Source organism: Corynebacterium sp. USCH3 (assembly GCF_037619475.1).
GTDB lineage: Bacteria > Actinomycetota > Actinomycetes > Mycobacteriales > Mycobacteriaceae > Corynebacterium.
Genome location: NZ_JAQPZT010000006.1, coordinates 1 through 115,343, shown reverse-complemented (window position 1 = coordinate 115,343; position 115,343 = coordinate 1). Strand labels below are relative to the sequence as shown.

Below are 115,343 nucleotides of genomic sequence, written 5' to 3'. Positions count from 1 at the left end.
GCCTCCACCGTGTACACCCTGGTGCTGTCCTACGCCGGCGCTGCACTGCCACTGCTGGTACTGCTCAGCGTGTCCGGCCGGGACATCGGACACATCCTGACCTCGGACATCATGGCCACCGAGATCCTCCGCTCGGCGACGGGTTCCCTGGCATTGGTCGCCGCCGTGCCGTTGACCACGGCCATCGCCGCGGTCACGACCTCGTCGGTGTGGCGACAGAAGACACAGTAGCGGGCCCGTACATTCCCCTGCGTGCCGTTCCGGCAACGCGTGTTGCCGCAGGCACGGCAGGACAGCATGATCGGTGGCATGAGAGCACACGACATCATCATCATCGGCGGCGGTGCGGCGGGACTCAGCGCCGCCGAACTCCTGGGACGCTCCCGTCGCGACGTCCTCGTCATCGACTCCGCCGCACCCCGCAACCGCTTCGCCCCGCACATGCACGGCGTCCTCGGCCACGACGGCCTGCCTCCGCTGGACCTCCTGGACAAGGGCCGCACCGAACTCGACACCTACGGCGTCACCGTCACCACCGGCAGCATCGAGTCCGTCACCGAGGTCGTCCGCGGCCTCAAGGTCACCCTCGCCGACGGCACCGTCGAGCACGCCCGCGCCGTCCTCGTCGCCAGCGGCATCGACGACATCCTCCCCGACATCCCGGGGCTCGCCGAGCACTGGGGCGACACTGTGTTCCAGTGCCCCTACTGCCACGGCTGGGAGCACCGCGACCAGCGCATCGGTGTGCTGGCGTCGTCCCCGATGCTCTTCCAGTACGCCCAGCTCGTCCGGAACTGGACCGAGGACCTCACCGTCTTCGTCACCGGCACCGACGTCGCCGAGCAGCTGGACGACGCCACGCGCCAGCGCTTCGACGCCCGCGGCATCACCGTCGTGACCTCCCCGGTCGCCGAGATCGTCGCCACGGACGGGACGCTCACCGGCGTGCGCACCGAGGACGGCGCCGTCCACGCGATCGACGCGATCGGGCTGCACCCGCAGGCCCGTCCGCGCGACGGTTTCCTCGCCCCGCTGGGCCTCGACCGCGCCGATGTCCCGGGCATCGGCTCCTTCCTGGCGGTCGACGCCTTCGGGCAGACCAGCCATCCGCGCGTGTGGGCGACCGGCAACGTCATCGATCCGCGCCTGAATGTTCCCGCGTCCATGGGACAGGCGTCGATGACCGCGGGCATGCTCAACACCACCCTGGTCACCGAGGACACCGACAACGCGGTACACGCGCTCACCGCGCCGACGTCGCATGACGCGTGGCCCGAGGTCGCCGACGACGGCTTCTGGGAGACGACCTACGCCCAGGCCCCGCCGCGCTGGTCGGGACGCCCGAACCCGTCGCTGGTGCGCGTGCTCACCGAGGAGCTCGGCGACTCCCACGGCCGGGCTGCGGACATCGGCTGCGGTGAGGGTGCCGACGCCATCTGGCTCGCGCGGCAGGGCTGGGACACCCTCGGCGTCGAGGTGTCCGCCACCGCCGCACGACGCTCACGGGAGGCCGCGGCCGCCGCCGGTGTCGACGGCGTGCGCTTCACCGACACCGGTGTGCGGGGGATCGCGGACGGGGAGAGCTTCGACCTGGTCACCGCCAGCTACCTGCACGCCCCGTCGCAGGACCGTCGTTCCTCGCTGCTGCTCACCGCCGGCGAACTCGTCGCCCCCGGCGGCCACCTGTTCATCCTGTCCCACGTCATGCCGGACGCCGGCCCCGAGGAGTCCGGCGCCGTCGACGCCCTCGGTTTCGACGTGGATGCCTGGGAAATCGTCCTGGACGAGACCGTGGACCGCACCGTCATCGGTGTCGACGGCCAGCTCGGGGGGCACCCGGACCGCGTCGTCCTGCTACGGCGGCGGTAGGGAGAGCCCTGACAGCACGGGATCGCCTGCTACGGTGACTCCCAGACACTGACCCGCCTACCCCTTGGACACCACGTGAAAACCATACAGTTCACGACGTTGCAGTTCGGCACCGTTGAAATCTACTCAGACTGGGGCGGTTCTTTCCTGCGGGTCCATCAACCGGACGGGTCTCGACTGCAGTGGACAGCACCGGACGCACACACGGATATACCCCTGCAGCAGGGGCGTCTCACCTGGACAAGGGACGAAAAGCTCTCGCTGAGCAAACGTATCCTCCAGCGGGCCGAGGCGGAACTGAACGCGTCGTATCCGGGTGGCTACGCCGCGGCCGTCGCCGACCTCCGCGACTGGCTGCTAGCCGAAGGGCCCGTCTGACTCACTGTTAAATGTGGCCAGAGAACTGACCTCTTAGGGGAACTACCTGCTGTTATGGTTATTTCAGAGGAGGGTCTGACGGCGATAGATTGAGGAACCTTTACAAAATCCCATCAGAGCATGCTACTGTCCAAACCATGATGTTTAAGAGAAGAAAGTTTGCAGTAGCTGTAGCGCTTACAGTTTCCGCGTCGGCAATCCCAGCCGCCGTAGGACAGCCCGATTCACACCTTGAAGTCCCCCAGTCGCCATCAAGCAACGAGATCCAGGTTGTAGAGCCTGGCGAGTCATTCGAAATCCCCTTGGATGCCCCCTCCAGCGAGGGAATCTCGCCACAACTTGGGGTCGGGTCATGTGCGGGAACGATAGATGGCCCGAAGCTAAAAAAAAATGAGAGAATCTACTACGGAATCAATGTATCCTGCAGCGGGTCCGGCTTCCTCCCACTAAGAGCGAAAGCTACCCTGCAAGAGCAGCATCTCGGTGCAATTTACCAGAATGTCGCAGACACCGGAGTCGTTCCCCTCACCGGGGGCGGGTACGGGTACGCAGGAAGCGACGTAGGTTGCGGGACATCGACTGGTCACAACTATAGGGTGTCCGCGGAAATCTGGGCTGGCGATCACTATGGTTCCGCTCGCTCGCAGAATATCTTCCTGAAGTGCAATGTTTGATCAGCCGACAAGAGCAACAAATGCCGCCGGAATGAACTGCAAAAGATACACGACGTTAGTATTCGGTGATGTGGAGATCTACTCCGACAGCACCGGATCATTCCTGCGTATTTCCAGAGACGGAAACCGCACCAGTCCGGAGTACCTCGGTGTCCAGACAGATTCCTGCATGGAAAATGGGCGTCTCGTATGGAACAGGGAAACGAAACTGGAGATAAGTGAGCACTTCCTCCAGCGGGCTGAGGACGCTCTGGAATCCTCTTACCCCGGAGGTTACCGTTCCGCAGTCAATGATCTCCGCAGTTGGCTACTGGAGGAAGGACCTTCCTAACCGGTCACACCGGTCAGCTCGTTCGGGGTCTCGGGCAATTCGGCGGAGGTCAGGATCTCGCCGGTGGACAGGTCGACCACATGCAGCTCGTTGGTGGACGGTTCAGAGACATAGGCCCGGCCCCCCTGCACGAACAGGGTGGGGCGTGCCTCCTGCCACTCCACCGGCTCCTCCCACTCACCCACGACGTCCCAGGCGTCGGTCTCTTGCCCGGTTTCCGGGTCGATGACGTGCAGTTTGCCGTCCGTGCCCAGTACCAGAGCCTCACCCTCCGGTCCGCGGGCCAGCGAACGGAAGCTGTAGGACGTCCCCAGCTCGACGAGCTGTGCGGTGTTGTCCTCGGTGTTCGTCAACTTGATCCTGGTCGGACGCTCCAGTTCCGCGTCCTCCTCCACCTTGTAGTCACCCAGGACGACGGGTGACTCGTCGGAGCCGGCCTGGTTACCGGTACGCCCGTAACTGTCCTCGGCATCGATCTTGGTGAACTCGCCATCCTTGTAGATCAGGACGCCGTCCTCGCAGCCGAAGGAGACGGCCTCTCCTGCGGCCGTCGCCTCCCCGTGGACGCCTTCACAGTCGTTACTGGACGCGATCTCTTCACCATCGGGCCTGAGGGCGACAACGGTGTCACGGTGTTCCTCCGTCCCCTCGGTGTGCAGCAGGGTCCCGTCCGACAGCTCGACGGCGACGCCGTGGTGGGGGTCGTCCGTCTCCGTCACGGTCGGCTCAGGGACGTCGTCGCCGTCACCGCCGGAGATGTCGAGGAAATCCTCTGCCGTGAACAGCTGGATCTTCCCGTCGCCGTCACCGAACAGGGCGACGTTGCCGTCATGACTGACGACGTGGCCGGGGGTGTCGGTGCCGAAGACGGTGTCGGTGAGCACGGGGTCCCCGGCGTAGCTGTGGGTGTGGTCGCCGTGCGGTTCGGTCCAGACACCGGCATCGATGAGCTGGAAGCCGTCACCGGTGGACAACAGGACGTGACGACCGTCGCCGAGGGGGTTCAGCCGGTTGAAGCCGTCGATCTTCTCGTCCGAGATCACCTCCAGGGTGTTGGCGTCCAGGGTGAGGTATCCGCCGTCGTAGGTGGTCAGGATACGGGGCTCGGCGGCGTCGACCTCCTGTGCTTCGGCGGCAGGTTCATCGCCGTGGTCGTGGCCTTCGTGCGACGTCTCCTCGGACGCGCAGGCGGACAGGGCCAGGACGGCGGAGAGGCTCGCCGCCACCGCAGCGGTCGCACTGCGGCGGACACGTCGGATGCGGCGTGGGTTATGGGGCAGTGACGTTGAGGACGTTGAGGACATGATGGGTTCTCCTTTTCGAGAGTCAGAGGAAAGTCAGGTGTCAGCCGAGCGCGTCAGCGATGCGCCTGGCGTTGGTGCGTTGCATGTCGATGTAGGTGCCTGCCTCACCGTCCGGCTCAGTGAGCGATTCAGTGAACAGGGGGACGACAGCGACGGTGATTCCGGCCTCGTCGGCGAGGACGTCGGCGAGGCGTTGGGGTTGCGAGGAATCGGCGAAGATCGCCGTGACGCGGTTGTCACGGATGGTCGTGCTCAGGTCCCGCAGGTCCGCGGCCGACGGTGCTGCCAGGGTGGTGCCACCGGGGATGACGGTGCCGATCACGTCGTAGCCGAAGCGGTCGGCGAGATAGCCGAACACGTGGTGGTTGGTCACCAGTGTCCGACGGTCCTCCGGCACCGAGCCCAGGAGCTCTGTCACCTCGGCGTCGAGGTCGTCCAGCTCCGCGCGGTAGGTCGCGGCGGACGAACGGATCTCCTCGCCGACGTCACCGTCGACCACGCCTGTCAGGTGGTCGGCGATGATGCCCGCGGCGGTGACCATACGGCCGGGATCCGTCCAGAAGTGCGGGTCGAGATCACCCTCGTCCCCGCCCGCGGCGTACGGCAGCGGGTCGATCTCCTCGCCGACCTCGAGGACGTCGACCCCTTCTTCGCGGGCGTTGTCGAGGTTCGATCCAAGTCCTTCTTCGAGTCCCAGTCCGTTGGCGACGATGAGGTCGGCCTGCTGCATGTCCCCGGCCTCTCTGGCGGAGATGCCGAAGGAGTGCGGGTCAGCGTTGGGTTTCATCAGTACCTGGACGTCCGCGGAGTCGCCGACGAGCCGGGAGACGACGTCACCGAGGATGTTCGTGGTGACGACGATGCTCGGACGGTCAGTGTCACTGCTGCAGGCGACGAGGACGGAGGCGAGAACTCCGGAGACCAGCGTCGCGGTGAGGACGCGGAGACGGTTCATCACTTGTCTCCCGTCACGGCGATCGCCGCAGGGTGCCCGCCGACGTCGATGCTGCGGGCTTCGCGCAGGTTGTCCCGCACGTCAAGCTCTGCGACGGTGCCGTCTGCCGGGTCGGAGACATATCCGCGTTCCCGGGTGAGGGCTACCGACGGAGCCGTGTCGCCACCGCCGTCCACCAGTTGTCGCTGCGCGGTGACCTCGCCAGAGGCGGCGTCGACCACATAACCCACGCCGTCCTCGTCAACGGCGAAGACGGTCGAGTCATCCGGTGCGACTGCGGCGGAGACCACCGAGGCGTCCGTATCGGCGATCTGCCATTCTCCGGACTCCAGGTCGAGGACTCCGAGCCCACCGTCTTCGAACGGTGCGGCCACAAGGTCCCGGCCCGCCACCAGGGACCACGCACGCCCGTCGCCGTCCTGCGGGTACGGGGTGACGGTACCGGTGAGGCCGTCGTCCACCGTGAGGACACCGTCCCCGCAGGCGAACGCCACATGGTCGCGGAGCCCTGCCGCACCGTGGATCTCGGGGCAGGTGGTTTCGCCGGTGAGCTCGTCCGACGCCTCCTCACCGGAGTCGTCGTAGAGTGAGATCTTCCCGGGGAGTTCCTCGTCATCGGCCCCGGGAACCGTGGTCAGGACGTGGTCCGCGAACGGGACCGCAACCCCGTGGTGTGCACCGACGTCGAAGGAGATGTCTTCGGTCAGTTCTCCGTCGCCGAGCCCCTGCCGTGGGAAGACCTTCACCGCGCCGTCGCCGTCGAAGAACATCGCGACCTGCGAACTGTTGGAGACCACGTGACCGGGAGTGTCACCGTCCACCGTGCCGACCCGGGAAGGATCGGACCGGTAGTAGTGGTTGTGGTCGCCGTGGTCCACGGTCCATACCCCGGTGTCCGTGACAGTGACGCCTGCATCGTCCGCGGTGAACAGGAAGCGTCCGTCAGACTCCTTGAGCACGGCTGGTTCCTCCCCGTCGGGCTCCGCCGGTGCATCCACGGGGTCACCGGTCAACAGGTCGACCAGCGTGAGTCCGCCGGCATCTGCATCGTCGGCGTCGACAGCCGCCAGCCTCAGCTGCGGTTCGGTGGCTTCCTCCGCGCCTTCGACATAGCCGTGGGGCGTCTCGTTGGCGCCGGAGGTGGCGGTCGACTCAGCGTCCGTGCCCCCTGCCCCGCAGGCAGACAACCCCATGATCAGGGGCGGGACGGCAAGAGCTGCAACGACGGCGGCAAGCCGACTGAACGGAACAGGCGGTCGGGCGCACGGTCTGCGCTGTAGCGTCATCATTCTCCTCTACTGATAATGATTATCATTTGCAGTACGGAGGCCGACTCTACACAGAACTGCCTTTGCCGCCAAGACGACCAGGAAGCTCGTCCCGCCGAGCAGGGTCACCGTCGCCCCCGCAGCGGTCTCCGCATACCAGCTGACCAGCAGACCGACGTAGACCTGCAGCACACCGATCACCGCCGCGGCCGCCATGACCCGCCCGATCCCCCGGACCAGCAGCAATGCCGTCGCCGGCGGTCCGATCAACAGCCCGAAGACCAGGAGCGTGCCGACCACCTGGAACGACGCCACCGTCGCCAGCGCGACGAGGACCAGCATCCCCACGTGCGTCACCCCCGGGCGCAGTCCCAGAGTGTGGGCCTTACGCTCGTCGAACGTCAGGGCCGTGAAGGGCCGGTGCAGCACGAAGCAGGCCAGGCCTCCCACAACAGCGGCGATGGCGATGACCAGGACATCTCCGCGGGTGACGCCGAGGATGTCGCCGAACAGGAAGGCCGTGAGGTCGACGGCGAACGACCCGGAATGCGAGACGATCACCACCCCCAGCGACAGCATCGTGATGAACTGCAGCCCGATACTCACGTCCTGCGACAGGCGCGACGCGCGGCTGACCGTCACGACCCCCAGGGACATCACCAGTGCGCTGACCGCCGCCCCGAGCATGAGGTTCCCGCCGAGCAGGGCCGCCACCGCCACGCCGGGCAACATGCCGTGACTCATCGCGTCGCCGAAGAACGCAAGGCCACGCAGGACGACCCACGTGCCGATACAGGCGCAGAGCACAGCGGCGAACCCGCCGGCCAGCAGTGCCCGGAAGACGAACGAGACCTCGAAAGGGGATGTCAGGAGTTCCATTTGATAATGATTATCATTATCATGAAGGAATGCGCGAACCAGTCCGCCTCACCGACATCTCCCACCGCTACGCACGGATCCCCTCCCTCCGGCGGATCAGTCTCACCCTCGAGCCCGGGACCGTCACCGCACTCGTCGGCGGCAACGGCTCCGGAAAATCAACCCTGCTCGGCATCCTCGCCGGCACGCTGCACCCCACGTCAGGAACAGCGACCGGCGTCCCGTCCAACACCGCCCTGGTCCCCCAGCACAGCACCGCACCCGACCTGTTCCCCGTGACCGCCCGCCGGGCGGTGTCCATGGGACGGTGGCGGGACCGCGGTCTGCTCCGCCCACTCACCCGGCGCGACCGGGAGCTCATCGACACCTCCATGGACCGCATGGGCATCACCGACCTCGCCGACCGCACCCTCAGCGACCTGTCCGGCGGACAGCGCCAGCGCACCTTCATCGCCCAGGGACTGGCCCAGCAGGCTCCCCTGCTTCTGCTGGACGAACCACTGTCGGCAGTGGACACCGCCACCGTCACCATGATCGACGAGGCGGTGCGCGAGGAGAGTCGGGACGGTGTCACGGTCGTCATCGCCACCCACCACCGTCATCAGGCGGACAGTGCCGACCGGGTCATCGTCCTCGACCACGGACGGGTGGTGGAGCCGGTATGACCGCCGCGCACCGTCGCACCCCGGTGACCGTCCTGTCCGGATTCCTCGGCTCCGGCAAGACCACGCTGCTCAACGCCGTCCTGGCGAACCGTGACGGTCGTCGCATCGCCGTCATCGTCAACGACTTCTCCGAGGTCAACATCGACGCCGCCCTCATCGCCGGCGAAGGCCACCTGACCCGCGGCGACGACCGCTTCGTGGAACTGACCAACGGCTGCATCTGCTGCACACTGCGCGACGACCTCGTGGAATCCGTCGGGTCCCTCGCCCGCCACGGCGCCTACGACCACATTCTCATCGAGTCGACCGGCATCTCGGAACCGATGCCGGTGGCCGCCACCTTCGAGTGGCAGTGGGACGACGGGACGAGACTGGCGGATCTCGCCCCGATCGACACGATGGTCACCCTCGTCGACGCCGTCCAGTTCCTCGACGGGCTCGGCGGTCGGACGCGGCTGCAGGACGCCGACCGCGGCGCCACACCGGACGATGAACGCACCGTCGCCGATCTCCTCGTCGACCAGGTCGAATTCGCCGACCGCATCTACGTCACCAAGTCGGACCTGGTCTCCGCCGACCGACTCTCCGCCACGCTCTCACTGGTCCGGCGCATGAACCCGCGGGCGCAGGTCGACGTCATGATGGACGGCCTGGTCCACGGACGTGCCGCCACCGAGGAGATCCTCGGGGCACGCCTGTACAACGAGGCCACCGCACGGACCTACCAGGGCTACACCGAGGAACTGACGAACCCCCACACCCCGGAGACCGAGGAGTACGGCATCAGCTCCGTGGTATTCCGGGGAGAGCGCCCCTTCGACCGCGGACGACTCCTTGAGGCCCTGCGCTCCACGACGGGACTGGTCCGGTCGAAGGGTTACTGCTGGATCGCCGACCGCCTCGAATATGCCCAGGTGTGGCACCAGGCCGGACCCGACCTGTCGATTCGACCTGCGGCACCATGGAAAGGTGCCGGACTGGAGCCAGGCACCGAGGTGGTGCTCATCGGGGTGAAGCTCGACGGCGCCGCGCTGCTCCGGAAGCTGGACGCCGCCATGCTCAGCGACACGGAAGCCTTCGGGCTCGTGCAGTGACCGTGCGGCGCGCGGCAGCGCGTCCGCGCGTCCTGCACCCCCACCCTGTGCCGACCCGGACCCCGTCGACCAACCCAGGTCGGGGTCTCAGAAGACGGCCGTGGCGATCCTCTGGCGGGCCCGCACCACCACCGGATCATCAGGCTCCAGCAGGTGGAGCATGTCCAGGAGACGCAGACGGATGCTGTCGCGGTCCGCCGTTCCCGCGAGGGACCCCGACAACAGGTCCACCGCCTCCGCGGGTTTGTCGAGGAGAACCAGGACGTCCGCGGCGCGTAACACGGTGTCGGTGTCGCCCTGACCACCCTGCAGACGCCGACGGGCGTCCGCCACCGCGGACAACACGGCAGAGCGGTCCATGTCCCGTGTACGGGCCAGGACCGCGACGGCCGCCCGTGCTCGGTACAGCGTGCTCGCTGCAGCGGGAGTGGTGTACTCGGCGAGCATCCGGTCGTAGAGGGCGAGCGCGGCCTCGGCATCCCCCTGGCCGACCAACTCCGCTGCCTCCTGGAGCCTCGGATCCGCGACCACGGAGTCGCCTGCTGTCGCCGCGCCGGCGCCGTCGGTGACCGCGTCGTCCGGAAGTCCCCCGAGCCGTCCTGCGACGGTCGTGACGACCTGCTCGACCCAGTCCCCGCAGTCGACCTCCGCGCCGTCCACCGTGGTCCAGGTGCCGACACCCGTGCCACCGGCCACGACGACCACCGACGGAAGCATCGTCGGCCGGAAAGCACGGACGACCTGCGGGAACCGGTCGGCGTCCAGCACGCCGAGGATCCACCGCAGTCCGGTGGCGCGGTTCTCCAGGTCACGCCGCAGTGCCGTCGTGCCGGGATCGACCGTCGAACCGATGAGGACGACCACGGGTACCTGGGACGAGCGGGCGATGACCTCAGGCTCCAGGGACAACGGCGTCACCTCGACCACCGGTCTGACGACGTGGGACGGTGACGTCTCCTCACCGGAGGTCGCCGTGTCGTGCGGTGTCTCCTCTGGTGAACGTATCCCCGTGACCACCAGATCCCGGTCGATGTCCGGGGTGCAGGAATCATGGTCGTGCCCGTGTGAATGCTCCATCATCGCCCACTGTAGGCGTCGCTGGCCACGCTGACGATGACGGTCACCGATTACGCCTCGATCGGCGACGGCCCCCTCTCATAACAACACTGACCTGCACGTCTTACTCTTCGAGAAAGACCGGAGGCGTAATATGCCGCACTCCCCGCGGCAACCACGCGACTCCGCGCCGCCTCCTACGGGATCAGCTCCAGGATCGCCTCCGTCAGGGCCTTGCGCTGGGCCGCGGTCAGGGCGTGGTCATGGACGTGGTCGTGCAGCCACAACCCGTCCGCGAGGATCTGGACCAGGTACGCCGCGCGGGCCAGGTCCGCGTCCTCCCCGTCGCCGTCGACCCCGTCCACCGACGGCAGCCACCGCTGGTCGACGTCGCGCCACACCTCGACGAAGTCCCGGTGTGTCCGGGAATCGACCTGCAGCAGCAGGTCCGCACGCGTCGCCGACCTGCTCAACGACAGCACCATCGCGCGCAACCGGGCTGACGGCGACACCTCGTCCGCCCGACCCCCTGCCGCGGAGACCAACTCGTCCTCCCACTGCCCGGCGAGGTGGCGGTGCACCCCGAGCATCAGCTCGTGGCGCGACGGGAAGTGGTAGATCAACCCCGACTTCGACATCCCGGACGCGTCCGCGAGGGACTCGTAGGTCACCGCGTCCAGACCGTCCGACTCGATGATGCCGACGGCGGCGCGCAGGATCACGTCCTTCTTACTCGTGCGCAGAGTACTTCGCCTCCTTCGGGTTCCCACGGAAGCACCAGGCCGTCACCAGGGCGGCGACCACTGCGACGATACCCGCGATCACCAGCACCAGCAGGTAACCGGTGTCGTAGGCGTCCGCCGCGACCGCGCCGAACACCGGGTGGTCCACCCCGTGGTCGACGTCCCCCGACACCTCCGACGGGGCCCGCATCGCGTAGAACATCGGCATCAGGCTGCCCAGGATCGCCACCGACAGCAGCGTGCCGAACTCGTAGGAGATCGCCTCCACCGAGGACGCCATCCCGGCCTTGCGCTCCGGGGCCGAACCGATGATCGCCGACGACGACACGGACATCACGCAGCCGGAACCGACACCGACCAGCCCCAGGCCGATGACCGCGGCCCACAACGGCTGGTCCGGCACCGCCCACACCACGGTCGCCACACCGGCCGCCACGACGGTGAAACCACCGGTGATCAGCGTGCGGAAGCCGAGACGGTGCAGGTTCATGCCACCGAGGATCGAGGCCGGGATCGCCGGCACCGCCGCCGACGCCACCAGCAGGCCGGCCTCCAGCGGACTGAACCCGCCCGAGGTCTGGAACCGCTGGGTGGTCATCAGCTCGGCGCCCGCCAGCACGAACATCGCGAACATCGCGGCCAGTGTGCCGCCGGCGAACATGCGGTCGCGGAAGATCCCGAACTCCAGCAGCGCCGGCATACCGCGGCGGCGCAGCAGACCCTGACGGTGCGCGAACAGCACGGCACCGACGACCGCCACACCCACGCAGGACAGGACGAGCGCGGTGCTGCCCTCGGAATTCGCCGTCTCCTTGATCGCCATGACCGCCCCGACCATGGTCAGCATCGCCCACACCGAGGACAGCACGTCCCAGTGCCGGGAGGGGTCGGCCTGGTTCGCGGGGGCGTACACGGCTGTCGCCACGAGGATCACGACCACGACCGGCACGTTGATGAGGAACACGGTGCCCCAGTGGAAGTGCTCCAGCAGGAAACCGCCGAGCACCGGGCCGGACGCCGCACCGACGACCGCGATCGACCCCCAGATGCCGATGGCGGTGTTGCGCTCCCGGACGTCGGTGAACGTCTGGCGGATCAGCGCCAGCGTGGCGGGCATCATCGTGGCCGCACCGAATCCGAGGACGGCGCGGGCCGCGATGAGCATCCACGCGTTCGGAGAGAACGCCGCGAGCAGGGAACCGACGCCGAAGACGCTCACCCCGGTGAGGAACATGACGCGGTGGCCGATCTTGTCGCCGAGGGTGCCGGTACCGAGCAGCAGCCCGACCAGGACCAGCGGGTAGGCGTTGATGATCCACAGGCCCTGCAGCGCGGTGGTGTGCAGCTCGTCGCGCAGCACCGGCAGTGCCGTGTAGAGGATCGAGTTGTCCGCGCCGACGAGGAACAGTCCGAGGCTGATGATGCCGAGGAAGCTCCAGCGCTGGGCGGGCGTGGTGGCGGAGGCGGGTGTGCCTCCGGAGGGACGTCCCACCGTCCGTCCCGTCGCCGTCGTCGTGTGGCTCACGGTCAATACCTCCTGTGCGCGTGCCGGTTGTGCCGGTCTCTGCCGTGTCTGGTGTGCCTGGTCGACACAGCATGGAACTGTACCGAACGTGCGTTACAGTTTCAAGCGGTGTGGCGGGCCTCACCATGCCCGTCACCTGCACCGTTGGTGCGACGTCCGTCACACGTCCGGGCGATGACGTAACATCCTGAGAAACCACCCGCCCAGCCGAGGAGCAACCGTGCCCGACCCCAGCGTCCTGTCCGACCTCACCGCCCTCGCCGACGCGGGGTTGGCGGACATCGACCCACTCGTCGCCGGACGCTGGGCGACACCGGTCACCTGGCGTCAGCCCGTGCACACCGTGTACGTCCCCGCCCACCTCATCGTCGGCGACGGCCTGCCCGGCACCGACCTGCCCCGGCGCTGGGCGTCGGACGCCCTGGACGCCCTGGACGCGCACGGCGACCCCGCCGACCTCGCCCGTGACCTCGGTGTCGCCGACAAGCACGCCGGGACCGTCGGCGAACTCACCCGGGAGAAACTCCTGCGCGAGCCGGTCGAGGACCTGCGCATCGACTTCGAGGACGGATTCACCCAGCGCGGCGTCCCGCAGGCCGACCGCGACGCCGACGAGGACGCCAAGGCCCGCCAGGCCGCCGATGTCCTGGCCACCTGGTTCAGCACGCCGGGTCCGGCCGCTCCCGCCTTCGCCGGCATCCGGTTCAAGTCCTTCGACCCGGCCGTCCGCGACCGTGGCCTACGCACCCTCGCCATCGTCCTGACCGGGCTGGCGGAGCGGGGCGTCCTGCGCACACTGCTGGAGGACGACCGCCGGGCGCTGCGCCTGACGTTGCCGAAGGTGCAGCACCACCACCAGGTCGAGGTGTTCGTCGACGTGCTGCGCCGCCTGGAGGACGCACTCGGTGTCCCCGAGATCCCGTTCGAGGTCCAGGTCGAGACCCCGCAGGCCGTGCTCGCCGCCGACGGGGCCGCCGAACCCGCCCGTCTCATCAGCGCCGGGCGAGGGCGCGTCCTGTCCCTGCACTACGGCACCTACGACTACTCCGCCTCCCTCGGCGTCGACGCCGCCGAGCAGGCCATGGACCACCCCGTCGCCGACCACGCCAAGGACGTCCTGCAGGTCGCGACGACGGCGGTCGGCGTGGAACTCTCCGACGGCTCCACCAACCGCATCCCCGTCGGCACCCGGGCGGAGACCCTGGAGGGATGGCGCATCCACCACCGCCTGGTGCACCGCCACCTGCGCCGCGGCATCCGGCAGGGCTGGGACCTGCACGCGCGCCAGCTCGTCACCCGGCACATGACCACCATCGCCTACTTCCGCGCCGACTGGCGACTCAGCGCCGAACGGCTGCGCGCCTATGTCGCGGGAGACACCAGCCGGTGGATGGACGAACCCGCCACCGCGAAGGCGCTGGCCGGCTACCTGCTGCGCGCCCACGCCTGCGGTGCCGTCACCGACCGGGAACTGGAACTCACGGGCGTGGACCACGACCAGTTGCGTAGTCTCCAGGTGAGCGGCCGACTGTACGGAGCCTGAGGAGCGAACCCATGACAGACATCACCACGATCTACCGCGCGTCCCACGCCGTGTACCTTCCCGAGGACGACCGGTCCCCGGCACAGGGGCCGGTCAGCGTCCTCGTCAGCGGTGAACAGATCACCGCCGTCCTCGACGGGCGGGACGCCGAACTCCCCGCGGAGTTCACCTACACCGACGCCACCGTCGTGGACGTTCCCGACGACCAGGTGCTCATCCCCGGCCTCGTCGACACCCACGTCCACGTCAACGAGCCCGGGCGCACCGAATGGGAGGGCTTCGCCTCAGTGACCCGCGCGGCCGCGGCCGGCGGGGTGACCACGCTGCTGGACATGCCGCTGAACTCGATCCCCTCCACCGTCACCGTGGACGCACTGGACACCAAACAGGACGTCGCCGCACCGAAGGCGAAGGTCAACGTCGGCTTCTGGGGTGGCGTGGTGCCGGAGAACCTCGGCACCGGGGACCTGCGGGCACTGTGGGACAGAGGCGTGTTCGGCTTCAAGTGCTTCCTCCTGCACTCCGGGGTGGACGAGTTCCAGCCACTGTCCGCCGACCAGCTGCACCAGGCGATGACCGAGATCGCGGAGTTCGACGGACTGCTCATCGTCCACGCCGAGGACGCCGACGAGATTGCCGCCGGTGAAGCGAAGGTCGACGCCGCCGGCGGCATCGACGAGACCTTCGACAGTTTCCTGGCGTCCCGCCCGTCCTCGGCGGAGGCGACAGCCATCGCCACGGTGATCGAGGCCGCCGAAGCCACCGGATGCCGGGCACACATCCTGCACCTGTCCGACTCCGGCTCCATCGACCAGATCGCCGCCGCCCAGGAGCGCGGCGTCCGCATCACCGCCGAGACCTGCCCGCACTACCTGGCGTTGTTCTCCGAGGAGATCCAGAACGGCGCGACCCAGTACAAGTGCTGCCCGCCGGTGCGCACCGCCGGCAACCGCGAGCGCCTGTGGAAGGGCCTGGTGGACGGGGTCATCTCCACGGTGGTCTCCGACCACTCCCCCTGCACCGCGGAACTGAAGAAGTTCGCCGAGGTCGCCGAGGCCCAGGCGTCCGCCAACGAGCGCAATGAACTCACGGCCTTCTCCGCCCTCGCAGCCACCGGCAACAACCTCGGGGCCGGCGGTGCCGACCACCGCGGGTCCGGCGGCTCCTTCGGCGAGGCCTGGGGCGGCATCGGCTCCGTCCAGCTCGGGCTGCCGGTGGTGTGGTCCCAGGCCCGGCTACGCGGGCTGTCGCTGGCCGACGTCGTCGGCTGGATGTGCCAGGCCCCGGCCGAGTGGGCCGGGCTGACCGACCGGGGCGCGATCGCCGCCGGACGCCGCGCCGACCTGGCCACCGTCAGCGCCGACGACGCGTTCGTCGTCCTGCCCGACGAACTCCACCAGCGCAACAAGGTCACCGCCTACGCCCAACGCGCCCTGGCCGGCGTGGTGACCCGCACCTGGATCGGCGGCGACCCCGTCTACGTCCGCCCGTCCACCCCGCACGTCCCCGCCGTCGATCTGGAGGACGCCGCCGTCTTCCCCGCCGCCGTCCGACCCTTCACCCTGCGACCCTGACCTGCGACCCTGACCTGCTGAGGAGCACCATGACCGAACACTACGACTTCCTGTCCTACCCCGATCTCGCCAGCCGTGCGCTGGCCGGTTCCGTGGTGTGGGCGTCCGACGAGTCCTTCGCCGAGCGCGAGAACCTCATCATGCCGCATGAACCGGCCTTCGACCCGAACGAGTTCGGCAACAAGGGCAAGGTCTACGACGGGTGGGAGACCCGGCGGCGGCGCCACGACGAGGTCGGCGAGAATGACGCCGCCATCGTGCGCCTCGGCGTCCCGGGGCACATCAAGGGCATCGTCGTCGACACCGCCTGGTTCAAGGGGAACTACCCGCCCCAGATCGCCGTGCACGGCCTGACCTGCGACGAGTACCTCACCGGCGAGGAGCTCGCCGCCCTGCCCGACGACCGGTGGTTCACCCTCGTCGCTCCCATGGACGCCAAGGGCGACCACAAGCACCACCTCGAGATCTTCCCCGCCGGAGACGCCGCGGCCCGCCGCGTGACCCACGTGAAGCTGGAGATGATCCCCGACGGCGGCATCTCCCGCCTGCGCGTCCACGGACAGCCCGCCCCGGACCCCCGGTTCATCACCGGCACCATCGACCTCGCTGCGGTGGAGAACGGCGGACGGGTCACCGAGTGCACGAACATGTTCTACTCTCACCCCAACCAGATCATCTCCATCGGACGCGCCCACAACATGGGTGGCGGCTGGGAGAACGCCCGGCGGCGCGACGACGGCAACGACTCGGTCACCGTCCAGCTCGCCGGGGAGGGACGCGTGCGTTGGATCGAGTTCGACACGTCCTACTTCGTGTTCAACGCGCCCGGCGACGTGAAGCTCACCGGCATCACCGCCGACGGTGAGGAGGCCGAACTCGTCGGGAAGACGAGGGTGCTGCCGGACACCCGGCACCGCTTCGCCGTGTCCGACACCGCCGAAGGCACCACCGGGCCGACGCCGATCGTCGCCGTCCGTGCCGACGTCTACCCCGACGGGGGTATCTCCCGACTGCGCGTGTGGGGAGAGCTGACCGACAACGGCGAACTCGACATCGAAAGCCGCTGGTAAAAGGGGCCTCCTACCCCGGCTCCCCTTCGGAACCACGGGAACATCTGCACGAAACTCCGTCGAAACAGGCGGTTCCTAAACTCTCGCTTCTGACAGCCGCCCACCCTCGGGCGCCGACGACGAGAACGGAGCCGATCGACCGATGACCCGTGTGATCCCCCGTACCACCGCCCTGCCCGACCACCCCGCACGCCACCGTCCGGAACCCCTTCCGGACGACGTCGCCCGGTCGAACCTGGCGGCCCTCGCCACCCGGGCGCGTGCCGACATGGCGTTGATCGGACACAACCACGACTGGGTCCCCGCTCCGGCGGACGGCGCCCACAACGTGCTGGTCATCGGCGGCGGCCAGGCCGGGCTCGGGACAGCGTTCGCCCTGTCCCGGCACCGCATCGGCGGGGTGAAGGTCCTGGAGGCCGGTCCGGCCCGGGAAGCCGGCTGCTGGACCCGGTACGCGCGGATGCACACGCTGCGCAGCCCGAAGAACATGAAGGGCATCGAACTCGACATCCCGTCGCTGCACACCGAACGCTGGTTCGAGGCGAAGTACGGTGCCGAGGCCTGGGCCGCCACCGACCTGACCCCCCGCGAGGACTGGAACGAGTACCTCACCTGGTACCGGGAGACCACCGGAGCCGACGTGGACTTCCACACCCGTATCACGGGAGTGACCAGGCCTGACGCGGACGGCTACTTCCACGTCGCGGCCGAGTGCGGTGGAGAGTCGGTGACCTACCGTGCCCGGCGGATCGTCTTCGCCATGGGGCTCGTCGGTGGCGGCGGGACATTCCTTCCGCCCCTGGTCGAGTCGCTGCCACCGCAGGTGCGGGCGCACACCGAGGACCCGATCGACTTCGCCGCGTTGCGGGGTCGACGGGTGATCGTACTGGGCGGCGGTGCCAGCGGGTTCGACAACGCCTCCGCCGCACTGGAGGCGGGTGCCGCGAGCGTGGAGATGCACGTCCGGCGTACGGACATCCCCCGGCAGAACTCGCTGCGCTGGATGGAGTTCCCCGGCATGCAGGAGCACTTCTTCGACCTCACCGACGAGGAGAAGTGGGAGTTCTCCCTGTTCAACGGAGGCCTCCCCCAGCCGCCGACGCAGGCCTCGGTGTGGCGCGCCTTCGCCCACGACAACTTCCGGCTGTTGACCGGCACCCGGTGGGCGTCCGCCGAGGTACGGGACGGCGTGGGTGGAGCTGACGCTTCAGGTGCTGAGGTCGTGGTGACCGACGACCGCGGCGAGGAGCATGTCGGGGACTTCGTGATCTCGGCGACCGGCTACACCGTGGACCTGGGGCTGCGTCCCGAGTTGAGCGAATTCCTGCCGGACATCGCCCTGTGGTCGGACCGGTTTGCCCGTGCCGTCGGCCATCCGCTGGGGCAGTGCCCGTACCTGGGCGACGGTTTCCAGTTCCAGGCGAAGGAGACTGACGGCAGTGATACCCCGTCCGGTGCCGCGTCCTACATCCCGCGGCTGTTCCATCTGTCCACCGGCGCGCGGGCCTCGCACGCGGTGGCGGGAAACCAGCTGTCCGGGATCTACGCCGGGGTGACGCGCCTGGCGAACCGCATCGCCACGGACATCACCCGGGAGAACTGGCCGGACTTCTTCTCCGAGTTCCGGGCCTTCGAGCATCAGGAGGTCGGCAACGTCGGCCGGCACCGCGACGGCGAGGCGTGGTTCCCGGTGGCACCGCGGTACTGAACGGCCGGATGTCGTCTGAGCCACCTCAGGGGTCAAGGATCGGCTGTTTATTGACCTGGGCGGTGGCTCAGATGACATCCTCACCAGGAGACGTCTCCGGTACTGTGATCAGAGGTCGCGTACCCCAGCGACGTGACCCCAGCACACCGCCGTCACCGAGGAGTCTCTTGTTCCGGACGATCCTGCGCTTCGGCATGGTCGGTGTCGTCGGCGCCGTCGTCGACTTCTCGACCAGGGCGCTGCTCCTGCATCTCGGTGTCCCCGACGCCTTCGCCAGAGGCGGAAGCTACATCGTCGGCAGCACTGCCGCGTACTACCTGAACAGCTGGTTCACGTTCAGCGGCGAGCGGACGCGGGCGGAGAAACTCCGGGCGGCCGTGTCCTACGTCCTGTGTTTCACCGCTGCCGTGCTTGTCGACCACCTCGTCCGGCACACCCTCCCCGCCATGCCCGCCGTGTACTTCTGGTCGTGGTTCGTGTCCCAGGGGGTGGCCACGGCACTGAACTTCCTGCTGCAGAACTTCTGGGTGTTCCGCGGCAGTTCCACCAGGCGCTAACAGACAGTGTTTTTGTCCCGTGTCATCTGAGTCACCACAGGGGTCAAGGATCGGCTGTTTATTGGCCTGGACGGTGGCTCAGATGACAGCCCATCCGGACGCGTACCATCGCGCACATGACTTCCCCGGACAACACAGACGGCACCGCCACCACCGACATCAAGTCCATTCCCGTACACGCCCTCGACGGCAGCGACATCGACCTCGCGGAGTTCAGCGGCCCGTTGCTGATCGTCAACGTGGCGTCCAAGTGCGGCCTGACCCCGCAGTACACCGCCCTCGAGAAGCTCGCCGAAGACTACCGGGACCGCGGACTCACCGTCCTCGGCGCGCCCTGCAACCAGTTCATGGGCCAGGAACCCGGCAGCACCGAGGAGATCGCGGAGTTCTGCTCCGCCACCTACGGCGTGACCTTCCCACTGACCGAGAAGCTCAACGTCAACGGCGAGGACGCCCACCCGCTCTTCGCCGAGCTCACAAAGACCCCCGACACCGACGGCAAGGCCGGCGACGTGGAGTGGAACTTCGAGAAGTTCCTCGTCAGCAAGGACGGCGAGGTCCTCGCGCGCTTCCGCCCCGCCACCGTGCCGGACGCCCCGGAGGTCATCGACGCCGTTGAGGCAGCGCTGTAGCCCGGTAGCTGCCGTTCCTCCGCTCAAGCCCCGCCCACCACGGCTCCCCGATCAGGACGTGTCCCCGGGTGATCTTCCCTGCGCGGGCGCGGTCGACCTGCTCGTCAATGTCGTCAATGTCCACGGGTGGCTCGACATCACCATCGCTGGACATGAGGCCGCCCACCGACGACCTCTCCACGAACCAGCCGTCACCGGCAATCCGGATGAAGCCACCGACGACACGCCAGACTGCGTTGTCGACCTCCTCGAGGAAACTGTCGCTCCCACTGTCACACGCGTCGCAGCCGCAGGTTGGCGCAAAGCCGAGTTCCTCGATCTCGTTGCGCTTCCCCGCTACACCGATGCCAGTCACGAGTACGCTCCCCTGTACCCCGTCGAGCTCGGGCTTCGCCAGCACCAGGGGCCGCGCCCCCTCCGCGGACGGCACGAGCATCGCCGCCTCCTGTGACGGCGCCTGATTCCACCCTGACGGCGTGACCACCGGCTCCGCATGCGCCAGGCCGAGTCCGACCAATGCCCGCTCCCAGGCGTCCACCCGCGCACCGACGATCCGGAACCGCCCGGGATCCGTGACCCGCGAGTACTCCTCGTCCCTGATGTACCTGACCTCGAGGTCCGGATGCGGGTCGTCCCATGTCACGGCACTGAGCGGGTCGGTGGCGTACTCGCGGTCGACGGCAGCGAGGATCTCGTCCTTCATACTTCCTCCAGCACCAGGTCGCGGTACATCATCGTCTGCCGGATCGCCGACCACACCATCGGCGAGTTCGCCAGGGAGTCCCACCCACCGCTCCACGTCAGCCGACCCGCCAGGCGCCACACGCTGATCTCCGGGTTCCACTCCAGTACCTGCGACACCTCGTCGGCACGCTCCATGACGTGGTCGCGGGTCTCCTGCCGCCGGGCCGCCAGCCCGGTGAAGCAGTAGCCGTGGCCGGGGAGCACCGTGTAGTCGTCGAACTCCGCCAGCCGATCCAGCGCCGCGAGGTAGTCCTTCACCGGGTTGCCTCCCAGGGACGCCACCCCCAGGCCGATACCGGGGAAGATCTCCGGCAGCACATGGTCCGCCGCGACCAGCAGCTTGCGCCGGTCGTCGGCGAAACACAGGTGCCCCGGAGTGTGCCCCGGCGTCAGCACCGCACGCCACCCCAGTTCCCCGGTCACCCCGTGATCCGGCAGCAGGTCCCCGTCCTCCAGCAACCGGTCCGGACGCTGCCGCGGGATGAACGGCGGCAGCCCCTTCGTCGCCAGCGGGAAGGGAAACTTGTCGAGCACCCCGTCCGGAGCGCCGATCGTGTGCCGTTCGACGGCGTAGTCGTCCTGCGACCGGCCGGTGCGGGCGGCGTCCACGGTGCGCTGCTCCACGGCGCCCAGGTGATACCGCGCACCGGTGGCCTGCAGCATCTCCGCCGTCGCACCGATGTGGTCCGGGTGCGCGTGCGTCACCACCACGTCGGTGACGTCCTCCAGACGCCGCCCCCGCTCGCGCAGGAACGCGTCCAGCGGGCGCAGGACGTTGCCCGTCGCGTCCTGCGCCTTGCCACCGGCCCACCCCGGGTCGACGACGGTGACGCCGCGGTCCCCGAGGTGGATGACCGACAACACGCTGTTCATCACACCCGCCCCCGGCATCGGCACGGCACGCACCCACAACTCACCGTCGACGGTGCTGACGCGTACCGGTGCAGGCACCGTGCTGCCGAGCGCCGCCTGGTACTGGGCGCGGAAGATCGGGGTGATGCGGCTGTCTGCACGTTCTGCCATGTGCAGTCAGCGTACCCGCCGCCGTTCACTCACCGGCGACAATGGTCCGCACCACGGCTCGTTCGTCGCCGAGGACCATCGTGGCGAAGAGGATCTCCTCGAGGGTCTCCGCGCACTCCACCCGGTGCCGCAGCACCGGTGAGTTCGACGCGGCGGACGGGTCGAGGACGACGAGGTCGGCGTCCTTCCCCTTCTCCAGTGACCCCACCGAATCCTCCACACCCAGCGCTTCCGCACCGCCGAGGGTGGCCAGGCGCAGCAGCCGGGCGACGTCCAACGGCGCGCCGAGCATGCGCGACGCCTGGTAGGCAGCCCCCAGGGTGACCAGCGGCGAGAGGCTCGTCCCCGCGCCCACGTCCGACCCCAGGCCCACGCGCAGACCCGCGACGGACTGCGCCCGGGTGACCCCGAAAAGGCCGGAACCCAGGAAGAAGTTCGAGGTGGGACAGTGCGCCACGGACGCCTCCGCCTGGGCGAGACGGCCGAGTTCCCGGTCGGTCAGGTGCACCCCGTGGCCGAAGACCGCCCGCCTGCGCACCAGCCCCGCCCGGTCGTAGACGTCGGTGTAGTCACGTGTACCAGGAAACAACGTGCGCACCCGCTCGATCTCCGCGGTGTTCTCCGACAGGTGCGTCTGCACCACGACGTCCGGGTAGGACGCGGCGAGTTCACCGAGGGCGGTGAGCTGGGCGTCCGACGATGTCGGTGCGAAACGTGGGGTGATCGCGTACTCCAGGCGCCCGACACCGTGCCATTTCTCCAGCAGCGCGACGCTGTCCTCCACCGCGGAGGACGGTGTGTCGAGCAGGTGGTCGGGCGCACCCCGGTCCATGCACACCTTGCCGGTGATGACCCGCAGGTTCTTCGCCCGGGCATGACGGAACAGCGCGTCCGCGCTGCCCGGATGCACCGTGGCGTACACGCACGCGGTGGTCACCCCGTTGTCGACGAGCTGGTCGGTGAAGAAGTCCGCCACCCGGTCGGCGTGGTCGTCGTCGGCGAACCGGGCCTCGGCGGGGAAGGTGAACCGCTCCAGCCAGTCGAGCAGTTCCAGCCCCGGCGAGGCGATCATGCCGATCTGCGGGTAGTGCACGTGGGCGTCGACGAAGCCCGGCAGGAGATACCGGTCACCGTGGTCCTCGACCAGCGCGCCGCGGTGCCGGGACAGGACGTCCTGCGCACCACCGACATCCAGGATCGTGCCATCAGCATGGGCGACGGCACCGGACGCGATGTCGAGGAAGCCGCCGGGGTCAGACGCGGTCGGGGTGACCACGTGGCCGAGGACGACGGTCGTCCGCGCGGTGCCCGTCATCGTGCCGCCTGGGGGGCCGGTGCATCCGTCGCATCGGCTTCATCGGCTTCATTGACTTCATTGACGGCACCTGCCTCGTCCGGCAGGGTCGGCTCCGCCAGGTGCCCGCCGCCCTGCCGGTTGAGCAGCAGGTTCAGCACGATTACGGTGACCGCGCCCACGGTGATCCCGCTGTCGAGGATCATCTCCAGACCGGCCGGGACGTTGGCGTACAGTCCGTCGAACACGGTGGGCAGCATCGCCAGGGCGACGGACACCCCGACGATCAGCGTGCGGGTCTCCGTCCAGGTCACGGTGGACAACGTCCTGATCCCGGAAGCGGCGACCATGCCGAACAACGCGACACCCGCCCCACCGAGCACGGGCGACGGGATACCGGTGGCGACCTCCCCGACCTTCGGCAGCAGGCCGAGAACAATGAGGATCAGGCCGGACGCCGTCACCACGAAGCGGCTGGCGACCCGCGACAACGACACCAGCCCCACGTTCTGTGCGAAGGCGGAGTACGGGAAGGTGTTGAAGATGCCGCCGAGGAAGGTGGCGAGGCCGTCGGCGCGCAGGCCGTCGGCGAGAGTACGTCCGGTGGCGCGGCGGCCCGTGATGTCCCCGACGGCGACGATGTCTCCGCTGGTCTCCGTCATGATCACCAGGCCGACCAGCACCATCGTGAGGATCGAGGCGATGTCGAAGGTGGGCGTGCCGAACTGGAACGGTGTGGGGACACCGACCCAGTCCGCCTCCCCCACCCCCGAGAAGTCGCTGGCCCCCACGAACACGCCGGCGACCGTACCGACGATGATGCCACCGAGCACCGCCATCGAGCGCCACGCCGCCGGGGCGAAACGGTGGATGCAGATCACGGTGATGAGTGTACCCAGCGCCAGCAGGAAGTTCTGGCCCGTTCCCTGCTCCTCCGCCGGGCCGTTCTGGTTGAACAGCCAGCCACCGGCGACCGACAGCAGCGACAGCCCCACCACGGTGATGATCGTGCCGATGACCAGCGGCGGGAAGTACTTCACCACCTTGGCGAAGAACGGTGCGACGAGCATCATCACCACGCCGGTGGCGATGACCGACCCGTAGATCGCCGTGATGCCGTGCTCCGACCCGATGGCGATCATCGGGGCGACGGCCACGAACGACACACCCTGGATCAACGGCAGACGCGCACCGAAACGCCAGACGCCGAGGGACTGGATCACCGAGGCGACACCGGCGACGAAAAGGTCGGCGACGATGAGGTGGTGCATGTCCCCGGCGTCGAACTCACCGGCGGCGACGAGTGCACCACCGACGATGAGGGGGACGGCGACCGCCCCGGCGTACATTGCCAGCACATGCTGCAAACCCAGGATGAATGTCCTGCCCAACGGTGGTTTCTGGTCGACCGGGTGGGTGCCGTCCGGCGCGACGGCGCCGATCGTGCCCGCGATGTGGCCTGCCTTCTCCGGTGCGCTCACGTGACCTCAGCTCCCCTGGTAGGTGGAGTAGCCGAACGGTGACAGCAGCAACGGGACGTGGAGATGCCCGCCGGCGCCACCACGCTCACCCGTGACGAGGAAGGTGACGTCGACGTAGGGGTAGAGCGACGGAGTCCCGGTGTCCGCGAGATACGCGCCGGTGTTGAAGCGCAGACGGTACGTCCCGGGCTCCAGTTCCGCGACGAACCGGTAGCGACCGTCGGCGTCGGTGGTCCCGGACTCGACCGGGACGTCCTGCGCGGTGAACAGCGTGACGGTCATCCCTGCGGCGGGGAGGCCGGTGGCGGTGTCGAGGACGTGGGTGGACAGGCTCATGCCTCATCCTCCCCGCACTCTGCGCCGGCCACGAAACCACGCAAGCGCAACTGGTTGATCGCGTCGAGGTTCTCCACGACCAGCGGCCACTCGTCCTCCGGACCGTGGGCGAGCCGCTCGACCAGGTTGTCGAGGATCTGCCGGCTGTCGCGTCCGGCGGCCCTGACGAGGAAGTTCCACCCGAACTTGTCCCGGTAGGTGGGCTGCAGGTTCCGGATCGCCTGCAGCTCGCCGTCCTCCGGCCCCCGACCGGTGGCTGCCGTCTGCTCCGCGGCGGACAGGCTCCCCTCGACGACGGCACCGCCGATCGGAGGGTGCGCGTTGACCGACTCCAGCACCTCGGCCTCGTCCAGTTCCTGGCACAGGACGGACGCCGTCGCGCACAACGCGTCGACGGAGACGAACGGCCGGAGGTCGACGAGCGCCGCGGCGAGGGTCCTGCTGGCGAACAGCTCCGCCACCCGGTCGACGAGCGCGGCGGCATCCGCGCCCGCCACCCGGTTGAACTCGTCGAGCGTGACGGCGGCGGGGATCGGTGTCACTGGTGTTGTCATGGCCCTCAGTGTGGTTCAGCACTGTTTCTCCCGGGTTAATCCGGAATTTCCCGGCGGAGAAGTTCGGGTCAGGCACGGTTTCCGAGTCTGGACGTGGCGAGTTGGCGAACTCGGCTCGTCCAGACTCGGAAACCGTGCCCGCTACCGGAATCGGTCAGGCGTGTGCCCCGACCCGGGCCTCCTCTTCCGCGGCAGGTTCGTCCTCGTCACCGGTGAGGAAGGCGTAGCTCACGCCCGCGATCGCCGCACCGACCAAGGGAGCCAGGATGAACAGCCACACCTGACCGAGCGCATCGCCGCCGGCGAACCACGCCACGCCCAGGGAGCGTGCCGGGTTCACCGAGGTGTTCGACACCGGGATGGAGATCAGGTGGATCAGGGTCAGGGTCAGGCCGATGGCCAACGGCGCGAAACCTGCGGGCGCCTTCTTCGAGGTCACCCCGAGGATCACCCAGAGGAACACGGCGGTCAGCACGACCTCGGCGAGAGCAACGGCAGCGAGTGAGTAGCCGTCCGGAGAGAACTCACCGTAGCCGTTGGTGGCGAAGCCGGACTCCGAGGCGCTGAAGCCGTCCTTCCCGTCGGCGATGACCCACAGGGCCCCGCCCGCGACCGTGGCGCCGATGACCTGTGTGACCCAGTACGGCACGACGGCGGACCACTCGACACGCTTCGCGACGGCGCAGCCCAGGGTGACGGCCGGGTTGAAGTGACCGCCGGAGATGTGGCCGACGGCGTAGGCGGCGGTGACCACCGTCAGGCCGAAGGCGAGGGAGACACCGACGAAACCGATACCCATGTTGATGGAGTCTTCCGTGACGACCTTCGCGGCGAGCACGGCGGAACCGCACCCGCCGAAGACCAGCCAGAACGTGCCGAGGAATTCGGCCCAGAGTCGTTTGGACATGGGAGGGGTGAGCATGGTGTCTCCTTGTTCAGTTGTTCCACGTGAGTGGTTCTACTAAGTAACACGATGCCCGCAGAATGGGAATACCCTGCATAAGTATTTCTCGGGAGGCAGTAGCTGATACCACCACGAACCGACCCGCGCATGTCCAGGTGGGAGCTACTGGGCGGTCCAGGCGAACTCGGCGGCGTCGTAGTCGTCACTGATGATGTCCTGGTCGATCATCAGGTCGGCGATGTGCTGCAACGCCGCCTCATCCATCTCGGTGAAGAAGACCGGCATCGGTATGTCCTGGGCGGTCCCCTCGTCCATCTTGGCTATGGACGGGATCCAGTCTCTCCAGGCCTGTTCGTTGGCCAGGATATCCTCGTTCGCGGCGTACAGTGCCCGGGCGAATGCCGAGGCTGTGTTGGGGTTGCTGTCGAGGAAGCGCTTGCTGGACACGATGTTCGATGTCGCGATCTCGTTGTTCGGGCCGTCAGTCAGGTCGATGATCTGACGCATCCCGGCAGCCCACGCTGCGCTGAGGAACGGTTCGGGTGAGTAGCCGACGTCAATCGCCCCGGACTGGACACCCGTGAGCATCTCGGTGAAGGGGACCTCGATGAATGTGGGTGTGACGTCCACACCCAGGGACTTGGCGAGTGCGTTGAACGTGACGTCACCGGTGTTGTTGGTGTTGTTGATGCCGATGGTCTTCCCGTCCAGGTCCTCGATCCCCCGGATGTCAGAATCCGGGTTGACGTACATTGCGATGGAGTTGTCCGCCGATCCGCTCACCAGTGCGGCCGTCTCGATCGGCATGCCGTTGTCGGTGGCACTGACGGTGTTGAACGTCGTTGAGGTGGTGAAGTCGAGTTCACCACTGGCCACCATCTGCGCACCCACGGGTCCGCCCTGCACCGGCTCGATGGAGACGTTGAGGCCCTCGTCCTCGAAGAACCCGTTCTCGTCGGCCCACCACAGCGTGGAGTAGTCGGCGAGCGGCAGTGCGCCGACGCTGATATCGGTCTGCTCGATGCCGTCGGGGCCGGCGCCTCCGGTCGAGGAGTCAGCGCCTCCTCCGCAGGCGGCGGCGGTGATCAGAAGAGTCGCCGCGCCCACCGCACCGACCGCTCTCGTTGTCTTGAACATGCTTCCTCCAGAAGTCGATGCGACGCACGGAACCCCGTATGCCGCGCGTGTGATCAGGTGTGATGGATTTCCGCCGCCGTGGCCGACGGGCGGAGCAGTGACGTGACCCGGGCACGGATGTCGATGAACTCCTTCGAGGTCTTGGTGTTCAGGTGGTCCCGTGGACGTTCCAGCCCGACGTCGATCACCTCGGCCACGACACTCGGCGGTTTCGACAGCACCACGATCTGGTCCGCGAGGTAGACGCTCTCGTCGATGTCGTGGGTGACAACCAGGACGGTGACCCCCAACCTGGCCTGGATGGTCATCAACAGGTCCTCCAGGTCGGCGCGGGTCTGGGCATCCACGGAGGCGTACGGTTCATCCATCAGCAGTAACTTCGGCTGCGAGGCGAGAGCGCGGGCGATCGCCACCCGTTGCTGCATGCCACCGGACATCTGCCACGGGTAGAGCTGCTCCTTTCCCGCCAGACCGACGGCGTCGATGCTTTCCCTGACCCGTCGCCGCCGCTCCTCCGCCGGCAGGCTGCGGATCGGGAAGGCGATGTTCTTGTCGACGCGCATCCAGGGGAACAGGGAACGCGAGTAGTCCTGGAAGACCATCGCCAACCCCTCGGGAACGCCGTTGACCTGTTCTCCCTCGAAGACGGCGGTACCCTCGCTGGGTTTCTCCAGCCCGGAGATCATCCGCAGCAGCGTGGATTTCCCGCAGCCGGACGGCCCGACGATCACCGTGATCTTGTGGGCGGGGACGGTGGCCGAGATGGACCGTACCGCCAGATTCTCGCCGTACCGTTTGGACAGTCCGTCCAGTTCAAGCTCCGGGGGAGCGACGGTGGCCGTTGTCGTTGTCGCAGTTGTGTCAGTCATTTTGAGCAGTGACTCCTCTGTGCCACGCCAGGACGCGGCGTTCGATGGTCTTGAAGATGACGTTGAAGACCACACCGATGATGACCAGCATGATCAGGACGGCGAAGAAGGTCCCGAAGTCGAAGTTGCGTTGGGACTGGATGAGCAGGAAGCCGAGCCCGTTCTCCGAACGCTGCAGCTCCGAGATGATCATCATGATCAACGAGTAGGACATGGAGGTGCGGATCCCGGCGAAGATCTTGGGCGCGGCGCCGGGGAGGACGATGAAGACGAGGACCCGGTGCGCCGGGACACGGAAGACCTGCGCTGCCTGTGAGCGTGTTTCCCCCACTGCACCGACGCCGTCGATGGTGTTGAGCAGGACAGGCCACACCACGGCGAACGCGATGAGGAAGATCTTCGGGGCGTCCCCGATCCCGAACAGGAAGAAGAAAACGCCCAACAGTGCGGGAGACGGCAGTGACCGGCCCAGGTGCACCAGTGGTTGGAACAGCCCGGTGAGGATCGTGGACATTCCCAACGCGACACCGACAACGATGCCGATGATGATCGCCAGTCCGAGACCGACGAGCGCACGGTAGAGGCTCGGAAGTGTGTGTTCCACCACGGCGTCGCCGAGAATGAACTCGTCCCAGAAGGTCCGGACCGCCTCGGACGGAGCAGGGACGAAGAGTCCGCTGGTCGTGCCCAGTGACACGATCCACCAGACGACGACGATGAGGATCGGTACGCTGAGCCGCAGCAGGACGGTCCGTCCCACGGCTGCTGTCCGGGATCGCGGGCCGCCGGACCTCGGTGACTGAGGGGCTGCGGCAGCCAGTCGTCCCCGGCTGCCGGTGTGCCCCGGAGCCGCCTCCGTCGTTCCTGTCCCGGCGGGTGGACTTTCCGCCGTCCGGGGAGGTGTGTTGGTCAGGTCGGTCATTGTTCCAGCCCTTTCTTCCAGGCGAACAGGAGAGAGTCGGCCTGCGCGAGCACCAGGTTGACGATCACGCCGATGATGCCGGCGATGACGGTCGCCGCGTAGACCGCGTCCAGGTTCACGGCATTAGCCGACTGGGTCAGGATGAAGCCGCCGATACCCGACCCGTCCCCGACGAGGAGTTCAACCGACACCGCAACGAGCAGGCCGATGGACGCCGAGATGCGGATACCCGTGAACGCGAAGGGGAGGGCGGCGGGGATCTTGATCCTCGCCAGGATCTGCATGCTGGTGAGACCGAAGGTACGGGCGGTGTTCACGGACGTCGGGTCCACTCCTCGCACCCCGTACATCGTGTTGAGCAGGATCGGCCACACACAGGCGAGCGCGACGGCGATGGACAGGGACATCATCCCCCGGCCGGCCAGAAGCACGAGGATCGGCGCCAGGGCGACCGACGGCAGCACGCGGAACGCCTCCACCGGCCATTCAAAGGCCGTGTGCCAGGCGGGGAAGGCGCCCATCAGACCGCCCAGCGCCACACCGGCGATGCAGGCCAGGAGCATCCCCAGCCCCCACTCCCCCAGCGTGAACAGGACTTCGCTCCAGAAGGCGGAGTCGGGCAGGAGGTCGATCGCGCCTCCGATGACCTGACTCGGGATCGGCAGTCCTTCGGTGGTGATGAGGCTGGACCGCAGGATCAGTTCAGCGACGAGCCCACTGCCGACGACGCCGACGACGCCGAGGCCGACTGCGCCGGGAGTGGAAAGGGGGTCACGTACGACCTTCACTGGTGGCTCCTCTCTCTCGTCGGCAGGGCGAGCGGGACGTTCCACGCGTCGTAGTCGTACAACCAGTCGGCCTCGTCACCGGACTTGAGCCAGTCGTTGGCGCGTGAGGTCACCTGGATCCGGGCGGTACGGTCATGACGCGCGTCCTCGTAGGCCCGAAGACGCGCAGGCACCGGCACGTCGCTGCCTTCCGTCAGGGCCCGGCACAGCACCACCGCATCCTCGATCGCCTGGCCGGCACCCTGCGCCATGAACGGTGTCATGGGGTGACACGCGTCCCCGAGCAGAGTGGCCCGGTTGTCACTCCACCGCTGCATCGGGTCGCGCACCCGCAACGCTGATTTCATCACCTGGTCGCAGGCCCCGAGGATCTCGGTGACCTCGGGATGGAAGTCGGCGTACTGTTCACGGAACTCCGTGACGTTGGCCGTGGTGGTCCACGACTCCGCGGTCCACTCCTCCTCCCCGGCCGTCGCGAAGACGAAGAGATCCTGTCCGCGGTTCAGGGGGAACGTGACCAGCTGACGCTCGGAGTCGGGACCCCACCACTTGGTGAACGAGTCCAGGTTCGGTACGCCAGGCAGTCGGGGGCCCGGGACGACCGTCCGGTAGGCGACGAGCCCGGTGTACTCCGCATCCTGTTCCCCGAAGAGACTGTCGCGTACCACGGAGTGGATACCGTCCGCGCCCACCAGGGCGTCCGCCTCGACGGGCGGTTGTCCGCCGCTGAAGTGCAGCCGCACACGGTCGCCGAGGTTCTCGACATGGTCGAGTCGGTGCCCCAGGTGGAGCACGCCCTCGGGGAGCAGTGCGCGGAGCGCGTCGAGCAGACTGGCGCGGTGCACCGTCAGCTGCGGTGCCCCGTACCGTTCCTCCGCCGAATCCCCCATCGGGAGGTCGGACGTGACCTCTCCGCTGTCCCACCGACGGCTCAGCCGTCGCCGGGGTCGGGCACCCGTGGTCCGGAGTGTGGCGCCGAGTTCGGAGTGCAGCCCGTCGAGAGCGCGTGTCGAGTTCGGTGTCAGGTTCACGTCTGCACCGACCTGCCCGAACTCCGGAGCCTGTTCGTACACTGCGACGTCCACGCCGCGCTGAACCAGGCCCAGTGCCAGTGCGAGTCCGCCGACCCCACCACCTGCGATTGCTGTCTTCATTCTCTTCTCCTTGAGTCTGCAGGAACCGGTGGTGTCGTCATCCGCCGGTCGTCCTGTTACGCGGTTGCAGCTTTTGTTTCGGTCGTGCTCCGGGCCCCGGTCTGCCTCGCCCGTGCACCGCTGGACGCGCCGCTGTTCGCCATCGCCTTCGCCTGGCGCTTCGCCTGTTTCCGGAACAGCCGACGGATCCGCATCACCCCGAGGTCGTGCTGGTACAGGTTCTCGGCGGCGTCGGCGTCCGGCGCCATCCCCTCGAGCATGACCCGGTCCTGTTCGAGCACCTCCCAGTGCCGCGGTTCCAGGGTGGTCTTGTACAGGAAGCGCCAGGCATCCCGGAGCCAGCCCGACACCTTCCGGTACCGCCAGAAGAACACTCCACAACTGGTCGCGTCGATCGGGATGACCATGCCGACGATGCCGAAGGCACCACCGGGGCCGGCCGACGGCGGGTACGGGATGGAAAGGTCGACCCAGTCGGCACCGGTGTCGCACAGCTCCACCCAGTCGAAGTTCACGCCGACCTGGTCGGTCTTCTCGAAGAAGAACCCCCGGTCAGACTCTCGGATCTGGAACTTCGCCTTCGTATCGCCCTCCGACATCGAGTGTGAGTCGTGGTGGAGGAACGTGCCGTGCATCGGGTCGAGCAGGTTCTCCAGGCCGAAGCGCCAGTTGCAGTCCCACTCGGCGTAGCAGAGGAACGAGGAGATCCTGTCGTCCGTGAGCGGGTCCGGGAAGACCAGTTCGGCGGGTTCCGCGTCGGCGTCGGTACCGAACCATGCGAAGACCGCACCCGCGTGTTCCCGGACGACCGGGGCAGTCACCAGACGCTGTCCTTCGATCTCGCACCCGGGCATCCCCGGTACGGCCCGCACAGTTCCGGTGCCGTCGACCTGGACACCGTGGTACTTGCATCCGACGCGGTCACCCAGATGGGTGGCCTGACTCAGCGGTGCGCCACGATGAGGGCACCGGTCCTCCAGCATGCTCACTTTTCCGGCGGTGTCGCGGTACAGGATCCAGTCCTGCCCGAGCCGGCGGAGCTTCTCGATCCGTCCGGGCTGGATGAAGGAGGACGGGCACACCGCGTACCAGCGGTCACGGAGACCGTTCAGGTACAGGAAGTCCTCGGTGATTTCGGGGCTGTAGTAGTTGGCCATTGGTCATTCACTCTCCCAGTCGTGCCATTTCGTTGCGGAAGCTCTCTGCGGTCCACGGGACGCCGCCCGGGCCGGGGACGTCGGCGTCGTTCAGTCCTTCTGCCAGGGATTCGGGCGAATCGCAGCCGGCGGCGAACAGGTGCTCGACAGCATGCGCCAGCTGCAGTTCGTAGTTGGACGGTGCGCCGTCCCTGGCCTGTGTCGGTTCGAGGTATCGGGTCATGGCCGTGAAGTCCTTTTCAGGTTGGTGGTGGCAGGTGTGGATGGTGGACGGTGTGTCAGATCTCGAGTTCGAGGACGTCGGACTTCGCCCGGGAGACGCAGATGAGCATCGTCTCCCCGGAGTCCCTCTCCTCGGACGACAGCAGGGAGTCCCTGTGGTCGGGGACGCCGGAGATGATGTCGGTTTCGCAGGTTCCGCAGGTACCCTCCCGGCAGGAGTGGGGGACGTCGATCCCCGCGGCCTCAAGTTGCTCCATGATGGTGCAACCGACCGGGACGTTCACCTCCACGTCACTGTCGACGCAGCGGACCGTGAACTCACGCTCGCCCTCGGGCGGCGGCTCGACGCTCCTGGCGACGAAACGTTCACAGTGGAAGGTGCCGGCGGGCCAGCCGTCCGCCCTCTTCTCGACGGCGTCGAGAAGACCCCCGGGTCCGCAGACGTACACGTCCCGGTCGCCGCTGTCCACGCCGTCCAGGATGGTGTCGAGGTCGAGTACGCCGTCCCGGTCGTCGGAGGTGACGGTGACCTGTCCGGACAGTTCGCCGAGCTCGTCGAGGAACGCCATCGAGGCCCGGCTGCGTCCGCCGTAGTAGAGGTGGAACTCCCGGCCGGTGGCGGCGGCTGCCCGTGCCATGGCGAGAACCGGGGTGATCCCGATCCCTCCGGCGATGAGGATCAGAGGCTTCCCGTTGTCGCTGACCTCGAAGTTGTTCCTGGGTTCGGACATCATGACCTCGTGGCCGGGGCGCAGGACGTCGTGGACATGGCGGGAGCCGCCCCGGCCCACCACCTCCCTGAGGACACCGATCCTGTAGTGGCTGGTGTCGTCCGGGTCGCTGCACAGGGAGTACTGGCGGACCAGACCGTCACCGACCCTGACGTCGACGTGCGCGCCCGGCGTCCACTCCGGCAGGTCACCGCCGTCCGCCCGGATCAGCTCCAGGGAAAGCACCCCCTCGGCCTCGACCCGCATCGAGCGAATCATCACGGGGATCGTGCACAGGTCACTCATCGTCGCCCACCTCCGCCGACTCGTTGTCGGGAACGGTGACCGGCGGGGTGAACGGTGCCGGCATGTCACCGTAGGATGCGAGGTCGACCTCGACAACCACGGCGGATCTCAGTGCCACGGCGTCGCGCAGGACCTCACGGACCTCCTCCGGTGAGCCGATCCGTGCGTAGTCGAGCCCGCAGGCCGCGGACAGCAACCTGAAGTCAGGTGTGGTCAGGTCGACCCCGGCACGGTCATTTCCCATGGAGTCCTGCATGTTCCGCAGCACCCCGTACCCCGAGTCGTTGAACACCAGCAGAATCAGCCAGGGATCCTCCTGCGCCAGGGTGAGGATTTCACCGAGGTGGACGGCCAGGCCCCCGTCCCCGCAGATGGCGACGACGGGCTGGCCGGGCACCGCGGCCGCGGCTCCGATGGCCATCCCCAGCCCCTGGCCGATGCCACCGCCACGGGGGAAGATGTTGACCTCGGGTGCGGGCACCGGCAACAGCCGGTTGCCCCAGGAGCTGGACGCGATCGTGACGTCGCGGGCGATCGGAGACTCCGCTGGAACGACCTCCCGGATCGCGTCGACGAACTCCGCGTGTGCGCCGATGGCAGTGCGTTGACGACTACGGCACTCCTGCCTCGCTGTCTCGACACGGCCCCGCCAGTCCTTGTCGGAGCGGAGCCTGCCGCGGTTCTCGACCAGGTAGCCAAGGACAGCCGCCGCGTCACCGTGCACACCGGCAGTCGCCGGATACACGCGACCGATGGCGTCCTCGTCCTGGTCAACCTGGATGTGCACGGTGGGCATCTCCACGGAGTAGTCGGAGGTCTCGTTGGACCGGAAATGGGTCCCGATGGTCAGGAGGCAGTCCGCCTCGCCGAGCAGTTCACGTCCGACGGGACTGGAGGCGTAGTTCCCGACGCACAGGTCGTGGTCCTCAGGCACCGCCCCCCGTCCGGAGTTGCTGGTGATGACACCCGCACCCCAGGACTCGCACAGTGTGGTGACGAGTCGGCGTGCCTCACGTCCTGTGGCACCGCCTCCGAGCCACAGCAGCGGCCGACGGGCGGCGGAGAGCAGTGAGAGCATGCGGTCGAGTTCGGCGTCGGCAGGTTCGCAGGCGCCGACCGGGGCGGGCAGGTCGTCCCGTGGGGTCCCCGGGTCACTCGTCGCGGCGAACTGGAGGTCGATCGGCCATTCCACACTGACGGGTCCACCGACCGCATCCGCTGCGAGACAGGCCGCGTTGCGCAGGACGGAGGCTGCTTCGTCGGCGCTGGTAATCGTGTAGGCGGCACGGGAGACGGCGTCCAGCATGCCTTTCTGGTCCCGGGTCTCGTGGATGAATCCGCGCCCCGACCCGAGATACTGGCTCTGGATCTGGCCGGTGATGTGGAGGACCGACGTCGCCGAGCTCAGCGACTCGATCAATGATCCGGCGGCGTTACCTGCCCCGGTACCGGTGCTCGTCAACGCGCACCCGATGGTGCCGCTGGCACGGGCGTACCCGTCGGCGGCATTCACTGCCGCAGCTTCATGGCGGACAGGGACGAAACGGAGTCGGCGGGACACCTCCTCCACCAGAGGGAGGTTATGGACGGAGATGACGCCGAAGACGGTGTCCACCCCGGCGTCCGCCAGGACGTCGGACAGGAGCTCTCCACCGTTGCGGTATGTGGTCGGGGATGTGGAATCAGACATATCGGTTTACTCCTCCGGCGACGTCGATGGTTGCGCCGGTGATATAGGACGCGCAGGGCGACAGTAGGAATGCGATGACAGGGGCGACCTCGTCCGCCCGCCCGAACCGTCCCAGGACAATGCCCCGGTCGTTGGCCACCTCCCGGGAGAACGCCTCGTAACTGGGGTAGTCGCTCATCTGCTCGTAGCGCCGACGCCACTGCCCGGTGTCGATGAGGCCGAGGCAGACCGAGTTCACCCGGATCCGGTCGGCTGCCAGGCTCTGTGAGAGCGATTTCGTGAGGTTCAGCAGTCCGGCACGCGCTGCGGAGGTGGCGGCGAGCGCAGGTTCGGGTTGACGGGCGAGGACGGCGTTGAGGTTGACCATCGCCGGGGACTCCGCCTCCGCCATGAGCGGAACCAGGTGCTCGACGCTGTTCAACACCGGTGTGAATTTCAGGGAGAGTTCGTCCTGCCAGTCCTCGGTCGTCATGTCGGCGAGCGGAACCATTCTGGATCCCCCGGCATTGTTGACCAGGCCGTCCAGGACCCCGAAACGGTCCCCGACCGTCGCAGCGAGGGCGCGCATGTCGCCGTCGGAACGAACGTCACAGCGCACGGCGGTGACCAGGTCCGGTCGGGCGAGTCGGGGAAGTCCACGCCGCAGTCTGTCCACGTCCCGGGCACAGGTCACGACATTCGCTCCTTCGCGCGACAACGCGTCGACCGTCGCCAGTCCGACCCCGGAACTCCCTCCGGTGACGACGAAGGTTCTTCCGCTGAGATGCAGGTCCATCGTCCGTCCCTCCTTTCAGTGTTGATGCAACCGCCGTGGGTTCAGCGGAAGACAAATCCTCCGTTGACCAGGATCTCCTGGCCGGTGATGTAGCTGCCCTCGTCGTTGAGGAGGAGCCGGACCACACCGGTGATGTCGTTCGGTTCCTGGTCCCGGGGCAGGACGCGTTGGCGGCGGTACTCGTCATGCCGCTTCTCCGGTACCTTCCGGGCCGACTCCGAGTGCGTGAGCCCCGGTGACACGGTGTTCACGGTGACCCCGTACGGCCCGAGGTCCGCGGCACTGGCACGGGTCAGCGCAGCAAGTCCACCCTTGGACGAGATGTAGTGGGCCAGGTTCGCGGAACCGTTCGTCGCGGCATCGGAGCCGATATTCACGATGGAACCGCCTCCGGCCTCGATGATCAGCGGCGCGACGGTCCGGGTCACCAGGAAGGTGCCGCGCAGGTTGACCGACAGCACACGGTCCCAGTCAGCGACCGGTATCTCGTGGACCGGGGATCCGCCGACCCCGTCCGCCAGCGCCGCGCAGTTCACGAGGCCGTGGAGCGGACCGGCTTCCCTCAGGTCTTTTCCGAGTTCGTCGACCGACTCCGGGTCCGAGATATCCACGGCCACCGGAGATGCCGATCCGCCGGCGTTGATGATCCGGCGCGCGGTGTCCTCCACCGCGTCGTACCGGATGTCGGCGACCCAGAGGTGCCAGCCGCACCGGGCGAGATCCAGGGCGATTGTCCGTCCGAGGCCCCGCCCTGCGCCGGTGACGAGTAGTGTCCGTGGAATCGTCATCGTGCTCAGTCCCTGGTGATCCCGTACATCGCGGACGTCTCGGGGTACGTGGGGATCTCCGGCTTCTGCGCGCCGATGATGACGCAGAAGAGGGCCGGCTTGTCCGTGTTGTTCTTCAGACTGCGGGGCACACCGGCGGGGACGACGATCATGTCCCGGTACCCCAGGGTGCGGGTCACGACGTCGGTGCCTCGGTGGACGCTGACGTCAACCTCACCCTCGAGGACGAAGAAGGCCTCTTCAACGTCATTGTGGGTGTGCTCGGGTCCCTCGGCACCGGCGGGGAGCAGCATGTTCGAGAAGGTGAACCCACGGGACTGGATCGTCCGGGAGTCGGTGTCGTGGTTACCGGTGGCCCCGGAGCCGACGTAGCGGATCTGGGCGCGGGCGAACTGGTCGCCCGCCTTCGTCTGGAAGTTGAGCGTGTCCCAGTCTTCGTAACGGGAATCACGCGTGAGGACGAGCGAGTCGGTGAACTCCTCCAGGTTGGAGTTGTCGTAGGTGAGTTCTGCGGTGGATGTCATGGTCTTGTGCCCTTTCTGGTGGTTCGCCGTTACGGTGCCGCAGCAGCGAGTGGGGTTGACTTGCGGTACTTCTCGGACTCCCGCATTCGCTCGGCGATGAGAGCGAACGAGGAGACCCAGCTGGTGAAGCTCTCCGGGGCTTCGAGGTTGGCGAGGTGGCCTGCGTCGCGGATCTCCACTCCGACCGCCCCGGGGATCCCTGCGATGAGCGGGACCGCCGCCTTCCGTCCGGTGACGGTGTCCTTCTCACCCCACAGGACGAGGGTGGGGCTGGTGACCCCGGAGAGGTCGCCGGTGTTGTCGGTTGTCGCCATGGATTCGGCGGCGTACCGGTAACCGGGGAGACGGATCGAGTTCGCCATGAGGGACACCGCCCGACCTCTGGTCATCTCGTCGGCGTCCGGCGAGACGAGTCGGACCGCCCGTTGCCGGGCGAACTCCTCCACGCCGGTGCTCTCGATGTCACCGGGCCGCGCACGCATGCCTTCAGCCTGTTCCGCACTGGTTCCGGACCCGACAGTGGAGGAGCCCAGGATCAGGCCCCGGACAAGATCAGGGTGCCGCAGCGCGAGCCGTGTGGCGATGACCCCACCCCAGGACATTCCGACGACGTGGGCGCCGTCGGTGAAGGACGCCCTGATGCACTCAGCCGCGGCATCGGCGAAGTCGTCCATGGTCATGGGCCCGTCCGGGTCATCCGACCGTCCGTAACCCGGCGCGTCCCAGGTGACGACACGGTGTTCCTCCGCCAGCAGCGGAAGTTGACCGTGGAACACGTCGCCGGAACTCCCGATACCGTGGAGCATGAACAGGGGGATTCCCTCACCGGTCTCCGTGAGATGGATCCCGGGTGGGCCTTCCCTCACGGAGGGACCCGAATGTGTGGTCATCGTCGTCATCCTTTCGTCAGCTGGCTTTGTCCGCCGGAAGCAGGTGGAAGGAACCCTCGTCGGGCACACCCGCCATGTGGGAACGGACGTCCTTGCTCGGCGGGCCGGCGGTGCCCCAGGTGTCGGACAGTTCCGGTGTCCGCCGCCACACCTTGCACAACCACTGGTCCTCGTCGACCTGGGCGATCTCGGAGGTGTACTCACAGACCAGCCCTGCCGGATCACCGAAGTAGGAGAAGGTGTTGTCCCCGGGGCCGTGCCGCCCCGGGCCCCACAGAGGGGTCATCCCGGTCTGTCTGAGCCTGCCGATGCCGCGCATGAAGTCGTTGACGGTCGGCATCTCGTAGGCCACGTGGTTGACGGACGCCCACTCCGCCTGGTTGAAGGCGATGCAGTGGTGGTCGGTGTTGCACCGCAGGAAGGCCATCTGGTGCTCCGACCAGTCGGACACCCTCATACCCAGGACATCGCGGTAGAAGTCCACGGACTTGTCGATGTCCGCGGTGTTCAGCACGACGTGCGCGATGTTCTTGGGGATCGCGTCGCTGGTGTACCTCTCCGGTACAGCCCAGAAGTCGGCGAGCAACTCGATGAGGCGGCCCTCGGGATCGAGGAAACTGACGCTGTAGCCTGCGCCTGCGTTGTCTGCGGGACCGGGGCCGAAGACGATCGGGATGTTTCTCGCGTCGAGACGGCGGGCGGCCTCGTCGACCTCGGCCGGGGTGCCGACGGCGAAGCAGATACGTCCCAGACCGTTCTTCGGGGCGTCGGTCAGCTGGAGGATATGGTGCTCGGACCCGGTCCCCCGGAGCCACGAACTCCCCTCCTCCTGTTCAACGACGTCGAGTCCCCATGCACCCGAGTAGAAGTCGGCGGAGTCGGAGAGCGCGCTGGTGCGCAGCTCCACGAAGCGGACCTTTCGCAACTGCGCGATGGGTGGCTGGTAGGCGGTGGTCATGATGTCTCCTTCTGTGGTGATTGGTCGCTCAGTGCTTTCCCCAGGTCATGGGGTTCGAATCGAGTCCCCAGTAGAGGCTCTTCCGTTTCGAGTACTCGGCGAGGCCGTCCATTCCCTTGTCCACCCCCAGCCCGGAGTCCTTGAACCCGGAGAACGGGGTGGAGATGCTGAACTGCTTGTAGGTGTTGATCCAGACGGTGCCGGCATCGATCGCTGCGGCGAGACGGCGGGCGCGGAGGAAGTCGGGCGTCCAGATGCCGACGGCGAGGCCGTACACGGTGTCGTTCGCCTGGGCGACGAGATCGTCGTCATCCTCGTAGGGGAGACAGACGAGGACCGGACCGAAGATCTCCTCCTGGCAGGTGGCGCTGGAGTTGTCGAGACCCTCGATGACGGTGGGTTCGTAGTACGTGCCGGCGGCACATGCCGGATCGTCCGGGGCTTTCCCGCCACAGAGGACGGTGCCGCCCTCGCTGCGGGCCCGGTCCACGTACCACGCCACTGACTCCCGGTGTCTGCGGTGCACGAGCGGGCCGACGTCCGTGTCCGGGTCGACCCCCGGCCCGATGTGCAGGGCACGGGCGCGCTGGACGAGTTCATCGACGAAGTCCCGGTAGATGGACTGGTGGACGAAGAGCCTCGATCCCGCGATACAGCTCTGCCCGCTCGACGAGAAGATGCCGAACAGGACACCTTGGAGAGCCTGTTCGATGTCCGCGTCCTCGCAGACGACTGTCGGGGATTTCCCGCCGAGTTCCAGCGTCGTCGGGATAAGGCGCTCAGCTGCCTGGTGCGCGATCAACTTTCCTGCGGAGGTGCCACCGGTGAAGGAGATCTTGGCGACCGCGGGGTGGCCGGTGATGGCGTCACCGATCACCGAGCTCTTCCCCGGGAGCACCGTGACCAGACCTTCCGGAAGACCGGATTCCACCACGAGCTCCATCAGCGCCATCGCGACGAGTGGTGTCCACTCCGCCGGTTTGAGGACGACGGCGTTTCCTGCGGCAAGGGCAGGCGCGATCTTCTGGGCGTCCGAGGCGATCGGAGAGTTCCAGGGGGTGATCGCCGCGACGACCCCGAGCGGCTCAAGGACGCTGACCGTCTGCCACGGACCGCGTCGTGGGGTGACGGACTCCTCACGGGATTCCACGGCCGACGCGTAGTAGCGGAACGTACCGGCCGCACTGGCAACGAGCTTGCGGGTCTCCGACAGGGTCTTACCGGTATTCAGCGTCTGGATGGTGGCCAACCGGTCCAGGTTGTCCACCATGAGGTCCGCGATCGTGCGGAGGTATCCGCCACGCTCATGCGGCAGCAGATCCTTCCACCCCGACTCCAGGAAGGCCGCAGAAGCCGCGTCGATGGCCTGCGTCGCCTGGTCGGCGGACATCTGGTGGACCGTCTGTACCGCCTGCCCCGTGGCCGGGTCGACGACCGTGAAGGAACCGCCGTCGCCGGTGACCCACTCGCCGCCCAGCCGGAATGCGTCAGTGACGAGCGGAGGTGTGGGGAGCTGGGTGTCTTGGGCCGCCCCCTGGCTCGCCCTCTCGGTCGTGGTGGTCACGTGGTCAGCTCCTCTTATGTCCGCTTGATTACTTACCGCTTTACTATTTTGCGCAATGTTATTGGCGTCGCCGACGGCACTCAATAGCCGCGACGGGACATTCCCCCGGCAAAACCACCTTCTTAGGGTCAGCTCCCCCTAAGAAGCACTGTTCAGCACTAAGATATTAATCGGAAAGAAATATTTCGCCGATCGTCGCCGTCCACCCCCATCAACTACCCCCGGGGCGGTGTCGTCCTCCAGCAGAACGCCGGCACGATAGTCCCTGAACTGGTGATACACCGGCGCAACAGACCCGATAGCCGTCCTCCGTTCCCCCGGACACCGGACGGGGGAATGCGGCTGTCGGCATAGGTAAACTCCACCGGCACCGGTGCCCGGCACCCACCCGGCACCCACCCGGCACCCACGACAGCGAAAGCACAGACGATGACAGACGACGCGACCGGCGCACCCCACGACACCCACTTCTATGAGCCGGGATCCGGCACCGGACTCCCCCACTCGCCGTTCAACGCGATCATCGCACCGCGTCCGATCGGCTGGATCTCCAGCCAGTCGGCCGAGGGCGTGCCCAACGTCGCGCCATTCAGCTTCTTCAACGCCTTCAATTACGAACCGCCGATCATCGGCTTCGCGAGCAACGGCCCCAAAGACACCCTCGCCAATGCGGAAACGACGGGGGAATTCTGCTGGAACCTCGTGACGGACGGACTTGCCCCGGCGATGAACAGCACCTCGGCGGCAGTTCCCCCGGACGTCGACGAATTCGCCGTGGCCGGATTGACGCCCGGCGCCTCACGAATCGTCGGGGCACCACACGTCGCCGAGTCCCCCGTCGTCTTCGAATGCCGGACTACGCAGGTCGTCCCGCTCCAGACCCTGACCGGCACGGTCACGGAGACCCGCGTGGTCTTCGGCGAGGTCGTCGGCGTCCACGTCGCCCGGAGACTGCTGGTCGACGGGATCTACCAGACCGCGCTGGCGAAACCCGTCCTCCGGGCCGGCGGGCCGGGGGACTACTTCGGTCTCGACCCCGGGCACAAGTTCACGATGCAGCGTCCGGACGGACCGGTGGCGACCACGTAGGTCACCAGGGAAATCATTCCCCCCGCTCTCCGACGTCACGGTCAAGCGAGATGAAGAGCTTGCGGAGCAGATCGGCCAGCTGCTGACGGTCTTCGCCGTCCAACCCGTCGAGCAGTTCCGCCTCCCTGGCGAAGTGCTGACGTGAGACCCGGGCGATCAGCGCCTCGCCCGCCTCCGTGAGCCGCACGCTCACGGCCCGGCGGTCCTTACGCCCGCGGATCCTTTCCACCAGCCCCGCATCCTCGAGCCGGTTGAGGCGCAGGGACACCCCACCGGACGTGACCAACGCCTGCTCCGACAACTGCGAAGGAGTGATGGACGCCCCCTTCCCCGCTCTCTTCAGCGACGCCAGAACATCAAAGCCGGCCTGGTTGATGCCGTACTCCTCGAACGTCTCACTGATGATGTGACTGTAAAGCAGGTAGGTGCGGTGCAGGCGGCCGAACACTTCGAGAGGACTGACGTCGAGGCCGGGGTCGACGACGCCCCATTGCTCGACAATGTGGTCGACATAGTCCGCCTCCCCCTCAGACTTCATTCGCCGCCGTCCGGCGTCACGGCGATAGCGTCAATCTCGACGGAGGCACCGTAAGGAAGCCTGGAGACCTCGAGGAACGTCCGGGCAGCACCGGTGGCCGCGAAATTCTCACGGAACTGCTGGTTGGCCTCCTCCCGGAGCGACAGGTCGGTGACATAGTAGGTCAGTTTCACGACGTCGTCAGGGCGCCCGCCGGCAGTCGCCAGTCGCTCTGTCATGCGCTGCAGCGCGGCGTCCAACGACTCCCTCCGGCCAGGAACCGGACGGTAGTCGGCATCGACTGACAGTGCTCCGGAGACGTAGATATGGTCGCCCGCCCGTTTCGCGGGGCTGTACGGGTGGTCGGTGGACACGTCGGACATGGCTGCCTCTCCGTCGGGTGGTGGTCGCAAAGTATCTTAGCGAATAAACGCTTAGTCAGCAATAGTTCCCCTCCGCTAACCGAAGAAGTGTGACCACGCACGAGAGACGACACCGAGCCTGGATGCCCGCGAGTCGGATCAACTCACGGACACCAGGCTCGGTGTCGTCTGCCGGAGGCGCTGCGCCGGCCTCAGTTCAGCGCCACGTACTTCGCCTCGAGGTACTCCTCGATCCCCTCCGTACCGCCTTCGCGCCCGAAACCGGACTGCTTCACGCCGCCGAACGGTGCGGCGGCGTCGGAGATGGCACCGCGGTTGATGCCGACCATGCCGGCCTCCAGGTTCGCCGCGAGGTACTGGGCGTTCTCCAGGGAGCTAGCGAACCCGTAGGCGGCCAGACCGAACTCGGTGTCATTCGCCATCGCCACGCCCTCCTCCAGGGTGGAGAAGGTGGTCACCGTGGCGACGGGGCCGAAGATCTCCTCGCGCAGGATCCGGGCGCCCGCCGGGACGTCCGTCAGAACGGTCGCCGGGTAGAAGTGACCCGGGCCGTCCGGCACCTCACCGCCGGTGGTGACCGTCGCCCCGGCGTCGACGGCCTCGGACACGAGGGCGGCGATACCGTCGCGCTGCTTCGCGGTGATCATCGGGCCGAGGGTGGTTCCCTCGTCCATCCCGTGCCCCATCGTCACCTGCGACATGGATTCGGTGAGGCGCTTCGTGAACTCCTCGGCGATCGAGGCGTCGACCAGGAAGCGGTTGGCCGCGATGCAGGCCTCGCCACCGTTGCGCATCTTCGCCGCCATCGCGCCGGTGAGGGCGAGGTCGAGGTCGGCGTCGGCGGCGATGACGAAGGGAGCGTTCCCGCCGAGCTCCATGGAGGTGCGCAGCAGCTGGTCGGCGGACTGGCGGACCAGGGTCGCGCCGACCGGGGTCGACCCGGTGAACGTCACCTTACGCAGCCGGCCGTCGGCCATGAGGGTCTCGGAGATCGCCCCGGAGTGGGTCGACGGCACGATGGTGACCAGCCCGGAGAGGTCACCGAACTCGTCGCTGATCTCCTCGAGCGCCTGCCGGATGACCTCACCGACGAGGATCATCGTCAGCGGGGTCTCTTTGGCGGGCTTCACGACCACCGGGCAGCCGGCCGCCATGGCCGGGGCGATCTTTCGGGTCGCCATCGCCAGCGGGAAATTCCACGGGGTGATCGCCAGGACGGGGCCGACCGGGTGCTTCGAGACGAGGATGTGGCCGTTGCCGGCGGGCGCCTGCGTGAAGCGTCCGGGGATGCGGACGGCCTCGCCGGCGAACCAGCGGAAGTAGCTGTTGCCGTAGGTGACCTCACCGCGGGCCTCCGCCAGCGGCTTACCCATCTCCAGGGTCATCGTGGTGGCGAAGTCCTCGGAGCGTTCGTTGATGATCTCGAAGACGCGGGCGAGTACGTCCGACCGACGCTGCGGCGGGACCTTCTCCCAGATCTTCTGGGCCTCGACGGCTCGGCCGAGGGCGTCGAGCGCATCGTCGGCACTGCGGTCGGGGACGGTGACGAGCACATCGCCGGTGGCGGGGTCCTCGACGTCGAAGGTGCTGTCGGCGTCAGCCACCTGGCTGGTGAGCAGGTCGGTCAGGTCGGACGGGAGTGTGCGGTTGGTCATGGCTGCTGTTCCTCCTGTTTCTCTCTCCACTACTTGCCTACACCGTTGTCGCGGATGGCGTCGGCGAGCACGCCGAGACCGTCCCTGAGCAGGTCCTCGGTGATCACCAGCGGCGGCAGCAGGCGGACGACGTTGCCGTCCATGCCGCAGGTCAGGATGAGCACACCGGCGCTCTTGCAGGCCTCGGCGACAGCCTTGGTGGTGGCGGCGTCCGGACGTCCGTCGGCGTCGACGAACTCGAGGGCGATCATGGCGCCGCGGCCACGGACCTCGGCCAGGCCGATCCCCGGTGCGCCGACCAACGGGTCGAGGACCTCACGCACGATCTGCTCGATCTCCTTCGCCCGCCCGTTGAGGTCGAGGGTCTCCATCTGGTCAATGGACGCGAGCGCCGCGGCGCAGGCGACGGGGTTGCCTCCGTAGGTGCCGCCGAGCCCGCCGGGGTGCGGGGCGTCCATGATGTCGGCCCGTCCGACGACTACGGACAGCGGCATGCCGCCGGCGACACCCTTGGCGATGGTGACCAGGTCGGGGACGACGCCTTCATGGTCGGAGGCGAACCAGTCGCCGGTGCGGCACAGGCCGGCCTGGATCTCGTCGGCGACGAAGACGACGTCGTTGGCGCGGCACCAGTCCACGATGGCGGGCAGGAAGCCCTCGGCCGGGTCGATGAACCCGCCCTCACCCTGGATGGGCTCGATGACGACACAGGCCAGGTTGGACGCTCCGACCTGCTGCTCGAGGGTGATGATCGCACGCTCGGCGGCCTCGGCGCCGGTCAGTCCGTCGCGCAGCGGGTAGGACACCGGGGCGCGGTAGACCTCGGGCGCGAAGGGGCCGAAGCCGGACTTGTAGGGCATGTTCTTCGCGGTCATCGCCATCGTCAGGTTGGTCCGGCCGTGGTAGGCGCGGTCGAAGACGGCGACACCGTTGCGTCCGGTGTAGCTGCGGGCGATCTTCACGGCGTTCTCCACCGCCTCGGAGCCGGAGTTGAACAGCACGGTGCGCTTGTCGTGGTCGCCGGGGGTGATCTCGGCGAGTTTCTCGGCGATGCGGATGTAGGACTCGTACGGCGAGATCATGAAGCAGGTGTGGGTGAAGTGCGAGGCCGCCTCACTCACGGCCTCGACGACCGCCTGGTTGGACGCACCGACGGTGGTGACGGCGATGCCGGACGCGAAGTCGACGAAGGAGTTCCCGTCGGCGTCGACGAGGACACCTCCGTCAGCGTCGACGATGTAGTTCGGCAGGTTCGGGGTCACCGCCCGGGGGACGACGGCGTCGCGACGGGCGGCGAGCGCGGTGCTCTTCGGCCCGGGGCCGGTGGTGGTGAGCGTGCGCTCCTGCGGCAGGCGGTAGGTGAGGTCCTTCATCGGGAGGCTCCTTCGCGTTCTTCTCGGGGTCTGGCCGGGTTACTGGACGCCATTATGCGCCGCGGGAAGACCTCGCCGACATGGACATGATGTCGAACTTTATCGGTGAGAATGTACATTTGGTCCATGTCCGACGAGCTTCCACTGTCCTGGCTGCGCGCCCAGCACTCACTCGACCTGCGCCCGGTCGGTGATACACATGTGCCAGGGGCCGGATTCTCCGTGATCCAGCCGACCGAGCTGACCGACCCCCGGGAGTTCCTGCAGCCCCACGCCGTCGTCCTCACCGTCGGCGTGGCGCTGACCAGCGAGAGGTCCGGGGAGGACGACCCGTTCCCCGCCTACGTCCGACGCCTCGCGGACGCGGAGGTCACCGCGGTCGGTTTCGGCACCGGCCTGTTCTTCCCCACCGTCCCGTCCTCCCTGGTCGACGCGGCACGGGACCACGGCATCGCCGTGTTCGAGGTCCCCCGCCACACCGCGTTCATCTCGATCCTCAACACGGTCCTGGAGGAACGGGAGCGGCGCAGTCGCCGTGACCAGGAGCATCTCGTCGTCGTGCAGGAACAGCTCAGCGCCGCCGCGGTCGACGGCGGCCTCGAGGCACTGCTCGACGCCACCGCGTCACAGCTGGACGCCGCAGTGGCGGTCACCGACAACGACGGACGCGTGCACGGCCGTCGGAACCACGGGGACTACGCCGCGACAACGCCGGCGCGCGGCCAACTCGCCAGCGGGGCCGACCACACCGACGGGGTGTGGCGGTTGACGCAACGCATGACGCTGCAGGGCGAACGGTTCCATCTGATCACGGTCGCGGCAGCGCACCCCTTCAGTCCGCATGACCGGTCAGTGGTCAAGCATGCCGCGGGTCTGGCGGACATCCTGCTGCAGCGTCCGGCGTACCTGCGCAGGAGCAGGACGGAGCTGAACACCCTGGCGTTGCAACTGCTGCTGGGCATCGACGGGGAGAACCGGTCGATGGGTGGCATCCTCGACGAAGCCTCGGACAGCGACGGGCAGGTGCGCCCGGTGGTCGTCGCCGCCGACCGTCACCAGGAGCTGGACAAGGCACTGGCCGATGCGGACCGACGGGCCGCCCGAACGGGCCGGCACATGTTCGTCACCGGGCTGGACGCCGCACCGTCCACCGCCGCGCTGCTGCTGTTCCGCGGATCCCGCTCCGTCGACAGCATCGCCGACTCTTTCGGGGATACCGCACGAGCGATCAGGATCGCGGTCGGCGAGCCCGTGGCCTGGAGCGACGTGACGATGGAGCGCGTCCGACGCCTGGAGACCGCAGCCCGGTCGCTGACACCGGGCAGCCACGTGGGACCGTACGAGGCGGGCACGGACTGGCTGGAACAGACGGCGGTGCGTTCCGCGTTGGACCAGCGGGCAGCCGAGACGGTGGACAGACTCGCCGGGGGCGGTACAGGGGACGACCTGTCGACGACCTTGCTGACCTGGCTCCGTTCCGGCGGCAAGATCGCTGCGACGGCGGAGGCCCTGGGGGTGCACCGGCACACCGTCCGCACCCGCCTCGACCGCATCGCGCAGATCTGCGAGGTCGACCTGGACGATCCGGTGGTGCGCGCCGAACTTCTGCTCGTCGCGGTGACGCGGCGGTGACGGCCGTCCACTCACGGCATGGACCTTGCGGTATCGATACGTCGTCTCGTTGTCACCACGGCAACAGACGTGGCCCCGCAGAGCCCCTGTCAGCTGAGTCACCACAGGGGTCAATAAACGGCCGATCCATGACCTGGGCGGTGGCTCAGATGACAATGAGATGGAAGAGACGACGGCAGACTCCGGGACGCTACCCCGCCAGCGCGACCGTCCGGCCGATCAGCGCCTCCAACCCCCACTCGAAGGGGTCGTCGGCATAAGGGTTCACGGTACCAACGGGCCGGTCGGTGACCCGTGCCGTGAAGGTCCGGACGACGCGCTGGAAGGTCGGGGCATCCTCCTCCTCCGGAGCCGAGGAGAAAATCTCGGTCGGGGCATTCGCGTCCATCGCCGACCCGTACAGGAAGGACTCGAAGGCGATGACCACCGACACCACCCGGTCGTCCGGCACGCCTGCGGCGAGCAGTCCACCGGCCACCGTGTCGTACATCTGCCGGGTGGCGGGTGCGCCGGACACCGGCATCGTCGCAATGAGGGGAACGAGCTCCGGGAAGGCCGCGAAGACGTCACGGTAGGAGCACGCCCAGTGCCTCAACGCGTCCGGCAGATCCGCGGTGGCCGCTGGACCCGGAGTTCGGACCAGGCTCCCCAGTGCCGAGGCGTCCACCCCGGACATCACCGCGTCCTCGACGAGGAGCAGCAGGTCCGCCTTGTTCGTGATGTGGTTGTAGAGGGCGGACACGGACACCCCCAACCGGTCGGCAAGGCGTTTCATCGTGAGACGCCGTTGACCCTCGTCGGTAACCAACGCGAGTGCGGCATCCGCGATCCGCGCACGGTCGAGCACCGGTGCCGTGGGCCGGCCGGCACGGCGCCCCTTCTTGTGGTCCGTTCGACTCTCCGTCACAACTGTCCAGGCCTCTCCAACCGCAGTACCCACTGCCCCGGGGATATCCGGGCGCGAATGTCACAAATAATTTACATGAGCCAATGACGTCACATCTCCGCAGGTCATAGGAGATCCTCGGAAATGACATGCAGCCTACCTCACCCACATCGGAGATATTTTCTCGGAGGAAACCTGGCGCTCCGGCCGCCGTGGATGTACGGTCACGATAAAACGAATGTGGTTCATTTAACAAGGAGGACATGAACATGACCACCACCACTCACGAGCGCGACGTCGTCGTCATCGGCGCAGGTCCCGCCGGCCTCACCGCCGCCTACACCCTGGCGAAGGCCGGTAAGACCGTCACCGTCCTGGAGGCCCGCGACCGCGTCGGCGGCCGCACCTGGAACGGCAACGTCCTCGACGACAACGGCACGCCCCACTTCATCGAGATCGGCGGCCAGTGGATCTCCCCGGACCAGACCCGCCTGAGCGACCTTGTCGACGAACTCGGCCTGGAGACCTACCAGCGCTACCGGGAGGGTAAGTCCGTGTACGTCTCCCCCGACGGGTCCCGCCACACCTACGAAGGTGACCGCCTGCCCTGCTCCGAGGAGACCGAGGCGGAGATGGACAAGCTGATCACACTCATGGACGACCTCGTCCTCGAGGTCGGTGCTGAGGCACCGTGGGCCGCCGAGCGGGCACAGGAGCTCGACACCGTGCCGTTCCGTGACTGGCTCGGCCAGCACAGCGACGACCGGGAGGCCATCGACAACGTGTCGATCTACGTCGCCTCCGGCATGCTCACGAAGCCGTCGTACGCCTTCTCCACCCTGCAGGCCGTCCTCATGGCCGCCTCTGCCGGCTCCTTCTCCAACCTCGTCGACGAGGATTTCATCCTCGACAAGCGCGTGGTCGGCGGCATGCAGTCGGTGTCGCTCACCCTCGCCGAGAAGATCCGCGAGCTCGGCGGGGACATCGTCCTGTCCTCCCCCGTCCGCGAGATCACCTGGCACGAGGTCGACCCGACCACCGCCGACGAACCCAACAAGATCGCCGCGGACGTCCGCAACGGCGTGCCGGACGACGGTGCCGCCGGGTCCGTCACCGCCGTCGCCGACGGCGCGACCGTGCACGCACGCAACGTGGTGCTGGCCGTCCCGCCGAACCTCTACAACCGCATCCAGTTCGTCCCGCCGATGCCCCGCGAGCAGCACATCGCCCACCAGCACATCTCCATGGGCCTGGTCATCAAGGTGCACGCCGTCTACGAGACGCCGTTCTGGCGCGAGAAGGGCCTCTCCGGCACCTCCTTCGGCGGTGGCCGCCTGGTTCAGGAGGTCTACGACAACACCAACGTGCAGGCCGGGCCGGACGGCGCGCCGGTGGAGGACGCCAACGGCACGCTCGTCGGGTTCATCTCCGACGTCTACGCCGAGAAGATGTGGGCGCTGCCCGAGGACGAACGCAGGGAGGCGATCCTCTCCGCCATGGCCGACTACCTCGGCGAGGAGACGATGAACCCGATCGCGTTCTACCTCTCCGACATGGCCGCCGAGGAGTGGACCCGTGGCGCCTACGCCACCAGCTACGACCTCGGCGGCCTGCACCGCTGGGGCCACCTGCAGAACCGGCCGACCGGCCCGATCCACTACGCCTGCTCTGACATCGCCGCCGAGGGCTACCAGCACGTCGACGGTGCCGTCCGCCAGGGCGAAGCTGTGGCAACGACCATCCTCGAGGGGCTCTGAGCCCCATGCCCGCCACCGCCACCGCGCGCATCGTCGTCGGTTACAGCGCGACGTCCACCGGTCAGGACGCCCTGCGTCTCGGCATCGCCATAGCCAGGGAGCGAGACGCCCACCTGTACCTGGTGATGGTCGCCCCCGAAGACGACGCCTTCACCGCCGCCCAACCCTTCGACCAGAGTTACGGGCGCATCCGCGACCGCCAGCTGCAGACCTGGCTCGATGAGGCCGCAGTGGCCGTCCCCGACGACGTCCGGTGCTCGACGCTGCTCGTTCCCGCCCAGTCGGCTCCCGAGGGCCTACTCGACGCCACCCGACGACTCCGAGGCGGACTCATCGTCACCGGGTCCCGTCCCGGCGGGCTCCTGCGCCGACACCGGCTGGGCACCATGGCATCCCACCTGCTGCACGCGTCCCACGTGCCGGTGGCCCTGGCCCCGGCCGGCTACGACCATCCCGGCCCGCTCGGGCACGTCACCGCGATGTTCGGTCCCCGCCGCGGGGTGACCGACCTCATCGGTGAAGCCATCGTCACCGCCCGCAACCGTGACATCCCTCTGCGACTGGTCTCCCTGGTGACCCTGGACGTCACCGACAAGGCCGTCCCTGAGAATCAGTCCGAGGTGACCACCGACGTCCTCGACGACCTCGAGACCTACGCCACGAAGCGCCTGGCGGAAGACGCGACCGAACTCGTGGAGTCCGGGCGTGCGACGACCCACATCGCCACCGGGCGCGACGTCCCGGGCGCCATGGCCGAGCTCACCTGGCACGACGACGAGATCGTGCTCGTCGCCTCGTCCCGCCTGGCGTCCCGCGGACGGATGTTCCTGGGGTCCACCGCCACGAAGATGCTGCGGGTGGCACCTGTCCCGGTCATTGTCATCCCGTCAGGCTATTCCTTCCACGCCCCTTCCCCTGAACCCGCCGATCCCGTCACGGAGGGCTGACCCTTGAGCACACACACCACCGACACCACCGGAAGCGGCACCTCAGCCGTCGCGGCCCCCAGCGACAAGGGCCTGGCCAAAGGACAGATCGGCGTTCTGGGCACCGTGGTCATCGGCGTCGGCTGCATCGCCCCCGCCTACACGCTGACCTCCGGACTGGGACCCACCATCGCCGAGGTGGGCGCACACGTGCCCGCCATCCTCATCCTCGGCTTCCTGCCGATGCTGCTCGTCGCCTTCGGCTACCGGGAACTCAACTCCCGGTTCCCCGACTCGGGGACCTCCTTCACCTGGGCGACGAAGGCCTTCTCCCCGTGGGTCGGCTGGATGGGCGGCTGGGGCCTGATCGCCGCCACCGTGATCGTGCTGTCGAACCTGGCGGCCGTCGCCGTAGACTTCCTCTACATCCTGCTCGGCCAGATACTCAACAACGACAGCATCGCCGAACTGACCCGCAACCTGTGGGTGAACATCCCCACCACGCTGGTGTTCATCGCCGTCGCCGCATGGATCTCCTACCGCGGACTGGGATCGACCAAGATGCTGCAGTACATCCTGGTGGCCATCCAGTTGGTCGTGCTCACCGCCTTCGCCGTCTCAGCGATCGTGCAGGCGAACAACGGCAGCTCCTTCGATCCCACACCGATCAGCCTGGACTGGTTCAACCCGGCGGGCATCGAGGACTTCTCCGTCATCGCCGCGGGCATCTCGCTGTCCATCTTCATGTTCTGGGGCTGGGACACCACCCTGACCATGAATGAGGAGACCAAGGACCCGAAGACCACGGCCAGCCGTGCATCCACGATCACGGTACTGATCATCATCGCGATCTACACCCTGTGTGCCGTCGGTGTTGTCGCGTGGGCCGGTACCGGCGCAGAGGGACTCGGTGCCGGGAACCCGGAGAACCAGGAGTCACTGTTCGCCGCGCTCGCCTCCCCCATCATGGGGCCCTTCGCGATCCTCATGTCGATCACTGTGCTGACCTCCTCCTTCTCCTCCCTGAACTCCACGATGATCTCCCCGTCACGGACCCTCCTGGCCATGGGCTACTACAAAGCCCTGCCCCCGGTGTTCTCGAAGATCAGTCCACGGTTCCGCACCCCGTCGGTCGCCACGGTCACCTCGGCGGTGGCTGCCGGCGCCTTCTACACCATCACCCGCCTGATCAGTGAGAACGCCCTCTGGGACACGATCACCGCACTCGGCCTGATGATCTGCTTCTACTACGGCATCACCGCCCTGGCGTGCGTCTGGTACTTCCGCAAGGAGCTGTTCGTCTCGGCACGCAGCATCATCTTCCGGTTCCTGTTCCCCCTGGTCGGCGGAGTCATCCTGCTGGTCATGTTCGTGCAGACCGCCGTGGACTCACTCGACCCCGACTACGGTTCCGGGAACTCGATCGCCGGCATCGGTATGGTCTTCATCCTCGGAGTCGGCGTGCTGCTCATCGGTGTGGTCCTGATGGTCTGGACCCGTGTCCTCCACCCCGCCTTCTTCCGTGGCGAGACCCTGCCCGTCACCGAATCCACCAGCGACAACTCCGACACACTCGACGACGCCCCGGAGACAAGCCCAGTAAAGGAGCCGCTCCCGTGACTTCAACCGCCCCCACCACCATGCCCGCCGAATGGTACCCGCACGAGCAGACCTGGATGTCGTTCCCGACCGCGAATGACACTTTCGGTCCCGACGGTTCCGAGACGCTCACCCGTGCCCGTGGCGCGTGGGCCAGGGTCGCCCGCACCGTCGCACTGTATGAGCCGGTCACCCTGATCGTAGACCCCGACGATGAGCAGGTCGCCCGAGACCTCCTTGCCGGCACCACCGGCATCACACTGGTCAGCACTCCGCTCGACGACGCCTGGATCCGAGACTCCGGCCCCACCTTCGTCCATGACGCCGACGGCTCCCTACGCGCCGTGAACTGGATCTTCAACGGGTGGGGAGCACAGTCCTGGGCTGCCTGGGAAAATGACGCCCGGTTGGCCACCACCGTCGCCGACGCCGCCGGCGCCCCCGCCGACGACTCACCATTGGTCGGAGAAGGCGGCGGCCTGCATGTCGACGGCCGGGGCACCGTACTGCTCACAGACACCGTCCAGCTGGACCCCGACCGGAACGCCGGATGGACGAAAGAACAGGTAGAAGAAGAGATCCATACCCGCCTGGGAACCCGGCACGCCATATGGCTTCCTCGCGGACTCACCCGGGACTACGACGGATTCGGGACGAGAGGGCACGTCGACATCGTCGCCTCGTTCACCGAGGCTGGCCATGTACTGCTGCACCGACAGGAGAACCCCGACCACCCGGACCATGAGGTCACCCGGGAGCTCCGCAAGGTACTGGACTCCGCCGTCGACGCCGATGGGAACCCCCTGACAGTCGTCGACCTCCCGGCCCCCGACGTCCTGCGGGACGAGGAGGGCTGGGTCGACTACTCCTACATCAACCATCTGGTCTGCAATAACGCAGTCATCCTGTGCGCTTTCGGTGATGAACAGGCCGACGAGCGCGCGCGGGGCATCCTCGCCCAGTCCTACCCGGGCCGCACCGTGGAACTCGTCGATGCCCGCGACATCTTCGCTTTCGGTGGCGGCATCCACTGCATCACCCAGCAGCAGCCTGAGGTGCGTCATGGATGACATCTATGACGTGACCGGGAAATCCATCGCTGAACTCCGCGCCAACCTCGAGGACGGGACAACGACCGCCGTCGAGCTGGTGGAGGCCTACCTGGCCCGGATCAAACAGTTCGACCATCCCGATCCCACACGCGGGGACGGTCTCGCCAGCGACGGTGGCGTCCCACTCAACACGATCATCGTCGACAACCCCGACGCCCTGGACGATGCCCGCGCCTCCGACGACCGTCGCCGCGCCGGCACGACCCTCGGCCCCTTGGACGGTATTCCCTACACGGCGAAAGAGTCGTATCTCGCCCGCGGGTTGACCGCATCGGCAGGTTCGCCTGCCTTCGCCGACCTCGTCGCACAGAAGGATGCCTTCACCATCGAGAGGCTACGCGACGGTGGTGCCATCCTGCTGGGGCTGACCACGATGCCGCCGATGGCGAACGGGGGTATGCAGCGCGGCCTTCACGGGCGTGCGGAAAGCCCGTACAACCCTGACTACCTGACCAGCGCGTTCGCCTCCGGGTCATCCAACGGTTCCGGCACAGCGACAGCCATGGAGTTCGCCGCCTTCGGACTCGGTGAAGAGACCTGGTCGTCCGGGCGAGCCCCGGCCTCCTGCAACTCGCTGTGCGCTTACACGCCGTCGCGCGGAGTGATCTCGACCCGCGGCAACTGGCCGTTGGTACCGACGATGGACGTCGTCGTCCCCCACACACGCTCCATGGCCGACATGGCTGAGGTGCTGGACGTCGTCGTCGCCGACGACCACACCACCCGTGGTGACTTCTGGCGCATGCAGTCGTGGGTGGAGGTCCCGGCATCCTCGGACGTGCGTCCGGCGTCCTACACGGAGCTGGTGGACGTCAGCGCCGCAGAATTGGACGGCGTGCGACTGGGAGTTCCCCGGATGTACGTCAACACCGACCCAGCGTCGGGCACCGGCGGCGACCGTACCACCGACGCCGGGGTCGGCGGGCCGATGGGCCGGCGCATCGATACGTCCGACTCAGTCATCGACCTGTGGGAGGCCTTGCGCCACGACCTCGAGTCCGCGGGTGCGACCGTCGTCGCCGTCGACTTCCCCGCCGTGACCAACTACGAGGGCGACCGGCCCGGTGCCCCGACGATCTCCACCCGGGGCCTGGTCTCCGCCGACTACCTCGACATGGAGGTCGGTGCCCTGTCAGCGTGGGCGTGGGAGGATTTCCTGCAGGCCAACGGAGACCCTGGCCTCCACTCACTCTCCGTGGTCGACGGGTCCACGATCTTCCCGCACCCCGACGGTGCCCTGCCAGACCGCTACGACGGCTTCGACGACGACATCGCCACCTACCCCGACCTCGTCGCCCGGATCAGCCACACCGGACCGTCCGACCTCACCGACAACCCCGCCCTGCATCTGCTGCCGGACGGCGTCCGTGGTCTGGAGGAGACTCGCCGGGTCGATCTCGAGAACTGGATGGACGACCTGGCACTCGATGCCGTCGTCTTCCCCGCCATGGCCGACGTCGGCCCCGCCGACGCGGACGTGAACTCCGACTCCGCCGACCGCGCCTGGCGCAACGGTGTCTGGGTCGCCAACGGCAACCTCGTCCCCCGGCACCTCGGCATTCCCACGGTCACGGTACCGATGGGAATCACCGCGGATAAAGGAATGCCGGTCGGACTCACCATCGCCGGGCGTGCCTGGGACGACAACCGACTACTCCGGTTCGGCGCCGAGATCGAGGCGACAGCACCTGCCCGGACCCGTCGAACACCACCAGAACGCACCACCCCCACCACCGAAAGGCCCGTGTCATGACTGCACTAGCACCAAAGCCCGAGCGGAGTACTCCCCCGGGCCCACCGTCGGACGGGATGAGCGCAGAGACAACCACAGTTGACGGCGCCGCCCGCGACACCAGCCCGGTAACCATGGACGACCCTGACGTCTCGGTACACGGTCCGGAGACACGTGGAATCGAGTACATCACCGAGGACAAGCGTGGCGGACGCCCCGGCTCCCTGTTCTGGGTGTGGGCGACTCCGAACATCAGCTTCCTCACCATCACCCTCGGGGCCGTGCTCGTCGCCGGGCTGGGACTCAGTCTGTGGCAGGCACTCGCGGTCACCGTCATCGCGAACCTGGGTTGGATACTGGTCGGCATCCTCGCGGTCAGTGGACCTGCGGCGGGTACCTCCGGCTCCGTCATCACCCGTGCCATGTACGGCATCCGAGGCAACAAGATCATTGTCGGCCTCTACGGCTGGCTGCTTTCCGCGGTGTACCTGTCCCTGACCTGGTCCGCGGCCTCCGTCAACGGTGTCGGCCTGCTGGCACGGTTCGGGGTGCCCTCCAATGCAGCAGTCAACGTCACCGTGGTGATCGTAATCTCCGGAATCACCGCTCTCGTCGGCATCTACGGTCACGGACTGATCACCAGGCTGTACCCCTACGTCGCCAACGGGCTGGCCGTCGTCTTCCTGCTCGCCACGGTGTTCATGATCCCCCACTTCGACCTGAGCTACCAACCGTCCGAGCACCTCAGTGGAGCAGAACTCGCGGCAACCATGACGGTCGGAGTGGCCATCCTCGCGTCCTCCCCGTTGTCCTTCTTCAACAGTCCTGACATGGCCCGCTACCTGCCGAGTTCAACACCGAAGTGGAAGACCGCCGCAGCCACCGGTTGCGGCGGAGCGACCGCAGGCATCATCTTCACCATGGTCGGAGCACTGATCGCCACCGGCACGGGATTCGACATGATCGGTGACCCACTCGGAGCCTTCGAAACGGCGATGCCTTCCTGGTTCTTCCCGATCTTCACCCTCGGCGTCATCGTCGCAGCGATCGGACTCAACGGAATGACTATCTACAGTGCAAGCCTTTCGCTGCAGGCCCTCGGTATTCCGCTGAAACGTATCCCGTCGACACTGATCATCACCGTCATCGGCACGCTTCTGACGATCTTCTCCGTGGCCGTCTATGACTTCACCACCTCGGTGTCGCTGCTCCTGCAGCTCATCGTCATCGCCTCCGGCCCGTTGATCAGTGTCTTCGCCGCCGACGTGATTCTTCGTCGGAACCAGTACGACGGTCGGATGCTGCTCGACGATGCCCCCGGCAGCCCCTTCTGGTACCGCGACGGCTGGAACTGGAACGGTCTTGCCAGCATCTCCATCGGCGGAGTGGCCGCCCTGCTGTGCATCAACACCGACGTATTCGTCGGCCCGGTGTCCAGCCTCACCGGGATGGACCTCTCGATCCCCGTCGGCATCTTCGTCAGCGCCGGAGTCTACTTCCTTCTCTTCCGCAGGACCTCCACCGAATACCCGACCTCCCGCTAGGAGCAGAACATGACCACGATCTACCACAACACCACAATCTTCACCGCAGACGCTGACGGAAACACCGCCGACGCCTTTGCCGTTGACGACGGGCGTTTCATCGCGGTGGGGTCTCTCGACGACGTCCGTACCGCTTCCGCCGACTCAACAACGCCGGTCGAGGAGGTCGACCTGAACGGGCGCTTTGTCGCCCCCGGTGTCATCGACTCGCACACCCACCTGGCCTCTTTCGGCACGGCCCTCGGCAAGGCACAGCTGCGTGACTGCCGGTCGCTGGAGGAGATCCAGCAACGTCTCCTGGACTGGCGCCGGGAGAATCCGGACGCCCCCCGGGTCCTGGGGGTCAGTTGGTTGTTCGACGCCATCGGTGATTCGCACCCCACCGCTGCAATGCTCGACGATGTCCTCCCCGACATCCCCGTCTACCTCGACGCCAACGACCTCCACTCCACCTGGCTGAATACGGCTGCTCTGCGAGAGGCCGGTATTGACCGGGACACCCCCGACCCCGTCGGCGGAGAGATCGCCCGCGACGACTCAGGCGAGGCAACCGGTCTTCTCTACGAGACTGCCGGGCGCAAGTATGCCTGGGACTTCCTCGACAGGGTCGCCACCACCGAGGACAAGATCCGCTCGCTGCGTCTGGCGTTCTCCGCGTACCTGGAATCCGGGGTCACGGGAATCACCGACATGGCGCTGACGGAACCTGAGGTCTCCGGGCTACGCACCATCATCGAACGGGACGGCCGTCTGCCGTTCCCCATCACCGGGCACGTCCTGATGATCGCCGAAAGTGATCCCCGGGCGAACCTGGACCAGGTCGACCGGGTCATCGCGCTGCGGGAGGAACTCGAGGCCAGCGGCGAATCCGAATGGTTCAGGATCGCCGGCGTGAAGTTCATCATGGACGGGGTGATCGACGCCAAGACCGCAACAATGTGCTGCCCGTACGCCGACGGATCGAACGCCGACCCCATCTGGGACGCTGAACGGATGAAGCCGGTTGCCGCAGCAGTGGACGCCGCTGGCCTTCAGATCGCCATGCACGCCATCGGTGACCGCACCAGCGAGATAGCGATCGAGGTCCTTGAGCACTGCGCCACGGAGAACCAGAGTGACATCAGGTCGCGCCGCCACCGTATCGAACACCTCGAGAGCGTCACCGATGACACGATCCGTCGGATGGCTGAGCTCGGAGCCGTGGCTTCCATGCAGCCGGTGCACAGTGATCCGGCGATCATGGACAATTGGAAGGCCGTCCTCGGAGACGAACGACAGGAGCGTGGCTTCCCGTGGCACAAGTTCCGTGAGGCAGGTATCGCGATGACACTAGGGACCGATGCTCCGACGGCACCCCACGAGGCACTTCCTAATCTGTACATCGCCCTGACCGGTGGTTCCTCCCTGTCCCCTTCCCTGCCGCCGTACCATCCGGAGCGCGCATTCACCCCCGCTGAGGCGCTCACTGCGCTCAGTGCCGGAGGTGCCTACGCTGGACATATGGACAGCACCGGTCAGATTCGGCCCGGGTTCCGGGCGAACTTCATCAAGGTGGACGTCAACCCCCTCGACGCCGATCCCCGGGATGTCCTCGGAGCTGAGGTCCTTGCCACCTACGTTCTCGGGGAATGCGCGTACTCCTCGACAGCTGACCACACCGACAAGAACTGATTTCCCCGAACTTTCAAGGAGAGAACCATGACTGAGGGCACCAACTCACACCCGTACCGCAGCATCGACGTCGCCACCGGCTCCGTCCTGTCCGAGCACGACCACGCCACCGACGCCGAGATCAGCACCGCCCTGGACGCCGCGCACAACGCTGCCGCCTCCTGGGGCGCGACGAGCATCGAGGAGCGCGCCGAGATCGTCCGGCGCGTCGCCGACCTGTTCGCCGAACGCCAGGACGAGCTCGGGGCGATCATCACCCGTGAGATGGGCAAACCCGTCGCCGAGGCGCCCGGTGAAGCGGAGTTCAGCGGCGACATCTTCCGCTACTACGCCGACAATGCCGCGAAGCTCACCGAAGACCTCGTGATCGAGGACACCGCGGAGTCCCGGTCGGTCGTGCAGCGCCGCCCGGTGGGCACCCTGTTGGGCATCATGCCGTGGAACTACCCCTACTACCAGGTCGCCCGGTTCGCCGCGCCGAACCTGATGCTGGGCAACACCATCCTGCTCAAGCACGCCGAGAGCGTGCCGGAGTCGGCCCTGGCCATCGCCGAGATCATGGAAGAGGCCGGCGTCCCCGAGGGCGTGTACACCAACATCTTCGCCACACACGATCAGATCGCCACGATCATCGAGGACCCCCGCGTCCAGGGTGTCTCCCTCACCGGTTCCGAGCGTGCCGGTGCCGCGATCGCCGCGCAGGCCGGCGCGGCGTTGAAGAAGGCCGTGCTGGAGCTCGGCGGCTCCGACCCCTACGTGATCCTCTCCAGCGACGACGTCCGGGCCGCCGCCCGCACCGCGCTGGGGATCCGCCTGGAGAACACCGGCCAGGCCTGCAACTCCAACAAACGCATCATCGTGCACGAGGACGTCTACGACGAGTTCGTCGACGAGGCCGTGCACATCATCGGCGCGTTGAAGCCGTCGGACCCCACGAAGGTGGACAACGTGCTTGAGTCATTCGGGCCGATGTCGTCCGAGGGTGCGGCCGACAAGATCGTCTCGCAGATCGCCTCGGCGGTGGAGTCGGGGGCGACGCTACGCACCGGCGGTGAGCGTCTCGGCGGCGAGCACGCCGACGGGTTCTTCGTCTCCCCGGCGGTGATCACCGACATCCCGGTGGGCTCCGACATCTACTATGAGGAGTTCTTCGGCCCGGTGGTACAGGTGTACAAGGTCTCCTCCGACGACGAGGCCCTGCAGCTGGCCAACGACACGCAGTACGGGCTGGGATCGTCCGTCTACGCCACCGAGGAGGGTCGTGCCGAGAAGTTCGCCGAGGGCCTGCAGGCCGGCATGGTGGGTGTGAACCAGCCCGCCCCCGAGACCGAGGAGATGCCGTTCGGCGGGGTGAAGCGTTCCGGGTACGGCCGCGAACTCGGCCCGCTGGGCATGGACGAGTTCGTCAACAAGCGACTGTTCTCGGTGAAGAAGTAGGCCAACCGGCCCCGGACACCTACTGGCGCCGCCCCAGCAGGGAGCCGATGTCCCTGGCTGCGGCAGCAACCTGGTCAAGCAGTTCCTGTGTGATCTCCAGGTCCCGTCTCGTCGCGACGGACACCGAACCGAGCGGGTCGTTCGTCGCCCGGATGGGCATCGCCAGCGCAGACACGTCTGCGTCGTACTCCCCCCTGGTCACACAGTATCCGGCGTTCCGGATCTCCGAGAACTGCTTCTCGATGTCGGACACACCGGTACGCGTATGTTCGGTGTACTGTGCCATCGGACGTCTACCCGTGAGCTGGTCACGCATGATCTTCGGCAGAAACGCATAGTATGCCTTAGAGATCGCGCCCACGTGCGCCGGAAACAGTTCACCTGTCATCGGATAGTTCCGCAACGGACCGTCGACACCATCGACCGCGACGACAGCGCGCATGTGTGCATGGTCGGCGACGGCGAACGTCGCCGTCAGCCCCGTCCCCTCCGCCAACTTGGCGACGATCGGTCTCATGACATTCGCCAGTGATGCCGCGCCGTGCCATGTCCTGGCCAGCCCGAGGGCCCGCCCACTGAGCCGGTAGGTCCGCCGGTGCGGATCCCGACGCAGAAAGTCCATCGCCGTAAGCGTCTCTATCGTCCTCATGGCGGTGGAGGTCGAACACCCCAGGCATCGTGCCAGCTCAGTCACCCCGATCTCCCGACGCTCCCCGTCAAACAACAGAAGGGCGCCCAGAGCCCTTTCGGCGCTGCGCAGTGTGTCAGCCATGTAACGAGGATACCGTATAGCGGGAAAACTATTGATCTGCGCGGGTCCGTACAAGACGCTGAGAGTCGTCCCACCACCACGACACGACCTCAGTGAAGGACCACTCCGTGACTGACACACGCTATGCCTACTTCGATACCGCGGCGGCCGCACCACCGGTCGACAAGGCCGTCGACGCCGCCGTCGACTATCTCCGGACCACCGCGGACGTCGGCCCCTACCTGCCGTCGTTCCGCGCCGACATCTACTCCCGGGTGGAGGAGGTCCGCGCCGACACCGCGACACTGTTCCAGGCCCGCCCCGAGGAGATCGCCTTCACCCGCAACGGCACCGAAGCCATCTGCCTGGTCGCCCGCGGACTGCACTGGCACGACGGTGACGAAGTCATCGTCCCCGACACCGAGATGCTGAGCAACATCGCCATCTGGAGGATGCTCGAGAAGGAAGCCGGGGTCACCGTCGTCACCGTCGAAACAGACGCCACCGGCGTCCTCGACGCCGGAAGAATCAACGACGCCATCACCGACCGGACCCGGCTCGTGACTTTCACCTCCCTGTCCAACGTGACCGGGGTGGTCCAACCCGTCCGCGAGATCTGCGAGGTGGCCGCCGCCCGTGGAGTGCTCAGCCATGTCGACGCCGCGCAGTCGGTCGGACTGATGCCCTCCGGATTCGACGACTGGGGCTGCGACTTCATCTCGGCCTGCACCCGCAAGGGGCTGCGCGGCATCGAAGGCTCCGGCGTCCTGGCGGTGCGGCAGCACCTGGTGGAAGAGCTGACCCCCACCCTCGCCGGATGGTGGAACGCCAGTATCGACGCCACCACAGGTGAGGTGACTTTCCCCTCGACCGCCCGGCGGCTGGAGGCGGGATCGCCCAACGTTCCCGCCGTCCTCGCCCTGGGCGGGGCCCTCGAGACCGCACTGGATGCGGGCATCGGCCACATTGAGGACACCGTCCACGAACTGACCGCTTACGCGGCCACCGGCCTCCGCGCCATCCCCGAGGTCGACATCTACGGGCCGACCGACGACTCCCGCCGACTGGGCATCATCCCGTTCAACCTCACGACCGTCGATTCAGACACCCTCACCAGGATGCTGGAGGAACGGGGGATCATCATCGAGTCCGGTCACTTCATGGCAGGACCGATCCTGGCGGGTTACGGCATCGAGAGAATGGCCCGGATCTCACTCAACTACTTCAACACGCACGACGACGTAGACCGTCTCATCGACGCCGTCAACGATGCCCGCAGCACGGCTGCGGCCGACAGGTAAGGACACACAGCATGACACGCGCACTACTCATGAGCAGCTCCCGCAAGGACAACCTCGGCTACCTCGAGCACGCCGACTCCCAGCTCCGGACCATCCTGGACGGGACGAGCCGGAAGGTCCTGTTCATCCCCTACGCCGCCGTCTCCTTCTCCTACGACGTCTACGAGGACCTCGCCTCCCCCGCCTTCACCGCGGCGGACGCCGAACTGACGTCCATCCACCACGCCGACGATCCGGCGTCAGCCGTCGAGAACGCCGACGTCATCGCCGTCGGCGGCGGAAACAGCTTCGCCCTCCTGAAGCGGCTGTACGACGCCGGCCTGGTCGACAGGATCCGGGAACGGGTGCGGACGGGCCGGGCGTCCTACATCGGTTGGAGCGCCGGGACGAATGTGGCGACGCCGAGCATCCGGACCACCAACGACATGCCGATCGTCGAGCCTCCGACCCTGTCCTCGATCGGGCTTGTCCCGTTCCAGATCAACCCGCACTTCATCCCCGGCAAACCTGCGGGCCACAACGGAGAGAGCCGTGAGGAACGCCTGCTGGAGTTCACCACGATCAACCCGGCCGAGGACGTTCTCGCGCTCTACGAGGGCGGTGCCCTGTACGTCGACGGTGGTGACGCCACCGTCCTCGGCGACAGAGACGCGCTCGTGTTCTCCCACGACGCCGACCCCCGCACCATCGACCGCCAGACCAGCTTCGCCCTGGCTGACCTGAAAGGACCGGTGAACTGATGTCACTGCGCGAAATCATGGACGTCTGCGACCTCATGGACGACCCGGGACTGTCCGGCGAAAGCGTCGCCGCCCTCCTGCGGGCACCGGACGCTCCCGGTGTCCAGGTGGAGATCGAGAGTGTCGCCTACGCAGAACCCGAGGACACCTCGGCCACCTGCGACTTCGTCAAGGTCGTGATCCCGGGTGCCGACGGTGCCAGGGCCGGCGGCGATGCCCCGACGCTCGGCCTGGTCGGACGTCTCGGTGCGCAACAGGCGCAACCGGAGAGAACCGGGTACGTCTCGGACGCGGACGGATCGATCGTCGCCCTGGCCGCTGCCCTGCGGCTCATCCGCCTGGCAGCCGCCGGCGGTCAACTCGACGGCGACGTCATCGTCACCACACATGTGGCGACGCGGGTGAGCATCACGCCACGGGAGCCGGTCGACTTCATGGGGACGCCGGTCGGCTCCGACCTCATGAACGCCTTCGAGGTCGACCCCGCGATGGACGCGATCCTGTCCTTCGACACGTCCAAGGGCAACCGGCTGATCAACCACCGCGGGGTGGCCATTTCGCCGACGGCGCGGGCCGGCTACCTCCTCCCCGTCGCCGATGACCTGGTTACGCTGCTCGAGTACGCGACCGGTGAGCCCGCCCGGACGTTCCCGCTGGCGCAGCAGGACATCACCCCCTACGACAACGGGCTGCGCCACTTCAACTCGATCATGCAGCCGACGGTCGCCACACAGGCACCGGTCGTCGGCGTCGCACTGACCGCCAAAGCCGTCGTTCCCGGATCCTCCACAGGAGCCAGTTACGAGAACGCGCTCTTCGACGCCACCCGGTTCGCCGTGCAGGCGGCCAAGCAGTTCGGCCGGGGTGAACTGAGCTTCATCGACACCGATGAAGTAGATACCCTCACCGAGCGGTACGGCAGTATGGACCGATTCCAAAAATAGGGACGCCGTCGCACGTGACCACACATGTGCCCGGTCCGCTCCTCCTCTGAGAAAGAGTCATCATGGATAAGACTCCCGTAGCGGATGACACCACTACAACACACCACCATCCCCGGGCCTTCGAACCCGGCGTCCTCGTACTCTGCGTCCTGCTCAGCCTTCTCGGCGCCGTCATCGGTGTCCACCTGATCACGACCCTCGGCATCTCCGCGAACACCAGTGTCATCGGAGCCGTCATCGCCATGCTGATCGGCCGGGCGTCCTACTTCGGGCTGACGAAGTTCAGGAACCCGCACCGCCAGAACCTCCTGCAGACCGCGATCTCGACGGCGACATTCGCCGCAGCCAACGGGCTCCTGGCCCCCATCGCGATCCCCTACGCCCTCGGGCAGCCCGACCTCGTCTGGCCGATGCTGCTCGGCTGTTCGTTCGGTGTCGCCGTCGACGTCTTCGTCCTCTTCCGTGCGTTCGGTTCCCGGTTCCTCCCGGCGTCGGCGCCGTGGCCGCCCGGCGTCGCGTCGGCGGAGACGATCCGTGCCGGGGTCGTCGGCGGGAAAAGGGTCTTCATCCTGGTGGGAGGTGCCGTCGCCGGCGTCGCCGGGTCGCTGCTCTCCCTGCCGATGTCCGCGGCCGGTGTCGCCCTCATCGGCAATGTCTGGGCGCTGCTGATGTTCGCGATCGGACTCCTCATCTCCCAGTACGCTCCGGTTCTCTGGGACATCAACCTCAGCGAACTCTACGTCGCACACGGCTTCATGATCGGAGCAGGCCTGGTCGCGTTGCTCCAGGTTGTCTGGATCATCGTCAAGTCCCGCACCACGTCCGGGAAGCGCTCGGAGGCCGACCGCCTCGACCGGGTCGCGCAGGACGAGACCCTGGGGTACACCATCACCGACACCGGTCTGGGCCGGGCGATCGGCACCGGCTACGTCCTGTTCGTTCTCGGCGCCCTGCTGATCGCCCTGATCGGCGGCGCGATGTCGGACCTCTCCCTGTGGGGGATGCTCGGTTTCATCCTCTTCGCCGGCGTCGCCGCGATGATCCACGAGTTGATCGTCGGTCTGGCCGCAATGCACGCCGGCTGGTTCCCCGCCTTCGCCGTGACACTGATCTTCCTGATCATCGGCCTCTTCCTGAATATCCCCACCACGCCACTGGTCATCCTCGTCGCCTACTGTTCGGCCACCGGTCCGGCCTTCGCCGACATGGGGTACGACTACAAGGCCGGCTGGATCCTGCGACGCGAGGTCCGCCCCTGGCGGTCCTACGAACTCGCCGGACGCCGGGAACAGCTGAAGGCCTCGATCATCGCCATCGTCGTCGCAGTCGGAGTCGTCGCCGTCTCATGGCAGGGCCTGTTCAGCCAGGGCAGCATTCCCCCGTCCTCCCACGTCTTCGCCGAAACCATCACCGCCGGAGTCTCCGACCCCCACGTGGCCGTCACGATGGCACTGTGGGCGATTCCCGGCGCGGCCATCCAGCTCATCGGAGGATCGACACGGCAGATGGGTGTCCTCTTTGCCACCGGCCTCCTGGTGTCCACGCCCCACGCGGGGGTTCTGGTCCTCATCGCGCTCGCGGTCCGCGTCGTCTGGCGCAGGTACCGCGGAGACGACGACACCACCCTCGCCCTGGTCGGAGCTGGAATCATCGCCGGCGACAGTGTGTTCAACGTCGCCAAGGTCGCACAGTAGCCCCACCCAGCCCACGACCAGGTCGTCCTACCTCCGCGCCCGCGCGGTCTGGTCGTAGACGGTGTAGTAGTCGCTGCGCACCAGGCCGCGGTCGCGGACGCGGAACGCCTCGCGGGCCCCGTTGTCGCCACGCACCTGCCCGTCCAGCCACGCCGTCATCAGCGTGAAGTAGCGGCCCTGGTAGTCCACCGGTCCGGTGGTCACGGGACCGAGGTGGTCGGCGCCGCGCACCCCGACGATCGTCTGGTGCTTGTGCTCTGCCAGCGCGTGCATCGCCTGGTGCGAGAGCCCGCCGAGCCCGTACTGGTCGTGCTCGCCGTACATGATCAGCACGGGGAGGTTGTCCGGGACCAGTGGCTCCGCGGCGTAGTAGTTCGCCGGCAGCCCCATGTTCACCGCACCGGCCAGGCGGAACCCGGGGATCTTCGCTCCGAGCACGCCCACCCCGCCCTGCGTGGCCGACGCCCACAGGGACGCCCCCGCACCGGCGGAGTACCCCACCAACGCGCTGCGGGTGAAGTCCGCCTTCTGCGCGAGCGCCCCGGGGCGCCCCTGCGTGATCTCCAGGCCGAGACTGCTGAGGTGCGCCTCCGGGGTGACGGCGGTGAGATTCGCCGCCCCGTACCCGATGCGGACGGCGTACCCCCGCGAGGCCAGCTTCTTGGCGTAGGTCTCACCGAAGAACCGGCCGTCGCCGCCGACACCGGCGGTCATCAGCACGAACGGGAACTTCTGGTTCGGGTCAGACGAACGCGGGACGTAGTCCCGGTGACCGAACTGGAGCACGGGCACCCCTCCCGGCCCGAACGGCGGCGGTGCCCATTCGCCGTATTCGGCGACACTGTAGTTCCCGCCGCCGGCATAGCCCGGGTAGGTGGCAGGGGCGGCGTGGGCGCTCGCGGAGAACGCGACGGCCCCCGCCAGGACCAGCGCGACGGCGCGTCGGAGAACCTTGAGGTGACTCATGGTCCCCATCTTCACGATGGTCGGCGGAACGACCATATCGGTGTTGCGGAATCACCGGCAGCCATAAGATCCGGTGATCCCGGGCCCGTCACCGCGTGGTGTAGCCGCCGTTGGCGAAGATCGTCTGACCGGTGATCCACCAGCCTTCGGTGGCCAGGAAGCGGATGATCGGCGCGATGTCCTCGATCTGGGTGAGCTGGTTCCCCATGGCCTGGGACTTGTGGAACTCGACCCGTTCCGGGGTCTCCTGGCCGTAGAAGAACGGGGTGTCCATCGGGCCGGGCGCGACGGCGTTCACCGAGATGCCGCGGTCGGCGAACTCCTTCGAGGCCGCGCGGGTGAAGTGCTCCACCGGGGACTTGCCACCCGCATAGGTGGAGTAGCCGTCGGTGAAGGCGGCCAGCAGGGCGGTGACCACGGTGATGATCTTCCCGTCGTCCGCCAGGTGCCGTCCCGCCTCCTTGAGGAAGAAGTAGGCGGCCTTGGCGTTGATGTCCAGCATCGAGTCGTACTCGTCCTCGGTGGTGTCCACGATGGGCTTACGCAGGACCTTCCCGGCGGTGTTCACCGCGACGTCGATCCGTCCGACGGCCTTCTCTGCCTCGGCGAACAGTGTGGCGACGTTCTCCGGCGACGTCAGGTCCGCCTGCAGGACCGCACCCGTGACACCTTCGGCCTCGACAGCCGCGAGGGTGGCCTCCGCCTCCTCACGTGAACCGTCGGAATTGTAGTGGATCACCACGTTCGCTCCGGCGGCTGCGGACTGGCGCGCCACCAGTCCCCCGAGGTTCTTTCCTCCGCCGGCGATCAGGACGTTCTTTCCCTTGAGTGTGCGTTCAGTCATGGCGCCTTCCTGTGTCGTGTACAGAATGTCAATATCGCTGACATGTGTCTATATATCGGCGATATATGCGCTACCGTAGCAGCATGGGCAAGGACATGTCGACGGGTACGAGGGAAAAGTTGATCGCCGCCGCCGCGGACATGATCGCCCGCTCCCCCGGTGAAGACTTCTCACTCCGTGCGGTGTGCGACGCCGTCGGCGTCAAACTCCCCACGGCGTACCACTTCTTCGGTTCGAAGCAGGGCCTTGCCGACGCCGTCGTGGAACATGGCTTCGACATGTACATTTCCCGGAAGCAGGACATGGAATGGTCCGGCGACCCGATCCAGGACATCCGTACCGGATGGGACGCCCACGTCGACTTCGGTCTGGCGAATCCGGGCTTCTACGCGCTGATGTACGGCAACGTCCAGCCCGGCCACGCCCCCGCGGCCCAGTCCCGTCCCGATGAGATCCTGCTCGGCCTGACCACCCGCGCCGCCGAACAGGGACGCCTGGCCGTCCCCCCGGAGCAGGCCAAAGCACATGTCCTGGCGACCAATATCGGGGTCACCCTCCGCCAGATCATCGAGGGCGCGCCGGACCCCGACCTGTCCGCGGCCGTCCGCGAAGGCGTGATCAGCGCCATCACCGGGACAGGCGCCCCCGCGGAGTACGGCACACACCAGGCCTTCGCCACCGCGGCCGAGACTGCCGCCGCCCACCCCGACGTTCTCGGGGCAGCCGAGACACGGCTGCTCCAGGAGTGGCTGAAGCGGCTGAAAGACATGACCACCACCACTTCCCCGACACAAGGAGAATCCCCGTGACCCCCGGACGCCTGAACATCCTCGCCTGGACGGCCGAACTCGCCGGCCTGCTCATCGTCCTGCTCGGCGTCCTCAGCGTGCTGCCGGACCGGTTCCTGGCCGCAGGCCTGCTGCTCATGGTCGTCGGCATCCTCGCGAAACTGCGGGCCAACCGGAAGACGCAGCAGGGGTGAGCGCGGCAGTGCCGCAGACCCGGACCTACAGCGTCCGCCGCGAGACGAACCGGTAGCGGTCGCCGCGGAACGCCGACTCGGTCCATTCCACGGGCCGTCCTCCCGCACCGAATCCGGTGCGGTGCACCAGAAGCAGGGGCAGCCCGGTGGACACGCCCAGCAGGTCCGCCCGCAGCGGATTGCAGGGAATCGTCTCGACGACGTCCTCGACCTCCACGATCGCCATGTCGTACTCGTCGGCCAGCATGCGGTACAGCGAGTCCTGCGCCTCCAGCCGTCCCGTCAGCTCCGTGAGGTCGCCGGGCAGGTGCACGGTCTCGTGCGCCAGCGGCTCCCCGTCGACGGTGCGCAGCACCTCGAACCGGGTGATCTCGGCACCGTCGTCCAGACGGAGCTTCTCCCGCACCGTCCCGGAGGCTGCCTCGCAGCGCGCGGACACGACCACCCGGCCCGGACGCCACCCCTGCGACACGGCGTTGCTGGAGAACGACACCTGCGGGAGCAACAGCATCTTCGGCGAGGCGACGAAGGTGCCGCGCCCCTGGGTGCGTTCCAGGCGTCCGTCGGCGACGAGCTCACCGGTCGCCTGCCGCACCGTGGTGCGTGACGTGGCGAAACGTTCGGCGAGCTCGCGCTCGGTAGGCACCGCGGCACCGGGCTCGAGACCAGCGATGAGCTCGAGGATCTGGTTCTTGACCAGGTAGTACTTGGGCACCTTCATGGCACCACCGTACCGACATTGGTGTAGACCAAACAATCGGCCCGACGGCGTGACCCTTGACACAGTTAATTGGTCTAGTCCAATATTGTCGGTACTGGTCCGGGCTGCCCCTCCCCAGTCCCCGGACCCCCACTGACGCGAGGAGCCTCCCGTGACCACTCCAGACACCACCCCAGACACGACCCGGGACCCCGGGTCGGCGGGCGCCGCCACCGGCAAGAAGCGCAAGGGACTGCGCGTCCCCGGCTTCGCCCAGCTCCAACGGCTCGGCAAGAGCCTCATGCTGCCCATCGCCCTGCTGCCCGCCGCCGGTATCCTGCTCCGTCTCGGACAGGACGACCTCCTCGGCGGCACCGACATCCCCGTCATCGGGCCGTTCTTCGACTCGATGAGCGCCGCCGGCGACGGACTCTTCGGCAACCTCGCCATCCTCTTCGCCGTCGGCGTGGCCATCGGTTTCGCGAAGAAGGCCGACGGCTCCACCGCCCTGGCCGCCGTCGCCGGCTACCTGGTGATGACCTCCGTCTTCGACACCATGTCCCCGGTCGTCCTCGAGGGCGTGACCGACGCCGCCGGCGATCAGGCGATGATCGACTACAGCGTCTTCGGCGGCATCATCGTCGGTCTCATCACCGCCTGGCTGTTCGACCGCTACCACGACATCGAGCTGCCCCCGTACCTCGGGTTCTTCGGCGGGCGACGCTTCGTGCCCATCGTCGTCTCACTGACGGTGCTCTTCGTCAGCTTCGCCATGTCCTACGTGTACCCGCTGTTCAACAGCGGACTGACCTCCGTCGGTGAGTTCATCGCCGGTTCCGGTGCCCTCGGTGCCTTCGTCTACGGTTTCGCCAACCGCATGCTGATCCCGCTGGGTCTGCACCACATCCTCAACACCTTCATCTGGTTCATCTACGGCGACTACGAGGGAGCGAACGGACTGGTCACCGGTGAACTCAGCCGGTTCGCCGCCGGCGACCCCTCCGCCGGTACGCTGACCTCCGGCTTCTACCCGATCCTCATGTTCGGCCTGCCCGCCGCCGCCCTGGCGATGATCCACGTCGCCAAGCCGCGGCAGAAGAAGGTCGCCGTCGGCATCTTCTCCGCCGCCGGACTCACCGCCTTCCTCACCGGTGTCACCGAGCCGCTCGAGTTCGCCTTCATGTTCCTGGCGTTCCCGCTGTACGTCATCCACGCCGTGCTCACCGGCCTCTCCCTCGCGGTCGCCAACCTGCTGGACATCCACCTCGGATTCTCCTTCTCCGCCGGCCTCATCGACCTGCTGCTCTACGGCACCGCCCCGGCGGCACAAAACATTCCGCTGCTGGTCGTCCAGGGTCTGGTCTTCGCCGTCCTGTACTACGTGATGTTCCGCTTCGCCATCGTGCGCTGGAACCTGCGTACCCCGGGCCGCGCGCCCGACGACGAGTTCGAGGCCTCCCAGGCCGCCCAGTCCGGTGACGGCTCCGGTGACGCCACCGGCACCGCACGCGCCGAGCAGCTCATCGCCGCCTTCGGTGGACGCGGCAACCTCGTCGGCGTCGACGCCTGCATCACCCGCCTGCGTATGGAGGTCGCCGACAAGGACGCCGTCGACAAGGGTGCGCTGCAGTCCCTCGGCGCAGCCGGTGTCATGGAGGTCGGCAACAACGTCCAGGCCGTCTTCGGTACCCAGTCGGACGTCCTGAAGGACGAGATCAAGGCCGCACTCGCCGGGCCTGTCCCCGCCGAGTCCCCCGCGCCGGTCACCGAGCCCGTCGTCGCACCGGTCGAGCAGGAGACCACCGCCGAGACCGACGAGGCCGACACGCTCCCCGAACCCACGCTGGTGCGTGCGCCGATCCAGGGCCGCACCGTCGCCCTGTCCGAGGTCCCGGACAAGACCTTCGCCGCCGGCACCGTCGGCCCGGGTCTGGCCATCGAGCCCGCCGGCAGTGCCGGCAGCGCCGACATTGTCGAGGCCGTCGCGCCGGTCTCCGGCAAGCTCATGCAGCTGCTGCCGCACGCCTACGCCATCATGACCGACGACAAGACCGCCGTCCTCGTCCACCTCGGCCTCGACACCGTGAAGCTCAAGGGTGAGGGGTTCACCGCCCACGCCGCCAAGGGTGACCGTGTCGTCGCCGGACAGCCGATCATCACCTACGACGTCGCCGCCGTCGCCGCGACCGGGTACCCCACCGTCGTGCCCGTCGTCGTCATGGACGCCCGCGGCGCCACCGTCGACGAGCTCGCCGACACCCCCGCCCCGGTGTCCTCGATGCGCCCGCTGTTCACCGTCACCAAGAAGAAGAAGTAGGCACGCATGGAAATCGTCATCCTCCCCGACTCCGACGCCATCGGCGACCTCGCCGGCGACGCCGTCACCGCACTGCTCGAACGCAAGCCGGACGCCGTCCTCGGCCTGGCGACCGGGTCGTCCCCCCTGCCGGTGTACGACAACCTCGCCGCCCGGTACGACGCCGGCGACGTCTCCTTCGCCCGGGCCCGCGCCTTCACCCTCGACGAGTACGTCGGCCTCGACGCCGGCCACCCGGAGCGCTACGCCAACGTCATCCACAAGGAGTTCACCTCGCGGGTCGACTTCGAGCCCGGCTCCGTCCAGGGGCCGAACGGCCTGGCGACCGACATCCCCGCCGCCTGCCAGGGCTACGACGACGCCATCCACGCCGCCGGCGGAGTGGACCTGCAGATCCTCGGCATCGGCACCGACGGACACATCGCCTTCAACGAGCCCGGCTCCTCGCTGGCGTCGCGCACCCGCATCAAGACGCTGACCCGGCAGACCCGCATCGACAACGCCCGCTTCTTCGACGACGACCTCGACCAGGTTCCCACCCAGTGCCTCACCCAGGGCCTCGGGACGATCATGGAGGCCCGCCACATCGTGCTCGTCGCCACCGGGCAGAACAAGGCCGAGGCCGTGCACCAGCTCGCCGAGGGCGGCGTCAGCGCCCTCTGGCCGGCGACGATCCTGCAACACCACCCGCACGTCTCCGTGCTGGTCGACGAGGCCGCCGCAGGCCGCCTGCAGCTGGCGAACTACTACCGGCAGACCTACGCCGCCAAACCCGTCTGGCAGGGGTTGTGAGCATGCTCATCACCGCCGACACCCTCGTCACCGGTGAGGAGGTCCTGCACCCCGGGTGGGTCGCCGTCAACGACGGGACGGTGACCGGCCTCGGCCAGGGGGCGCCGCCGCGTCCCACCGGCGACGGCGACCTCGTCCTCGGTGAGGCGACCGTCGTGCCCGGGTTCGTCGACATGCACGTCCACGGCGGCGGCGGCGGCGCCTTCCCCGTCGCCACCGACGAGGAGACCGCCACCGCGGTGGCGATGCACGCCGCGCACGGGACGACGACGATCATGGCGTCGCTGGTCTCCGCGCACCCCGACGAGCTGCTCCGCGAGGTCGACGTCCTGTCCGGGCACGTCCGGGACGGTCTGATCGGCGGCATCCACCTCGAGGGGCCGTGGCTGGCACCGTCGAAGAAGGGTGCGCACGACCCCACGGCGCTGCGGCAACCGGGCCACCCCGACCCCGGCGAGATCACCCGCGTCCTCGAAGCCGCCCGCGGTACGGTGCGCATGGTCACCGTCGCCCCGGAACTGGACGGCGCGATGGACGCGATCCGGCAGGTCGTCGACACCGGTGCGGTCGCCGCCGTCGGTCACACCGACGCATCCTACGAACAGACCCTCGCCGCGATCGACGCCGGCGCGCGGGTCGGCACCCACCTGTTCAACGCGATGCGCCCGGTCCACCACCGCGAACCCGGCCCCGTCACCGCGCTGGTCGAGGACCCGCGGGTCACCGTGGAGATGATCGGCGACGGCGTCCACCTGCACCCCTCCCTCTACCGCGGGGTGTGTGAGCTCGTCGGCCCCGACCGCGTCACGCTCGTCACCGACGCGATGGCCGCCGCCGGCATGCCCGACGGCAGCTACCGGCTGGGCACCCTGGACGTGGACGTGGTCGACAGCGTGGCGCGTGTGGCCGGCACCGACACCATCGCCGGCAGCACCGCCACCATGGACCAGCTGTTCCGCTTCGCCGTGGACCACGGCCCCGCCGACCCGGACGCCGCCCTGCTGCAGGCCGTCCGGCAGACCTCGGTGAACCCGGCACGCGCGGTCGGCTTCCCCACCGCCGGCCTGCACGCCGGGGGACGCGCGGATCTCGTCGTCCTGGACGCGGGGTTGCAGGTTCAGCTGGTCATCCGCGGTGGAGAGCAGGTTCTGGCCCGGTGACTGTGCCCGCCTCCCCGGATACCCGTCGCACCTTCGACGGGCTGTCGAAGGACGCCTTCGCCAGGACGACCCCCGCGGCGCACAGCAGCACCAGTGCAAGCCAGTACGGCACCGCGATCCCGATGCCGTAGAGCACGCCGACGGCGAGCGGGACGACCACGCCCACGGCGTTCTGCATGCCCTGGGTGACCCCGGCGAGCCAGCCCTGCTCGTCGTCGCCGACGGAGGTGGAGAGCACACCGTTGACCGTGGCGGTCATCGGCCCCTCGCCGGCTCCCAGCATGAGCGTGCCCATGATCAGCAGCCAGGGTTCGTGCAGTGCCGAGGCCAGCAGCGCCAGCGCCAGCACGCCGGCAGCCTGCACGGCGATCCCGCCGAGGATCACACCCCGCTCCCCGACCCACTTCAGCAGGACGCCGAGCAGTGCACCCTGGATGACGATGTCGAGCACGCCGATACAGGAGTTCAGCAGGCCGATCTGGGTCGGCGACCAGTTGACCGTGTCCATCGCCAGCACGCTGTAGTTGTTGACGAAGAAGCTGAACGGGATCACCACCAACAGCAGCCCGGTGAGCAGCATCCGCAGCCGGGGCCGGGCGAACGCCTCCCGGAACACGGCCAGCGGATGGACCTGCTCGATGGTGAGGGTGCCGGTCCGGTTCTCCGGGGCGTGACTCTCCGGGAGGGCGACCAGGGCCACGACCCCGACGGTGAGGGCGACGGCGGCGGTGGCGAGCACCGGCAGGTCAACGCTGTGCGCGGCGAGCAGGCCACCGACCGCCGGCCCGATCATGAAGCCGATGCCGGTGAGCGCGCCGAGCATCCCGTAGCGTTTCGCGCGCTGTTCGGCCGGGGTGATGTCGGCGACGTAGGCGAACAGCGCGGGCATGTCCCCGGCGGTGATCCCCTGGATGATCCGGCCGAGCAGCAGCAGCCAGATCGCCCCGCCGAGCGTCCCGGCGAGGAACCCTCCGAGCGCGAAGACGAGGAATCCGACCGCGGCGCCGAAGGCTCCGATCACGATGACGGGACGGCGTCCCCACCGGTCGGAGACGCCGCCGAGGATCGGGGCGGCGATGAAGGCGCAGAGAGCGTTGACGGCCTCGAGGAGACCCACCCACAGGGCGAGGGTGCCGAAGGAGGGCATCACGTCACGGACGACGAACGGGAGGATCGGCAGGACGATGGTCATGCCGATCACGTTGAGGAGGGTGATGGTCACCAGCATGGGCCAGGCCCAGCGTGACGTCACCGCAGGTTCATTGCTTGTCATGGTTCAAAACTGTACTCGGTCCAGTTTTGAAGTCAATCCAGTGTTATATCAATTACACTTTCAGCGCTACTGTGGTGGACATGGCACGAGACGACACCGCAGGCACGACACCCGCCACCCCCACCCGACGCGAGCGCAAGAAGGCCGCGACCAGGAAGGCGATCGCCGACGCCGCGCTGGAACTCTTCCTGGAACGCGGCTTCGACAACGTCAGCGTCCGCGAGATAGCCGACGCCGCCGACGTCTCCCCCACCACGGTGTTCGCCCACTTTCCCTGCAAGGAAGCCATCGCCGTCGACGAGGACGACGAGATGCGCGAACACCTCACCGCCGCCGTCTCCGACCGACCGGACGGTGTCAGCATCCCCGACGCCCTCCGGACGTTCTACCGCGAGGACGCCTGGCACGCCGACGCCCCCGAAGGCTCCCACCAGCGCTTCACCAAACTCATCGACGACTCCCCCTCGCTGAGCGAGTACGCGCAGAAGATGTGGCTGCGGCACGAGGACGCCCTCGCCGAGACCATCGCCGCCGAACTGGGAATGTCCGTGCCGGATGCCACGGTCCGGGCATTCTGCCGCTTCGTCCTGCAGGTCCAGCTCATCAACGTCCAGGAGGGGACGGACACAGAGACCACCGACGCCGCCTTCGACCTGCTCACCCCCGGCTGGGAGAGCTACCTCACCGGTCGCTGAGCCGTCCGCCCACGGCGGCTCCGCCGTCAGCAACGGGGCCTTGCCCTGTGCCGGTCCAGTGCGCAGGGTGGTCACCATGTCAGAGAACAACCCCGCCCCCGGGTCCCGTCCGATCCTGGACCGGGTTACCGGATCGGCGTTCCACCGTCGGCGGGTACCGGATCCGGTCACCCAGGCAAGGACCTGGCACCAGGATCGGACGTAGGCTGTGGGCACACGACACCAGGGAGGCACACCATGGGCCAGCTGATCTACTCGATGCTCGTCTCCGCGGACGGCTATGTCGCCGACGGGGACGGCAACTTCGACTGGGCGGTACCGGACGAGGAGGTCCTCGCCGTCATCAACGCCGACACCGCCGACGTACGCACCTACCTGTACGGCCGGCGCATGTACGAGATGATGCACGTCTGGGAGACTGATCCGGACGCCGCCGCGCAATCGGAAGAGTCCGCCGAATGGGCGAAGATCTGGTGCGCCGCAGAGAAGATCGTCTACTCCACCACACTGCCGGAGGTGTGGACGCAGCACACCGACCTGCAGCGTGAGTTCCGTGCCGCAGACATCCAGCAGCTCAAGGACGCGGACGGCGACCTGACCGTGGACGGCCCGACCCTCGCCGCGGAGGCGCTGCGGCTCGGACTCGTCGACCAGATCCACATGCTGGTCTGCCCCGTCACCGTCGGAGGCGGGCTGCGCATGCTTCCCGACCTGGCACTGTCCCTGTCACTGCGCTCGTCCAGGGGCTTCGGCAACGGCATGGTGCAGCTCAAGTACGACGTGACCGAGGAGAGACCCGATGACTGATCCGACTGATCCCGTCCGCCTGTTCATCGACCATCTCGAGGATTCCCCCACCCTGATGACCCTCGCCACCGTCGGCGAGGACGGCTACCCGCGGACCCGCACCGTCAACGTCAACGGCGTCCGGGAGGACGGCGGAATCCTCTTCCACACGGACACCCGGTCCCGGAAGGTCCGGGACATCGACGCAGGCGGGAAAGCCTCCCTGACGGTACTGACCGCGGACGCCTCCCGCCAGGTGACGGTGATCGGGGACGTGGTGCGTGCCGACGAGGAGACCGAACGTACCGTCTACGCCGGTCAGCCCCGCTACCTGCAGCTGCTCGCGTGGCTGAACGACCACGGCCTCGCCCAGGAGGAGCTGGAGGCCCGTCGGCGGCGCTGGGCCGAGTTCGACCGGGCGAACCCTGACCTGGCGCAGCAGGACCCGCCGTCGACGTGGGCCGTCCTCGCGGTGGTCCCGCGCGAGTACCTGTTCTGGGTCGGCGACGACGACGGGCCGTCCCACCGCGTCCGGTGCACCCGCAGCGGCGACGGCTGGGTCACCGAAGACCTTCCCGGCTGAACCCCCGTCCCGGACAACCACGGCCCATGTCGTCTGAGCCACCGCACAGGTCAGAAATCAGCCGTTTCCTGACCTGCGTGGTGGCTCAGACGACATCGGGAGGACACAGGCCGGTGCCGGTCACCGCCTCGAGGCCAGCACCCGCTCTGCCTCGCGGGAGGTGTCGGACGCGTTGAGCTCCAGCGACCGGGAGCCGCCGAGCTTGCGGGCGACGTGCTCGCCCACCGTCATCGGCTCGTAGCGTGCGGGGTGCTCGTCGTCGACCATGCCCGGCAGCGGTCCGACGACGGCGTCGACGTTGCCGTCGTGGAAGAAGGCCGCGGACCGGCGACGCATGATCGTCCCGTCGACCACAGGCGGACGCACCCGGTGCAGCGTCGACCTCCACTGGTCGTTGGTCAGTCGTGCGGTGACGTCGCCGAGGTTGACCAGCAACGCACCGGGTTCGGGCAGCACGTCGTTCCACGTCCCGTCCGACCCGAGGACCTGCAGGCCGGCGACCCGGTCGGCCCACAGGACGGTGACGATGCCGTAGTCGGTGTGTTCACCCATGCCGGTCAGCTCCCCGTCGAGTTCCACGGTCTGGCCGGGGTCCAGGGCGTAGTTGATGGTGCGCAGCACGTCGATGGAGTGGTCCGTCAACGAGGTGATCGTGCCACGGGGCACGTCGAGGGCGTCCTCGAAGATGACGGTCAGTGTCTCCGCGACGTGCCGGGCCGCGTCGAACCAGCGTTCCAGGTTGTCGCGGAAGTCCGCCATGGCACCGTCGGTCTCGGCCGGCCACACGTTCTCCGGGTAGTCGGCCGCGGGCAGGGCCAGATCCGGGAAACTACTGGCCTGGGCGCCGATGTTGAAGGCCTCGAAGAAGTCGTTCATCCCGGTCGCGGACTCAACCCCGAGCGACAGGGACAGCCGTTCGGACTTCGGTGGTGAGTAGCCGCGGTTGATCTCGGGCGGGGTGGTGACGCGTTTCTTCACCTCGAGGTCGCGCAGGAAGAAGGCGTCGAGGGCGTCGGCCAGGCCGTCCCAGGTGTCCGGGTCGATGCCGTGGCCGGTGAGCTGGATGAAGCCGACCTCGCGGGCGGCGGCGTCGACCTGCCGGGCGACGCTGGCGCGGTCCTCTTCCGTTCCTCCGGCGATGTAGGGCGTGATGTCGATGGCGGGGACGTGGATCATGCTGTTCTCTCCTTGATCATGGTGTTCAGGGTCCGTGCGAGGTCGCGGGAGTCGGCGGTGAGCAGGACGCCGTCGCGGACGACCCAGCGCCCGGCGACCATGACGTCGCGCGGGCGGCGTCCGGGGCTGGCCCAGAGCAGTCCGGCGGCATGGTCGTGGACGCCGGCGTCGGCGACGTCGCCCATGTCCCAGACGCACAGGTCGGCGGGCGTCCCGGGGGCGAGGGTGCCGAGCCCGGGACGCCCCAGTCCGACGGCCGAGCCGGAGGTGGCCATGGCCAGGGCGTCGGATGCGCTGACCGGGGAGCCGGTGAGCCCGGAGACCTGCACGGCGAGCCGGGCGTCGGCGAGGAGGTGGCCCCCGTCGTTGCTCCCGCCGCCGGAGGTGCCCAGCCCCACGGTCACGCCACGGCGCAGCAGGTCGGCGACGGGGGCGACGCCCCACCCCATGGGCACGTCGCAGCCCGGTGCGTGGGTGACGGCGACCCCGGACTCTGCGATAACGGTGATTTCGTCCGGGGTGATGTCGCAGAGGTGTGCGACGGTCACGCCGGGTTCGAGCCATCCCCAGTCGTCGAGGAGGTCGAGCGGGCGCCGCCCGTATCTCTCGGCGGCGACGGCGACGTCGACCTGTTCATTGGCCTGGGTGCGTCGCAGCAGGCCGAGGTCCCGTGCGACCTCGGCGAGGGCGGCGAAGGTCTCGGGGCCGTCGGCGTGCACGCCGGACGGTCCGACGGCGAACTGCAGCATGTCCGGGTCGAACGCACCGAAGGCGCGGTGGATGTCCCGGACGGAGTCGGCCGCGGCGTCCGGGTCGTCCCCGGCCGTCCCGCGCACGAAGCACAGCCGCGCCCCGAGCTGGTGGGCGGCGTCGGCCGTGGCCAGCGCCAGGTCGACGGGGTCGACACCCGGAGGCCAGGTCAGGTGGTGGTCGGCGACGGTGGTCACCCCGCAAAGCAGCGACTCGGCCAGCCCCACCGCCGCGGCCGCGCGGTCGAGTTCGGGATCCACGGCGTACCCGCGGTAGGCCTCAGCCATGACCGCCAGCCAGTCCGCCATCGGCACGCCCCGCGTTCCGGGCAGCGTACGGAAGGCGGACTGGAGCAGGTGGTGGTGGGCGTTGACCAGGCCCGGGGTGATGACGCAGCCCGAGACGTCGACAACCTCGGCACCGGGGACGGCGGGGTCGCCGATCAGCCCGTCCTGCACCACGATGTCCGGCCCGACCAGCGGGTCCTTCAGCAGCACGGGGTTCACAGGTCCAGCACCAGCCGTCCGGACCGGCAGCGGGACACACAGACCATCATCGACTCGTTCTCGCTGCGTTCCTCCGGGGTCAGGACGTTGTCCCGGTGGTCGACCTCCCCGGAGACCACACCGACCTCGCAGGTGCCGCAGACCCCCTCACGGCAGGACGAGGCGAGCAGTTTCCCCGTGCCCTCCAGCGTGTCCAGCAGGGAGGCCTCCGGTGGGACGGTGACGGTCTCCCCACTGGCGGCGAGGGTGACGTCGAAGGACGTGGCCTCACCGCCCTGCAGGTCGGGGGCGGTGAACTGTTCGACGAAGACGTCCACGGCGGGCTGCCCCTCGACGGCGACCGCGACGTCGTCGGCCAGTGTTCCGGGACCGCAGACATATACAGCTGTACCACGTGGCAGCCCGACCAGCGTGGCGGCCAGGTCGAGACGTCCCGCGGACGAGGCGTGGAACGACACCCGCTCCCCGTGCCCCTCCCGGAGTTCGGGGAGATACGGCATGTCCGCGGACGTCCGCGCCAGGCACAATATCCGCCACGGGCGTCCGGACCGCTCCGCCTCCGCCGCGAGGGAGAGCATCGGGGTGACCCCGACACCACCGGCGACGAAGACGTAGTTCAGGGCGCGGGTCAACGGGAAATGGTTCCTCGGCTCCCCGACCTGCACCGACGCGCCGACGACAGCGTCCCGGTGCAGCGCCACCGACCCGCCGCGTCCGCCGTCCTGTTCGGCACAGCGGTCGACGGCGATGACGTAGCTGCCGGGGGACTCCGACGCGCACAGGGAGTACTGCCGGGTGACGGGCGAGCCGGGCAGGTGGACGTCGAGGTGCGAGCCGGCCGTCCAGGTCTGTGGTGGGGCGTCGTCGGGCAGCGCGAGGGTGAACTCCTCGACCCGCGGGGTCAGGGTGCGTCGGGCCGCCACGGTGGCGGTGGTCATGTCGGTGCTCACGGGGTGTACCTCCAGTGGTTCTGCGTACCCCGGCCCGGCGCGTACGGGAGCCACCCTAGCGCGGCGCGGGAGTCCACGCGCAGGTCCGGGCCCCGGAATCACGGATGTAACCGGAAGTTTCACCCTCGCGAAACACCACGCCGGAATCTCCGCGTCCCGTGGCGTAGGGCGTCACCGAAGTGATCCGGGAGGGAAACAGCGGGGAAACACCCGGCCCATAGTCTGCGTAACTGCACGACGAATCCACATGCGGTGCACCACCGATGTCCCTGCCCCCTGACCGAGCCCCGGCCCGGCGCGGACCAGATACAGGACCAGGACACGACAGAGCACTCCTGCACACCGCCGACTGACAGTTTCTGTCCTGCATGTCGAAACCCCTGACACACCGACGTTTTCGACTGCTGCAGTCCGGCGATGACCTCTCCTCTGCGGCAGTCCCGACCTGAGACCGAGAGGAGACCCCCGATGACGGCACCTGCGGCACCTGCGGCACCTGGCACACCTGACACCTCTGACACCTCTGCCCCGACCCGCCTGGCGGGCGTGTCGGGGGTCCGGCTCGCCGGGGAGACCGTCGACATCACCTTCGACGGTGCCGTCGTCGGCACCGTCCGTCCCCACGACCCCGACACCACGGCGAGCATGCTCGACCTGCGCGGCTACAGCGTCCTTCCCGCCACGGCCGACCCCCACGCGCACCTGGACAAGTCCCGTTCCTGGGATCTCGTCAACCCACCTGTCGGGGACCTCCCCGGCGCGGTGGACGCCTGGTCGTCCGCCTCGGCGCGCTTCTCGCAGGACGACATCCTGACGCGGGCGCGCGGCACGGCGCTGAGCATGCTCGCCGCCGGGACCACCGCGGTGCGCAGTCACGTCGACGTCTACCCCGACGCCGCACCCGGCACCGGCGCCGACCCTTTCCGTGGCATCCGCGCCGTCCACCGGCTCCGCAGGGAGCTGGAGGGGATGATGACGCTGCAGATCGTGGCGCTCATCCCCGCCTCCACCCCGGACGCCCTGATCACCGACCTGGTCGCCGGGGCACTGGAGGCCGGCGCAGACCTCGTGGGCGGCGCCCCGCACCTCGCGGCCGACCCCCTCGCCCAGACCGACGCCCTCGTCGACGCCGCCGAGGCCCACGCCGTGGGCTGCGACCTGCACATCGACGAGTTCACCGACCTGACCCGCGCACAGACCATCCACCGCTACGCCGAACGCGTCACCGGATGGCCGGGAAGCCTCGACCGGGCTGCCGGGCACTGCTGCCGGCTGTCCGGCATGACCGCCGCCGAACTCGACACCACCGCCGTCGAGCTCCGCGCGGCGCACATGCCCGTCATCGCCCTGCCCGCCACCAACCTCTACCTCCAGGCCTCCGACTCCCGCGGCATCGCTCCCCTGAGCATTTTGCGCAGAAACGGTGTCCGGGTGGCCGCGGGCGGCGACAACATCGCCGACCCGTTCAACCCCACCGGACGCGCCGACGCCCTGGAGACCGCGGCGCTGCTCGTCACCGCCGCCCACCAGACCCCGGACCAGGCGCTCGACCTCGTCACCTCCCACGCCCGCGCCGTGATGGGCCTGCCGCCGGGCGGCCCGACACCCGGCGCGCGGGCCGAACTGCTGTGCGTCCGCACGGCCGGCACCTCGGCCGCCTCACTCATCGCCGCCGCGCCGTCCGACCGGGTCGTCATCTCCGCCGGACGACTCGTCGCCCGTACCACGTCCACGACCACCTACCCCCACCTCCGGCCGTCCGCCTGACCGCCTCCCCGGCGCCCCGCAGACGTCTCCGCACACCGCGACAAAGGAGAACACCGTGACCACCCCAACAGCAACACCGCTGGTCAGCTTCACCGACACCGGCATGACCTTCGACGGCGAGACGACCGCACTGCACCACGTGTCCCTCGACGTCACCCCCGGCGAGTTCATCAGCGTCGTCGGACCGTCCGGCTGCGGCAAGTCCACCCTGCTGCGCCTCGCCTCCGGCCTCGAGACCTCCACGGACGGGGTGATGACCACCGCCACCGACCGCATCGCCTACGTCTTCCAGGACGCCACCCTGCTGCCCTGGCGCACCGTCAGGGAGAACGTGATGCTGCTCGGCGAGCTCGACGGGCTGCCGAAGGCCGACCGGGAACAGCGCTGCGGCGAGTCCCTGGCCACCGTGGGCCTCGACGGCTTCGAGGACCACCTCCCCCACCAGCTCTCCGGCGGTATGCGCATGCGCGTCTCCCTGGCCCGCGCACTGACGATCGAACCGGAGCTCTTCCTCTTCGACGAGCCCTTCGCCGCCCTCGACGAGATCACCCGCGAGCGGCTCGGTGTGGAGCTCACCCAGCTGTTCGCCGAGAAGCGCTTCGGCGGGCTGTTCATCACCCACTCGGTCACCGAGGCGGTGTTCATCTCCACGAAGGTGGCCGTGATGTCCGGCCGCCCCGGCACCGTCGTCGACGAGGTCGACGTCCCCTTCGCATTCCCCCGCGACCCGAAACTCCGCTTCTCCCCGGAGTTCACCACACTCACCGAACGCGTCTCGAACTCACTGATGGAGGCCCACTCATGACCGCACCGACCACTGAAAAGAAGATCCAGACCGCTCCGACAGAACAAACGCCCGTGACGGAGGCGCAGCCTGCGCCGACCGGAACCGCGCCTTCCAAGGCACCGTCACCGCGCAGGACGCTGCGGTCGATCCCCTTCGCCGGCATCGTCCTACCCCTCGCCGTCTTCGGCGTGGTCATCGCCGCCTGGTACGCGGTGAGCTACATCCTGCTCGACGAGTCCCGCCGCTTCCTCATGCCCCCGCCGCACGAGGTGATCACCGAGGGGCTGTTCGGCCCGTCCGCCACCGAGATGTGGCAGGGGCTCGGCCAGACCACCACCGTGGCACTGACCGGACTGGTCATCGCCGCGGCGATCGGTGTCACCTGGGCGATCGTGATGTCCCAGTCGAGACGTGCCGAGGCGGCCCTGTTCCCCTACGCTGTGTTCCTCCAGTGCATCCCGGTGCTGGCGCTGGTGCCGCTGGTCGGTTTCTGGTTCGGCTTCGGCTTCTCCGCCCGCGTCTTCGTGTGCGTGCTGATCGCACTGTTCCCCCTGGTGTCGAACACGCTCTTCGGACTGAAGTCGGTCGACCCGGGCATGCGTGACCTCTTCGCCCTGCACCACCCGTCCCGTCTGACGGTCCTGCGCAAGCTGGAGCTGCCCGCCGCCATGCCGTCGATCTTCGTCGGCCTGCGCACCTCCGCCGGCCTGTCGGTCGTCGGCGCGATCGTCGGTGACTTCTTCTTCAAGCAGGGCACCCCCGGCATCGGCGTGCTGCTGGACAACTACCGCTCCCGCCTGCAGTCCCCGGAGCTCTTCGCCGCGATCATCCTCGCCTCCCTGCTCGGCGTGGTCGTGTTCCTCATCTTCGGCTGGATCGGCAACCGCGTCGTCGGCCGCTGGTACAGCAAGTGACCGTCTGACTCCCCTGACCACCCGAGAACCGGAGAAACCCCCATGAGAACCACCCGTACCGTCACCACCGTCACCGCCGGCACCGTCGCCGTGGCCACCGTCCTGGCGCTCGCCGCCTGTGGCGACGACAGCACCTCGTCCTCCGCGTCCGCCGCGTCCGACTACGACGGCGACATCGGCGGGACCGACCTGTCCGCCGTCTGCCCGTCGACCGTCGTCGTGCAGACCGACTGGTTCCCTGAGGCCGAGCACGGCCACCTCTACGAGCAGCTCAACTACGGCGGCGAGGGACGTGACGCGGTCACCGTCGACGCCGACAGCAAGGTCGTCAGCGGCCCGCTGTTCGACGGCGACGCCGGCTACACCGGGGTCGACCTCGAGATCCGCTCCGGCGGCCCGGCGATCGGCAACCAGAACGTCACCTCGCAGATGTACCAGGACCCCGACATCCTGCTCGGCTACGTCGACACCGACCAGTCCATCCAGAACTCCGACGGCATGCCCACCACCGGCGTGATGGCGACCCTGGACAAGAGTCCCCAGATGATCATGTGGGACCCGGAGACCTACCCGGACGTCCACGAGATCGCCGACCTCAAGGAGAAGAAGGCCACCGTCCTGACGTTCTCGAACATGTCGTACATCAGGTACCTCACCGGTGCCGGCATCCTCGACGAGTCGCAGATCGACGAGAGCTACGACGGCTCGCCCGCCACCTTCGTCGCCGCGGACGGTGCCAACGCCCAGCAGGGCTACTCGTCCTCCGAACCCTACAACTACGAGAACGAGGTGCAGGGCTGGATGAAGCCGGTGGACTACCAGCTCATCCACGACGCCGGCTTCCCGACCTACAAGTCGGCACTCGCCGCCAGGACCGCCGACCTCGAGGACGCCGGCACGACCGACTGCCTCTCCGCGCTGGTCCCCGTGCTGCAGCGCGGCGTGAAGTCCTACATGGAGGACCCCGCGGCCACCAACGAACTGATCGTCACGGCCGTCGAGGACTTCAACGCCGGCTGGGTCTACGGCGACGGCAACGCGGAGTACGGCCACCGGCAGATGCTGGACGAGGGGCTCGTCGCCGACGGCACCGACGGCGTACTCGGCTCCTTCGACGAGGACCGCGTCAACGAGGTGCTCGACATCGTCACCCCGATCTTCGACGAGCAGAACACCCCGGTGAAGGACGGCGTGGACACCGACGAGCTGGCCACCAACGAGTTCCTCGACGAGAGCGTCTCGCTCTCATGAGTGCGCCGGCCCCCTCAGTCCCCTCAGCACCCTCGGAGCCGCAGCTCGGGGTCCGCGTCGAGACCGACGTCGACCACGTCTTCGCCACCGCCACGCCGGACGGGCGCCCCGACTTCACCGGCGCCGAGGTCGACGCCCTGGTCGACGACCTCATCGCCGTCCTCGGCCCGCGCGGAGTCAGCCAGCTTCCCCGCGCGATCGACCGGGCGTCCCGCGACGGCTCCGGCATGAGCCCGGTCCTGTCCGCCCAGCTCGCCGCCGGGGAACTCGGGACGCCGGACGTGGTCTGCTACCCCCGGCGCGTCGAGGAGGTGCCCGAGATCATGCGCGCCGCCGTCCGCCGCGGCGTGCCGGTCACCACCCGCGGCAAGGGCACCGGCAACTACGGCCAGGTCCTGCCCCGCTTCGGCGGCCTGGTCCTCGACATGACCTCGTTGACCGGGATCCACGGGCTGGACCCGGCCTCCGGCACGATCACCGCCGACGCCGGCGCGAGGATGCTCACCCTCGAGCAGTACGCCTGGGACCACGGCCACCAGCTGTGGATGTACCCGTCGACCGTGCAGTCCACCCTCGGCGGGTTCCTCGGCGGCGGGTCCGCCGGTACCGGCACCATCGTGCACGGACGCAACCACCAGGGCTTCGTCACCGCCGTCGACATCGTCCCCGCCACCGAGGACGCCCGGATCATCCACCTGGAGGGCGACGACGCCCGACCGTTCGTCCACACCTACGGTGTCGCCGGTGTCATCGTGCGTGCCACCGTGCGCGTCGAGCCGCTGCAGGACTGGCGGTGCGTGTACGCGTCCTTCGGATCGACACGGGCCGCGTTCGACGCCGCCCGTGCGGTGCTGGACGCCCGGCTGCACCCGCGCCTGATGTCCGCCGACGGCGCGGAGATCGTCGACGCCCTGCCCGCCGACCCGGCGCTGGTGCGGGGACGGGCGAGCCTGCGGGGCATCGTCGACACGGATGAGGTCGAGGACGTCGCCGCGATCGTCGCGTCCTACGGTGGGCAGGTCGAGGACGTCCGCGCGGGCATCGCCCAGTCCGTGCGTCTGTCCACGATCTCCTACAACCACCCGACCTGGTGGCTGCAGAAGAACCAGCCCGGACGCTGGTTCCACATGGAGTGCCAGGGCAACGCCGTCGTGGACCGGCTCGAGGAGGTCGAGGCGGTGTTCTCCACCGCGGACGGCGGTGGTCTGTTCCACCTCGAGGTCGGCAACAACATGATGTTCGGCATGCTCAACGGACGGATCGGCGAGGACGAGGACGTGACCGACCTCAAGGACCGTATCCTCGCCGGCGTGCCCGAGCTCACCGCCCTGGGCGTCGGCGTGCACTCGCCCCACCAGTGGTACATCGACCTGGAACCCGAGCGCGTGCGGGCCCTGGCCGACACCTCCGACCCCCACGGCATCCTCAACCCCGGGAGGTGGATGTGATCAGCGCGTCCCGGCGTTTCGCCGACCTGACGACCGCCGAGGTCCCCACCGTCCTCTCGGAGGACAGCGTGCTGGTGCTGCCGACCGGGGCGATAGAGCCCCACGGCCCGCACCTGCCGGTGTCGACCGACCTGACCGTCGCCGAGGCCGTCGCGTCCGAGGCGGTGACCCGGGCTGCCGCGTCCGGCACCGACGTCTGGCTGCTACCGCCATTGGCCTACACCAAGTCCGACGAGCACGCCCTGCTGCCCGGCACGATGTGGCTGCGTCCCGAGACCTTCTTCCAGACGGTGGTGGACCTGGGACGCTCCATCGCCGCCACCCCGGCCCGGCGCCTGCTGTTCGTCAACTGCCACGGCGGCAACTCCGCCCTGCTGGGTGTCGCGCTACGGGAGCTACGCCGACGCTTCGACCTGCACACCTTCCTGATGTCAGGACCGGCCCTCCCCGGGGAGACCGAACGCGGCATCGGGGTGCACGCCGGGTGGGCAGAGACTTCGATGATGCTGCACATCGCCCCGAAGCTGGTGGACATGGGCGCGGCGACCGCACTGGGCCCGCAGGTCGCCGACACCGTCGCGGACTGCTCCCACATCGGTTTCGGCGCGCCCGGGCGCCCGGTGACCTTCGGCTGGTTGTCGACCGACCTGTCGGAGTCCGGGGTGGTCGGCGATCCCACCGGGGCATCCGCCGAGGTCGGTCGCGACCTCTTCGAGGAGCGGGTCAACGACATCGTCGCCGCCCTGCCGGAGATCGCGTCCTTCACCCCGGGAGGACGGCAGTGACGGCGATGACTCTGTCGCGCCTGTTCCTCGACCACCTCGAGGAGTCACCGACCACCCCGACCCTGATGACGTTGGCCACCGTCGGACCGGACGGCTATCCGCGCACCCGCACCGTGATGGTGTCCGGTGTCGGCGAGGACGGCCGTGTGTTCTTCCACACCGACGCCCGGTCGCGGAAGGTCCGGGACATCGCCTCCTGCCCGAAGGCGTCGCTGACGGTGTTGACACCGGACCGGGAGCGGCAGGTCACCGTCGTCGGTGACATCGTCCCTGACACGCCCACCGGTGAACGCGCCGCCTTCGCCCGACGCTCCCGCTACCTGCAGCTGCTCGCCTGGCTCAACGACGCCGACCTCGCCGCGAAGACGACGGAGGAGCGTCGCCGCCTCTGGGCGGCCTTCGCCGACGAGCACCCGGACCTCGGCAGCTCCGGTCCGCCCGAGACGTGGGCCGGGTACGCCGTCGTCCCGCGCGAGTACCTGTTCTGGACCGCCGACGCCGTCGGACCGTCCCGCCGCGTGCGGTACAGCCGTGCGGGCGGGGGATGGTCACGCGAGGTGCTCCCGGGCTAAGTCATCTGAGCCACCGCAGGGGTCAAAGATCAGCTGTTTCGTGACCCCTGCGGTGGCTCAGATGACATGGGGCGGCCAGGGACCACGACCCGTCCTGCCGCGCGCGGTACACCCGTACAAACAACGGTCACTCCCCCCCCCAAGGTGTGTCCGTCGCTCAGGTGCCGCACGCATCGGCAACACCGCCGAAACACCCGGACCGTAGACTCGCGGGCGTTCCGCGGTGCACGACCGTTGCCGCGCCCACTCCTCGAGCCGGGCGCCCGCACAAGAGAGCATTCCTGCACACCGCCGACTGCCCACAACCCAGCCGGACCAGGAGGTTCCCCACCTTGAGCACGCTGTTCACCAACGCCGTCATCATCCCCGTCGACCCCGCGCAACCCCGGTGGTTCCGCGGCTGGCTCTGCGTCGACGACGCCGGACGCATCGACGGCCTCGGAGAGGGCACCCCGGACACCTCCGACGCGGCGTCCGACACCAACGTCGTCGACCTCGGCGGAGCCTTCCTCGCCCCCGGGTTCATCTCCGCGCACAGCCACATCTACACCGGCGGCATGCGCGGCGTGGAGCACTCCTCCCCGCTGTACAAGTGGGTCACACAGAACAGTGCGATGCTGGCCAACGCCGACCCGGAGACCATGTACTGGCTCTCCCGCGCCGGTGGCCTGGACCACCTCTCCTCCGGCATCACCTCGGTGTACAACTTCACCCAGTCGCGGGTGATCTGCCGCTTCGACTACGAGACCTCCACACTGAAGGCCGTGAAGGTCCACGAGCCGGACTTCGTGACCCGGCAGATCGACGGCGTCGCCGACGCCGGCATCCGCTTCGTCACGTCGGTGCGCGTCGACGACGAACAGCTTCCCGAGCAGGACGCCTTCGACGCCTTCGGTGTGGCGATGGCACACCTCGACGAGATCGACCCGGCGTTGAACCTCGGCGGCTCGGTGTACGGCGCGGTGCAGTGGGCGTCCGCCGCCGTCACCGCCGAGCGGGAGAAGACCCTGATGGAGAAGTGGGGCATCACCAACCAGGCGCACTTCGTGGAGACCGCCGAGCAGATCGACGTCCAGCAGTCCAAGTTCGACTGGTACGACGACGCCGGCGTACTCGGCCGCGACTTCGCCTTCGGGCACTTCGTCCACCCCACCGAACGCATGGTGGAGCGTGTGGTCGAGTCCGGCACCTCGGTGGTGTGGCAGGCGATGTCCAACGGGCGCCTGGGCTCCGGCATCGCCGACATCGTGCCCCTGCTGGGGCGCGAGGTGACCGTGGGCATGGGGGTCGACGACCAGTCCTGCACCGACACCTCCGACCCCTTCGAGAACATGCGCACCGGGCTGTTCACCCAGCGTGCCGTGCGCTCCGACGCCTCGGTCATGGCCGTGGACGACGTCTTGCACCTGCACACCCTCGGATCCGCCCGGTCCATGGGTGTGGGCGACACGGTGGGCTCGTTGGAGGTCGGCAAGTTCGCCGACCTGGTGGTCGTGGATCCCCGCGATCCGGCGACGGGACCGGTGTGGGACCCGGTGGCGACGTACGTCCTGGCCTGCGGGCTACGGCACCTGCGGCAGGTGTACGTCGGCGGTGAGGCGGTCTACGACTCGTCCGCCGAATGCCCCTCCGGTGGCGAGTACGCGGAGGTCAACCGCCTGGCGGACGAGGGCATGGTCCGCTCCGCCGCGGCCGGCGGGTTCACCCCGGCGTTGTAGTCACGCGCCCCTCCCCAGACCCCCGATGTCATCTGAGCCACCACAGGGGTCAGAAATCAGCCGTTCCCTGACCCCTGTGGTGGCTCAGACGACACTCGGGTCATCAGCGGCTGTCTCCGAGGCTGCTTCCGCGGCTGCCTCAGCGAGGGCGTCCACCCGCCGCATGGCACGGTCCACCGCCTCGTCGACGTCGTCGGTCATCTGTGGCACGTCCGCCATCAGCGCAGCCCCCACCCGCACCGACTCCCAGTCCAACGCGCGCAGCCGGTGCACCTGACCGAAGTCGATGCCGCGCCGCTCCTCCGCCCGGTGGTACGACCCGTCGTAGAACAACGCGACCTGCAGTTCCTCGCAAGCCAGGTCGGCGACCAGGTGCTTCCATGGTCGCCCCTCCGGATCCAGCAGGACGGTGACCTGCGAGGTCCAGGTGTGTCCCGCCGGCAGACAGTCCCGCGTGTAGAGCCTCAGCAGTGTCTCCCGCGGCGACTGCGCCCCGGTGTCCGCCCACCCCAGCAGCCGACGGACCGTCCGGCGGTGGACGTAGTGGCGCGCACCACGGCGGATGTCGTCCGCCGTGAGCCGGGTGCACTGGTAGACGGCGTCGATGAACTGGACGGCACGCACCTCCCGGCAGGTGAGTCCGGGCACGTCCGGGACGTCCCAGCCGTGCGTCCCGTTCATGATCGAGTGAAGGCACTGACCTGCGGAGACCGCTGCGCCGACCACCCGGAGGCCGGGGAATGCCGGATCAGGGCACACGGTCGGCGTCCCCGGTCGGAGCCGACGGAACACCGGGGTCCGTAGGGTTTCGGCGGCGACCCACGACCGGGCGTCACCACGGGAGGATGCGTCGCGCAGCAGGACGACCGGGGCGTCGTCGCACCAGTACGGCAGGCCGTGGAACGCCGCGGCCGCCCAGAACCCGACGACGCTTGCGGTGTTGCGCATCCAGTGCGCCCGGGCACGGGTGACGGCGTCGAGGACGAACGCGCCACAGTCCTCCGGCCGCACGCGGAACTCGTCGGGCATGTCCTCCTGCACGGTGCTGACCACGACGGACCTCGTGACGGCCCGGTACGACGTCGCCAGACTCGTGCGCGTAGCACGTCCCGACGCCAGGGCCTCCGCCCGGAGTTCCGGTGCCGGACGCGGCAGGACCCGGATGGAATGCTCCAGACCCCGGCCGTCGGGTACCCGTCCCTCCCGGCGCGCCGTCGCCAACCACCGGCGTCGACGCTGCTTCTCCTCACGGAACTCGCGGCGTCGCTGCTCCCCATGCCGCTCCGGTGCCTTCCGTGTCCCCACCCCCATCCCACCAGTGAAGCCGATCCGGCGCCCCGGCGAAAGGGTGTGGATAACCCTGTGGACAACTACAGGTCGCCGACGAGTTCCACCACGCGTTCGGCGGTGCCCCAGGACAAAGTCACGCCTGCACCGCCGTGCCCGTACGCGGCGATGACCGGCAGGCCGTACCCGTCCACGCGCTCCAGCCGGACCGTCTCACGGGACGGACGCAGGCCCGCACCGTGACCGAGGATCGGCAGCTCCTTCAGCTCCGGCACCAGGGCCTCCACCCGCGCCAGGATCGCCTCCGCGGTGGCCTGGTCCGGCACCTCGTCCCACGAGCCGGGCTCGGACGTGCCACCGACGACGATCTCGTCCTCGCGGGGGAACACATAGGTGAGCTGCGACGGGTCGTCGGAGTCGACGACCCAGTCGGTGAGCGGGTTGTCGTCGCTGTTGGCCAGGAGCATCAGCTGCCCACGCACCGGGGTGACAGCGTCGTCCCCGCCGAGCAGGTCGCCGCCACGCAGGCCACCGGCGATGACGACCGCGTCCGTCGTGCCCGCGAGGTCGTCCAGGGAGGTCACCGTGCGCCACTGGAAGGCCACACCGTTCATCCGGCAGGAGTCCATCAGCCAGGCGAGGTACCGGGAGGTCATGATCATCGGCAGGGTGGCGCGCACACCACCGTCGACCGGCCGGACGGCCTGCTCGCCCAGGACCTTCACCACCGGCGCGACCCAGGAACGGTCCGGCGGGTCGAGCCGTTCGCGCAGGGTGCCGGTGCGCATCTGCACAGGTGGGACGTCGTCGGTGAAATCGTCGGTAGTCGTGCCGGCGTCGCCGAGGTCAGCCAACTCCACGAACCTGCGCAGCGACCGTTCGACCACCTCCTCCGTGCCTGCGGCGTGGTACGGGAACCACAGCGCGCCGGCCAGGGCGGAGACGGTGTCGCCCGGGCCGTGGTCGGCGATGACGGTGACCTCGTGGCCGGCCTCGGACAGGTCGTGGGCGCAGGACAGGCCGATGACGCCGGCGCCGATGACGGTGATGCTGGACGGACGGGAAGACATGGGGACCATTGTGGCACCGACCGGTCAGCCGGATGTCATCTGAGTCACCGCCCAGGTCAGGAATCGCCCGTTTACTGACCTGGGCGGTGACTCAGATGACATCGGCAGAGTCGGAGGTGGTCGGGGACGAAGAGGACGCAGTGCCCTCTGCCTCCGGGGCCCCGCTGTAGCTCCGCGACAGCCGTCGGTACTGCGGCGTGCACATCGCCGCGACCGCCAGCAGCACGCAGAGGATCCCGGCGACCACGAGGATCAGCGCGATGCCACGCGACTCCCCCGTCCCGAGCAGCCACTCCCACTGGCGGGCGCCTTCCTCCGTCTTCAGGTGTGGGATCACCCACCACTCCGCCATCGGCGCGACCAGCAGTGCGGTCACCGGGGCCGTTGCAGCCTCGAAGGTCATGGCGAAACCGAAGACGCGCCCCTGGGTCGAGTACGGCACGACCTTCTGGATCACCGTCTGCTCCGCGGCCTCGACGGCGGGGATGCACGCCATCATCAGCCAGATGCCGACGACGAACAGCCAGCCCCACTCGCGCAGCGTCATCACCGCGCCGAGCACGCCGATCCCGGCGGCGAAGAGCAGCACGGTACGCACGGGGTTGCTCCCCAGCCCCCATTTCGCGATGACGCCACCGCCCACGAACAGCCCGGTGGAGGCCACGGCGAACCAGATCCCCCAGCCCTGGACGCCGAACAGGTCGATGCCGTAGGGGTCCATCAGCGCCATCTCCACCCCGCCGAAGAGGTTGTTGAGCGTGGTGAAGAAGACCAGTGCGAGGAGGCCGGGCACGGCGATCACGGCCAGCCATCCGCCCCGGAGGTCGACCCACCCCGTCGCGTCATCGGACTGCACGATCTCCTTCTCCGGGATGCGCACCGTGACCAGGTGCAGCAGGGTCAGCGCCATGACGGCCACCCCGATGACCAGCGTCCAGCCCATACCGAGGAAGCCCACGGACAGACCGCTGAAGACACTGGTGACCAGCATCGCCATGCCCTGGACGGTCCCGACGAGGCCGTTGGCGTTGGCGCGCCGTTCCTCGGGGACCAGCAGCGTGACGGTCGTGGACAAGGCGATGTTGCGGAGTTGTTCGACGACGGCCCCGGCGAGCAGGACCACGGCGAAGACCCAGAACCACGGTGTGCCCAGGTCCGCGATCCGGCTCTCACCGATGAGGAGGAAGAAGACGACGTCGAGCAGGATCACCGTCAGCGCGGCCAGGGTGGCCCACACCATCACGGTCTTCTTGCGGAAGCGGTCGACGAGGGTGCCGAAGAGCATGCTGAACACGGAGACGAACAGCATGTAGGACGCCCCGATGACGCCGGTGGCGATGACGTTGCGGGTCTCGGCGTAGATCCAGAAGGTCAGGGCGAACCACAGGAAGCTGGTGGTGACGTTCGCGACAGCGGTGTTGACCAGGACGGTGAGGAAGATGCGGAACCCGTCCGGCGGGACGGTGGGCGCGGCGGAGGTGGGCGGGGTCGGCGAGGGTGCGTTCACGGAGGTCCGGCCTGTCTGTCGGTGCGGCGCAGAGAGCCGACGGGGACCTACAACGGTAGCCGACCGACCGGTGCCGAGAACACCCCGCCGTCACTCCGCCGTCACCCCGCCGTCACCCCGACGGGGAGGCTCGATGAGCTCAGAGGGCGAGCGTGAGGTTGGCGGTCCTCGACCGCGAGCAGCACAACGTGACCTGCGTGTTGGCCGCATGCTCGTTCGGCGACTGCACCTCGTCGCGGTGGTCGGGCACCCCGTCGACGACACCCGTGAGGCAGGAACCGCAGATCCCCTGCTCGCACGACAGGTCCACCGCGACGCCGTGGGCGGCGAGCACCTCGGCGATCGTGTCGTGCTCGGCAACCGGGTAGGACGCCCCGGTCGAGGCGACGGTCACGGTGAAGGCGTCACCGGTGAGGTCGGGGACCTCGGTCGGTGCGAAGTGTTCGACGTGGACGGCGTCGGTGGGCCAGCCGTCAGCCTCGGCGAGCTCGAGCGCGCGGGCGATGAATCCGGCGGGGCCGCAGATGTAGAGGTCGTCGCCGGGACGGTACGACTGTGGCAGGGTGTCGGCGGTGCGCAGGGAGTCTCCGTCGTTGCTGAGGTGTTCGACGACGCCCGACGCCCACGGACGGGCCGCCAGATGGTCGCGCAGCGGCACCTCGTCCTGAGCGGAGGCGTAGCAGTGCAGGGTGAACTCCCGTCCGGTGGCGTCGCACTGCTCCGCCATCGCGGCCAGCGGGGTGACGCCGATGCCCCCGGCGAGCAGGACGGTGCGTCCTGTCTGGTCGGATGCGTGGTCCAGGGGGAAATGGTTGCGCGGCCCGGAGACCTCGACGGTGTGTCCGACGCGGAGCTGGGTGTGGATCACGTCCGAGCCTCCGCGTCCGGCGTCCTCGCGTTTGACGGCGATGAGCCAGCGACCGGCGTCGCGCGGGTCCCCCAGCAGCGAGTACTGCCGGACGACGGGGCCGAGGTGCAGGTCGACGTGGGCTCCGGCGGTGGCGGCGGGGAAGGTGCTGTCGTGGGTGGGCCGCAGCTCGATGAGCAGGACGTCGCGTCCTGCACGGGTCATGGAGTGGACGGTCGCAAGGGTCATGCCACCCACCCCCTACGCCGTGAAGAACTGCGACAGGCCCAGGCCACGCAGTGCGCGTCGGTAGGCGATGGACGACTTGTCGGCGGGGATGTGGACCTCCAGCGACGGGTCCAGCGGCAGGTTCTCCGGCTTCTGAGCCTCCACCATCGCCCGGTCCTCCTCGAAGACCTGCAGGTTGAAGTCGTAGACGTCCTGGACGGGCTGGTCGGTGTCGAAGTTGCGGACCCGGGCGTCGAACAGCCGGGTCTGCGTGGCGGAGACCGGGCAGGCGGTGTTCATCATCGCCAGGTGTTTGCCGCCCGGGAAGTGGACGTCGAGGGTGGCGGTGAACGGGACGTGCAGCCGGAAGTGGCGCAACCACCGGAATCCGTCCGGTACCGCGGCCTTGACCTCGTCGGAGGCGTCGTGTGGGATGTTCGGCATGGTCGACCAGTACTCGGTCTCGAAACCGTCCGCGGTGACCTGCGGGGTGTAGTCCGGCACCTCCGGCTGGTCGGCCAACGCGAAGGACTTGTCGTGGACGAAGGCGAAGTGGGCGACGTCGAGGAAACCCTCGACCTGGCGTCCGGCGAAGGCGGCGACGTCGATACCGGGGCAGTTGATCCGCTGGTAGCCGTCCTCGTCCCAGTGCGGGACGGGCGGGATGCCGGAGTCGGTGTCCACGCCTGGGACATCGCCCGGCTTCGCGGCAAGGTTCGCCCACACCAGGCCGTAGCGTTCGACGGCACCATAGGCCGGCAGGTGCATCCGGTTCGGGATGCGGCTGGACGGGTGCGCGGGGATCTCGGTGCAGCGACCGCCCTGGCCGAAACGCAGGCCGTGGTACGGGCACTTGATGCCTTTACCGTCGTGCTGGTCCTCGCCGAGACTGAGCATCATGCCCCGGTGGGTGCAGAGGTTGTCGGCGACCGTGACCTTTCCGTCCACCCGGTAGACGACCAGCGGCTTGTCCAGGAGGGTGACGCCGAGCGGGCCTTCGGTGACCTCGGAGCTGTAGGCGACCGGGTACCAGAATCGGGCGATGATCTGCCAGTCGTCCGGGTCGAAGGTGAGCTTGCGCGGCAACGGGAGATCGCCGGGGCGCGGGGTGTGGCCGGTCGACGGGGTTGCGGGTGTCGGGGCGGGGCGTCCTGCGTTCGGGTTGCGGGTGATGCGGGAGACGTCGGGCTGGAAGGTCGGTGTCGCCGGTGTCGCCGGTGCGGTCGTGGTCATGTGGTTGTCCTCTTCTCGTGCGTGGGGTGGCTCCGGGGTGGTCAGCCCCGGAGGTCACCGTGCGCGATCTGTCCACGTGTCCACCCGACGAGGTGGCCCTGCGACACGGGGAGCCTCGGAGACGTCCGGGGCGTCTGGGGCGTGACGGAGGAAGTCATGGGTGCCAGTGTGGTGGGCCCGTGTTTCGCTCAGGTGACGCTGCGGTAAAAGGACGGCCGGAGGGGCCAACGGGGCCAACGGGGCCAACGGGAGGGGAACGGTCGCTGTCGCGGCCCCGGATGTCAGCTGAGCCACCGCAGGGGTCAGCGAACGGCCGATTACTGACCTGAGGGGTGGCTCAGACGACGTCGGAGCAGGCGGCGCGGCTTCCGGCTCGGACCACAACCCGGTTCAACGCGACGTCCTCCCCAGCCTCTTCTCCCGATTCTCCATCGCCCGGATGATGACGTCATCGTCGAACTCGGGAACGAAGGTGGAGCAGACCACGCCGGTGATGAAGGCCACCGGCGCAGACATCACGAGGACAAGGGCGACAGCCTGGCTCCCGCCCACGAGCATCGTCAGGTTCGTGGCGATGAAGTACAGCGCCGTCGAGAGCCCGAGGAACGCGAGAACCGGGGCGACCGTCCTCTTCCACGCTCCCACCTGCAGCCCCGGCCGCGACCGGAAGTACACGATGACCGCCACGGAGACCAGCAGCATCAGAATGATGATCGTGAAGGTCGCCAGACCGGAGAACCAGGTGAAGATCTCGGTGACCGGGTCGAGTCCCACCAGAGCGCAGACGGCGGTGAGCACGACGACCGTGACCGTCTGCACGATCGACGACATGTGCGGTGACCGGTAGGTCAGGTGCACCGCACGCAGACGTCGGGGCAACCCTCGTTTGTGGGAGATGGCGTGCTGGTAGCGGGTCAGTACATTGTGGAAGGACAGCACGCAGGCGAACAGGCTGGTCAGCAGCAGGACGTGGACGACAGGTCCGGCCCAGCCACCGAGGTAGTTCACCGCGGTGGTGGCGATCATCTCGTCCGGGTTGGAGACCGCGGCGTCCAGCACGTTGCCGGTACCCCACGCCTGGACCACGGCCCATCCGGAGACCGTGTAGAAGATGCCGATGACGGCGACGGAGATGTAGGTCGCCCGCGGGACGGTGCGGTCCGGGTCGCGGGCCTCGGATCGGAACACGGTGGTGGACTCGAAGCCGATGAACCCGGCCATGGCCATCATCAGCCCGACGCCCATCGCACCCGAGAAGACGTTCTCCGGCAGGAAGGGGTCTGCGTTGAGCCCCTCGGCCCCGCCGCGTCCGACGACCACGACGTCGAGCAGCACGACGATGGCTATCTCGGCGACGAGCAGCACACCAAGCGCCTTCGAGCTGAGTTCGATGCTGCGGTAGCCGAGGTATCCGACGACAGCAGCGGTGGCCAGGGAGAACACCCACCACGGGACGTCTGCGACCGGGGCAACGAGCAGGGTGAGCTGCTGGCCGAGGAATCCGTAGACGGCAAACTGGATGGCGGTGTAGGTCAGCAACGCGAGGTAGGCGGTGCCCATGCCGAGGCGTCGTCCGAAGGCGGTCTCGACGTAGGAGTAGAAGGCCCCCGGTTCGTCGAGGTACTTCGACATGGTGGTCAGGCCCACGGAGAACAGGATGAGGATGGCCGCGCCGACGGCGTACATCGCGGGGAACCCGGCGCCGTTGCCGGCGGCCATGCCGATGGGCAGGGCACCGCCGATGACGGTCAGGGGTGCTGCCGCGGCGATGACCATGAAGACGATCGAGGTGGTGGTCAGCGACCCCTTCTTCAGGGTCGCGGCCCCGGCGACCGGGGCGGTGGTGACGGGACTGACTGGTGTGGGCATGGTGCGTCCTTTCAGGACGTGAGTGTGGTGGCGCGGTGTCCGGCGGCCTTCGCCGTCCGCGGTGTGGTGGGGTAATCGAAGGAGTCGGGACGCAGCGGCGAGGTGCCGTCCACGGCGAGGTCGGCGGCGATCCGCCCGTAGACGGGGGCGAACTTCATGCCGTTGCCGCTCATGCCGGTGGCGATGGTCACGGCACCCTCGCTCCCCAGTGTGTTCCCCGGGGCCAGCCCGAGGACCGGCGCGTGGTCGGCGGTGAACCCGTCGTGGTGGAGGGTGAGTCGGACAGGGTCGTCGAGTACCCCGTCGAAGAAGGCGGAGCTGCGTTCGGCGAAGATGCGGGAGAGGATGTCGGGCAGGACGCCGGTGCGCAGTTCCTCGATGCCGTCGGGTGTGGGTGCCCCGCCGGCGAAGTCGCCGTGGGAGATCTTCACGCTGTACCCGTCGAGGCTGGGCGCCCCGTAGCAGTGCCAGACGTCGCCGCCGGGGGTGACGATGTCACGCATGAAGATCGGCAGGTTCTCCGGCAGGAAGTTCGTGATCTGCAACGGCAGGTACCAGGTCAGCGGGATGGCCTGCACGCTGATGTGGTCGGCGAGGTCCGGGTACAGGTCGGACGCCCAGGACCCGTTGGCGACGATCACCTTGTCTGCGGTGACTGTGGCTGTCCCGTCCGGTCCTGCGCAGCGGATGACGGTCGTGCCGTCCGGCCCCTCCCCCGGCTCAATCGCGAGCACGCGGGTGTTGTCACGCAGTTCCGCGCCCGCGTCGATGGCGAGCTGCTGAGACAGGGCCACGGCGAGTTCGGGACGGATCCCGCCGCCGTCCGGGTCGATGAGGGCGATGTCCGGTGGCGCCCCGGGGGCCGGCGCGGCGAAGGCCGGGTAGCGCTCGGCGAGTTCCACGGCGCCGAGGACCTCATGGTCGAGCCCGTGGTTCCGGATGACCTCCATGGTCTGTTCCATGGTCGGGAAGTCCGCGGGGGCGACGCTGACGGCACCGATGGGCAGGAACACGTCGCGTCCGGTGCGTTCGTTGAGTTCGAGCCACATCTCGCGGGCGCGGCGCACCATCGGGATGTAGATGCCTCCCTCCTTGAGCGCCACCCGGAACAGCCGGGACTCTCCCGAGTAGGAGCCCTTGGTGTGGATGCGGCCGAAGCGTTCGATGCCGAGGATGCGGGCGCCCGGGGCGCGTTCGGTGAGCTGCCACAGGGCCATCGAGCCGATGGAGCCGCAGCCGACGACGACGTAATCGTAGTGGTCACTCATACCAGCTCCGGGGTGTCCCAGACCGGCAGACTGGTGCCGATGCCTTCGTTCAGCGCGCGGCGGTACAGGGTGGTGGCCCAGGCGACGTCCTCGACGGGCATGCCGCCGACCGAGTAGACGACGATGTCGTCGTCGGACCGGCGTCCCACCGTGTCGCCGTTGATGACGTCGGCGATGTCGACGACGCTCCCGTCCGGGATCCTGCCGTTCTTCTCCAGGGCGAGGAACTTGTTGCCGATGATGCCGACAGTCTCGAAGGCGTCGTCACCGAACTCCTCGTGCCAGCACTCGTAGAGGCTGCGGTTGTCGAGGACGAGGCGCGCGGAGTCCGAGGCGAGCCACTCGTCGGAGATGTTCACGCAGGACGGGATCGAGACGAACGCGCCCGGCGACAGCCAGGACGGCTCAAGCACCGGGTAGTTCCCCGAGCCGATGGGGGCGGTGGTGGTGTAGGCGATGACCTCGGAATCGCGGACGGCGTCCTCGGCGGTGTCGACGACCTCGATGGTGGTGAACCGCGGCAGGGTCTCCCTGACCCAGGCGACGAAGCTGTCGATGCCGGCCTGGCTGCGGCCCTTGATCTTCACGGTGTCCAGGGTGGGCACACCGGCGGCGAAAGCCTCGAGTGCGGTCTTGCCCATCACACCCGACCCGACGACGGCGGCGACTGTGGCACCGGGTTTGGCGAGGTGCCTCGCCCCCACGCCGGACACTGCGCCGGTGCGGTAGGACGACAACAGGTTGCCGTTCATGATGGCCAGTGGAGCACCGGTGTCGGCGTCGTTGAGGACGAAGGTGTGGATGGAACGGGGCAGGCCGGAGGCGCGGTTCTCCGTGTTCGAGCCGTACCACTTCACGCCGGCGGTGTGGAACTGTCCGCCGAGGTAGGCAGGCATGGCCATGAAACGACGGTCCGGGCCGTTCTTCGGCATCCGTTCGTGCGGGGACTCGTCGGGGAACAGGACCATGGACCCGTGGGAGTTGTTGTTGGCCCCACCCATCCGGTAGTCGCCGACGCCGAGGAGGGAGAACATCTCCTCCATGGTGTCGACGCAGGCGGGCATGTCCTTCACCCCGGCGGCGACCATGTCTGGTTCGCTGAGGTAGAGGGTGTCAAGTCGTGGGCTGGACGGGGCGGCGGTCGCTGGCGCGGGAGCGGTGGTTGTCATGCTCTCCATGCAACCGGTCGGGTGTTTCCCCACCATTGCTGCGCCATGACTGTTTTGTACGCTTGGAGAAAAACAGGGGTTAGGACGTAAAGACCCGGTTACCGAACGAGGTCAGCTGTGCTCTGAGCCGTTCCGGGGCTGCCTCGTCCTGGTTCAACGCGGCCCAGACCTGTGCCCCGGTGAGCATGGTGAGCAGTTCGTCGACGACGGTTTCGCGGTCCGTCCCGCGCTCGAGTCCCTCACGTAGGTCACCGTCCTCCGCCGCTTCGGCGAGGCGCGCACGGAAGTACCGTCGCCAGCGGTCCATCCGTTCGGCGAAGACCTCCGCCTCGTCCCGGTGGGTGACGGCCCGCTGCCAGAACGCGGTGACGACGCGCGCCTCGGCACGTCGGACGTCGTCCAGGGGCAGGATCTCTTCAGCGAGACGGTCCAGGCCGACGCGTCCGCGCTCACCCCCGAAGACCTGCGCGCGGTCGTTCGTCGCCGCGTAGACGTACTCGAAGGCCGCGGTGACCACGGCGTCCTTGCCCGGGAAGTAGTAGCGCAGCAGGCCGTTGGAGAACCCGGTGGCCTCGGCGATGCGGCGGGTGGTGACGACGTCGAGACCTTCGTCGGCGATGAGCAGCCACACCGAGCCGATGATCTCCTGGCGACGTCTGTCGTGGTCTACGCTTCGGGGCACGCCTGCAGAGTGTAGTGGTTGGATGACCCGGAAAAAGGTGGTTCGTGCCCTCGGCACTCGGCGGCAACCCGGATGTGCGTCTCAGGATCCGGGTTCCGCGGCCGGCGATTGAGCGATTCGGGTACGCAAAAAAGGGTCATCGCTCCCCCCCCTCAACCCACCGCGTCGCGCAGCCCCACCCCGTCCGTGGCACCGTCATCGGCCCAGAGGAATCGCTCGGTCCCGTCCGGTCCGACGTATCGGGCGTAGCCCTCGTTGGCGAGGTTGTCGGTGCCGTCGGGGCGGGCGTTGATGTCGTCGTCCTTCGCGGCGAAGGCTCCCTCGCGCTCCACGAGCACCTGGGACGCCCCGTCACAGGCCTCGTCGCACAGGATCGTCAGTTCACCGGCGGCCGCGTCATAGTCGCTGGCCATCACACCCTCGAACGGGGAGTCGTAGCGCTGCACCAGAGCCGGTTCCTTGTCGGCGAGGTCGACGAAGAGGACCTCTCCGGTGTCCTCGACGCCGACGGCGAAGAGTGAGTCACGGATCCATGCGATGGTCTCCGGCCCGCCGTTGGCCTCGAGCTCCCCGGTGAACTCCGCGAGGTTCCACTCGTCGGTGGCGGAGAGTTCATCACCGTCCGCCGCCCCGTCCAGCTCGTAGCGCAGGGCGGAGGGACGGGAGGTGTTCTTCGCGTTCTCGGTGTTGTCGCGTTCGGTGGCGACGTAAACCGCGCCGTCGGCACCGACGGTGACGCCCTCGGCGTCCGGCATGCCCGAACCGTCGGGGTAACGCAGCTGGTGGAGCGCCTCCACGGTGTAGCTGTTGCCGTCGTCCGGGGTAAGGACGTAGAGCGTCCCCTTGTCGTTGTTGACGACGTAGGCGGTGCCGTCGGGACCGACGTCGACGCCGGACATGTCCTCGCCCTCGAAGTCCTCGGTGTGTTCGCCGGCGAGCGTGACAGGGTTGATGTCCTGCGGATCGTGCGGCCAGGCCGCGGTCGGAGTGTCAGCCCCCGGAGCGGCTTCAGCGTCCTCGGCGGAGGTGTTGCGCAGGCCCTTCGTCGGTTCGCCGGTGACGGTGAAGTCGCCGGTCATGTCCGGGACGCGGCCCCATGTAGTGGAGGCGTGGGTGGTCCAGCTGGTCTCGTCGACGAGGGTGTCGTCGGCGTCGCGGAGCGTGACGGTGTCCTTGCCTCCGAGGCCGAAGTTCTCCTCGGTGGGGATGACGATGTAGCCGCCGGACTCCACCACGGTGTCTTCTGGCAGGACGATGGGGTCGTGGGAGTCGTCGTCATCGACGATGCTCCAGCCGGCGAGGTCGACGGCGTTGTTCGGGTCGGTGTTGGCGAGTTCAACCCAGTCGCCGTCGGGGTCGCCGTTGGACTCGACTTCGTTGATGACGACGGCCGAGCTGGCCGGAACGGCGACAGCGGCGGGCACGGCAGTCATGACCAAAGGCAGGGCAGTCACAGCGGCCAGGGCGGTTGCGGCAACGGTTTTATGGAGATGCTTCACGTCTCCGCACGATAGGCGGCCCCGGCGGACGACAGATGACCGGCAACTGAACGGAAGGTGTCAGGCCGCACCGAAAGTGTCCACAGCACCCACCACGTCCACCGCAGTCCACGCTAACCCGACCGCGCCGTCGGACAGTGCCTGTTCAGCGACCTGCCCCACACACGCGTCGGCAAAGGGCGCCTGGTGGTTCAGCACCGGGTAGGAGCCCACACCGATGTACGGGTGGATCGCGGGCACGGCCCAGGACACGTTCGCCATGTCCGTCGATGCCCGGCACATCTCTGCCTCCGGCCCGTCACCTTCGCGGTGTAGCTCCCGGCCGAGGGCTAGAGCGTTGGCCTCGTAGAACCGCAGGGCACGGTCGGCAGTCCGGAAGTCAGAATAGGGCTTGGACTCATCGCGGATCTCGACCTCACAACCGGTGGCCAGGGCCCCGGCCTCGAAACAACGTTTGACCTTGTCGCCGGTCTCTTTGAGCTGCTGCATGTCATTGGCACGCACGTACCACCGGCCGCGGGTCCGTCCGGGGATCGCGTTGGGGGCGTCACCACCGTGGGTCACGATGCCGTGCACCCGCACGCTGGACGGCAGCTGCTGCCGCAGCAGGGCGATGCCGACTTCGGCGACCGTGAAGGCGTCGGCGGCGTTGACGCCTTCCGTCGGGTAGGACGCCGCATGCGCTGCCTGTCCGGTGTAGGTGACCTCCCAGTGCTCGACGGCGAAGGGGCGGGCGCGGACCACGTCCACCGGCGCGGGGTGCACCATCATCGCGAAGTCGAGGCCATCAAAGGCTCCGCGGTCGAGCATCTCGATCTTGCCGCCGCCGCCCTCCTCGGCCGGGGTGCCGAAGACCTCCACGGTGATGCCGAGTTCATCGGCCACCGGCGCCAGGGCTACGGCGGCACCGAGGGACATCGCGGCGATGAGGTTGTGGCCGCAGGCGTGCCCGATGTTCGGCAGCGCGTCGTACTCCGCCATCAGCGCGAGACGGAACGGTCCGCTGCCACAGGTCGCGTGGAAGGACGTCTCCAGGTCGACAAAGTTCTCCGTCACCTCGAAGCCACGGTCGCGCAGGAAGGACGCGCACCGTGCCGCCGAGTCGTGCTCCTGCCAGGCGGTTTCCGGGTGGGCGTGCAGCCATTCGGACAGCGCGACCAAGTCGGGCTGCGCTGCAACCACGGCGTCTTTCAGGCGGCCCTTCAGCGCAACTTTCAGCTCCTCACTCATCGCCGGGCACTCCGTAGGACGGTGAGGACACCGGGTCCTTGCCGCGGGTGACGTAGTCGTCCCGCTGCGGCAGCCAGGTCTCCAGCAGTGATGCCAGGTCGCCGAGCGGATCCTCCGACCAGTCGACGCGCAGGTCGGTCTCGGCCCAACCGGCGTCGCGGACGACGGCGAGTCCCGCGGAGTGCACTGGCCCGGCCTCTCCCCCGGCGCGCAGGCCGGCCTGCATGGCGGCGAGCAGTCGGGTCTCCAGGTCACCGACGGTATCGCCGAATTCAGCGAGCATGGCATCGGGCACACCGGTGCCGGCGAGCATGTTTCCGGCGACAACGGCGTCGGTGCCGACGGACGAGGCGTACGTCCCCAGTGTGTGCTGCCCGGAGTGAACGGTGCCGGTGCCGGCGGGGGCGAGGACGCTGATCTGGCGGTAGTCGAGGGTGTCGTCGTCCTCACGCAGGCGTGCCACGGCGTCTGTGGGGCTCAAGCCGTCGGCGAGCCGGTCGAGCAGGTAGGCCCCGAACCGCGGATCAGTGATGTTCTGCGACGCGACCACACCGACACCACCGCGCAAGTGCAGGCACCGTGCCGCGACGGCCGGGGAAGACGAGGACACGGCCATACCGAGGGCGCCGTCGGCATCCCGGGCGATGATGGAGAAGGTCATCTACAGCACCGCCGTCGCGTCGATCTCGACGAGCCACTCGGGGCGGGCCAGGGCGTCCACCACAATGCCGGTGGAGACCGGGTGGACGCCCTTCAGCCAGTGCCCCATAACCCGGTAGACCGTCTCCCGGAAGCGGATGTCGGTGAGGTACACGGTGACCTTGACGATGTCCTCGAGGCTGCCGCCGGCTTCGTCCATGAGCATGGCGATGTTGGCCATCGCCTTTTCCGCCTGCGCCTCGACATCGCCGATGCCCACGCTCTCGCGGGTGTCGAGGTCCTGGCCAATCTGTCCGCGCAGGTAGACCACTCCCCCGGCGACGACGGCCTGGCACAGGTCGTTGTCCAGATTCTGCTCCGGGTAGGTGTCCTTCGTGTTGAACGGGCGGATGCGGGTGTGCTTCATCGGGTGGTCTCCTTCTCAGGGGTGTAGGCGGCGTAACCGCGCTGGATCATGATCTCGTCGACGACGTACTTCGCGTCGTGCCAGCAACCCCAGATGAAGCTAGAGCCGCGGCGCGACAGCCAGGGAAGGCCGACGAAGTACACGCCGTTGGCGGGGCTCACCCCGCGCTGGTGGACGGGACGCCCCCGGTCGTCGGTGACGCCGTCGACATTCAGCCAGGAATAGTCAACGCTGTAACCGGTGGCCCAGACCACGGTACGGATGCCGGACGACGCCAGGTCGAGGCTGAGCACCGGGTCGGTGACGTCCTCCGGGTCGGGCCCGAGGACCCACGCCTCGGGTTCCTCCGGCAGGTCCAACCCGTTGGCCTCGATGTAGGCGTCCGCCTCGGCGAAGAGGCCGAGCAGGTTCCGGTCGCCGGCGTGAATATGGTCCCCGAGGTCGTTGCGGAAGCGCAGGGTGCCGTCGGCGTCGCACGTCTCCGCACGTCCGACGAGGTGGATGCCGTCGGCGGCGAGGTCACGGAAGTCGACGGTGTAGCCGCCGTCGGCACCGGTGACGGCGATGGTGACATGTTCAGCACCGACCGGCGGGGCGGCCATGTCCCATTTGCCGAGGACGCCGAGCCACCAGACGTTGTCGCGGCCCCGGTATCGGCGCGGTGGACGGTCGTGGGCACCGACGGCGAGAGTGACGTCCCGACCCGCCTTGTTCAGTTCCGCGGCGATCTGCAGGCCGGACGACCCGGCACCGACGACGAGCACGCCGCCGTCCGGGAGCCCCTGCGGGTTGTCATAATCCGCGGAGTGGATCTGGGTGATACCGCAGGTATCGGCGACGTCCTGTGAGATCACCGGAGGGATCACCGGGACCTGGAAAGGCCCCGTCGCGGAGACGACGTGGTCGGCGGCGATGGTCGCGCCGTCGGCGCAGGTGACGAGGTAGCCGTTCTCTCCGGTCCGCTTGGACACCGAGACGACCTCCACACCAGTCCGGACCGGCGAACCGATCTTCGCGGCGTAGTCCTCGAAGTACTGCGCGACGCGGTCATGGTGGGCGAAGGCTTCGCCGTCGACCGGCTCAGCCCCGGACGGGACGGACTCGTCGAAGGTGAGGTTCGGGAACCGGTCGTGCCAGGCGGGGCCGTTGGCGCACAGCGAGTCCCAGCGGCCGGTCCGCCATTTCTCGGCGATGCGGTCGCGCTCCAGGACAATATGCGGAATTCCCGCGATAGTGAGGTGCTCACTTGTCGCGATTCCGGACTGGCCGGCGCCGATGACGACGACGTCGGTGGCCTCAGTGACCTCAGTGATTTCGGTGGCTGTCATGGAATTCAGTGTCGGCAGACGCCGGAAATATAGCAACCATGGTTTAATGATATTCCACATCGCTCAGAGTGATTTACAATGATGTTAAACATCATATGACCGCATCCACTGCGAAGGACCGCCCGTGCCGAAGACTCGCGACGCTCTCACACTGACCCAGCTGCGCTATTTCACCCGGGTCGCTGAACTCGGGTCCATGACCGCCGCCGCCGACGAACTCTTCGTCGCACAGTCCGGAGTGAGCACCGCGATGCACCAGCTCGAGAAGTCCCTCGACGCGACGCTCTTCATCCGTCGGAGATCCAAGGGTGTGGTCCTCACGGAACAGGGACGTGCCTTCCACACTGCTGCGGTCCGGGTCCTGGAGTCCGTCGACGACGCGGTAGGGACTCTCTCCCCCGGGCAGCTCACCGGAACCCTCACCGCAGGGTGCTTCACGACCCTCGCCCCCTACTGGCTCCCTGAGGTTCTCGAACAACTGCAGACCTCGTCACCAGGGCTGAACTGCACGCTTCACGAGGTCACCGCCGACCAAGTGATTTCACTGCTGCAGCGAAGGGAGATTGAGGTCGCACTGACCTACGACTTCGACTATGGCCGGGACATCGACTTCGAACGGATCACCGAGGCACCCATCTACGCCGCCGTCGCAGAGGACGACCCACTGGCGGACCGGACGTCGGTGAGTCTCGGCGAACTCTCCCGGCTTCCCCTAATCCTGCTGGACATGGACAAGTCCACGAACTACTTCCTGTCCCTGTTCCGTGACGCGCACCTACGGCCTGTGGTCCACCAGAAGTTCGAGTCGATGGAGGTGGTACGTTCCATGGTCGCCCGTGGCCACGGCTACACGATCCTGAACCAGCGCCCCTCCCACGACTTCACCAATGACGGACGCCGCCTGGTCCGCCTCCCCATCTCCGGCGTGCGCTCCCACCTGCAGACAGGTGTCGCCTACCGTTCCGGCGAACCCCTGTCCATGAAAAGCCAGGCATTCCTCGACGCGTGCCGGAATGCACTGTTACCGGAATAGAGCTTCATTGTTTCCGGAATGTGTCTTCACATTATCCGAACCCTGCTTCGATTTATTGTGATAGCCAACACAGTCTGGGAGTTTTAGCATTGTCCTCCAAGAAGTCGGACGAACAGGAATTGTCCGGACCACTTTCAAGGAGGACCCCATGAACGGTGCCACGACAACTGCCCCAGATCCACACGACATCGACGGCAGGACTCTGCGCCGGAGTGTCATCGCGGGCTCCGTCGGCGTACTGGTGCACTGGTTCGACTGGGCCGTGTATGCCTACCTCGCCACCACCATCTCCGACGTGTTCTTCCCCGAGTCTGGAGGAGCCACGGGCCTGCTGGCCGTCTTCGGCGTCTTCGCCATCGCCTTCTTCTTCCGCCCGGTCGGTTCCGTCATCTTCGGACACCTCGGTGACACCCTGGGACGCAAAAAGACGCTCTCCCTCGTCATCATCCTGATGGCCGTGGGAACGCTGATGCTCGGACTCACCCCGTCGTACGACTCGATCGGTGTATGGGCCCCGGTGCTGCTGATCATCGGGCGCATCGTCCAGGGGATCGCGGCCGGCGGTGAGTTCGGCTCCGCCGCATCATTCCTCGCCGAGTACTCGAAGCCGTCGAAGCGGGGATTCAACTGCTCGTGGATCGAGTTCGGCTCCGTCATGGGTTTCCTGCTCGCCTCAGGCGTCGTGGCAGTTCTCTTCGCCGTGTTCGACGACCAGACAGTCACCGACTGGGCCTGGCGCATCCCGTTCCTGATCACGGTGCCGATGGCCATCGTCGGCTATTACATCCGCACGAAGATCGAGGACACCCCCGACTACCGCGCACTAGAAGAAGCCGAGGAGGTGCCTACCGCCCCGATCAAGGAGGTCTTCAAGCACAACAAGAAGCAGTTCTTCCAGACGGTCGGTATCGAGATCTTCATGAACTGCACCTTCTACGTGGTGCTCACCTACCTACTCACCTACCAGGAGGACACCGTCGGATTCGACGCAGGGACCGCCGCACGCCTGTCGGTGATCGCCTCGCTGACCGCGGCGGTGATCATCCCACTCTCCGGCAAGGCCTCCGACCGCTGGGGTCGCAAACCTGTCCTTCTCGCCGCCGGTGTCCTTCTGCTGGTGCTCGCCTGGCCGATGTTCCTGTGGATGAACCAGGGGACGTCCGTCTCCGGCTTCGGTGCCACGTTCGTCCTCTCCGCCGTCCTCGCCCTCATCCTCGGTACCCACGCCTCCACCGTCGCCGAGCTGTTCCCGACACGAACCCGGCAGTCCGGCCTGTCGATGGCGTACAGCATCGCCGGTGCGTTCTTCGCGGGTACACTCCCGTATCTCAACACCTGGTTGATCGACTGGACGGACAACATCATGGTGCCAGCTTTCACGCTGATGGTCGTCGCCCTGGTCGGCCTCGTGACCGTCTCCACGATTCCGGAGACCAAGGGGATCGGATTCATTGCTGACAAGGAGTTCGACGCCGCCACAGACACGGGTTCGGCTGACGTCGGTGACCGGAATGCAGAAGGCCAAGTCGCTCCGACGCGGTAGCGTGGAACAGTGAACATCACTCTCCGCCAGCTGGACTACTTCGTCACCGTCGCCGACGCGGGCAGCATCACTGCAGCTGCACAACGTCTATACCTTTCCGCGTCAGCGGTGTCGACCACCGTTACCGAGTTAGAGAACATGCTCGGTGTCCGCCTGTTCACCCGCCATGCCCGCGGTCTCTCCCTCACTGGAGAAGGACGTACTGTCCTCGGTAGAGCGCGGGCACTGCTGCGTGAAGCGGAAGACCTCGAGGTGAATGCGACGTCCCTCGGCACCAATATGTCAGGCACACTGACAGTAGGTTGCTACTCGACCATCGCCCCACTCCTCTTACCGAGGATCATCGCGGAGTTCTCGGACCAGTACCCGGAACTGACCATCCGGTTCACCGAAGGGTCACGCAGCGAGTTACTCGAAGGATTCGCCCAGGGACGGTTCGACCTACTTGTCGTCTACGACTACCCGTTTAAGGATGATCTTCCTGACCGGGGAACGCTGCTCCCCCTCGGAGCTTTCCCTCCCTACGTCCTCCTTCCCGGAACCCATGAGCTTGCAGGAACCGGCCCAGTAGCACTAACTGATCTCGCATCGGACCCGCTCATCCTCTTCGATCTTGAACCGGCGGACCAATACTTCCTTTCTCTGTTCCGCGATGAGGGCGTGGAACCCCGAGTCCGGTACCGCACTGGCGACTTCGAAGTGATCCGGGGGCTTGTCTCACGTGGTCTCGGGTACTCACTCCTCACCCAGAGAACTCTTCACTCAGTCAGCTACGAAGGCATCTCATACACAGCCGCTGAGCTCGCGTGCGACCACGGCCCGCTGGATGTCGTCTCTCTCGTTCCGACCGCCTCACGGATCACCGAACGAACCAAAGCTTTCGTTGACGCAGCCCGCAGAATCCTCGGAGACCCGGTTCGATATGCCAACGATGAGTAGGCCTGGGCCTCATCGAGAAATCCGAGCCAGTGGACTGGCGTGGAATAACCATGATCCGTATACCTCATGCCGTCAACGCAATCCTCACCGATGTCGAGCCCAGCTAACCATCCCGAATGCTAGGCAAACACTACGCGGCGAAATGTAGCCCTTTCCGAGAATGAGCTCCCCATGGCCACACTCCAACGAATGTCTGGATTGACGATCTGGCAACTAGCCATGACGCTGGACAAAAACCGGGCACGGAATCGCGTAGCATGCGCTCGCCAAGCACCTCGAGGCTTCTGCAGCGAGCGATTTACCGAGCAAAGCGACCAAGTGCTCGAAGAGATCGTCACCAGTGTGTATTCCGCGGCCGGAGACCCCGATGGCAGCTAGATCCCGTGATCCCTGCGAGACAGATCGAACTCCAGACGACCTGAGCCGCCGCAGGGGGTCAAAGAATAGCTGCCTATTGGCCCCTACGACGGCTCGGATGCACAACTGTAGTTAGAAGACCTCAGATCCGATCCATGAACGTGTACATGTTGCCCTGGTCGAAGGCAGCGCGACGCCAGGTGTCCCACGCGTGGGAACCGATGATGTCGTACTTGAACTCGATGTTGTCGCGTCCCGCCAGCGCCGCACGCGCCTGGAACTCCGAGGTCATCACCATCGAACCAGCCTCAAAGGGGCCACCGCGCACCACCGTCGCCACCGGGTCCGGGCCCAGGTCGCCGGCAAAGTTCGTGATGCCGGTCGATGCACTGACGATCACCGGCATGGTGAGGTTGTCGATGTTCAGCGTCGGGTTGTTCTCCGCACGCGACCGCTCGTCGGCCCACGGAATCTCGTCGTGCCCGCTGTTGAGCATCGACGTCCCGTCCATCACGGCGCGCTGCACGGGCATACCGGGATCGTAAAGCCCGCTCAGTGCGTACACCGAGCTGTACATGTCCGGGTGCTTCGACGCGAGGTTCATGGCCCCGTACGCACCGGAGCTCAGGCCGGTCACGCCGGTGCTGCCCCGGCCTCCGTTCGGCACTCCGAACTCCGACTCCAGGTAGTCCGGCAGTTCCTGGCTCATGAAGGTCTCGAACTGCGCACCCTGAACGCCGTCCCAGTCCTGCACCCAGCTCCAGGCGTCCATCGCCGGGAAGACGAGGGTGGCGTCCTCGTCCGCCAACGCATCCAGTGCGCCGCCGGCCGTGACCCAGGCGTTGGTGTCGGTGGAGTCAGCACCGTCAATGAACTGGGCGACCTTCGGATTGCCGTCGGTGTGCGCGGGCCGTACGACCACGGTGAAGTCGCGGTCCATCGACGGGGAGTGCACAGAGCACTCCAACGCGGAGGTGTCACGGTACTGCGCGCAACTTTCCGGGTCGGCTGCTGCGGTCGGCGCAACGGCCACGGATGCGGTCACGCCGACGGCGGCAGCCAACGCCGCCAGCACCTTCGGTGTCTGTCGTCTCTTTCGGGGATGTGTCATTCGGGGAATCCTCCTGTCCGTCGGCGACCGTACAAGCTCCGCCCCCGGAAAAGCGATGCCCCCGGGGGAATTGCCAGCGAACGCCAACATCATGCGTCACTGCAGTTCACAGCACTTACCAAGCGCCACGGCGAGTAGCCTGCCTCGCCTCTACACTCGGTGCCATGAAGTTCCTTGAGATCACCCTCCCGGTCCACGACCCGTCCCGGTGGGTCTTCTGGCTCTCGGACCGCCTCGGAACACCACGCGTCGACGGCGCCAGCGTCCGCGTCGGATGGACGACGCTCCGCTTCACCGCCACCTCCGACGACGCCCCGGGACGCGGCCACCACCTCGCCTTCGCGATTCCGACGGACACCATCGACGACGCCGCAGGACGTGTCGAGGCAGCGACGGGACAACCGTTGCTCGAGGACGACGGCACCACCGTCATCGACCGGGGAGGCAACTGGGCCAGCAGGTCGATCTACTTCGCCGGCCCGGAGAACTCCGTCCTTGAGCTCATCGAGCACACCGCGCGTCCGGCAGCACCCGCCGCTACCCCGCCGGACGGTCCACCCGAGCTACTCGGTGTCGCGGAAGTCGGGCAGGGGGTCGCCGACGTCGCCGCCGCCGGTGACGCCCTCGCCGCACGCTTCGGCACCCGCCTCCCCCACGGCTTCGGCGACCCGGCACGCCGTATCATCGCCGCCTACGGCGACATCGACGGCGCCGTCGTCCTCGCCCGCGACGACCGGCCGTGGTACCCCACACAGGACATCCTGCCGGCGACCGGTGCCGCGACCGTCGTGCCGGAGGACGACGCACCCCACTGATCAGATCGCACGGCAACGAACCCTGGACAGCCTCCGGAACGTCCCCTACACTTCGCAGACATAAGCCACCCCTCACCCGAAAGGATCCCCATGAGTTTCTCCACTCTCCGTTTCTCCCGGCTGTCCCACGCCGGCATCGCCGCCGTCGCCCTGGCCCCCGCCCTGGTCCTCGCAGCACCGGCCGCCGTCGCCGACGAGACCGGGGCCCCGGCCGTCGATTCCTCCGCTCCGTCGCCCTCGGAGGACAGCGGCGACAGTGACGTGTCCGAGGACGGTTCCGGGGAAGGCTCGGTCGAGGGCTCCCTGCCCGAGGGCGTGAGCTCGTCGGACGCCGCGTCATCGCTGGCCGACGCCGACTGGAAGGCCGTCGCCTCGATCCTGAGTGACGTGGTCGGCGGCGACGTGTCGCTGCAGACCATCCTCGACATCATCTCCCTGGTCAACGGCGGCGACGCCACGGTCGGCGACGTGATCGGCTCCGTCACCGGATCGCTCGGCGACAGCGGTGAGACCGGCGACAACAGCAACACCGGCGACGCCGCGGAGTAACCGACCCCCGTCACAGCCTCCGAGAGGTCACCGCACAATGCGGTGGCCTCTTCTTCTGTTTCCAGGTGACCGACAGACGTGGCAGAGCAGTCGGCGGCGCGGCAGAGGCACTGGTCGGATTCCTGCAGGAAAGCGACCGGCAACTCCGCCAATGTGCCGACACCTCTGCCAGCTCGCCCCACCTCCACCCCGACCACAGACACTTCAGCACATGATGTATTCTTTAATGCATGCATCAGCACGACGGCCCACCCGTGTGGGCACCAGGCACCACCGAACGCTCGATCGCCGGCCGCGTCGCCGAGGAACTCGCCCGCGACATCGTCGGCGGAGCGATCGCCCCCGGCGACATCCTCACCGAGGTCGACGTCGCACACCGCTCCGGGGTCAGCCGGACCCCCGTCCGCGAAGCGATGCTCCGCCTCGAGGCCTGGGGGCTCGTCCGGATCGCCCCGAAGAAAGGCGCCACCGTCACCGTCCCCACCGAACGCGAACGCAGCGAGCTCCTCACCGTGCGGTCCATGCTCGAGACCGACATCGTCCGACGTATCGCCGAGGACACTGACGCCCGCACCGCACTCGCCGCCGACCTCGACGCGACCGTCGTGCGGCAGCAGGCGAGCACCACAGACCCGGACGACTTCGCCGTACTGGACTTCACCTTCCACTCCCGGATCATCCACTTCGACGACAACCGGGTGGTCACGGAGATCTCTGACCTGCTGGCCCCCCGCCTCGCCCGACTGACCTTCCTCGCCGTGCGTGCCATGGCCGGCAACCTCCTGCCCGTCATCGACGAGCATGCCGCCCTGGCCGACGCCGTCCGCGAGGGCGACGTCCCCCGCTTCGAGGAGCTCATCGGGGCGCACCTCACCGGGTGGCACGGCCGCTACGAGGTCGCCCCGTGACGCCGGCACCAACGCCACCGACGCCACCGACGCCACAACGCCTGTGGATGCTGCCTGTCCCGGCGGTGTTCCTGCTCGCCTGGGGCGGCAACCATTTCACCCCGCTGCTGCACCTGTACGAGACCGTCGGCGGCTACGCCCCGTGGCAGTCCAACCTACTGCTCGGCATGTACGTGTTCGGACTCATCCCGGGACTGCTGGTCGCCGCGGCGCTGTCCGACCGGTACGGACGCCGGACCGTCACCCTCGCCGGCCTCGCCTCCGCGGCGGCGGGAAGCGTCATCCTCGCGTGCGGCATGGGGTCGTTCACTGTGCTGTGCATCGGCAGGCTCTTCGCCGGCGTCGGCGTCGGCGTGGCCATGTCCGTCGGGTCGAGCTGGATCAAGGAGCTCTCCGGACGCGAGTACGACCCGGAGGCGAAGATCACCGCCGGCGCCCAGCGCTCCTCACTGACCCTCACCCTCGGCTTCGCCGTCGGTGCCGGGATCACCGGAGTCCTGGCGCAGTGGGGTCCGTGGCCGGCGCAGACACCCTACGTCCTGCACGTACTGCTCTGCATCGTCGCGGCACTTCCGTCCGCACGCTGCCCGGAGACGGTGCCCGACCGACGACCGCAGGACGCCCACCCCTGGTGGCGTGACCTCACGATCCCACAGGCGTCACGGCGCCCGTTCCTCCGCATCATCGTCCCCGCCGCCCCGTGGGTCTTCGCTGCGGCGGGCGTGGCCTACGCCGTCCTGCCGACGGTGTTCGAGGAGAGCCTCGGCGACCACACCACGATCTTCGCCACGGTGCTCACCGTCCTCACCCTGGGGACCGGGTCGGCGACGCAGCCCGGCGTCGGCTGGCTCAACCGGGTGACGCGCGGGCGGGCACTTCCGGTCGGCCTCGTACTCCTCTTCCTCGGCATGGTCCTCGCGGCCGTGACCGCTGCGACGGGTAGCCCGGTCCTGGCGTTCGTCGCCGCCCTCGTCCTCGGCGGTTCCTTCGGCATCTGTCTCGTCGCCGGGCTGCTGCTGGCACAGGCACTGTCCACCCCGCAGGACCTCGCCGGCATGACGGGGATCTACTATTCGATCGCCTACCTGGGGTTCCTGCTTCCCACGGTGCTGGCCGCCGTCACCGGCGGGACGGAGTACACCGCCGCCCTGGCCGTGGTGTCCGCGTGCTGTCTCGTCTGCGCCGCCGCCGTCGCCTCGGGACTCTCACCGAAGAAGAAGTGAAGGAACGTGGCCGGATCCTCAGCTCTCTGATACCGTTCATGGAGAACTTACCTCACCACAAGAAAGTTGGAACCATGAAGGTCTCCCGCCGTATCAAGGCCGGCGTCGCCGCCGTCGCCGTCGCCCCCGCACTCGTCTTCGCGCCCACCGCGTTCGCGCAGGACGAGAACGCCGACAGCTCCCTGCCCACCAACCTCCTCGAGGGCTCCTCCGAGGACGGCTCGCTGTCCACCGGCAGCCTGGAGAACATCAACATCCAGGACATCATCGACCGGATCCTCGATCTCCTCCCCGGCCTCGGTGGCGGCGATGACGGAGACAACGGCGACGGCGGCACCGGCGGCACCGGCGAGTAGTCCCCCGCTTTCCCGTACGGGCCCGTGGCACTGCGCCGCGGGCCCGTCACGCGTTCCACCCCGATTCCTTGGACGCCCCGTACGCTGCACTGCTATTGTTCTAAGCCAACAACTTCACCAGTAGAAAGTACGGGCCATGACCCTTTCACCTGTCTCCCGCCGTCTCAAGGCCGGCATCGCCGCCGTCGTCGTGACCCCGGCCCTGGTCTTCGCGCCGACCGCCGTCGCCGACTCATCGCAGACCAGCAGCAGTCTGAGCGCTCAGAAAGCCGAGGCCTTCGACGCGCTCGGAAGCCTCGGCAGTGTCGGCGGCGGTGAACTCGGCACCGCGGTCACCGTGATCACCGCACTGCTGGACGCCGGTGTCAGCGTCGGTGACATCGTGACGATCTTCATGGCCCTGCAGGGTGCCGGCGTGAGCATCAGCGACATCATCGCCGTCTTCTCTTACCTCGCGGACAATCCGGCAGCGATGAAAACAGTCCTCTTCCTCATTGAACAGGGCTGGATCACGCAGATCCTCGCCCTCATCCGCTGACCCGCACTCCTCGGGGGCACCGACAGTTGGGGAGCCTCAGAAGTGCCGTCCGACGTGGGCTTCCTCGCGGGCGGTCTTCACCATGTGCGGGTAGTGCAACTCGAACGCCGGACGCTCCGAACGGATCTTCGGCATCGAGGTGAAGTTGTGCCGCGGCGGCGGACACGACGTCGCCCACTCCAACGAGTTGCCGTAGCCCCACGGGTCATCCACGGTGACGACCTCACCGTAGCGCCAGGACTTGAACACGTTCCAGACGAACGGCAGAACCGAGAGCCCCAGGATCAGCGCACCGATGGTCGACACCTGGTTCAGCAGGGTGAAGCCGTCGGAGTCCAGGTAGTCGGCGTAGCGACGCGGCATACCCATGCTGCCCAGCCAGTGCTGCACCAAAAATGTCATGTGGAACCCGACGAAGGTCAGCCAGAAGTGGATCTTGCCCAGCTTCTCGTCCAGCATGCGGCCGGTCATCTTCGGGAACCAGAAGTACACCCCCGCATACGAGGCGAACACCAGGGTGCCGAACAAGGTGTAGTGGAAGTGGGCGACGACGAAGTAGGAGTCCGACAGCTGGAAGTCCAGCGCCGGCGACGCCAACATCACACCGG

The 115,343-nt window shown here is 67.8% G+C and carries 109 protein-coding genes (1 of these 109 running past the window's edge); 51 read left to right on the top strand and 58 right to left on the bottom strand.

Going from position 1 to position 115,343, the window contains the following annotated elements:
* The 4 genes from PQI66_RS13335 to PQI66_RS13320 all read left to right on the top strand — a co-directional run.
* A protein-coding gene (locus tag PQI66_RS13335) for a YibE/F family protein (protein ID WP_339999016.1) crosses the window boundary here: on the top strand, positions 1–231 show its 3' portion. Its footprint begins 1,158 nt before the window's first position; 231 of the gene's 1,389 nt are visible here — the last part of the coding sequence; its start codon lies off the left edge, out of view; its stop codon occupies positions 229–231.
* Positions 232–309: 78 nt separating this feature from the next.
* Positions 310–1,869, top strand: coding sequence for an SAM-dependent methyltransferase (locus PQI66_RS13330; protein ID WP_339999015.1), 1,560 nt, complete (start codon positions 310–312; stop codon positions 1,867–1,869).
* Positions 1,870–1,944: 75 nt separating this feature from the next.
* Positions 1,945–2,247 carry a hypothetical protein gene (locus tag PQI66_RS13325; RefSeq protein ID WP_339999014.1) on the top strand — a complete coding sequence of 101 codons (303 nt, stop codon included), beginning with the start codon at positions 1,945–1,947 and terminating at the stop codon, positions 2,245–2,247.
* A 137-nt stretch (positions 2,248–2,384) separates the two neighbouring features.
* A complete protein-coding gene (locus PQI66_RS13320; protein ID WP_339999013.1) occupies positions 2,385–2,921 on the top strand; it encodes a hypothetical protein in 537 nt (178 codons plus the stop codon).
* A gap of 327 nt (positions 2,922–3,248) precedes the next feature.
* Here PQI66_RS13320 and aztD read toward each other — a convergent pair whose 3' ends face one another.
* The 4 genes from aztD to aztB form a co-directional block, all read right to left on the bottom strand.
* Entirely contained in the window at positions 3,249–4,556 is a 1,308-nt protein-coding gene (aztD, locus tag PQI66_RS13315; protein ID WP_339999012.1) for a zinc metallochaperone AztD, read from the bottom strand.
* Positions 4,557–4,596: 40 nt separating this feature from the next.
* Positions 4,597–5,511: a zinc ABC transporter substrate-binding protein AztC gene (gene aztC / locus PQI66_RS13310; RefSeq protein WP_339999011.1), complete on the bottom strand. Its 915-nt coding sequence runs from the start codon at positions 5,509–5,511 to the stop codon at positions 4,597–4,599.
* Positions 5,511–6,704 carry a hypothetical protein gene (locus PQI66_RS13305; protein WP_339999010.1) on the bottom strand — a complete coding sequence of 398 codons (1,194 nt, stop codon included), beginning with the start codon at positions 6,702–6,704 and terminating at the stop codon, positions 5,511–5,513. The genes aztC and PQI66_RS13305 overlap by 1 nt, the downstream gene beginning before the upstream one ends.
* A 102-nt stretch (positions 6,705–6,806) precedes the next feature.
* Positions 6,807–7,658, bottom strand: a complete 852-nt coding sequence (gene aztB, locus PQI66_RS13300; RefSeq protein ID WP_339999009.1) for a zinc ABC transporter permease AztB — start codon at positions 7,656–7,658, stop codon at positions 6,807–6,809.
* A 29-nt stretch (positions 7,659–7,687) separates the two neighbouring features.
* Between aztB and aztA the strand changes: the two genes are divergently transcribed.
* Together aztA and PQI66_RS13290 are read left to right on the top strand one after the other, a co-directional pair.
* On the top strand, positions 7,688–8,323 hold the full coding sequence (gene aztA / locus PQI66_RS13295) for a zinc ABC transporter ATP-binding protein AztA (RefSeq protein WP_339999008.1): 636 nt from the start codon (positions 7,688–7,690) through the stop codon (positions 8,321–8,323).
* Positions 8,320–9,417 carry a GTP-binding protein gene (locus PQI66_RS13290; RefSeq protein WP_339999007.1) on the top strand — a complete coding sequence of 366 codons (1,098 nt, stop codon included), beginning with the start codon at positions 8,320–8,322 and terminating at the stop codon, positions 9,415–9,417. The genes aztA and PQI66_RS13290 overlap by 4 nt, the downstream gene beginning before the upstream one ends.
* A gap of 87 nt (positions 9,418–9,504) precedes the next feature.
* Here the strand turns inward: PQI66_RS13290 and PQI66_RS13285 are convergent, their stop codons facing one another.
* From PQI66_RS13285 to PQI66_RS13275, 3 genes are all read right to left on the bottom strand, one after another.
* Complete coding sequence (locus PQI66_RS13285; protein ID WP_339999006.1) at positions 9,505–10,494, bottom strand: tetratricopeptide repeat protein; 990 nt, start codon at positions 10,492–10,494, stop codon at positions 9,505–9,507.
* A 176-nt stretch (positions 10,495–10,670) separates the two neighbouring features.
* Entirely contained in the window at positions 10,671–11,195 is a 525-nt protein-coding gene (locus PQI66_RS13280; RefSeq protein WP_339999005.1) for a TetR/AcrR family transcriptional regulator, read from the bottom strand.
* A gap of 7 nt (positions 11,196–11,202) precedes the next feature.
* Positions 11,203–12,708: an MFS transporter gene (locus PQI66_RS13275; RefSeq protein ID WP_339999177.1), complete on the bottom strand. Its 1,506-nt coding sequence runs from the start codon at positions 12,706–12,708 to the stop codon at positions 11,203–11,205.
* A 253-nt stretch (positions 12,709–12,961) separates the two neighbouring features.
* Between PQI66_RS13275 and PQI66_RS13270 the strand changes: the two genes are divergently transcribed.
* From PQI66_RS13270 to PQI66_RS13245, 6 genes are all read left to right on the top strand, one after another.
* Complete coding sequence (locus PQI66_RS13270; RefSeq protein WP_339999004.1) at positions 12,962–14,284, top strand: DUF6986 family protein; 1,323 nt, start codon at positions 12,962–12,964, stop codon at positions 14,282–14,284.
* 11 nt (positions 14,285–14,295) lie between these two features.
* Entirely contained in the window at positions 14,296–15,858 is a 1,563-nt protein-coding gene (gene allB / locus PQI66_RS13265) for an allantoinase AllB (RefSeq protein WP_339999003.1), read from the top strand.
* A gap of 29 nt (positions 15,859–15,887) precedes the next feature.
* Complete coding sequence (gene alc / locus PQI66_RS13260; RefSeq protein ID WP_339999002.1) at positions 15,888–16,928, top strand: allantoicase; 1,041 nt, start codon at positions 15,888–15,890, stop codon at positions 16,926–16,928.
* 142 nt (positions 16,929–17,070) lie between these two features.
* Positions 17,071–18,636, top strand: a complete 1,566-nt coding sequence (locus PQI66_RS13255) for an NAD(P)/FAD-dependent oxidoreductase (protein ID WP_339999001.1) — start codon at positions 17,071–17,073, stop codon at positions 18,634–18,636.
* A 167-nt stretch (positions 18,637–18,803) separates the two neighbouring features.
* Positions 18,804–19,193, top strand: coding sequence for a GtrA family protein (locus PQI66_RS13250; RefSeq protein ID WP_339999000.1), 390 nt, complete (start codon positions 18,804–18,806; stop codon positions 19,191–19,193).
* A gap of 116 nt (positions 19,194–19,309) precedes the next feature.
* The gene (locus tag PQI66_RS13245; RefSeq protein WP_339998999.1) at positions 19,310–19,825 is read left to right on the top strand and encodes a glutathione peroxidase; all 516 of its coding nucleotides are present in this window, start codon (positions 19,310–19,312) and stop codon (positions 19,823–19,825) included.
* On the opposite strand, the gene PQI66_RS13240 is transcribed toward PQI66_RS13245, so the two are convergent.
* From PQI66_RS13240 to PQI66_RS13135, 22 genes are all read right to left on the bottom strand, one after another.
* Positions 19,797–20,528, bottom strand: a complete 732-nt coding sequence (locus PQI66_RS13240) for a DUF6226 family protein (RefSeq protein ID WP_339998998.1) — start codon at positions 20,526–20,528, stop codon at positions 19,797–19,799. The genes PQI66_RS13245 and PQI66_RS13240 overlap by 29 nt on opposite strands.
* Positions 20,525–21,592: an MBL fold metallo-hydrolase gene (locus PQI66_RS13235; protein ID WP_339998997.1), complete on the bottom strand. Its 1,068-nt coding sequence runs from the start codon at positions 21,590–21,592 to the stop codon at positions 20,525–20,527. The genes PQI66_RS13240 and PQI66_RS13235 overlap by 4 nt, the downstream gene beginning before the upstream one ends.
* A gap of 25 nt (positions 21,593–21,617) precedes the next feature.
* Positions 21,618–22,907 carry a guanine deaminase gene (gene guaD, locus PQI66_RS13230; RefSeq protein WP_339998996.1) on the bottom strand — a complete coding sequence of 430 codons (1,290 nt, stop codon included), beginning with the start codon at positions 22,905–22,907 and terminating at the stop codon, positions 21,618–21,620.
* Complete coding sequence (locus PQI66_RS13225; protein WP_339998995.1) at positions 22,904–24,367, bottom strand: nucleobase:cation symporter-2 family protein; 1,464 nt, start codon at positions 24,365–24,367, stop codon at positions 22,904–22,906. Before PQI66_RS13225 ends, guaD begins: the two co-directional genes overlap by 4 nt.
* Positions 24,368–24,373: 6 nt before the next feature.
* Positions 24,374–24,703: a hydroxyisourate hydrolase gene (gene uraH / locus PQI66_RS13220; RefSeq protein WP_339998994.1), complete on the bottom strand. Its 330-nt coding sequence runs from the start codon at positions 24,701–24,703 to the stop codon at positions 24,374–24,376.
* Complete coding sequence (locus PQI66_RS13215) at positions 24,700–25,257, bottom strand: 2-oxo-4-hydroxy-4-carboxy-5-ureidoimidazoline decarboxylase (protein ID WP_339998993.1); 558 nt, start codon at positions 25,255–25,257, stop codon at positions 24,700–24,702. Before PQI66_RS13215 ends, uraH begins: the two co-directional genes overlap by 4 nt.
* 154 nt (positions 25,258–25,411) lie before the next feature.
* Positions 25,412–26,179 (bottom strand): aquaporin Z, encoded by a 768-nt coding sequence (aqpZ, locus tag PQI66_RS13210; protein ID WP_339998992.1) that lies wholly within the window; start codon positions 26,177–26,179, stop codon positions 25,412–25,414.
* 144 nt (positions 26,180–26,323) lie between these two features.
* A complete protein-coding gene (locus PQI66_RS13205; protein ID WP_339998991.1) occupies positions 26,324–27,298 on the bottom strand; it encodes an ABC transporter substrate-binding protein in 975 nt (324 codons plus the stop codon).
* Between the two features lie 53 nt (positions 27,299–27,351).
* Positions 27,352–28,167: an ABC transporter ATP-binding protein gene (locus tag PQI66_RS13200; protein WP_339998990.1), complete on the bottom strand. Its 816-nt coding sequence runs from the start codon at positions 28,165–28,167 to the stop codon at positions 27,352–27,354.
* Positions 28,160–28,927: an ABC transporter permease gene (locus PQI66_RS13195; protein WP_339998989.1), complete on the bottom strand. Its 768-nt coding sequence runs from the start codon at positions 28,925–28,927 to the stop codon at positions 28,160–28,162. The genes PQI66_RS13200 and PQI66_RS13195 overlap by 8 nt, the downstream gene beginning before the upstream one ends.
* Positions 28,928–29,085: 158 nt before the next feature.
* Complete coding sequence (locus PQI66_RS13190) at positions 29,086–29,877, bottom strand: ABC transporter permease (RefSeq protein WP_339998988.1); 792 nt, start codon at positions 29,875–29,877, stop codon at positions 29,086–29,088.
* Positions 29,874–31,031, bottom strand: a complete 1,158-nt coding sequence (locus PQI66_RS13185; protein WP_339998987.1) for an FAD-dependent monooxygenase — start codon at positions 31,029–31,031, stop codon at positions 29,874–29,876. The genes PQI66_RS13190 and PQI66_RS13185 overlap by 4 nt, the downstream gene beginning before the upstream one ends.
* 56 nt (positions 31,032–31,087) lie before the next feature.
* Positions 31,088–32,188 (bottom strand): aromatic ring-hydroxylating dioxygenase subunit alpha, encoded by a 1,101-nt coding sequence (locus tag PQI66_RS13180; RefSeq protein WP_339998986.1) that lies wholly within the window; start codon positions 32,186–32,188, stop codon positions 31,088–31,090.
* Between the two features lie 7 nt (positions 32,189–32,195).
* Positions 32,196–32,411, bottom strand: a complete 216-nt coding sequence (locus PQI66_RS13175; protein ID WP_339998985.1) for a recombinase-like helix-turn-helix domain-containing protein — start codon at positions 32,409–32,411, stop codon at positions 32,196–32,198.
* Positions 32,412–32,466: 55 nt separating this feature from the next.
* Positions 32,467–33,426 (bottom strand): PDR/VanB family oxidoreductase, encoded by a 960-nt coding sequence (locus PQI66_RS13170; RefSeq protein WP_339998984.1) that lies wholly within the window; start codon positions 33,424–33,426, stop codon positions 32,467–32,469.
* A complete protein-coding gene (locus tag PQI66_RS13165; RefSeq protein WP_339998981.1) occupies positions 33,419–35,116 on the bottom strand; it encodes a thiamine pyrophosphate-binding protein in 1,698 nt (565 codons plus the stop codon). The genes PQI66_RS13170 and PQI66_RS13165 overlap by 8 nt, the downstream gene beginning before the upstream one ends.
* On the bottom strand, positions 35,109–35,891 hold the full coding sequence (locus PQI66_RS13160; RefSeq protein ID WP_339998980.1) for an SDR family oxidoreductase: 783 nt from the start codon (positions 35,889–35,891) through the stop codon (positions 35,109–35,111). The genes PQI66_RS13165 and PQI66_RS13160 overlap by 8 nt, the downstream gene beginning before the upstream one ends.
* Positions 35,892–35,932: 41 nt before the next feature.
* Positions 35,933–36,679 carry an SDR family NAD(P)-dependent oxidoreductase gene (locus PQI66_RS13155; RefSeq protein ID WP_339998979.1) on the bottom strand — a complete coding sequence of 249 codons (747 nt, stop codon included), beginning with the start codon at positions 36,677–36,679 and terminating at the stop codon, positions 35,933–35,935.
* Positions 36,680–36,684: 5 nt separating this feature from the next.
* The gene (locus PQI66_RS13150) at positions 36,685–37,203 is read right to left on the bottom strand and encodes a cupin domain-containing protein (protein ID WP_038545550.1); all 519 of its coding nucleotides are present in this window, start codon (positions 37,201–37,203) and stop codon (positions 36,685–36,687) included.
* A 29-nt stretch (positions 37,204–37,232) separates the two neighbouring features.
* On the bottom strand, positions 37,233–38,093 hold the full coding sequence (locus tag PQI66_RS13145) for an alpha/beta fold hydrolase (RefSeq protein ID WP_339998977.1): 861 nt from the start codon (positions 38,091–38,093) through the stop codon (positions 37,233–37,235).
* A gap of 16 nt (positions 38,094–38,109) precedes the next feature.
* Positions 38,110–39,051, bottom strand: coding sequence for a VOC family protein (locus tag PQI66_RS13140; protein WP_339998974.1), 942 nt, complete (start codon positions 39,049–39,051; stop codon positions 38,110–38,112).
* Positions 39,052–39,079: 28 nt separating this feature from the next.
* Positions 39,080–40,615, bottom strand: a complete 1,536-nt coding sequence (locus tag PQI66_RS13135; protein WP_445228036.1) for an aldehyde dehydrogenase — start codon at positions 40,613–40,615, stop codon at positions 39,080–39,082.
* 429 nt (positions 40,616–41,044) lie between these two features.
* Between PQI66_RS13135 and PQI66_RS13130 the strand changes: the two genes are divergently transcribed.
* Positions 41,045–41,704 carry a flavin reductase family protein gene (locus tag PQI66_RS13130; RefSeq protein ID WP_339998972.1) on the top strand — a complete coding sequence of 220 codons (660 nt, stop codon included), beginning with the start codon at positions 41,045–41,047 and terminating at the stop codon, positions 41,702–41,704.
* A gap of 13 nt (positions 41,705–41,717) precedes the next feature.
* On the opposite strand, the gene PQI66_RS13125 is transcribed toward PQI66_RS13130, so the two are convergent.
* The 4 genes from PQI66_RS13125 to gabT form a co-directional block, all read right to left on the bottom strand.
* The gene (locus tag PQI66_RS13125; RefSeq protein WP_339998971.1) at positions 41,718–42,242 is read right to left on the bottom strand and encodes a MarR family winged helix-turn-helix transcriptional regulator; all 525 of its coding nucleotides are present in this window, start codon (positions 42,240–42,242) and stop codon (positions 41,718–41,720) included.
* Complete coding sequence (locus tag PQI66_RS13120) at positions 42,239–42,604, bottom strand: RidA family protein (RefSeq protein ID WP_339998970.1); 366 nt, start codon at positions 42,602–42,604, stop codon at positions 42,239–42,241. Before PQI66_RS13120 ends, PQI66_RS13125 begins: the two co-directional genes overlap by 4 nt.
* 191 nt (positions 42,605–42,795) lie before the next feature.
* Positions 42,796–44,259, bottom strand: a complete 1,464-nt coding sequence (locus PQI66_RS13115; RefSeq protein ID WP_339998968.1) for an NAD-dependent succinate-semialdehyde dehydrogenase — start codon at positions 44,257–44,259, stop codon at positions 42,796–42,798.
* Positions 44,260–44,288: 29 nt separating this feature from the next.
* On the bottom strand, positions 44,289–45,632 hold the full coding sequence (gene gabT / locus PQI66_RS13110) for a 4-aminobutyrate--2-oxoglutarate transaminase (protein ID WP_339998966.1): 1,344 nt from the start codon (positions 45,630–45,632) through the stop codon (positions 44,289–44,291).
* Between the two features lie 126 nt (positions 45,633–45,758).
* On the opposite strand from gabT, the gene PQI66_RS13105 reads away from it, so the two are divergent.
* Positions 45,759–47,264, top strand: coding sequence for a PucR family transcriptional regulator (locus tag PQI66_RS13105; RefSeq protein ID WP_339998964.1), 1,506 nt, complete (start codon positions 45,759–45,761; stop codon positions 47,262–47,264).
* Positions 47,265–47,454: 190 nt separating this feature from the next.
* Here the strand turns inward: PQI66_RS13105 and PQI66_RS13100 are convergent, their stop codons facing one another.
* The gene (locus PQI66_RS13100) at positions 47,455–48,171 is read right to left on the bottom strand and encodes a TetR/AcrR family transcriptional regulator (protein ID WP_339998962.1); all 717 of its coding nucleotides are present in this window, start codon (positions 48,169–48,171) and stop codon (positions 47,455–47,457) included.
* Positions 48,172–48,419: 248 nt separating this feature from the next.
* On the opposite strand from PQI66_RS13100, the gene PQI66_RS13095 reads away from it, so the two are divergent.
* From PQI66_RS13095 to PQI66_RS13060, 8 genes are read left to right on the top strand one after another with little or no spacing between them, the layout of a single operon-like run.
* On the top strand, positions 48,420–49,907 hold the full coding sequence (locus tag PQI66_RS13095) for a flavin monoamine oxidase family protein (RefSeq protein ID WP_339998959.1): 1,488 nt from the start codon (positions 48,420–48,422) through the stop codon (positions 49,905–49,907).
* Positions 49,908–49,912: 5 nt separating this feature from the next.
* Positions 49,913–50,854, top strand: coding sequence for a universal stress protein (locus PQI66_RS13090; protein WP_339998957.1), 942 nt, complete (start codon positions 49,913–49,915; stop codon positions 50,852–50,854).
* 3 nt (positions 50,855–50,857) lie between these two features.
* Entirely contained in the window at positions 50,858–52,453 is a 1,596-nt protein-coding gene (locus PQI66_RS13085; protein ID WP_339998955.1) for an APC family permease, read from the top strand.
* A 20-nt stretch (positions 52,454–52,473) separates the two neighbouring features.
* Positions 52,474–53,502 carry an agmatine deiminase family protein gene (locus PQI66_RS13080; RefSeq protein WP_339999175.1) on the top strand — a complete coding sequence of 343 codons (1,029 nt, stop codon included), beginning with the start codon at positions 52,474–52,476 and terminating at the stop codon, positions 53,500–53,502.
* Positions 53,495–55,297, top strand: coding sequence for an amidase (locus PQI66_RS13075; RefSeq protein WP_339998953.1), 1,803 nt, complete (start codon positions 53,495–53,497; stop codon positions 55,295–55,297). Before PQI66_RS13080 ends, PQI66_RS13075 begins: the two co-directional genes overlap by 8 nt.
* 56 nt (positions 55,298–55,353) lie before the next feature.
* On the top strand, positions 55,354–56,820 hold the full coding sequence (locus tag PQI66_RS13070) for a purine-cytosine permease family protein (protein ID WP_339998952.1): 1,467 nt from the start codon (positions 55,354–55,356) through the stop codon (positions 56,818–56,820).
* A gap of 9 nt (positions 56,821–56,829) precedes the next feature.
* Positions 56,830–58,491, top strand: a complete 1,662-nt coding sequence (locus tag PQI66_RS13065) for an amidohydrolase (RefSeq protein WP_339998951.1) — start codon at positions 56,830–56,832, stop codon at positions 58,489–58,491.
* A gap of 27 nt (positions 58,492–58,518) precedes the next feature.
* On the top strand, positions 58,519–59,928 hold the full coding sequence (locus tag PQI66_RS13060) for an NAD-dependent succinate-semialdehyde dehydrogenase (RefSeq protein ID WP_339998950.1): 1,410 nt from the start codon (positions 58,519–58,521) through the stop codon (positions 59,926–59,928).
* A gap of 19 nt (positions 59,929–59,947) precedes the next feature.
* On the opposite strand, the gene PQI66_RS13055 is transcribed toward PQI66_RS13060, so the two are convergent.
* On the bottom strand, positions 59,948–60,700 hold the full coding sequence (locus PQI66_RS13055) for an IclR family transcriptional regulator (protein ID WP_339998949.1): 753 nt from the start codon (positions 60,698–60,700) through the stop codon (positions 59,948–59,950).
* Positions 60,701–60,807: 107 nt separating this feature from the next.
* Between PQI66_RS13055 and PQI66_RS13050 the strand changes: the two genes are divergently transcribed.
* The 4 genes from PQI66_RS13050 to PQI66_RS13035 all read left to right on the top strand — a co-directional run bounded on the left by PQI66_RS13050 (position 60,808) and on the right by PQI66_RS13035 (position 65,358).
* On the top strand, positions 60,808–61,980 hold the full coding sequence (locus PQI66_RS13050; RefSeq protein ID WP_339998947.1) for an aminotransferase class V-fold PLP-dependent enzyme: 1,173 nt from the start codon (positions 60,808–60,810) through the stop codon (positions 61,978–61,980).
* Between the two features lie 11 nt (positions 61,981–61,991).
* Positions 61,992–62,720, top strand: a complete 729-nt coding sequence (gene pepE, locus PQI66_RS13045) for a dipeptidase PepE (RefSeq protein ID WP_339998946.1) — start codon at positions 61,992–61,994, stop codon at positions 62,718–62,720.
* The gene (locus tag PQI66_RS13040) at positions 62,720–63,664 is read left to right on the top strand and encodes a DUF1177 domain-containing protein (protein WP_339998944.1); all 945 of its coding nucleotides are present in this window, start codon (positions 62,720–62,722) and stop codon (positions 63,662–63,664) included. The genes pepE and PQI66_RS13040 overlap by 1 nt, the downstream gene beginning before the upstream one ends.
* A 62-nt stretch (positions 63,665–63,726) precedes the next feature.
* Positions 63,727–65,358 carry an OPT/YSL family transporter gene (locus PQI66_RS13035; RefSeq protein WP_339998942.1) on the top strand — a complete coding sequence of 544 codons (1,632 nt, stop codon included), beginning with the start codon at positions 63,727–63,729 and terminating at the stop codon, positions 65,356–65,358.
* Positions 65,359–65,385: 27 nt separating this feature from the next.
* Here the strand turns inward: PQI66_RS13035 and PQI66_RS13030 are convergent, their stop codons facing one another.
* Both PQI66_RS13030 and PQI66_RS13025 read right to left on the bottom strand, forming a co-directional pair.
* A complete protein-coding gene (locus tag PQI66_RS13030) occupies positions 65,386–66,333 on the bottom strand; it encodes a hypothetical protein (RefSeq protein ID WP_339998940.1) in 948 nt (315 codons plus the stop codon).
* 79 nt (positions 66,334–66,412) lie between these two features.
* Complete coding sequence (locus PQI66_RS13025; protein WP_339998938.1) at positions 66,413–67,168, bottom strand: SDR family oxidoreductase; 756 nt, start codon at positions 67,166–67,168, stop codon at positions 66,413–66,415.
* 83 nt (positions 67,169–67,251) lie between these two features.
* On the opposite strand from PQI66_RS13025, the gene PQI66_RS13020 reads away from it, so the two are divergent.
* Complete coding sequence (locus PQI66_RS13020; protein ID WP_339998936.1) at positions 67,252–67,977, top strand: TetR/AcrR family transcriptional regulator; 726 nt, start codon at positions 67,252–67,254, stop codon at positions 67,975–67,977.
* On the top strand, positions 67,974–68,150 hold the full coding sequence (locus tag PQI66_RS13015; RefSeq protein WP_339998934.1) for a hypothetical protein: 177 nt from the start codon (positions 67,974–67,976) through the stop codon (positions 68,148–68,150). Before PQI66_RS13020 ends, PQI66_RS13015 begins: the two co-directional genes overlap by 4 nt.
* 25 nt (positions 68,151–68,175) lie before the next feature.
* Here PQI66_RS13015 and PQI66_RS13010 read toward each other — a convergent pair whose 3' ends face one another.
* Positions 68,176–68,871, bottom strand: coding sequence for a GntR family transcriptional regulator (locus PQI66_RS13010; protein WP_339998932.1), 696 nt, complete (start codon positions 68,869–68,871; stop codon positions 68,176–68,178).
* A 232-nt stretch (positions 68,872–69,103) separates the two neighbouring features.
* Here PQI66_RS13010 and PQI66_RS13005 point away from each other — a divergent pair, with 232 nt between their 5' ends.
* Genes PQI66_RS13005 through nagA form a run of 3 tightly spaced genes read left to right on the top strand, consistent with a single transcriptional unit; the run spans position 69,104 to position 73,119 of the window.
* On the top strand, positions 69,104–71,167 hold the full coding sequence (locus PQI66_RS13005; RefSeq protein WP_339999174.1) for a glucose PTS transporter subunit IIA: 2,064 nt from the start codon (positions 69,104–69,106) through the stop codon (positions 71,165–71,167).
* A gap of 6 nt (positions 71,168–71,173) precedes the next feature.
* Complete coding sequence (gene nagB / locus PQI66_RS13000; RefSeq protein ID WP_339998930.1) at positions 71,174–71,959, top strand: glucosamine-6-phosphate deaminase; 786 nt, start codon at positions 71,174–71,176, stop codon at positions 71,957–71,959.
* 2 nt (positions 71,960–71,961) lie between these two features.
* Positions 71,962–73,119: an N-acetylglucosamine-6-phosphate deacetylase gene (nagA, locus tag PQI66_RS12995; RefSeq protein WP_339998928.1), complete on the top strand. Its 1,158-nt coding sequence runs from the start codon at positions 71,962–71,964 to the stop codon at positions 73,117–73,119.
* Here nagA and PQI66_RS12990 read toward each other — a convergent pair.
* Entirely contained in the window at positions 73,085–74,392 is a 1,308-nt protein-coding gene (locus PQI66_RS12990; RefSeq protein WP_339998926.1) for an MFS transporter, read from the bottom strand. The two genes, nagA and PQI66_RS12990, sit on opposite strands and share 35 nt — an antisense overlap.
* Positions 74,393–74,472: 80 nt before the next feature.
* On the opposite strand from PQI66_RS12990, the gene PQI66_RS12985 reads away from it, so the two are divergent.
* The 3 genes from PQI66_RS12985 to PQI66_RS12975 all read left to right on the top strand — a co-directional run bounded on the left by PQI66_RS12985 (position 74,473) and on the right by PQI66_RS12975 (position 76,456).
* Positions 74,473–75,087, top strand: a complete 615-nt coding sequence (locus PQI66_RS12985) for a TetR/AcrR family transcriptional regulator (RefSeq protein ID WP_339998924.1) — start codon at positions 74,473–74,475, stop codon at positions 75,085–75,087.
* Positions 75,088–75,324: 237 nt separating this feature from the next.
* Complete coding sequence (locus tag PQI66_RS12980; RefSeq protein WP_339998922.1) at positions 75,325–75,894, top strand: dihydrofolate reductase family protein; 570 nt, start codon at positions 75,325–75,327, stop codon at positions 75,892–75,894.
* The gene (locus PQI66_RS12975) at positions 75,887–76,456 is read left to right on the top strand and encodes a pyridoxamine 5'-phosphate oxidase family protein (protein ID WP_339998920.1); all 570 of its coding nucleotides are present in this window, start codon (positions 75,887–75,889) and stop codon (positions 76,454–76,456) included. Before PQI66_RS12980 ends, PQI66_RS12975 begins: the two co-directional genes overlap by 8 nt.
* A gap of 120 nt (positions 76,457–76,576) precedes the next feature.
* Here the strand turns inward: PQI66_RS12975 and PQI66_RS12970 are convergent, their stop codons facing one another.
* Genes PQI66_RS12970 through PQI66_RS12960 form a run of 3 tightly spaced genes read right to left on the bottom strand, consistent with a single transcriptional unit; the run spans position 76,577 to position 79,838 of the window.
* A complete protein-coding gene (locus PQI66_RS12970) occupies positions 76,577–77,632 on the bottom strand; it encodes an isopenicillin N synthase family dioxygenase (protein ID WP_339998918.1) in 1,056 nt (351 codons plus the stop codon).
* A complete protein-coding gene (locus PQI66_RS12965) occupies positions 77,629–78,888 on the bottom strand; it encodes an amidohydrolase family protein (protein ID WP_445228035.1) in 1,260 nt (419 codons plus the stop codon). Before PQI66_RS12965 ends, PQI66_RS12970 begins: the two co-directional genes overlap by 4 nt.
* Positions 78,885–79,838, bottom strand: a complete 954-nt coding sequence (locus PQI66_RS12960; RefSeq protein WP_339998916.1) for a PDR/VanB family oxidoreductase — start codon at positions 79,836–79,838, stop codon at positions 78,885–78,887. The genes PQI66_RS12965 and PQI66_RS12960 overlap by 4 nt, the downstream gene beginning before the upstream one ends.
* Positions 79,839–80,306: 468 nt before the next feature.
* Here PQI66_RS12960 and PQI66_RS12955 point away from each other — a divergent pair, with 468 nt between their 5' ends.
* The 8 genes from PQI66_RS12955 (at position 80,307) to PQI66_RS12920 (ending at position 89,080) form a co-directional block, all read left to right on the top strand.
* Positions 80,307–81,605, top strand: a complete 1,299-nt coding sequence (locus PQI66_RS12955; protein ID WP_339998914.1) for an amidohydrolase family protein — start codon at positions 80,307–80,309, stop codon at positions 81,603–81,605.
* Between the two features lie 103 nt (positions 81,606–81,708).
* Entirely contained in the window at positions 81,709–82,410 is a 702-nt protein-coding gene (locus tag PQI66_RS12950) for an ABC transporter ATP-binding protein (protein WP_339999172.1), read from the top strand.
* Positions 82,407–83,306, top strand: coding sequence for an ABC transporter permease (locus PQI66_RS12945; protein WP_339998912.1), 900 nt, complete (start codon positions 82,407–82,409; stop codon positions 83,304–83,306). Before PQI66_RS12950 ends, PQI66_RS12945 begins: the two co-directional genes overlap by 4 nt.
* Before the next feature lie 42 nt (positions 83,307–83,348).
* On the top strand, positions 83,349–84,557 hold the full coding sequence (locus tag PQI66_RS12940; RefSeq protein ID WP_339998910.1) for an ABC transporter substrate-binding protein: 1,209 nt from the start codon (positions 83,349–83,351) through the stop codon (positions 84,555–84,557).
* Positions 84,554–86,005, top strand: coding sequence for an FAD-binding oxidoreductase (locus PQI66_RS12935; RefSeq protein WP_339998908.1), 1,452 nt, complete (start codon positions 84,554–84,556; stop codon positions 86,003–86,005). Before PQI66_RS12940 ends, PQI66_RS12935 begins: the two co-directional genes overlap by 4 nt.
* Positions 86,002–86,790, top strand: a complete 789-nt coding sequence (locus PQI66_RS12930; RefSeq protein ID WP_339998907.1) for a creatininase family protein — start codon at positions 86,002–86,004, stop codon at positions 86,788–86,790. Before PQI66_RS12935 ends, PQI66_RS12930 begins: the two co-directional genes overlap by 4 nt.
* A 5-nt stretch (positions 86,791–86,795) precedes the next feature.
* On the top strand, positions 86,796–87,362 hold the full coding sequence (locus tag PQI66_RS12925; RefSeq protein WP_339998906.1) for a pyridoxamine 5'-phosphate oxidase family protein: 567 nt from the start codon (positions 86,796–86,798) through the stop codon (positions 87,360–87,362).
* 332 nt (positions 87,363–87,694) lie between these two features.
* Positions 87,695–89,080: an amidohydrolase family protein gene (locus PQI66_RS12920; RefSeq protein WP_339998904.1), complete on the top strand. Its 1,386-nt coding sequence runs from the start codon at positions 87,695–87,697 to the stop codon at positions 89,078–89,080.
* Between the two features lie 84 nt (positions 89,081–89,164).
* Here the strand turns inward: PQI66_RS12920 and PQI66_RS12915 are convergent, their stop codons facing one another.
* From PQI66_RS12915 to PQI66_RS12850, 14 genes are all read right to left on the bottom strand, one after another.
* Positions 89,165–90,385 carry a hypothetical protein gene (locus PQI66_RS12915; protein ID WP_339998902.1) on the bottom strand — a complete coding sequence of 407 codons (1,221 nt, stop codon included), beginning with the start codon at positions 90,383–90,385 and terminating at the stop codon, positions 89,165–89,167.
* A gap of 65 nt (positions 90,386–90,450) precedes the next feature.
* Positions 90,451–91,437: an FAD-dependent oxidoreductase gene (locus PQI66_RS12910; protein ID WP_339998901.1), complete on the bottom strand. Its 987-nt coding sequence runs from the start codon at positions 91,435–91,437 to the stop codon at positions 90,451–90,453.
* 91 nt (positions 91,438–91,528) lie between these two features.
* The gene (locus PQI66_RS12905; protein WP_339998899.1) at positions 91,529–92,944 is read right to left on the bottom strand and encodes an MFS transporter; all 1,416 of its coding nucleotides are present in this window, start codon (positions 92,942–92,944) and stop codon (positions 91,529–91,531) included.
* 139 nt (positions 92,945–93,083) lie between these two features.
* A complete protein-coding gene (locus tag PQI66_RS12900; protein ID WP_339998898.1) occupies positions 93,084–94,040 on the bottom strand; it encodes a PDR/VanB family oxidoreductase in 957 nt (318 codons plus the stop codon).
* A 12-nt stretch (positions 94,041–94,052) separates the two neighbouring features.
* Entirely contained in the window at positions 94,053–95,252 is a 1,200-nt protein-coding gene (locus PQI66_RS12895) for an aromatic ring-hydroxylating oxygenase subunit alpha (protein ID WP_339998896.1), read from the bottom strand.
* Between the two features lie 390 nt (positions 95,253–95,642).
* Positions 95,643–97,121, bottom strand: coding sequence for an APC family permease (locus PQI66_RS12890; RefSeq protein WP_339998894.1), 1,479 nt, complete (start codon positions 97,119–97,121; stop codon positions 95,643–95,645).
* Between the two features lie 11 nt (positions 97,122–97,132).
* On the bottom strand, positions 97,133–98,389 hold the full coding sequence (locus PQI66_RS12885; protein WP_339998893.1) for an FAD-dependent oxidoreductase: 1,257 nt from the start codon (positions 98,387–98,389) through the stop codon (positions 97,133–97,135).
* Entirely contained in the window at positions 98,386–99,558 is a 1,173-nt protein-coding gene (locus PQI66_RS12880; protein ID WP_339998891.1) for a tyramine oxidase subunit B, read from the bottom strand. The genes PQI66_RS12885 and PQI66_RS12880 overlap by 4 nt, the downstream gene beginning before the upstream one ends.
* A gap of 79 nt (positions 99,559–99,637) precedes the next feature.
* Positions 99,638–100,240 (bottom strand): TetR/AcrR family transcriptional regulator, encoded by a 603-nt coding sequence (locus tag PQI66_RS12875; RefSeq protein WP_339998890.1) that lies wholly within the window; start codon positions 100,238–100,240, stop codon positions 99,638–99,640.
* Positions 100,241–100,392: 152 nt separating this feature from the next.
* Entirely contained in the window at positions 100,393–101,673 is a 1,281-nt protein-coding gene (locus PQI66_RS12870; RefSeq protein ID WP_339998888.1) for a lamin tail domain-containing protein, read from the bottom strand.
* Positions 101,674–101,799: 126 nt separating this feature from the next.
* Positions 101,800–102,969 (bottom strand): M20 family metallopeptidase, encoded by a 1,170-nt coding sequence (locus PQI66_RS12865; protein WP_339998886.1) that lies wholly within the window; start codon positions 102,967–102,969, stop codon positions 101,800–101,802.
* Complete coding sequence (locus PQI66_RS12860; protein ID WP_339998884.1) at positions 102,962–103,630, bottom strand: DUF1028 domain-containing protein; 669 nt, start codon at positions 103,628–103,630, stop codon at positions 102,962–102,964. The genes PQI66_RS12865 and PQI66_RS12860 overlap by 8 nt, the downstream gene beginning before the upstream one ends.
* Positions 103,631–104,035, bottom strand: a complete 405-nt coding sequence (locus PQI66_RS12855) for a RidA family protein (RefSeq protein ID WP_339998882.1) — start codon at positions 104,033–104,035, stop codon at positions 103,631–103,633.
* Positions 104,032–105,363 (bottom strand): flavin-containing monooxygenase, encoded by a 1,332-nt coding sequence (locus PQI66_RS12850; protein WP_339998880.1) that lies wholly within the window; start codon positions 105,361–105,363, stop codon positions 104,032–104,034. Before PQI66_RS12850 ends, PQI66_RS12855 begins: the two co-directional genes overlap by 4 nt.
* 124 nt (positions 105,364–105,487) lie before the next feature.
* On the opposite strand from PQI66_RS12850, the gene PQI66_RS12845 reads away from it, so the two are divergent.
* The 3 genes from PQI66_RS12845 (at position 105,488) to PQI66_RS12835 (ending at position 108,878) form a co-directional block, all read left to right on the top strand.
* Positions 105,488–106,396, top strand: a complete 909-nt coding sequence (locus PQI66_RS12845; protein ID WP_339998878.1) for a LysR family transcriptional regulator — start codon at positions 105,488–105,490, stop codon at positions 106,394–106,396.
* 148 nt (positions 106,397–106,544) lie between these two features.
* Positions 106,545–107,939, top strand: a complete 1,395-nt coding sequence (locus tag PQI66_RS12840; protein WP_339998876.1) for an MFS transporter — start codon at positions 106,545–106,547, stop codon at positions 107,937–107,939.
* 9 nt (positions 107,940–107,948) lie between these two features.
* Positions 107,949–108,878, top strand: a complete 930-nt coding sequence (locus PQI66_RS12835) for a LysR substrate-binding domain-containing protein (protein ID WP_339998874.1) — start codon at positions 107,949–107,951, stop codon at positions 108,876–108,878.
* 499 nt (positions 108,879–109,377) lie between these two features.
* On the opposite strand, the gene PQI66_RS12830 is transcribed toward PQI66_RS12835, so the two are convergent.
* Positions 109,378–110,346, bottom strand: coding sequence for an alpha/beta hydrolase (locus tag PQI66_RS12830; protein ID WP_339998872.1), 969 nt, complete (start codon positions 110,344–110,346; stop codon positions 109,378–109,380).
* A gap of 164 nt (positions 110,347–110,510) precedes the next feature.
* On the opposite strand from PQI66_RS12830, the gene PQI66_RS12825 reads away from it, so the two are divergent.
* The 6 genes from PQI66_RS12825 (at position 110,511) to PQI66_RS12800 (ending at position 114,735) form a co-directional block, all read left to right on the top strand.
* Entirely contained in the window at positions 110,511–111,161 is a 651-nt protein-coding gene (locus PQI66_RS12825) for a VOC family protein (RefSeq protein WP_339998870.1), read from the top strand.
* A gap of 90 nt (positions 111,162–111,251) precedes the next feature.
* Positions 111,252–111,710, top strand: coding sequence for a hypothetical protein (locus PQI66_RS12820; RefSeq protein ID WP_339998868.1), 459 nt, complete (start codon positions 111,252–111,254; stop codon positions 111,708–111,710).
* Positions 111,711–111,940: 230 nt separating this feature from the next.
* The gene (locus PQI66_RS12815; RefSeq protein WP_339998866.1) at positions 111,941–112,618 is read left to right on the top strand and encodes a GntR family transcriptional regulator; all 678 of its coding nucleotides are present in this window, start codon (positions 111,941–111,943) and stop codon (positions 112,616–112,618) included.
* Complete coding sequence (locus PQI66_RS12810) at positions 112,615–113,841, top strand: MFS transporter (protein WP_339998864.1); 1,227 nt, start codon at positions 112,615–112,617, stop codon at positions 113,839–113,841. Before PQI66_RS12815 ends, PQI66_RS12810 begins: the two co-directional genes overlap by 4 nt.
* 74 nt (positions 113,842–113,915) lie before the next feature.
* Positions 113,916–114,197, top strand: coding sequence for a hypothetical protein (locus PQI66_RS12805; RefSeq protein WP_339998862.1), 282 nt, complete (start codon positions 113,916–113,918; stop codon positions 114,195–114,197).
* A gap of 136 nt (positions 114,198–114,333) precedes the next feature.
* Entirely contained in the window at positions 114,334–114,735 is a 402-nt protein-coding gene (locus tag PQI66_RS12800) for a hypothetical protein (RefSeq protein WP_339998861.1), read from the top strand.
* A 36-nt stretch (positions 114,736–114,771) separates the two neighbouring features.
* On the opposite strand, the gene PQI66_RS12795 is transcribed toward PQI66_RS12800, so the two are convergent.
* The coding region (locus tag PQI66_RS12795) for a cytochrome c oxidase subunit I (protein WP_339998859.1) at positions 114,772–115,343 on the bottom strand (572 nt) is incomplete at its 5' end.

Bases quoted from the DNA above. Each gene is read 5' to 3' on its own strand.
- PQI66_RS13070 (WP_339998952.1), top strand. From the start codon at position 55,354: ATGAGCGCAGAGACAACCACAGTTGACGGCGCCGCCCGCGACACCAGC.
- uraH (WP_339998994.1), bottom strand. From the start codon at position 24,703: ATGAGCCTGTCCACCCACGTCCTCGACACCGCCACCGGCCTCCCCGCC.
- PQI66_RS12895 (WP_339998896.1), bottom strand. From the start codon at position 95,252: ATGACCACGACCGCACCGGCGACACCGGCGACACCGACCTTCCAGCCC.
- PQI66_RS12885 (WP_339998893.1), bottom strand. From the start codon at position 98,389: ATGAGTGACCACTACGATTACGTCGTCGTCGGCTGCGGCTCCATCGGC.
- aztD (WP_339999012.1), bottom strand. From the start codon at position 4,556: ATGTCCTCAACGTCCTCAACGTCACTGCCCCATAACCCACGCCGCATC.
- PQI66_RS13125 (WP_339998971.1), bottom strand. From the start codon at position 42,242: ATGAAGTCTGAGGGGGAGGCGGACTATGTCGACCACATTGTCGAGCAA.
- PQI66_RS13065 (WP_339998951.1), top strand. From the start codon at position 56,830: ATGACCACGATCTACCACAACACCACAATCTTCACCGCAGACGCTGAC.
- nagB (WP_339998930.1), top strand. From the start codon at position 71,174: ATGGAAATCGTCATCCTCCCCGACTCCGACGCCATCGGCGACCTCGCC.
- PQI66_RS12855 (WP_339998882.1), bottom strand. From the start codon at position 104,035: ATGAAGCACACCCGCATCCGCCCGTTCAACACGAAGGACACCTACCCG.
- aqpZ (WP_339998992.1), bottom strand. From the start codon at position 26,179: ATGCTCACCCCTCCCATGTCCAAACGACTCTGGGCCGAATTCCTCGGC.
- PQI66_RS12975 (WP_339998920.1), top strand. From the start codon at position 75,887: ATGACTGATCCGACTGATCCCGTCCGCCTGTTCATCGACCATCTCGAG.
- PQI66_RS13035 (WP_339998942.1), top strand. From the start codon at position 63,727: ATGGATAAGACTCCCGTAGCGGATGACACCACTACAACACACCACCAT.
- PQI66_RS13165 (WP_339998981.1), bottom strand. From the start codon at position 35,116: ATGTCTGATTCCACATCCCCGACCACATACCGCAACGGTGGAGAGCTC.
- PQI66_RS13105 (WP_339998964.1), top strand. From the start codon at position 45,759: ATGTCCGACGAGCTTCCACTGTCCTGGCTGCGCGCCCAGCACTCACTC.
- PQI66_RS13020 (WP_339998936.1), top strand. From the start codon at position 67,252: ATGGGCAAGGACATGTCGACGGGTACGAGGGAAAAGTTGATCGCCGCC.
- PQI66_RS12990 (WP_339998926.1), bottom strand. From the start codon at position 74,392: ATGACAAGCAATGAACCTGCGGTGACGTCACGCTGGGCCTGGCCCATG.
- PQI66_RS12825 (WP_339998870.1), top strand. From the start codon at position 110,511: ATGAAGTTCCTTGAGATCACCCTCCCGGTCCACGACCCGTCCCGGTGG.
- PQI66_RS13090 (WP_339998957.1), top strand. From the start codon at position 49,913: ATGCCCGCCACCGCCACCGCGCGCATCGTCGTCGGTTACAGCGCGACG.
- guaD (WP_339998996.1), bottom strand. From the start codon at position 22,907: ATGACGGGCACCGCGCGGACGACCGTCGTCCTCGGCCACGTGGTCACC.
- PQI66_RS13215 (WP_339998993.1), bottom strand. From the start codon at position 25,257: ATGACAACACCAGTGACACCGATCCCCGCCGCCGTCACGCTCGACGAG.
- PQI66_RS12925 (WP_339998906.1), top strand. From the start codon at position 86,796: ATGACTCTGTCGCGCCTGTTCCTCGACCACCTCGAGGAGTCACCGACC.
- PQI66_RS12870 (WP_339998888.1), bottom strand. From the start codon at position 101,673: ATGACTGCCGTGCCCGCCGCTGTCGCCGTTCCGGCCAGCTCGGCCGTC.
- PQI66_RS12830 (WP_339998872.1), bottom strand. From the start codon at position 110,346: ATGACACATCCCCGAAAGAGACGACAGACACCGAAGGTGCTGGCGGCG.
- nagA (WP_339998928.1), top strand. From the start codon at position 71,962: ATGCTCATCACCGCCGACACCCTCGTCACCGGTGAGGAGGTCCTGCAC.
- PQI66_RS13240 (WP_339998998.1), bottom strand. From the start codon at position 20,528: ATGAAGGACGAGATCCTCGCTGCCGTCGACCGCGAGTACGCCACCGAC.
- PQI66_RS13330 (WP_339999015.1), top strand. From the start codon at position 310: ATGAGAGCACACGACATCATCATCATCGGCGGCGGTGCGGCGGGACTC.
- PQI66_RS12980 (WP_339998922.1), top strand. From the start codon at position 75,325: ATGGGCCAGCTGATCTACTCGATGCTCGTCTCCGCGGACGGCTATGTC.
- PQI66_RS13255 (WP_339999001.1), top strand. From the start codon at position 17,071: ATGACCCGTGTGATCCCCCGTACCACCGCCCTGCCCGACCACCCCGCA.
- PQI66_RS13170 (WP_339998984.1), bottom strand. From the start codon at position 33,426: ATGAGTGACCTGTGCACGATCCCCGTGATGATTCGCTCGATGCGGGTC.
- aztC (WP_339999011.1), bottom strand. From the start codon at position 5,511: ATGAACCGTCTCCGCGTCCTCACCGCGACGCTGGTCTCCGGAGTTCTC.
- gabT (WP_339998966.1), bottom strand. From the start codon at position 45,632: ATGAAGGACCTCACCTACCGCCTGCCGCAGGAGCGCACGCTCACCACC.
- PQI66_RS13180 (WP_339998986.1), bottom strand. From the start codon at position 32,188: ATGGCCAACTACTACAGCCCCGAAATCACCGAGGACTTCCTGTACCTG.
- PQI66_RS12950 (WP_339999172.1), top strand. From the start codon at position 81,709: ATGACCTTCGACGGCGAGACGACCGCACTGCACCACGTGTCCCTCGAC.
- PQI66_RS13145 (WP_339998977.1), bottom strand. From the start codon at position 38,093: ATGACCACACATTCGGGTCCCTCCGTGAGGGAAGGCCCACCCGGGATC.
- PQI66_RS13130 (WP_339998972.1), top strand. From the start codon at position 41,045: ATGACAGACGACGCGACCGGCGCACCCCACGACACCCACTTCTATGAG.
- PQI66_RS12890 (WP_339998894.1), bottom strand. From the start codon at position 97,121: ATGCCCACACCAGTCAGTCCCGTCACCACCGCCCCGGTCGCCGGGGCC.
- PQI66_RS13245 (WP_339998999.1), top strand. From the start codon at position 19,310: ATGACTTCCCCGGACAACACAGACGGCACCGCCACCACCGACATCAAG.
- PQI66_RS12865 (WP_339998886.1), bottom strand. From the start codon at position 102,969: ATGAGTGAGGAGCTGAAAGTTGCGCTGAAGGGCCGCCTGAAAGACGCC.
- PQI66_RS13160 (WP_339998980.1), bottom strand. From the start codon at position 35,891: ATGGACCTGCATCTCAGCGGAAGAACCTTCGTCGTCACCGGAGGGAGT.
- PQI66_RS12910 (WP_339998901.1), bottom strand. From the start codon at position 91,437: ATGTCTTCCCGTCCGTCCAGCATCACCGTCATCGGCGCCGGCGTCATC.
- allB (WP_339999003.1), top strand. From the start codon at position 14,296: ATGACAGACATCACCACGATCTACCGCGCGTCCCACGCCGTGTACCTT.
- PQI66_RS12820 (WP_339998868.1), top strand. From the start codon at position 111,252: ATGAGTTTCTCCACTCTCCGTTTCTCCCGGCTGTCCCACGCCGGCATC.
- PQI66_RS12840 (WP_339998876.1), top strand. From the start codon at position 106,545: ATGAACGGTGCCACGACAACTGCCCCAGATCCACACGACATCGACGGC.
- PQI66_RS13290 (WP_339999007.1), top strand. From the start codon at position 8,320: ATGACCGCCGCGCACCGTCGCACCCCGGTGACCGTCCTGTCCGGATTC.
- PQI66_RS13095 (WP_339998959.1), top strand. From the start codon at position 48,420: ATGACCACCACCACTCACGAGCGCGACGTCGTCGTCATCGGCGCAGGT.
- PQI66_RS13140 (WP_339998974.1), bottom strand. From the start codon at position 39,051: ATGACCACCGCCTACCAGCCACCCATCGCGCAGTTGCGAAAGGTCCGC.
- PQI66_RS12970 (WP_339998918.1), bottom strand. From the start codon at position 77,632: ATGATCCACGTCCCCGCCATCGACATCACGCCCTACATCGCCGGAGGA.
- PQI66_RS13025 (WP_339998938.1), bottom strand. From the start codon at position 67,168: ATGACTGAACGCACACTCAAGGGAAAGAACGTCCTGATCGCCGGCGGA.
- PQI66_RS13040 (WP_339998944.1), top strand. From the start codon at position 62,720: ATGTCACTGCGCGAAATCATGGACGTCTGCGACCTCATGGACGACCCG.
- aztB (WP_339999009.1), bottom strand. From the start codon at position 7,658: ATGGAACTCCTGACATCCCCTTTCGAGGTCTCGTTCGTCTTCCGGGCA.
- PQI66_RS13010 (WP_339998932.1), bottom strand. From the start codon at position 68,871: ATGAAGGTGCCCAAGTACTACCTGGTCAAGAACCAGATCCTCGAGCTC.
- PQI66_RS12955 (WP_339998914.1), top strand. From the start codon at position 80,307: ATGACGGCACCTGCGGCACCTGCGGCACCTGGCACACCTGACACCTCT.
- PQI66_RS13320 (WP_339999013.1), top strand. From the start codon at position 2,385: ATGATGTTTAAGAGAAGAAAGTTTGCAGTAGCTGTAGCGCTTACAGTT.
- PQI66_RS13155 (WP_339998979.1), bottom strand. From the start codon at position 36,679: ATGACGATTCCACGGACACTACTCGTCACCGGCGCAGGGCGGGGCCTC.
- PQI66_RS13175 (WP_339998985.1), bottom strand. From the start codon at position 32,411: ATGACCCGATACCTCGAACCGACACAGGCCAGGGACGGCGCACCGTCC.
- PQI66_RS13055 (WP_339998949.1), bottom strand. From the start codon at position 60,700: ATGGCTGACACACTGCGCAGCGCCGAAAGGGCTCTGGGCGCCCTTCTG.
- PQI66_RS12935 (WP_339998908.1), top strand. From the start codon at position 84,554: ATGAGTGCGCCGGCCCCCTCAGTCCCCTCAGCACCCTCGGAGCCGCAG.
- PQI66_RS13150 (WP_038545550.1), bottom strand. From the start codon at position 37,203: ATGACATCCACCGCAGAACTCACCTACGACAACTCCAACCTGGAGGAG.
- PQI66_RS12945 (WP_339998912.1), top strand. From the start codon at position 82,407: ATGACCGCACCGACCACTGAAAAGAAGATCCAGACCGCTCCGACAGAA.
- PQI66_RS13030 (WP_339998940.1), bottom strand. From the start codon at position 66,333: ATGGGGACCATGAGTCACCTCAAGGTTCTCCGACGCGCCGTCGCGCTG.
- PQI66_RS13285 (WP_339999006.1), bottom strand. From the start codon at position 10,494: ATGGAGCATTCACACGGGCACGACCATGATTCCTGCACCCCGGACATC.
- PQI66_RS13205 (WP_339998991.1), bottom strand. From the start codon at position 27,298: ATGTTCAAGACAACGAGAGCGGTCGGTGCGGTGGGCGCGGCGACTCTT.
- PQI66_RS13060 (WP_339998950.1), top strand. From the start codon at position 58,519: ATGACTGAGGGCACCAACTCACACCCGTACCGCAGCATCGACGTCGCC.
- aztA (WP_339999008.1), top strand. From the start codon at position 7,688: ATGCGCGAACCAGTCCGCCTCACCGACATCTCCCACCGCTACGCACGG.
- PQI66_RS12985 (WP_339998924.1), top strand. From the start codon at position 74,473: ATGGCACGAGACGACACCGCAGGCACGACACCCGCCACCCCCACCCGA.
- PQI66_RS12850 (WP_339998880.1), bottom strand. From the start codon at position 105,363: ATGACAGCCACCGAAATCACTGAGGTCACTGAGGCCACCGACGTCGTC.
- PQI66_RS12940 (WP_339998910.1), top strand. From the start codon at position 83,349: ATGAGAACCACCCGTACCGTCACCACCGTCACCGCCGGCACCGTCGCC.
- PQI66_RS12900 (WP_339998898.1), bottom strand. From the start codon at position 94,040: ATGACCCTTGCGACCGTCCACTCCATGACCCGTGCAGGACGCGACGTC.
- PQI66_RS12880 (WP_339998891.1), bottom strand. From the start codon at position 99,558: ATGACAACCACCGCTCCCGCGCCAGCGACCGCCGCCCCGTCCAGCCCA.
- PQI66_RS13305 (WP_339999010.1), bottom strand. From the start codon at position 6,704: ATGGGGTTGTCTGCCTGCGGGGCAGGGGGCACGGACGCTGAGTCGACC.
- PQI66_RS13200 (WP_339998990.1), bottom strand. From the start codon at position 28,167: ATGACTGACACAACTGCGACAACGACAACGGCCACCGTCGCTCCCCCG.
- PQI66_RS12860 (WP_339998884.1), bottom strand. From the start codon at position 103,630: ATGACCTTCTCCATCATCGCCCGGGATGCCGACGGCGCCCTCGGTATG.
- alc (WP_339999002.1), top strand. From the start codon at position 15,888: ATGACCGAACACTACGACTTCCTGTCCTACCCCGATCTCGCCAGCCGT.
- PQI66_RS13185 (WP_339998987.1), bottom strand. From the start codon at position 31,031: ATGAAGACAGCAATCGCAGGTGGTGGGGTCGGCGGACTCGCACTGGCA.
- PQI66_RS12805 (WP_339998862.1), top strand. From the start codon at position 113,916: ATGAAGGTCTCCCGCCGTATCAAGGCCGGCGTCGCCGCCGTCGCCGTC.
- PQI66_RS12800 (WP_339998861.1), top strand. From the start codon at position 114,334: ATGACCCTTTCACCTGTCTCCCGCCGTCTCAAGGCCGGCATCGCCGCC.
- PQI66_RS13120 (WP_339998970.1), bottom strand. From the start codon at position 42,604: ATGTCCGACGTGTCCACCGACCACCCGTACAGCCCCGCGAAACGGGCG.
- PQI66_RS13075 (WP_339998953.1), top strand. From the start codon at position 53,495: ATGGATGACATCTATGACGTGACCGGGAAATCCATCGCTGAACTCCGC.
- PQI66_RS13115 (WP_339998968.1), bottom strand. From the start codon at position 44,259: ATGACCAACCGCACACTCCCGTCCGACCTGACCGACCTGCTCACCAGC.
- PQI66_RS13235 (WP_339998997.1), bottom strand. From the start codon at position 21,592: ATGGCAGAACGTGCAGACAGCCGCATCACCCCGATCTTCCGCGCCCAG.
- PQI66_RS13080 (WP_339999175.1), top strand. From the start codon at position 52,474: ATGCCCGCCGAATGGTACCCGCACGAGCAGACCTGGATGTCGTTCCCG.
- pepE (WP_339998946.1), top strand. From the start codon at position 61,992: ATGACACGCGCACTACTCATGAGCAGCTCCCGCAAGGACAACCTCGGC.
- PQI66_RS12815 (WP_339998866.1), top strand. From the start codon at position 111,941: ATGCATCAGCACGACGGCCCACCCGTGTGGGCACCAGGCACCACCGAA.